Raw genomic sequence first — 94,129 nt, forward strand, 5'->3', positions numbered from 1 at the left:
TGCGCGCAGAGTATATCACATTCTGTCAATACTGATACCCTTGCGTGCGGATGGAAGAAAAAAAATTTTAACGTGAAATTTCCGTCCCCAAAGCATAGTCAAACACAGCAATTTATGTACTTTATTCGCATTTTATTGAGGACGGATAGAACAGTTTGTGATTGCACAAATACCATTCTTATGAGCATTACAGCTCGTCAAAAGCCTCTATCGCTTCCGACAATTTCTTAACGCCGTGAATTTGCATGCCAGGGATGCCACCTTTCGGCATGTTGGCTGCTGGCACGATGGCTTTCTTGAAACCATGTTTGAACGCTTCATTCAAACGCTCTTGCCCACTTGGCACTGGACGGATTTCGCCCGCAAGCCCTACCTCACCAAAAATCACCACATCTTTAGGGAGTGGACGGTCACGAAAACTCGATAAAAGCGCCATAACTAAAGCAAGATCAGCGCTTGTCTCCGTCACCTTAACACCGCCAACCACATTAACAAAGACATCTTGGTCTGCCATTTGTAAGCCACCATGCTTATGCAACACAGCGAGCAAAAGTGATAGGCGGTTCTGCTCCAAGCCGACCGCAACACGACGAGGGTTGGCTAACTGCGAGTAATCCACCAGCGCTTGAATCTCTACTAGTAGAGGGCGCGTGCCTTCCCAAACAACCATGACGGAAGAGCCTGATGTTTCTTCTTCACCACGAGAAAGGAAGATCGCTGATGGGTTACTCACTTCTTTCAATCCTTGGCCTGTCATTGCAAAGACACCAAGCTCATTCACAGCGCCAAAACGGTTTTTATGACTACGCAAAGTGCGGAATCGGCTATCCGTTCCACCATCGAGTAGTACCGAACAGTCGATAATGTGTTCAAGAACTTTGGGGCCCGCAAGGGTACCATCTTTTGTTACGTGACCAACAATAAATACCGCAACATTATTCTGTTTTGCGTATCGTGTCAGAGCCGTCGCAGATTCACGTACCTGAGCAACACTGCCAGGCGACGATTGAACATCAGAAACGTGCATCACCTGAATCGAGTCTATTACCATTATACGAGGCTGCTCTTTTTCGGCGATTTGGCAAATTTTGTCGACGTTCGTTTCCGATAGCATTTTTAAATGATCTTTCGGCAAGCCCAATCGGGAAGCACGCATTGCCACCTGCTGTAACGACTCTTCACCGGTTACGTAAAGCGTTGGCATTTGCGCAGATAAACTACACATGGTTTGCAACAGAAGTGTTGATTTACCTGCACCAGGGTTACCACCAATCAAAATTGCGGCACCTGGCACAACCCCACCACCCAACACACGGTCAAGCTCTTTAAACCCACTGGTGAAGCGAGGTACTTCTTGCAGATCAATTTCGGATAGCGTTTGAACCGTAGCTTCTGTTGCGGAACCAGCGTAGCCGCTTAAGCGTTCATTGCGAGCAACGGTTGGCGATGCAGCGATACGTACTTCTGTTATCGTATTCCATGCACCACATGCGTTACACTGCCCCTGCCAACGGGGAAAGTCCGCGCCACAATCATTACAAACATACGCTCGTTTTGCTTTCGCCATGATGCCTCAATTTTTTCTACAAATGTGACTAAGCACAGCCAAGTCAGACCTGAACTGAAATGAACTATTGATATACTTAAGTATTACTTCGCTTAGCCGATACAATTTAAAGTAACGACATACTCTAACAGAAATAATGCAGCAATCTGAAATTCTCTCGCTCGCAGAACGACTCATTCCCGTTTACGGTACGAATGACTTTGACTTTGTCCTTGGCCAACTGACCGAGGAAGAGCCGCCTTCGGCCAAAATTTTGGTTAAAATGGAACTTAACCGCTTAATGGCTCCATGCAAAAAAAGCATTGATTTGCGAGGTCGCGTTCAAGGCGAATGTCGCGAGTATATTTTGGATGGTATTCCACATTGGTTGGATGATGTTGCTTTCAACGCTTACCATAAAAACATCAAAAAGTTTGGCTGCTACACGGAAGGAATGTGGGAAGCATTGGTCAACACGCGAAATAACTTTCGCGTAATGAGCAAGCGCCTTACTCAGCAAAAAACGCAATCGTTAACGGATCCTAAAAGCCCGTTCTTAGCAGAACCCGTTCACCTAGGCTACGATTTAAAGCGCCAAGAAAAACGCTTGAAAGTCCAATCTCAAGTTGAAATTTGCCGTTCTAAAGGACAGCTTCTTCATGGATTAAGCATTGATTTATCTAGCTCTGGCGCAAAGTTCAAAGTCCCTAGCGCATTTAAATATAACCTTGGGGAAATTATTCAGGTCACGTTTACTGAATTTGCCAGCAAATCTAACGTTGCAGGTATAGAGAAACCGCTTGCATACCGCATACTCGCGGTTGATGACTGTTACGAAAATGACTCAGTTCGATACCTCAGAACCATACGCTTAACTGATACCAATGTCGTCACCAAAGTGATAGATGAAGCGCTCAACAGTGCTGCTAAAAGGGCTCGTCACGACAATCAAGACAAGATTATTCGAGCTCGAACTCGCGGTTATGAGCACATCGCACTAAAGCACACCAGCAGCTTGCCTCTATTCTTTGATGGTAGTGACCTAAAATTAGCAATGTTAACGCCAAACAATCAAAAGCTTTGGCAATACTGGCACGATGAGAGAAACCAGCAAATGTTTGGTTCCTTATTCAACGAGCAACGCATCGCGTCACTCATTAAGCCTGGTGTTAAAGGAACAACCAATGTCCTTTATTCATTTACTCACGAGCACGAGAATCGAACCTATTTCTATTCGATGTTTCGCCCAGAAGCAACTCGCGAACAGCGCCAGCTATTTTGGCATTTAGGTGGCAAACGAGAGAGTTGGCGCGCCTTTAGAATTTCAATCTTTGAACTATCAGAGCAAGAACAGGAAGACCTAGCAGCATTCTCTCCAGAGTTGGCAGAAACGTCTCAATCACTGACTCATATTGGTATTTTGCAAGAAATTGCTGACGAAAAATCAGGGCAGGATTACCTGCTAACTGAAAAGCCGCGCTTACCCGCTAATACGTTAAACGCGTTTCGTCATCCGAGAAGAGTTATCGGCAATCCAAAGGGCATTTATTTTGATGCAAAGTCTCGTCGTAAAGAGCCTCGTTATCGTTTTAAAACACCTTTAGAGTTGTACTCAGGACAAACTAAAACAGGCGGCTGTACTGTTGACCTTTCCAAACGAGGACTCGGAATTAGGCTAAGTGAGCCCACGATGTTACGTTCTGGGCAAGAGGTAAGAATCAACTTTCGAGAATTACAACTCTACGATAAAAAATTGCCGTTAATGTCGGTGCCATATCGAGTAATTCGTGTAAGCCCAGATGGTTGTAGCGTGCAGCTAGTTATTGATGAAAGCAGCCAAACCATGAAGGTAATCGCTTTTTTCAACAGTATTATCGAGCACAATCAAGACAAGCTAATCCCGCAAAAAGAGACGCTACCAAGTAATGCTCTACTTGAAAGGCTGCACTGCATGTTGCTCTCGCGTACGCTGAGCACGCCCATTTTTATCAGTAAGAGTACGTCATCTTCAATAAAAACCCCCGTTATCGGGGTGAACTTGCCGCTACCTAAACACATTGAGCTTTTTGCCCGTCTTGGGCATGACCAACTGTTGTCACTTGAACCTATCTTTAAAGGCCGGACAAGCACATTAATCGCAGAGCCAATAAAACGTGTAGAAGGTGCTCAAGCCAGACATCAGGATATCTACATAAGCGCCGCAAAAGTAGGCAATAAAATTACAGGTATTGAGTCAAAGCTTCATCAAGAGTTCAACAGCGTAAAAGAGCGGATTCAATTTATAAAGAAAGCGCGAATGATGGGTGACTTTTACGTGCTTCGCCTTTCTACTGCGCCAATTTTCGATCCGATGACATCATTACTGCAACAAGATTTAAGTGACTTAACCCAATTTGGTGTACATCAAGCAAGCAAGTTAGAAAAAGAGTTGACAGCGCTCGTTGGTTACAGTGAATTTGAAGACATTACTGAAGAGGTTGTAATTAGATTGGAGTTAACCGAGTAAATTCAAAGTCATACCAAATTGAAAAAAAACACCGCCTTTCTGGCGGTGTTTTTGAATGGGTGGTTAAGGTTTAGCTTTCCAGCTGACCTTTTGCTGCTTCACCAATGCGCCAGATAAAATACAGAGCACACCGCCCAACCCAGCAAAGCGAATCGCAGATTGCGCTTGAGCTTCCACTTTTGGTTTTGCGTGATACGCAATCCCTAATCCTGCCACCGACATCATCACAAGATCATTAGCGCCATCACCGACAGCAACCGTGTTGTGCTGCTCAATTTCATATTCATCCGCCAATTCCACTAGAATGTCTGACTTCATCTGCGCCGTTACCACATCACCAAGTACGTTACCCGTGAGTTTGCCGTCAATAATTTCTAATTGATTGGAGCGAGCAAAATCTAGGTCGACTTTATCTTTGATGTAATCAGAGAAGTAAGTAAAACCACCGGAAGCAATCGCTGTTTTCCAGCCCAAGGCTTTCAACGTCGCAATTAGCGCTTCAAAGTCCGGCATGAATGGTAACTGGGAACGAACTTGTTCAAGAATTGATTCATCGGCACCTTTGAGCTTACCAACTCGCTGACGTAAACTTTGCTCAAAATCCAGCTCACCTTGCATGGCACGTTCAGTGACTTCCGCTACCTCATCCCCTACTCCTGCCAGTTTCGCGATTTCATCAATACACTCTATCTGGATCGCCGTTGAATCCATATCAAATACAATCAACCCTTGGGTTGATAGATCGGGCACTTCATTAAGCGAGGCGTAATCTAGGTTGAGACTTTGTAAGATCGTTTCATGTTGAGGAGTCAACTCTCCGGCCATCAGGGCTACTTCATATTGGCCAACTTTCCACGTTTCTAGTATCGGGTTGTAAAAGCCGGTGAAGAAATCAATGTCTTCGAAGTGACTTGGCGAAAGGTACTCAGCAAATACGATCCAGTTTGCTTTTGCTTTATCTAATTGGGAGGCAAATCGAGTCTCGGGTAATCGTTTTAAAAGTGTCGTATGTTTTCTGATAGGCAAGCTTTTTGACGCGTCCATGTATATAATCCCTTATGACTTTGCTAAAACGTTACCTCAACAAACTAAAAAGGCAAGTCTTTGTTTTATTTTAAATGGATGAGTAAAGAGCATGAGTGAATCTTTGTTCTCAGTAAGGAATGCCCTAAGAATTCTGGCACTAATCCTGCTGTGTGTGATGTTGTTTATCACAATAAAAAACAGTGTTGTGATCAGTAAGGGTAATGAGAAAATTCAAGCACAACAGCTTGAAACACTCACCAAAGTTTTGATTTCACAGGCGTCTCTTTCTGCCAGTGAGATGATTTTAACTAAAGATCAAGAACGATTACTTCAGCTAACAAACCAGCTAGCACAAGACCGTTTAGTGTTTGATGCAACAATCTACGATGCACAGGGTGTACGTTTAGCGTCTAGTGAAGAGGCATTATCGGTACGCGAAGTTCTTGGCCTGGATACGCCTTTGGCAACAGCTTCCATTGGTCGCCAGCAGTTGGTTGAACCAGTTTTTGCAGATGGTGCGCTTATCGGTTTTGTTCGCGTGACCTTTGAGACGGGCCGGGTGACGGCAATTTCAGACCACCACTATCGCAAGAGCGATCGTTATATGTACATGATGGTCTTAATGAGCTTTGTCTGTGGTATGTTGTTCATCTTGATTTTACGTCGACAACCGATACGTCGTAAAAAAGCGCTAAACCTGCTGCTAACCAAGTAACTAGGTAGCGCTAACAACTCATATAAAAACAGCCCGCAATGTGCGGGCTGTTTTTTTAGCTCTTGAGAGCGAAAAATAGAATGACTCTTCGTCGCTTACTCTTCGTCACCAAGCAATACTGAATCTAGTGCGATTAGCATCATGTCGTTGAATGTCGTTTGACGCTCGTCAGATGTAGTCTGTTCGCCAGTCTTGATATGATCAGAAACCGTACAGATTGTCAGAGCTTTTGCACCGTATTCTGCCGCAACACCGTAAATACCAGCCGCTTCCATTTCAACACCAACAATGCCGTACTTGTCCATTACATCGAACATTTCTGGATCTGGCGTGTAGAAAAGCTCTGCTGAGAATAGGTTACCAACTTTAACGTCAATACCGCGAGCTTTTGCAGCGTCTTCTGCCGCACGAACCATGTTGTAGTCTGCGATTGCCGCGAAGTCATGACCTTTAAAGCGGATACGGTTCACTTTAGAGTCAGTACATGCACCCATGCCGATCACAACATCACGCACTTTGATGTCTTCATTCACTGCGCCACAGCTGCCAACACGGATGATTTTCTTCACGCCGAAGTCTTTGATTAGTTCAGTTGCGTAAATCGAGCATGATGGGATACCCATACCGTGGCCCATTACCGAGATCTTACGGCCTTTGTATGTGCCTGTGTAACCAAACATATTACGAACGTCACACACTTGAACGACATCTTCAAGGAAAGTCTCTGCGATGTATTTTGCACGTAGTGGATCGCCAGGCATCAGTACGACGTCTGCAAATGCACCCATTTCAGCATTGATATGTGGAGTTGCCATTTTCTTTTCCTTAACCTTTCTCTAGCGCTCCGCGCTTAAGGCGATATAAGCCAGAGTATTCTCATTTCCGACAAGCAGCATTTACATACTGCAAACATAAAACTAGGAGCAATCAAGCTCCTAGTTTTCAAAAACCTAACTAATTATAGGAAGTTCTTACCGTAATCCATTGGAGAAGTACCGAAGTAACTTGCCAATGTTTGACCGATATCTGCGAATGTTTCGCGGCGGCCAAGAGAACCAGCTGGTACTTTTTGACCATAAACCAATACTGGGATGTGCTCACGAGTATGGTCAGTGCCTGGCCATGTTGGGTCACAGCCGTGGTCTGCCGTTAGGATAAGCACATCGTCTTCTTCCATAATCTCTAGCACTTCGTTGATACGACCATCGAAGTACTCAAGTGCCGCTGCGTAACCCGCTACGTCACGACGGTGACCGTAAGCTGAGTCGAAGTCTACAAAGTTAGTGAATACGATCGTGTTGTCGCCCGCTTCTTTGATTTGCTCTAGCGTTGCTTCGAACAATGCAGGGATACCTGTCGCTTTCACTTTCTTAGTGATGCCGCAGTTTGCGTAGATATCAGCAATCTTACCAATAGAAACCACGTTGCCTTGCTTCTCTTCAACAAGTTTCTGTAGAACCGTTGCTGATGGTGGCTCAACAGAAAGGTCACGACGGTTACCGGTACGCTCAAATTGACCTTTACCAGCACCAACAAATGGACGCGCGATAACACGACCAATGTTGTAATCTTCTAGCTCTTCACGTGCGATTTGGCAAAGCTCTAGTAGACGGTCTAGACCGAAAGTCTCTTCGTGACATGCGATTTGGAATACAGAGTCAGCAGACGTGTAGAAGATTGGTTTGCCAGTCTTCATGTGCTCTTCACCAAGATCGTCAAGAACTTGAGTACCAGATGCGTGGCAGTTACCCAGGAAACCGTCAAGACCTGCACGCTCAAGAATGCGGTCAGTCAATTCTTTCGGGAAGCTGTTTGCTTTGTCAGTGAAGTAACCCCAGTCAAACAGAACAGGAACACCTGCGATTTCCCAGTGACCAGACGGCGTGTCTTTACCTGAAGAAAGCTCTGCTGCATGACCGTATGCACCAATGATTTCAGCGTCTGCGTCTAGTCCAGGTGCGAAGCGACCTGTCGATTCTTTATGCGCCATTGCCAAACCAAGTTTCGATAGATTTGGAAGGCGAAGTGCACCTTGGCGATTGTCGTTATCTGCTAAGCCTTTTTCACATTGGTCAGCGATGTGACCTAGTGTGTCTGAACCTACATCACCAAATTCTTTAGCGTCGGCAGTTGCACCGATACCGAATGAGTCTAGTACTAAAATAAATGCTCTTTTCATTGCTCGTTCCTTAGGCCCACTCGGCTTTTTATTATGGTTGAGTAGGCCTTGTGTAATTGCTTGTTCTATTAGATATCTTCTGCACGAATTTGGCGGTAAACCTCTGGAGTTGGTGTATATTCACCACCTACTTTGATTGCACTGCGCAGTGCTTTTGCCGCTTCTTCCCATTGCTCTTCAGTGCGAGCGTGGATGACCGCAAGAGGTTTATCACTGTCTGCGACCTCACCTAGGCGGATGAACTCGTCGAAACCAACTGCGTAGTCGATTTCATCAGTAGCAACTCGACGACCACCACCCATAGCAACCACTGCCATGCCGATAGCACGTGTATCCATTGCAGAGACAATGCCCGTTTCTGTTGCGTAAACTGGCTTGATGATTTCTGCTTTTTCTAAGTAGTTGTTGTAGTTTTCTACGAAGTCCGCAGGGCCGCCTAAGCCAGCAACCATCTTGCCGAAGCACTCAGCCGCTTTGCCGTTATCCAGCACTTCCATCAGTTTTGCGCGTGCGTCTTCTGTGTTCTCAGCAAGCTTGCCAAGTACTAACATTTCAGCACATGAAGCCATGGTCACTTCAAGTAGACGAGGGTTACGGTATTCACCTGTTAAGAAACGAACCGCTTCACGAACTTCTACTGCGTTACCCGCTGAAGACGCCAATACTTGGTTCATGTCCGTAAGAATTGCCGTAGTCTTAGTGCCAGCACCGTTTGCTACCGCAACGATTGATTTTGCTAGCTCTTCAGACGCTTCGTAAGTTGGCATAAATGCACCTGAACCCACTTTTACGTCCATCACTAGCGATTCCAGACCCGCCGCCAGTTTCTTAGAAAGGATCGACGCCGTAATCAGGGAGATATTGTCTACCGTTGCGGTAATATCACGAGTAGCGTAAACACGCTTATCCGCAGGAGCAAGGTCACCAGTTTGACCGATGATCGCCACACCAGCGTCTTTGGTTACTTGACCAAAAACATCGTTGCTCGGCGTAATGTTGTAACCAGGGATAGATTCAAGTTTATCCAGCGTACCGCCTGTATGACCAAGACCGCGGCCAGAGATCATAGGTACGAAACCGCCACACGCTGCCACCATTGGGCCAAGCATTAAAGAAGTTACGTCACCCACACCACCGGTTGAGTGTTTGTCGACAATTGGACCACCGAAGTTCATGTGGCTCCAGTCGATAACCATGCCCGAATCACGCATTGCACACGTTAAGGCGATGCGCTCATCCATGGTCATTTCATTAAAGAAAATCGTCATAGCAAACGCCGCAATCTGACCTTCAGATACCGTGTTGTTCGCTACGCCTTGAATAAAGAAGTTGATTTCGTCTGCGGTAAGTACTTCACCGTCACGTTTTTTACGAATGATTTCTTGTGGTAAATACATTAGTGCCTCCCAAGCTCTTTTGAGCCATGGTTGTAGTAGGATAGAAGAGGTTTGGTAGCACCCGTTTAGGTGCTACCGTTCAGACGTATTATTGGAATTAGTACGCTGTTGGATCAGCGACGTCGTCCGATACTTCTAATGTATTTAGTAGGTTGGTTAGCAGGCTAGACGCACCAAAACGGTAGTGACGAGCATCAACCCAGTTGTCACCTAGGATTTCGTCAGCCATTGCTAGGTATGCTGCTGCGTCTTCAGCAGTGCGCACACCACCTGCTGGTTTGAAACCAACAGTTTCTGCAACACCCATGTCGCGAATAACTTCAAGCATCATGCGAGCGTATTCTGGTGTTGCGTTTACTGGCACTTTACCAGTTGAAGTTTTAATGAAGTCAGCACCTGCTTCAATACAGATTTGAGATGCTTTCTTGATTAGTGCTTCTTCTTTTAGTTCACCTGTTTCGATGATCACTTTAAGAAGAATGTCACCACAAGCTTCTTTACATTGCTTAACTAGTTCGAAGCCTACTTTCTCATCACCCGCCATTAGCGCGCGGTAAGGAAAAACTACGTCAACTTCGTCTGCACCGTAAGCAACCGCCGCTTTTGTTTCAGCAACTGCGATTTCAATGTCGTCGTTACCATGTGGGAAGTTCGTTACTGTTGCAATACGAACCTCTGGCGTACCTTGCTCACGAAGTGTCTTCTTAGCAATAGGAATAAAGCGAGGGTAAATACAAATTGCAGCTGTGTTGCCTACTGCTGTTTTCGCGTCATGACATAGTGAGATCACTTTTGCATCAGTGTCATCGTCATTCAACGTAGTTAGGTCCATAAGTTTAAGTGCACGTAGCGCTGCTGCTTTTAAATCGCTCATTTCTATCTCCGATCAATATTCAAAAAATTCACTACTCAGCCTTACATCACGTCTTTAACTATAATCAACAAGTCGAGACAATGTGAGTAAATGGCTAAACAGTCTATTAATGAACGGACTTGGTTCCCTGAAGACTCGGCATATACAGCGAAAATTTATCATATGCCAATTGCTATCCTTGTCACCGCACAGTACCAGTTTGGCCTATGGCACAACAATCTATGATTGCGGTGTCTTTAATATCACATCACAAAGCAAAACGCCTATTAGATCTGATATTGCAGGGCAATTCATTTGCCCATCGATTATGTAATATTCATTACGTGATTAAGAATCAAGCTTAACCACTATCCTGTGATTAATACATTATAGAGTTTCACCGCAAAACTGTAGCACCAAATAGAGCGCAAACGGTTTGTATCTCAAAATTTCCTAGCCCCTATTCCATTGACTGCGTAATACCTCGACTAAGGCAAACACCCGATGAAATTTTGGAGCCCGAAAAACGAAAAATGCCCCGCAGCAATCTCTTGCTACAGGGCATGATGTAAAACGGCGTCTATATATTAAGAACCGATTCTAATTATAGTGCTGCAAGGCTTAAGCAGAAGCCTGCAATTGTCGCTGCCATAAGGTTAGACAACGTACCTGCAAGAACTGCTTTAACACCCATGCGAGCGATGTCACTACGACGGTTTGGTGCAAGGCTACCTAGACCACCAAGTAGAATCGCGATAGAAGAAAGGTTCGCGAAACCACATAGTGCGAATGAGATGATAGCTGTTGTCTTCTCAGACATTACTTCACCAGTTGCCGCGATTACTTGAGCGTTTTCACCTAGATATGGTGTGAAGTTCAAGTAAGCAACGAATTCGTTCACTACGATTTTCTGACCGATGAATGAACCAGCTGTTACAGCTTCTGCCCATGGAACACCGATTAGGAATGCTAGTGGAGAGAACGCGTAACCTAGGATTAGCTCTAGCGTTAGTTCTGGCATGCCGAACCAACCACCGATGCCACCTAGCATACCGTTGATTAGCGCGATTAGACCAACGAATGCGATTAGCATTGCACCTACGTTAAGCGCAAGTTGTAGACCAGAAGCCGCACCGCCCGCAGCTGCGTCGATTACGTTAACTGGTTTGTCGTCACCGCCGTCCATCGCTTCTTCGATACTTTCGTGAGGCTGGTCAGTCTCTGGGTGAAGGATTTTAGCGAACAGTAGACCACCTGGTGCTGCCATGAATGATGCCGCAACTAGGTACTCTAGTGGAACACCCATAGATGCGTAACCAGCTAGTACACCACCAGCAACAGAAGCTAGACCACCACACATTACCGCGAATAGCTCTGATTGAGTCATTTTTGGAACGAATGGGCGAACAACTAGAGGTGCCTCAGTTTGACCTACGAAAATGTTAGCTGCCGCTGACATTGATTCCGCACGAGAAGTGCCTAGCGCTTTTTGTAGTGCGCCACCAAGAATCTTGATAACCCATTGCATAACGCCAATGTAGTAAAGAACTGAAATCAGTGCAGAGAAGAAGATCAGTGTAGGAAGAACACGGAATGCGAAGATGAAACCGCCGCCGCCGAATACTTCGAACATCTTGTCAGAAACAAGACCACCGAACAGGAATGATGAACCATCGTTACCGTAGTTGATAACGTTAGAAACACCTGAAGAGAAACCGTTTAGTAGATCACGGCCCCAAGGTACATACAGAACAAATGCACCTAATGCGAATTGGATAGCGAATGCGCCACCCACAGTTCTAAAGTTGATAGCTTTTCGGTTGTTAGAAAATGCCACTGCAATCGCAAGAAGCACTACCATACCGATTAGGCTCATAAACAGGCTCATAGTTTATGACTTCCTTATAAGTTATTTATTGGCGTGTTACAAAATGGAGCTATAAAGCGGGGGCAATTATACTCATGCAGAATCAATTAAAGTAATGCCAGCCTCACACTTTCCTATAAGATTCATGATTGATTCAACCAGCTTTGTGAGTTAATTCACAATAAGCAGGAAAACGTTTTCGATTTCAAACCACATCTTTAGATTTTATTCACATATCGAGAAAGCAAAATTGCTATTTTTCCACAGTTGAGAGGCAATCGATTGCTTTCGGCCGTTATGCAACTCTACGAGCTCATTAAAGACGTGAATGAGTTTGGCTGGGTGATTTGACTCCCCTTGATATCCAAGTATAGGCATATCTGGTGCGTCTGTTTCGATTACTAGGTTTTCGAGTGGTAATTTTTGAATTGCGTCGCGTGTTTTCTTGGCTCTTGGGTAGGTAATCGTTCCTCCTACACCGATAAAAAAACCTAATTTGACCCACTCCATGGCTTGCTGATAACTCCCAGAAAAAGCGTGTAGCACACCACCTCTAGGGAGATTCGCCGCTTTCACCATTTGAATGAGGCGATTGTGCGCTTTTCGGCTATGTAAAATAACTGGGAGCTCGAAGCGTCTAGCCAGCTCAAATTGAACTTCAAGTATCTTTTCTTGCAACTGTGGATCAACATCAATGGCAAAATCTAAACCACACTCTCCTATTGCCACGCACTGCTGCCCTTTTTGATTTAGATAGCCTTCTAGCTCTGTAAGGTGCTGCTCAACGTTATCTTCAAGAAAATACGGATGAAAGCCGAGCGCATAATACAAATTGGCATGTTGCTCTGCCAAAGTTTGAATACGAGCCCAGTTTTGCGGACCGACGGAAGGAATCAAAATTCTTGCGACGCCTTGCGTTTGAGCAAGCTCAAGTTGATGTGCAAAGTCATCTTGAAACACATCAAAATCAAAGTGGCAGTGCGTATCAAAGAGCTTCATCTTGACGCTTTTTATCTGTATCTGCGGGCAGAAAATCAGAGGATGGTTGGGCTTCACTCTTCTCTTCAGTTTGATGGGCTGGGTCTTTTCGATATGGGACACAACTGCGTTTCTGATCGGGAGTTAGCCCCATCTCTTTACACCAGTTGTCGTAACGCTTTAGCCCACGTTTAAACCAATTCATATCTTATCCTTATATAAAAACGCCCTTGGCTAAGTTTATAGCCAAGGGCGTTTTAAAATCTAGTTTGCGTTAAGGCTTACCCTAACCGAGCAAATTAGTGCTCACGCGTCGCACGGAAATCAACGTCAGGGAAACGCTCTTTCGCCAAGTTTAAGTTAACCATTGTTGGAGCGATATACGTTAGGTTATCACCACCATCCAATGCTAAGTTCGCTTGATTCTTGCGTTGGAACTCATCCAGTTTCTTCGCATCACCACACTCAACCCAACGAGCAGTTGCAACGTTAATGCCTTCATAAATCGCTTCAACGTTATACTCAGATTTCAAACGAGCCACAACAACATCGAACTGAAGTACACCAACGGCACCAACGATCAGATCGTTGTTCTGTAGAGGACGGAATACCTGTACCGCACCTTCTTCTGATAGCTGAACCAAACCTTTGAGAAGCTGCTTCTGCTTTAATGGATCTTTCAGGCGAATACGACGGAATAGTTCCGGAGCGAAGTTCGGAATACCAGAGAACTTCAGTGATTCACCTTGCGTAAAGGTATCACCAATCTGAATAGTGCCGTGGTTGTGTAGACCAATAATGTCACCGGCGTAAGCGTGTTCTGCACGTGCACGGTCACCAGCCATAAAGGTTACTGCATCAGAGATACTCACTTGCTTGCCAAGACGAACGTGGTTCATCTTCATACCTTGCGTGTAAGTGCCCGATACAATACGCATGAATGCGATACGGTCGCGGTGTTTTGGGTCCATATTCGCTTGGATCTTAAATACGAAACCAGAGAACTTCTCTTCAGTCGCTTCAACTTCACGTTCAACCGCTTGACGAGTTTTCGGCGCTGGAGCCCATTCAGTTAGACCGTCTAGCATATGATCCACACCAAAGTTACCTAATGCAGTACCGAAGTAAACTGGCGTCAGGTCACCTGTTAGGAACATTTCCAAATCAAACTCAGGGCAAGCACCCATGACAAGCTCAAGCTCTTCTCGAACACTTTCCGCAAGGCCTGCACCAACTTTTTCATCAAGCTCTGGGTTATCGAGACCTTTGATGATTCGAACTTCTTGAATCTCATGACCGTGACCTGATTCGTATAAAATCGTTTCATCACGGTGAATGTGGTACACACCTTTAAACTCTTTACCACAGCCGATTGGCCATGTAATTGGCGCACACATCATGCCCAACTCGTTTTCTACCTCGTCCAATACTTCCATTGGATCACGAACGTCACGGTCAAGTTTGTTCATGAAGGTTACGATTGGCGTGTCACGCAGACGCGTTACTTCCATCAGCTTACGTGTACGATCCTCGACACCTTTCGCCGCATCAATAACCATCAAACACGAGTCTACTGCCGTTAACGTACGGTATGTATCTTCCGAGAAGTCTTCGTGTCCAGGCGTATCAAGTAGGTTTACCAGACAGTCATTGTAAGGGAACTGCATTACAGAAGTGGTTACCGAGATACCACGTTCTTTTTCCATTTCCATCCAGTCTGATTTTGCGTGCTGTGCGTTACCACGACCTTTAACCGTACCTGCTTTTTGGATCGCGTTTCCGAATAAAAGGACTTTTTCAGTAATGGTGGTTTTACCCGCATCTGGGTGAGAGATGATAGCAAAGGTCCTTCGCTTATTGATTTCATTAAGAAAATCTTGGTTTGCCATGTATAAATTCTTTTAGTTTGTACACGGATTTGTACACACTTTTGGAAGTACTCTCTTTTCAGTTCTTCGCTTGTCAAATCCGTCGTGTTAATCGTAATTGGCCGCTATTTTCGCTGATCTTGACTTTATAAACAATCAATGGTTATCTAATCGGTTACCATTTACTCTCAGCGTGCACCAATGCTCAGTTGTAGCTGTTTGCAATCGTTGCTTCTTCAGCTAATGAACAACTGTGGCTAAACCACAAATTCCTTCGCTACCAGAAATCGATGATAGCTTGTCGTACTACACCGATGATGGTGCAGTTGCCGTTGATCGGTATTGCAGGGTATTGCGGGTTCAAAGGTTTTAGATACTTCTGTTCACCATCAATAACCAACTGCTTAAAGGTTGCTTCTTTCGAATCATCCAAACGCGCAACAACCAATGAACCTGAAGAGTAAGGTAACTCAGGATCAACAACGATCACTGCCCCCTCAGGTATGGATTTTTTTCCGCTTGGATTTTCCATACTGTCGCCTTTTACGCGAAGTGCGAAACAACCCTCATGTGCTTTCCCAGTGACTTCACGCCACTCCTCAGCATCTTCATGGGCAAATCCCTCCGCTATTTCAGTCCAATCACCGGCCTGAACCCAGTTAATGAGAGGAATTCTTCCCTTAATATCAGGCCCGACTTCTACATTACCGACCCCCAAGCCAATCTCGCCATCACCTGTGGCGAGCCAATGAGCATTCACGCGAAGCGCCTCCGCGATCTGCATGGTGTAACGAGACCTAGCCGATTTACCAGAGCAAATCTGGCTGATCGACTGCTGTTTGATACCAATGCGACGAGCCAACTCAGACTGAGTTACCCCAGTAAGCTGCAAGGCATGGTTTAGTCGTTCGGATAAAGTTTTCATAAGCCCGCATTCTACAAATAAAACTGTAGTCTTTCAACAATTTTAACTGTTGACTTATCTACAGTTTAAACTGTAACATTCAATCTTGTAACAGTTATTATTGTAACAGGAGACGGTATGGAAGTGTTCAAAACGACACAAAAACATCTCCGCCGTGCCATTGACTTGGTCGGCGGGCAATCAGCATTAGCAAGAGCCATCAACTCAAAACAGCAAAACGTCTGGTTTTGGTTGAATAAATCAGGGCGTGTTCCCGCTGAATTCGTTTTACCCATCGAACAAGCTACGCAAGGACAGGTAACCCGATCTCAGTTAAGACCGGACATCTATCCCGAATGCCCAAGCGAGCTGAAAGCCAGTAACCAGTAGGATTAAGGGCAAATAATGGTCAGCATTTTACGTAAACACAAAAGCGAGTTCCTCCATGCGTGATTATGGCAAGGTCTATACCCGCTTTTGGCTAAAGCAAAATGTTTTGTCCTGGAGTGACTCAGCGAAGTTGCTAGGACTGTATTTGCTTACATGCCCACATTGTAATTTGCTTGGCTGCTTTCGACTGCCGATTGGTTACGTTGCTTCTGACTTGAACTGGGATGAGCAACAGGTTGCCAAGACGTTAAGTGAGTTAGAACAAGATCAGTTCCTGATTCGTTGCGAGGGATCTGGTTGGACTTTGATTCGAAGCTTTCTGAAGCACAACCCAATCGAAAACCCAAACCAAGGTAAGGCAGCCTTTCGGTTGCTTAAAGATGTACCTGCCGACTTCATTGGTATGGCATCGCTTTTGAAATCTCTTGCCGCTTTTCAAGCTCGGCTACCAGAAGAATTTTCATCATTGTTTATGCCTGATGGCAACCCGGTAAGGGACTCTCAACGGTCGGATGACTCTGAGAGAAGCAATAAACCAACAGTTAAAACTGTTGACCACATACAGTTTGAAGACTTCTGGGATGTACAAATACGCAAAGAAAAAAAAGCGAAAGCCAAAGAAGAATGGCTACGCATGGGCCTCAATGAAGACCATGAACTCGCCTTGGAAGTGCTAACACGCTGGAAAGAGCAACGAGACAACCGATTACAGTATCAAGATCGGACTAAGACCCCTATGCCACATAACTGGCTTTTAAACCGGCAATGGGAAGACGAGTACGTTCGCATTGATGAAGTACAGCAATCATCGACGAGCCTAAAGGGCAGCAATCACCAATTGAATATTGAAGAAAGCAATCGCCGCATTGCTGAAAGCTGGGCCGGACCAGGTATTCGGGAGGTTCGTTCAAGTGCAGGAGGTTGATAAACGCGAGTTTGCTGAAGTTTGGGGAGCAGCTTGGGCCATGTATGGCAAAAGCGTATCACCACAATTGCTATCCATCGCATTTGAAGCCCTTCGTGCTTATAGCATTGAAGAAGTGCGAATCGGTCTGACTCGGCATATTCAATCACCGGATACTGGGCAATTTTTTCCAAAGCCCGCTGACGTCATCAAGCATATCGACGGCAACTCAGGTTCAAGAGCCATGGTTGCTTGGAACAAAGTTGACAAGGCTGTTCGTCAGGTTGGCGCTTGGACATCCGTGATGTTTGACGATGCGCTTATCCACCGCGTGATTTCAGACATGGGTGGATGGGTTGAACTCTGCAAGGTTGATGACAGGGAATACCCCTTTAAGCAAAAAGAGTTTTTAACACGCTACCAGGCTTACTTGCTACGGGACGAAGTGGGTGAATACCCAAGGCTATTACAGGGTATTGCAGACCATCAGAACCAGCAAAAAGGATTTGATATGCAAGCGCCTGTTGCCGTAGGCGACTGGTCAAAAGCGGCACAAGTTTATACGAGAGGCATCGCCGACTTTAGCGCAGTGCCATTAAAAAGAATAAGCCCGAAAGCCATTCAGGCGCTTCTCGGAAATCAATTAGAGGACAAAAATGAAAACGATTAAAGCAAAAACCATTGCCCTAGTGATAGCCATGTCCGCAAGCACTTCAGTCTATGCGTTTCCGGGCTATCAGTGGGAAAAAGCAGCACAAAGCGTTGGTATTGATCCAGTCATGCTCTACGCCGTTGCCTTGGCTGAGTCGGCCTCACATCGTGGTCTCAACATGACCAGTCCATGGCCATACGCAATTCGCAATGGTTCAAACGCAACCTACGCCAAATCTAAGACAGAAGCAGAGCAACTGTTAAACCAGGCACTGCAAGAGACTGAAAAATATCAGCTCGATATTGGCCTTATGCAAATCAATTTGCATTGGCATGGGCATCGGGTGAGCTCAGCAGCGGAACTGCTAGACCCCATCACCAACCTTACGGTCGGCTCAAGTATTTTGGCCGAAGCAATCAAGTCTTCACCAAATGATTTAGAGCTTGGCATAGGCCGCTATCACAGTTGGAACGAAGATCGTGCACGCTGGTATGGGCAAAGAGTGCTTTCTATCTATCGCAATATTTTACATGAACTGGAGGTCCGTCAATGACAACCAATCAACAAGACTTCTATCAATTAAATTTGGCGTACCTACACGCAGCACGTGAATTGGCGCGCATTGATCCGCAAGAGGCGGTCTTGCGCTTTGGACTTACACGCGACGTGGTGGATGCACTGATTAATGCCGGTGTTGACGACCTGCAACGAGTGGCGACCTCATCATTCATGCTGTTTCAACCAAGGGGTAACCAAAGCCAACTGATTGAGATGGTGAAGAGCAAAGGTACAGGTATCCCAAGAATCGCTTATTTATTATCAACCCTAAACAACAAGGGGGATGCATGATTGATAACCTGTCCAAAAGTGAGCTGTTTACCCGAGCCTCGCTGCTTATTAAGTACGGATTTCGAACGACCATTATCGCGCTCGATACAGGTTTGCCAATCCACATTATCAGAAGGCTGCACAAAGAAGTGACTGGCAAGTCACCTTGTCCTGGTCAATTGCCAGAATCTGATGCCATCGTTAAAAGCAGAAGAGCCCTAGTTGAAGGCTCCCTGCTGATGGCGCTTTATGTCAATATTGGTGGTGATAATGTCTACAAGAAATTAAATATCGATGCTTTGATGAAGGCTTACGATGCGTACTTGGTTGCAAGAGAAGAGGCAGATCTTCCAGCTGAGATCCCCTGGAAAAAACTGACCATCAATGAAGGTTGGGTTCTAGCTCGTGATTTAAGATCACAGCTTGCATCCTTACACCGGTGTCGATGCGGCAGTCTGTATTTGACGGTATCTCAACAGCGCATTCAGCTTAAATGTCCTGTGTGTGAGATTATGGCCGAGCAAACCACTAGAGCACTTTTTGAGAACTAACATGCTGATGCATGATTTGATTGTGCACCGCCCGTGCACTTTGAGAGTACTAAGATGATAAAATTACTTAAATCTTTACCAGCACGCTGCTGGTTTATATCACTGGGGCTTTTTCTGGCGACTTTGGCTGCGGCTCATTTTTTTCCCTCAGAAATATTAACGGCATCTGCCAAGTTAGCGGCTTTGCCATTTCTGATTTGCACCGTCGTTTTTTTCAGCTACTTGGGATTCAAAGCGACCTGTAATCCCATCGGACTTATAGCCATCATCACTATGCTTGTAGCAATCGCATATTGGCAAGCGAGTTGGACAATTTTATGTGTCGGTTTAGCCTTCTTAGGCTTAAGCGGACTAATCCATTTATTTCAAAGACAACTGAAAGATACCGGTCGAGAACTAAGCCTGAGCGAAAAAAAATATTGGTACTGGGTAAACGAATTTGCAGATGGTCGCTCATCTATCCTCCCTAAAAAAACAAGGTCATAGTAAATTGACTGCTTTTTTACTTATACTCAAAAAATTGATTGGCACTTTCGTACTACGAATGAAAAATGCCATTTCCATCAATGAATACGGATCAACTCAAGTTCGTTACCCAGCACAACAGGACAGTTCTTTGACATCCTTGTTAAAGGTTTGGGCGCAGAGCTTCAAACCCTCCACCATAGTCAGGTAAGGGAAAAGCTGGTCGGCTAATTCCGTCACCGTCATACGGTTGCGGATCGCCAGCGCCGCACTCTGGATCAGTTCTCCACCTTCATGCGCCAGAATCTGCGCCCCGATCAGGCGGCCAGTGGCTTTTTCCGTCACCAATTTGATAAAACCATCGGTCTCGAAATTCGCCAGTGCGCGCGGCACGTTCTCCATCTCCAATACACGACTGTCGGTTTCAATGTCTTGTGCGTTGGCTTGCTCTTCCGTGAGCCCAACAGTTGCCACCTGGGGATCGGTAAAAATCACTGCTGGCATGGTGGATAGATCCAGTTTGGCGTATCCGCCCGTCATGTTGATGCCGGAACGGCTACCGGCGGCCGCGGCGACATAGACGAATTGCGGCATGTTGCAGCAGTCTCCGGCGGCGTAAATACCGGGAACATTCGTTTCCATGCGTTCGTTAACAACGATTTCGCCCTTTTTGTTGGTCGTAACACCCACCGCGCCCAGATTGAGTTGGCAAGTATTGGCGTGTCGCCCGGTGCTTACCAGCAAACGATCGCAGCGTAGATCGCCCGCGTTAGTTTCCAATGTAAATTGGCTTCCATCGTGGGTCACCTTGGTAGCTTGCGTACTGTTTAATACTCGAATGCCTTCTTTTTCAAAACATCCGGTGAGTTTTTCACCGAGCAAGGGATCTTCCCGATAAAGCAATGTATGTCTTGCTAATATGGTGACTTCACTGCCTAAACGGCGATAAGCCTGGGCAATTTCCAGCGCTACAACCGACGAACCAATCACGACCAGGTGCTGCGGCAATTCCTGAGCAAACAGCGCTTCGGTAGAGGTCCAATAAGGTGTTTCAGTTAAACCATCAATAGGAGGAATGGTTGGCGTGGAGCCGGTAGCGATCAGGATTTTATCGGCGTGAACTGCCTGCTCGGTTCCATCATTTTTTCTGACTATCAGGGTGTTGGCATTTTTAAATTGCGCCCAACCTTTAAGTAAACTAAGCGCAGGATTTGTCTCCAGAATATTCTGGTACTTTGCCGCGCGCAGCTCTTCGACCCGAGCGGTCTGCTGCTGAGTCAACAAGGCTCGACTCAATTGGGGCGCATGATTTTCCAGTCCGGTAAAGGGATTATTGCGTTGCTGCTGAGCCAATTGAGCGGCGCGGATTAGAATTTTTGAGGGTACGCAGCCGACATTCACGCAACAGCCGCCAATCACATCGGCTCCCTCAATAAGAGTGACCTTGGCACCACCTTCAGCGGCTTTAATAGCGCAGGCAAAAGCGCCGGAACCCGTACCGATAATCGCCACATGTTGAGTTTGGTTGCTTTCAGTGTTGCTTGCATTTTCGTTGTCACAGCAGTCGTTCGGTGAAGTAATTTCTTTTGCAGTGCCAGTGGATTCTTTTGCGATATAACCGAGAGCTTCTATTGCTCCAATGAGAACGGTTACGCTGACCCCACCGTTCGTGGTGATCGTTGCTCTGGCGTTTTCATAAGATATTTCAACCTTATTAACGCCTTCGATCGCATCGAGTGCTTCTTTAACGTGGGCGACGCAACTTGGACAGGTCATCCCTTCTATCGATAGTAAGATCATTCGTTTTCCTCAAATAGTAGTCAGGCATTGCGTCGTGTTAAACAGCACAGCTGTCATCATCACAGCGTTTATTCGCCGGTGAAAAAATATCCCAAAGCGATACGGCAACCATCAGGCCTAATGCTGAATAGGTGACATAGCTGCTCCAGCCGTACTGGAAAAACGGATAGAGCGATAACAGCAATAAAATGGGGCCGGCCACACCCAGCGCACTACGGTGCCATTGCCGGTGGCTGAACCAGCCAAGTCCGTTGAGTACCAAGGCAATCCAGGCAAACAGGGGTAATAGCGTGCTAACAAACAGACCTTCCCATTGGCTGAGAAAACCCAGTCCTACCGCAGCGCCCAGACTGGCAATGGCCGGGAAACACATGGCGCATCCCATAGCAGAAACCAGCGCGCCCAATGAGCTAATCTTATCGCCGAACCGGGTCAGTAACCGTATTAGCATTTCTATGCTTTACTCCTTGAGCGTTGACGGATAACCCGCGTTAGTGGTGGCTTCGGTCAGTGCTTTTACCGTGGTTTTTTCGTCGTCGAAGGTGACCACCGCCAGTTTGGTCTTAAAGGTCACTTCGGCTTTACTGACGCCATCGACTTTTTGTAAGGCTTTTTCCACGGTAAAGGGACAGGTCACACAGTTCATGGTTGGGACTTCCAAAGTAACTGTTTTCGGGGCAGCTAAAGCGTTCAGGCTGGTCAGTACGAACAGGGACATTAGGGCGAGTGTTTTCATAATTTTCTCCAAGAGCAAGCCATAAAGATTTAATCAAAATAAAAGGTTAGAAATCGTCATCAGGCAAACCAGACAATCCAATAATTACTGGTGACTAAAACCAACGCAGTCAGTGCCGTTAACCAAAAGATCACCTGCCGACGTTTTCGCACTTGAGGAACTGCACAGGCGGTGCCTGGCTCACAGTCCTCGACGGGGCGATAGACCTTCCAGCCTGCGAAGCCAAATAAGGCTAAAACCAGCAGGATAAAAATGGGACGATAAGGTTCTAACAAGGTTAAATTACCAATCCAGGAGCCACTCACGCCTAGCAGCAACAAGACGAAAGGACCAGCGCAGCAAAGACCAGCGCCAATAGCGGCAATAACACCGCCGATGATTGGAAAGTTGGGATTACTTTTTGACATAACTCACTCTACTTATCGTACTTTAGTAAAACAAGCTTAAACCCCGTACCCAACTACGGAGTCAAGATAAAATTTGACTCATTATTAATCTTCAGGAAGTAGGGAATCAATAATGGGACAGTGGGATTGGTTAGTATTAGAATTACACTCATTCAATAATTCTGTGAGAACGGTTTCTAAGCGGCGAAGACCTGCTATTTTGGCTTTCACACTTGCAAGCTTGTGTAAAGTCATTTCTTGCACTTCTATACAGGGAGTGTCATTAAGGCTGAGTAAATTGGAGATTTCTTCCAAAGTGAACCCAAGATCTTGGGAACGTTTAATGAATTTTATTCGGTTTAATGTTGCCAAAGGATAAAGTCGGTAGCCTAGATGCGGTTTTTCAGGTTTTTCTATAAGACCACGTCGTTCGTAATAACGAACAGTCTCAACATTGATACTAGCTTGTTCGGCTAATTTTCCAATTGTGTACATGTGATATATTTCTCCGTATCTAAGTACGGAGAAATATATCCCTATCTACGTAATTAAGCCATAAAACTTCGTTAGCCTTGAGCTTCTACTCCTTGTTTTATTTATTTCCTGATGCCTGGTTATATGCCCTAATATCGATCAAGTTGTTCTGAGCATAATCTCCCGCAAGGGATGCATTTGAGATCACTGCAATCTGCTTATCCACAAATGCTTTATCTTCATCAGACACACTGTCAGAGATGTAAGCGCCACTCTCATCCTTTTGACGATACTCATTTAGCATTTGCTCCCTTAGACCAAGCATTTCAGGCGACCAACTCGATGAGTCTTCAGAATTGAAAACGCGCCCCGCCAAACCTTCATTGAAAGCTTGAGCGAAAACTTGACTTTGAATCGGGGTCAATCCCATTCTCTGCCCTTCGCTGTATGCTTCCTGTTTAAAATCATCAGCATACTGCTCTAGAAACTCACCATATCGATTGTTAACTGCCGCACCGAATGCCCCCGCCAACATGGCTTCAGACTTAGTGCCCCAGTTTACTTCGGAGGCATACTGCGAACTCGATCCACTGTATGCATCATTAAACGCCGTCAATGGGTTTTCCAAAGAGGTTCCTGCATCAACGGCGGCTTTTAAGCCATCCCAGGTTGATTTGCTGGCCACAGTAGCGTTGTGCAAGAAACCTCGTGAGCCAGGATCTTCAAGCGCTTGTTCTTTGTAACTCTCATAGTCTTCGCCAAAGTGATTCAGGGTATGCAGAGCTGCATCAGTATGCTTGCCACTGAAATCACCGATAGCACTGGCGCTGTTGAAGAACATTTCAGCACCTGAGACTCCGCTATCATCAGCCATAATGCGAGATCGCCACTGAGAGCCAGCTTCACTGTTGAGTCCAGATTGATAGGTACTTGTGTCAGAAGCTACGGCCTGCTGGGCTTGTTGCTGATGCGCATTCAGCTGTCCATCTACACCAGAAAGATTGGTTTGGTAAGCGGATTGAGCCGAATTGAACTGCGTTTGAACTGTTGCAGCATCCTCATAGCCTCCCAGAACACCGGATTCAACTTGGCTTTGAGTGCCACCAAAAGTAGGTGCAGTTGATGACAAGCCTTCATTAGAGCGTGGCTGAATAGATCGTAAATCGGCTCCGGTAGCCATGGCCATAACAGTCATTGCTGCTTGATAGTCATTGTCTCGTTCAGCGGGCGTCGAGGAGTTGCTATAGGTTAAAGACTCCATAGCTGCGGCCACATACGCCTGATTATCATCAGGTAGCAAGCGCTGATACATTGGAAGGTTTTCACGTAATCGGTTACCTGCTTCAACATGCTGGTTCATATAGCGACCTAAATAATCCATGACTTCAGGATTATCCGCTGCTAATCGAGTTAACGTCGCACCATCCGTGTTCCTTTGTCCTGATAGACTGTAGCTGGCCTGATCAAGCTCACTAAAGCGGTTTGATGCCGTGATAACGTCTTGTGCTGAACTCTGAAGTGACTGATAGTCTTGGTTAGACAACGACATTTCAACGCCAGAACGTCTTGAATCTGAAAGGTCCTTAACCATTGCATCGCGATACTCAGCACGTCGTGAATCACTCGATGCCAAGCTTTGCATCTCCCCAGTGAGCGTATTTGCGGTCGTAGATCGAGAACTGCCTTCTGACGACTCAACTTGGCCACTAAAGTTTCCACCTAAATCCAAGCCTGCTCGTAGCCGTGATATTTTTGGCACTCTTGAGGATTCAGGCTTATCGACTCCAGGCAAGTTACCTTGTGGGGAGTCATTCCCCCCTGTACCAAGTAATCTTCCCAAGAACCCTTTATCTGCTACTTCTTTATCACCGGTATTTGTAATGGTTCCATCTCCACCGACCCTTAGGCCTCCCGATAACACGCCCGATACCAAGCCACGTACAGCGTCTTTTTTATCGTCTCCGAAACCATACCGTGTTTGCAGGTCATCAGTAACCTGATTAACAACGGCGCTAGATGCGGAATTAGAAGAACCGATCTGACGTCCAACTGAAGACAGGTTGTCGTAACTTAGCTTTTCACCAAAGGTTCGACTCATGGTATTGCCAACCTGACGGCTAAAGGCTTGAGTTGCCTGAGTCATGGATTCTTTTGCAGAGCCGACCATTGAACCCACTGCGTTTCCGACAGAGAAACTGCTTAGTAGGTTTGACGCGCCGGTCATAGCAGAACCAGTGAGGGCTGAATTTTGGAACATTGACTGTGATTGCATTACCGGGGCATTTTTCGCGACATCTGGACTTGCCAGCTTTTCATCAATGGCATCACCGTTTTGTAGACGCCCAGCCAAGTGGGTAGCGGTTATTGCTGAGCCATAAACGAGCATGAGCGAAATCGCCGGAACACTCGACGCCAACATGCCGCCAGTAGCTATCCAGGTTTGCAGCACTGAATCCATCTGCATCATCCCAGCAAAAGATGGCACTTCTGTACCTGCAAAGGCATCAAGAGCAGACATTTTCCCTGCAACGGTTAAATGAATATACAGGTTAATGATGGCCATGACAGGCATCCAAAGTTGAATCCAAAGCAGGATTAACAAGTACTTCCCAGCCATTCGCATCCCGATTTGGCCAAGGGCTATCACAAAGGCCATCAATGGGGTGATGGCGTAAATGAACCCCTCAAAAAACGTCATCATCGGACGAACGATACTCTGGAACAGGGTCTGCTCCGCCGCCCATTGCGTATTACGCTGCTCAATCGCTTGGTTAACCATAACGGCTGCGGTGAAAGCTTGATCATCCATATACTTGCCCGTCACGCTTTGCTCATAAATAGGCAAAAGCACTGACGCGGTCATATACTCTTGGGTGTTAACCGAAGCCAAACCAAGGTTATTCAGTGCATTTCGGATCACGTCATCAGTGTCCGTTGCTGACGAAGTCCCCAATGAGGCTGACAGAACCTGTTTAAGCCTTGGAATGAAGGTTGATTCTGTCATGAGTTTCAGTTGGCTATAGGCATCGGTGCAGTCCAGATCGCTACTGCTACCACTGAGCATGATTCGAGTGCCATAAATGCGCGAATCAAACCTAATCGCTGTCATCGGGTTAGGATCACTCAGCACCTGATCGAGGTTCTTTTGGCCGATGTCGATACCAATCAAGGTGCACTCTTTGATGTAGTTAAACCACGATTGCTCGATGTCCGAGCCGCCGACACGATTTGCATCACCCAACCCAGAGCGATCCATCACCTGTTTTCTCACTTTAATCAGTGACTGTAAACTGGATGCAAAGCCGTATTCCGTCATCGCGGGAGTTGAGAAGGCGGTTTCAAACAATCGCGTGATTTGAAAGCCAACAGTCGAAATCGTACTACCTGCGGCAGCAACACCGATGGGCACATTATCAACCACTCGAACTTGTCCGGTGTACGCATCCTCAATGCTCACTCGGGTACTGGGTCCAAACATGGTTGCAAAGACTAGCCATGAGACTAAAACGTGTTGAAAGTTAATCCCACGACCGCCTTGCATTAAGGCCTGGACAGAGACCATCAATACCCCAATGAGCAAGCCAATGCGAACCATTGAAGTAAAATCGCCTGTACCAGTGATCATCGCGACAGCGTTCAGGACCTGCTCTAAAAAAGCCGAATCCCCGATGGAATAGATTTCCCACATGACCTATTCCCCCAGCGCCGTAGATTTAACGGTGTAATAACGCTGTTTGCGAATGGTCTGTATCACCTGGTTAAAATGTGCCAGCAACTCTTGCTCTGAGCCGTATCTTCGCTGCAACGCGGCGTACTCCTCATTGATTTGGCGACGTGCACGTTCAAGGTCTTCCGTTAATAACTTCGCATAGGCATGATCTTCCACACCGGAGGTACTTCTAGCTGCATTGAGCATGTCTTCAACTAATGCTCGGGCCATCTCAACAGCAATAAATGGTGCCGCTCGTGAAGCAAACGACCTAGCGGCCCCTTCATTTAATGCAGAAAGAGTTCGAATCATGCCCCCAATGCTGGCAGGAGCCGAGGTCATAAAAGCCTTTTCGGTGGCGCTAGCAGCCCCTGTATTTCGAGCAAACTTAAAAATAATGCCGTTACTAGAACCTGTACCAAGAAGTAAATTTTCTACCTGAGTTGATAACCCGGTAAGAGTCACGTTAGTGATTATTGGGTTCAGACAACCGTCTTGCGTCACTGTGTCACATCGGTACATAGCGACGTTACCGCCATGAATTAGATGTTCAATAGTCACTTTATTGCCATTCAGTCTGGTCAGTTTTGGGGCTTTACCTTGACCATCAGCCGCATTCGCTAAATCACCAACGATGATCGAGCCCGTCACGGACATAACCGCTTCAAGAAAACGGTCATCCCCAGATGCAAACCAGCTTGATGCCGAGTGACGTTTCAATGCTCGCCAAACCAAATTACCTTTAATCGTTTTGTTCACATCAGATGCCGCGACACTCGAAGCGTTCTCATATGGGTTCTTACCATTGGATTCACTCCAACTGGTAAAAATGTCTCCAGCCCCTTTAAGTGAGCTCAACATGCTGGCCTCTGTTTGCCCCTTCTTACCAAAAGCAGCTAGGGTATCGTTCACGACTCCCTGAGCCATTTGACAGGAATTGCCAAAATATTCGTTCAACTGCTGGATTTTCTTTTGCAGTGTCTCCATGTGCTGGGAGCATTTCTCACACATAGCACTGAGCGCCAATTGGAATGCATATCCTTTGGCGTTTGCAGCAACAGAGCGAAGTAATTGAACAAACTGATCCGCGTTAACAAATGACAAACTTCCCGCGAACATATCAATGCCGCCACAACCGGCTTGGAATGACGGTGGCACCATAGAGACGAGGTTCTCGTTCATGATCCTGTTACGAACAACAACGCTTCCTCCAGATATAACGCCACGCCGCTGACTCTCGAATACACCAGGCGCAGTGGTGTTGGTCATTGAACCAAACAACTGGTTCATCTCCTGTTGCAAGCTTGCTTGGCTCATAGATGAAAAACCAATCGCACAGGCGATTAGCGATACTCGGATTACTTTTTTCATTGTTATAACCCTCCTTGTGCACGCAGATAGCGAACAAGGAACTCAGGGTCCTGTAATATCTTTTCGTTAAGCTCTTGGGCTGACATCGCGAGTGACACGCCGGGTTGAACAGGTCTGGTGGCATAGTAAGTTTGATCGTCAATCCAACCGGCTTGATGGGCTGCGAGAATGATTCGATTATTGAGCTCATCAAGGCTCATTGCGCCTTGTCCAATCGGAGTAATAACGTTAGGCGGGTCAACTAAGAACACGGCAGGGACAGTCGTAACGGACAAGGATTGTGCTTGTCCTGAATCGACTTTGTAATTGGGAAACTCTCCACCGGGTAAAGGCAAGCCATCGACAGCAATAGCAAACACCTCGAACCCATAGTTCAAGGCCATAGATTCGATGATAGGCGCTTGAGCATGGCAATAAGGGCAATCCGAACGATAGAAAAAGAACAAACCAGCCCGCTTCGCTACTTCACCTAAAGCTACATCACGTTGAGCGCCAGCTTCTCGATCCATCCGATTGGCAGCATAGGTCGCCAAGGGTCTGCGACTGATTTCATCCAAAACAGGATCGCCCATGACCACCTGCTGACTAACATCAGCAAACTGTGAGCCCTTATCCATCATGACGCGCTGGAGATACAGATAGGCTCTGACGTTCTCATTCGTCGGCTCATCAATTGCCTTGTCCATGAACGACTGCATGTGCTCACGAAACCAGGCAGCACTGAAAGGCTTTAGCCCGTCCTTAGTGGGCTCCACAACACCAGATTTCGGCTTCATTAGGTCTTCAGACTCGGCTGGCTCGGGAATGACCTGATACCAAAACCAACCTTCCTGACCACGCTGATAGAATTGCCCATCACTAGCATAGGCGGGCAAGATGAATAGAAAGAAAATAATGATTGGGATGGTCACCCATAGGATGAACCAAGGTAACAAAGGCGTTCTCATTGTCAGCTCCAGAAATTTCACAGAGCTAACATGCTAAAGATCCCCGTAAGAGCGATTGGCCAGATAGATGAAGGAATCGTGTGTGTTTCTGACTATCTATTAAACACTGTTACTAACGTAAGTGCTTTGGCTGATGGCACCATCACAAAGTGCATACCAGAGCTCCCATGACACCAAAACTCTGCCTGTACGAAATATTTTTTTGCTTTCTTTGAAGCTATACATTCTGGCAATAAAGATTTTGCCAATTCTGTGCTACACAATTTAGCGCACAAAGCCTTCCAAGGATGCTTAGGTACACCGCCTGAAAGCCGTTCCACAAACCTTTCCAGTGCATGACGAGTCACCACGACAGGCCCAATGTTCGGAACGTTGATGACCTCATCGATTTCTCTCACGGTAGCATTATCGACGCTGTATTCTTCGAAGGAATATGAGAGCCAATCTTCCCGTTTCTCTACCGATATCTGTGCTTCCTGGTATCGAGTGAGCAAAAACCTAGTCAGGCTGTAAAGTGAATGCTGAGTTGAGCGTTGTTTCTGTAACTTTTTGATAGCTCCTTTACTGACCCGGATTTGAAGCCCATTACCGCTTCGGTTACTCCCCATCACCTCTTTCACTGACAGTAGGTGATGAATCGCATAGAGCTCAGCTGCAATTGGCTTTTGCTGCTCAGTTAGCTTGTCGTATTGCTCACCTAAATCGACCTTTAGTTCACCACCTCTTCGAAGGCCGGTCTTCCAGTAAACCGTAAACTCACCATCAATCTGCTTTGTTAACAGGGTTAATACCATCATGTTTGTTTCTCCTATTGGTTATCTATTTTTCATTCTCCATGATTTTTCAAATATGCAAGGCGCAAAAAAAGGGGCCGAAGCCCCTTAGATCAGATATGAACTTTCGGAAAGCCCATGGCTCCGTAAACATTCAGCACATCATTCCAATCCCAACTTTTCACGCCAAGTGACGTTGGTATCGGAGGGATCAGAACTTGTGTCAGAATGCCTTTTTGCCAGGCTTTTTTCTTGAGTTCATTCGCTGCATTCAGGCCGGTCTCAGAGAGATCGTGATCTGCCCAGATGTACAGCATTTTCACATTACTTGGTGGTTCAAACCTAGCCAGTAGCGTTGCATTCACAACCGACCAACATGTCTGTCCCGTAGCTCTGGTAACCGCTAAAGCTGTTTCGATGCCTTCAGAAACACCTAATACCTCACCAGGCTCACCTATCGGAATGGCACCACCAGTGATTGTTCTGTCACTTGGTATCGGCATCATCTTTTTAGGCTTTTCAACCGGCGCTTTGAATCCATCTTCACTTAGGTAGATCCGATGAAACGTGGCCGAACGCCCTTGCTGAGTAACGATTTTACCTAGCAGCGCTGGGTAGCTATCGATAAACAAGCCATCTTCATCATGGTAAGGCAAGTTTGGATGATACCTCAGCACCGAATCCCATTCAGGACGAAGCCGGGTAACAATGCCACGACGATGCATGTAGTTCCAAACTGGTTGCGCACGAGTATCTGCAAGAGAAAACGTTTCTCCCCAGGTTTGATTCAAGCGATGGATAATCGCTTTGTCCTCGTCCTGCTTTCTAGCCTTCCAATCAACTGCGTTACTCGGTATTGGCCGAATAGGCGCTTGTATTTGTCCGGGTTGAATACCAAGAACCTGGCCGATTGCTTCAATAGACTGAGCAAAGTTCCATCCATTAATCCAAGACAACAGTTCAAAACCATCATGAAAGATACCGCAGGTGTTACAAACGCCACCTCCGGTATATTCAGCATCTTTGAATAGCCTAAAGCCATCACGACCGCCATGAACAGGACAAGCCACATGACGGCCCTTTCGAGCAATGGCGGCATCAAGTTCTGGCACCAATACCGCTAATACTTGAAGCCATTGGCCATTAAGATATGGCCTTACTGTTTCAATTTGTAAAGGTAACGCCATATAACCTCCTTAAGTAAAAAGCCGACTCCTACCACTGGTGGTAAAAGTCAGCTTGGGTCCTGCATTGAGCCGTTTGGTTAATGCAGGAACGTTAGTCAAGCTGGATACCATGTCGTCTTAATAGCCACATGATGGAATCACGAAGCACATCAGGATCGACAACCGCAGCCATCGCGCAAACACGAAAGCAAAATGGCGTTAATTCGTCATTTTGAATCCACGACAACACATCCCTTCGCAATCGAGTACTGACACGACCGTCCAGCAATACACGGATCGCATCCAATAGAATGCCTTCGCGTAACTGCCAGATTTCCGTGTCAGACCAAGTGACTGGGGCATCATCAAACTCAAATAGAAATTCGAGCTGTGATGACGTGTGTTGATAGGACTGCTTTTGTGATGAAGGAGAATGGGCAATGCGCCCATTCATTAAAGATAACCGCGTTCGGCAAGCGAAACGCAGCCCTCGGATGCGACCACGACATGGTCAAGCGTTCGAATATCAACAAGTGACAAGGCGTCACGGAGTCGATGAGTGATGCGTTTATCAGCTTCACTGGGTTCAGGATCACCCGATGGATGGTTATGAACCAGTATCACTGCTGCCGCATTAAGTTCTAGCGCTCGTTTTGTTACTTCCCTTGGATAAACGCTCGCTGCATCTAAAGTGCCTTTGAACAGCTCTTCAAATCGAATAACGCGATGCTTTGTATCAAGAAACAGTACGCCAAAGACTTCGTGCTCATACTCGTGCATCAGTGTTTGCAGGTATGAGAACGCCGACGATGGCTGTTCAATTTTTCGACCTTTACTCAATCGACCACGGGCAAGCTTGAGCGCCATATCTAAGATATCCGCTTCAGTCACTTGCTCAGGAACGATGTAAGTACCGGCTTCTTCGCCAGCTAAGAACTTTCTGTTTTTCATAGGAGTCTCCAAAAAAAACGGAGACGAACCCATGCCCAGGCGGGGACGGAATCGTCCCCGCAGGGTGGTAAAATGGATGTGGTTACTGAATTATCAGTTGTTGTGTTACTTCGAATAACTCACGCTTCAGATCTTTGACGTCGTTAATCACGATGCTTCGAGGAAAGAATTTCTCAACACTGCGTGTTTGAATCCCGATCCCCAGCAGCTCAAAGCCACTGCGTCTGCACCGGTCAACAATGTCATGCGTGGCAGCCCAATCATCTGGGTCACCATCCGTTAGCACTATCATTAGCTTTCGCTTCTGTTTTTGTGCCAACAAACTGTTTGCCGCAAACCACATAGCTTGTGCCATAGGCGTACAACCTCTTGGTTTTTGGTCAAAACAGGCGGCCCGATGTCGAACCGATTGCTTGGGCAATAACGCGATAGAAACTTCCTGATGAATACCAGGAAAATAACTGACCGCAGGTACAACACCCGGTATACCTTCCAATGCCATGGCTAAAGCCAAAGCGGCTTCATTGGCAACATGAAAATACTTGCGATTACCTTCGCCAATGGGCTTACCCATTGAGCCCGATATATCGACAAGCAAGTGCACAGCAGCATTAGGCGCAATGCGGGGCTGCCTTTGAATAAACAATCTCGACTCACCTGCTTGTGAAGCGGCAAGACGATGAGTTGCCACTCGAAGACCGTACCGTTTGGCATGATTCCGATTGTCCTGACTGGACTGAACCATGCCCCTAAGTCGGGCTCGAATTTGAGCCGACTCAGACGCCGATAAGGTCAAGATAGCCTCATCACCCAACATAGCTTGCTCTGCTTGGGGCAAACTGAGTGGAGTGACGCCCTGATGTCCTTCTGCTTGTTCCGACAACACTTCTGCCACTTGTGCAAAGGTATCGGGTTCAAAGTGAGCGGCACTGGCCTCTAAGGCTTGTCGCAAATTATCAGCTTGATCAGAGTTATCTGAATCACTCGTTTCAGCAGCATCCCCTGTTGCAGACGAACTTGTTTCCGGGGTTTGACTGTCACTACTGCTATTGCTGTCATTACTCGCATCTTGTCCAATGTCATCACCGCCATCAGCATCAGACTCATCCTGTGGTGGACGAGATTCTTCTTCCAACATGGCAACGATGGCATCGACAAGTTTCAGCACTTCACCTGTAGATGCCAGGCTAGGCACTGCTGTCAGCATGGCGCTTAACCGGCTCATCGCTGCGGCAGGAAAGAGTTGTCTCACTCTTTCATCAACAGCTTGATACAAAGGCGTCAGCGCTTTCTGGCCCAGAAAATGGCATCTCAAGCGAAACAACAACCAGGCTTGCAAGTTAGATGCAGGCTCAGGCTGTTCAGGTACACACATTTGCTGTGTGTCCACCATGTACTCAATCACTTGCGAAATACTGCGCCGGGTTCCGGGGTAATCCTTTGCCAATTCGTTTTCAATGCGCACATCCTCAATAATATTGAGAAGTGCCTTACGGATCGGCTTAGACGACGCCTTCTTCACCATGTCAAAATTGGTATGCCGAATATGCGCCGCTTCATGAGCCAGATAACCCCAAGCTATTTGTTGATAGTGTGGGTCGTCTGGGTTTGCTGTTGGGATCACAATCCGCTCACCATCGGTAAACGCATCTTGTCCTTGAATAAGCACCTTCACACCAAACTTTTCGCCATAAGCGGCGGCAACGATTGGCAGTGCATTTTTTAATGGATGATTCATGGGAGTCTCCTAATCATTAGGGGGAATACTCCCTCAGCGGGAGCGTTTCCCCGCTGGGAATGTAAGTGTTTAAACCTGTGCTTTTAGCTTAACCAGGTCGTATTTTTGACCTAACCAAGCCACCAATTGAGCGGTACTCTCGTGCTGCTCAAATGACGTTTTAAGCTGGTCTAAACTCAGGATGTCATCCAATGTCAGACCATACTGGTCTTGTAACTGAGTAGACACCTCGTGTTGATATTGCAGCCAGGCCCGCTCATGAGCGGTTTGCTGCAATGCCATGTTTGGAACAAACACCATGGCCGTTACCCAAACACCTTGCCCGTCCGCATCTGCGATCAATACAGGGTTCTTGGGGATCACGACACTATGTGTTGAGTACGATCGTTGTACTAACGTTCGACAACACGCCACTTCTGGTATCGATTCACTTTCAACCGCATCAGTCACACCACGAAAATGCGGTTCAAACTGGTTCAGTTGGCTGGGGTTATGGATGGTTGATTGCATAATTTCCTCTTACATAGTTCAGAGGACATGCGCCCTTAAGGGCAACATGCCCTCAAGGACGTTAGAAATAAAATGAGTTTGGTACAGTCGAACCAAGGTTTGGTCTGACGGTTGGTTGTGGTATTGCACGTAAGTTATCTGCCTGAGCAGATACTGGCTGTGCGGGTTTAGGTTCAGGTTTGGGCATCAGTTGTCTGATATCCAATTGACCTTCACCGTGCATTCTCATCTTGTCTGGATCAGACAAAATTAAAATGGTCGCCATCAGTTCGTGATAGAGATTGTCTGTCACAGGGCCGGTCTTCGGCAGACGAACAAATAAATTGTCCATCGCTTCAACCATCGGCTGAACTCGATGATCCAGGAATGACAAACCATCCAACTTGTCTCTTAATCGCTTGAGAGGATTAAGGGCACGCTGACTGATTTGATTCTTTCCTGCAACGGAACGCTCAAACAGTTCATTAGCATCACGAGCCACCTCCCTAAATAGGGTGTGTCCCATGCCATTGACCTTGTCATCTAAGCCACCAGCTTGTTCAGCCGGTTGCATTCGATAGATGGCATAATCGAACTGAAGCCGTTGTTCCACGTCTTCGATGGGTGACAGCGCACGCCGAATTGCATCTGCAAATTCCGGGTGTTTCGCAACCCAGTCAAACGTCACCTGATCATAGTTGTCCAAGAACAACTGCTTGCACTGCGCAAACTCCTGACCGATCCGGTCAAGCTCTGGAACAATCTGATCAATTCGGTCTTCAGGGACGGCATAGCCACCTAAAAACCGCACACCGACTTGCTCACACAAGCGCTGCGCTTCTTTCTTAAGCCTTTCAAAGTTCGCCAATGCCTCAGGGTCGCAAATTTTTTTACTCCCTAAGCTGGCAACATCCTTCGGTGGAAGTTGGCTGCCATTGGCTAATCTGAAATCTTCAGGCCTTAGTTTTTTTCTACCGCTCCAGATGGAACAGTCGATGTGACAAATCAAAAGTTTGTCGAGGGTTTGAATACTCATAGTGCATCCTCATGCGAGATAGGGACGCACCACTCCCAACAGGAGCAATGGCCCCCGCTTGGGTGGTAGTAGTTGACGCGCTAATGGCAATACCACTATCAGAAATAGTAATTTTGCGAATCAGGCGACGATTGGTTGAGATCGATTTTCGCAGGCATTAAATCCAGTGCTTCAGCTATCGGGCGAACCCGCTCTAAATCACTGCCTAACAGCCTCAATACATCTTTTTCCAACTTCAGTTGGTCAGATACTTCTATCCCTTCAGGACTCGCTACTGTGAGCGAACACAGTGGTGGTAATTGACGCTTAAAGGCCAGTAACAGCAACAATGGCCACGGGCCATCATCAGTGTTAACAATGCCAGCGCCTTCACCTGACACCATGCTGATTTGATTGGTACTAGGTAATGCGCCTTTGCAAAACCCTAATGACCATTCTCCAATCCTGACCTGGTTATCATCAATAACAGCCAAGCCATAGGCTTCAAGCAGCTTTGCCATATCGAACAACGCTTTTTGCGCCAGCGATATTTGGCCATTGACGTCCTTGCGAGTACGAAACTCCCAACTGACGTTATTGGCGCACGCGACGCTATCTAGCGCATTTGAGAGTTCAAATGGCCGCCCTTGATGATCAATGCCGACTTGTCCAACCAATCGATAACCCTTGTTGATTTTCTCATTGATTCGTCGGTCTGCTTCAGCGTTAGGATCAGTCGAATCAATCAATCGCTGCTGCGACAATTGACCTGCTTTTCCAAACCGAACTTCAATCTCCTGGTTATCTGATCCAACGAAAATGGCCCATTCTTTGGCTGTCCCATCAGAATGACTGTAACGGTAAAGAGCAAAGCACTTTTCCATCATCAATCCTCCCAGTGGTCACCGAAGACATCAGCGGCAATACGGTGAATGGCTTCACGTTGCTCCAACTCAGCACGAGCCGTCAAAGACCGAACCAGTGCATACTCCACTGCGTTAGGAGCGCCTTTAAAAGCAAGTGTTAACTTTGCCCAGCGCACCAAGGTCCTTGTGGACATGGTGATACTGAGTTCTGCACCGCCATCCGCGCCCCCAATAAAAAGACGGCGAATGTCACCGGCTACTTTCACCATTTTTTGGCGAAAGACTTCTGGTAAGCCCGGCGCAACGTTCTCCAGAATGGCTTCCTCTACAGATGGTTCTGCATAGGTCGCTTCAATGATTCTAAAGCGATCAAGGAAAGCCAAATTCTGTTGAAGCACGCCTTGATACAAGCCCGTTTGGTCACCGCTGCCCGCACTGTTGCCGGTAGCGATAAAACGAAACTTGTTGTGTGGCATGATGATCTCACCGCCATTTTGTGCGATGACCAACGGGGCACCTTCCAAAATGTCATTGAGTCCAGCCAGTTCAGCAGGCTCAGCAAGATCCATTTCATTAATGATCAGCAAATGGCCATGCTTGACAGCCAGTGCCAGCGGTCCATACACAAAAGTCATGTTGCCATTAACCAGCGTGTGGTGACCGATAAGATCGGACAACTCCAATCGACCATGCGCAGTAATTTGCTGAACAGGCCAATTCAATCGAGAAGCTACTTGGCAAATTAGCGAGGTCTTACCGCATCCCGTGGGGCCTGTAATATACAAACCGTCACCGTCCGGGTTAGACAAGAACGCCAATACGTCACGTAAGTCTTCTTTTCTAAAAACATACTCGTCCTTGCGAACGGGAATGTTTGGATGGGTAGTGTCGGCACTAAATCCTTCCAGAACGAAAGCATCAGGAGCCGGGACATTAAACGCTTGATTCACTTGAACCAAAAATGGGGATTGTTCAGTCATGGTAAACCTCATCTGTTTTGACGAGGCCCCATGCCCCAACAGGGAATGAAGTCCCCGTCGGGTGGTGTGTTGATTGTGGTATGGCTGTGTATGTAAGAGTTCAGCTCGCTCTATCATTCGTACCCAGCATTGGCTACGAGTGAAACTGCTTTCTGATGCACTCGATGTAAGTGCATGAGAAAGGAGCCGAAATCGGCTCCAAGTGAACGTTAAAAGTAAAATGAGCTCGGCGAGTCACCTGGCAGAACCAAGTTCTCTTGCTCAAGACTGATTTTGATTGGTGTTTCAACGGGCTGCTCTGGCTTATTGGTGCTGATGCGCAACCGCTCTTGTGGCGCTTTTCGGTAAGCGGCTAAAACCTGTTCATCCAGCTCGCCTAACTTATCGGTGGCCAATTGCTTATAGTCCACCGTGCCCGCCATCATGTAGCGGCTGAGTTTGACCCCAGCATAGTCGGCATGAGCGTAGTTACCCATCATGGCGACCAATTTTGACTGAGCGTCTCGCATTTCCTCTTTCAAAGATTTAATGTGATTTTCCAGTCGAACCACTTCGGCATGTGCTGAGCAATACTGGCGAGACAACGATGTCCAGCGGTATTGAGCTTCACCCTTGGGAACAAAACAATCTTGCTCAGGGCATTTTGACGGTTCTTTTTTAGTCTGTACTAACTCCCAAAACTGAAGCGCTGTTTCTTGCAATTCAGTTAAGAACGCCGCGTCTCGTTGTATTTCAAACTCAATCAGTTGATCCTCAAAATAGAATACCAACCAACCACGCGTGCTATTGGCGACCAGTATTTGATGCTGTACTTGCACCCAATACAACTGGTACGCCTCGCTTTGTTCTCGATGAGCTTGCACATCCTCAAAAACTGACTGGCAAGGACATTTCAGTTCAACGGGCTCGCCCGCATCGTTGATGCCATCAAAGCTGGCTCGAAAGATTGCGTTATGATCGGCTTCTGCACATAACGGCAGAAGAAAGTCATTATGCGCATTTTCAAATGCTCGCCTTGCTTGAGGCTCCAACCGTATACCGCGAAGCACATTTGGATTATTCGACAGGTCTTCCGGTAATACGAATCCAGTTTTTTCTGCCCATAATCGCCAAGGTGTTTTGTAGGGTGAACGCCCCATAATAATTGGGGCTTCAGATGCCGTAACCCCTGCAATGCGCCACTGGTGCCATGCAGGAGTACGTTGTGATAGGTCGATAACCTTCATATTGCCTCCTTTGAAGGGAGACTCCCCCGAAGGAGAGAACTCCCCTTCAGGGTTAAGTGGTTACTTTGCAGCTTGTGCTAACGCTGTTTGGTGCTGAACAACACTTGCTTGAAGCGAATCAATTGCCGTTTTACCGGCTTGAATCGAACCTACGACAAGGGCAACAACCAATACCAAGCGAAAAAGTGAGGCTGATTTAGTCATGGAAGATCTCCAAAAAAAGACGAGACCTTCCCCCTGACGGGAGAATAATCCCGCCAGGGTTAGTAAAATGAATGCGTGGCTCTAAGAAGCTAAAGGCTGTGTGAGCGCTTTGGCTGCTTGTTGCTGTGCATTAAATATTTCTTGTTTCGCAAACGTCAGTTCAACACCTTGAAAATGTTCATTGGCATATTCCAATGCACTATTCCAAGCGTTTGAAGCTTCCGCCCGCTCGATAAGCTTGTAAACAAGCCCTCGGGTTCGATCATCAACTTGCTCGGGTGGAATCACCGATGGCTCAACAACGTGTGTTGCTTGGCCTTCGATAATTCGCTCCGCTTCGTCTTGATCGAAAATTCCCACAAAGCCAAACGCAATGCGGGAACACTGGATCATGGATTTATGTCTTAGCATTCGCTTAGTGTGCGTCTGCCATGGACCATCTACCCGGTAAGGGCCATTTTTGCCGTTACCTTCAAAAGGCGGTCGATAGACTTCATCCAGGTACTCAGTGATTTTGACTGGGTGCGAACGGTCGCGCCGATAGATAATGCATTCCATCCATTCCGGGCATTCTTTCGCGCCATCCAGTGAGACTTTGTTTTCTGAAGTCTTAAACTCCATGCCATCAAACTGGTCGTGTTGATTAATGATGCGAGACCATCCATCGACACCTACCACTGGAATAATCCCAGCTTGTTTATCAGGGAACGCAAAAATCTCTTTGGTGAAAGGGTTCAAGCCGTACTGATCTGCAACCACCAAAAGCGCCATCATCTGCTCATTGGTCGGTGCACTACCGTCACGTTGCTTGAATGCTGTTGCTTTTAGGGTATCGAACAATTTGTTTGGATCGACGCTAAAGCGCTCAGCAAAGCGTTGGATTAGCTTTGGTTTTTCCATTATGGACTCCGACAATCAAAGTGGGAGTCTGCCCCTGACGGGAAAGTACTCCCGGCTGGGTTAAAGCGTTTTCGCTCGGTTAAAAATCTGGTTCAGGATATGTTTGTGCCCAATTACCTTGGGAGCCCGCATCATCTGCCGGTGATGGCTCGGATGCTTTGTTCACACTATCAAGAAGCAGAAACTCGTCCGCGTCCACTTCGGTCAATCGATGCTTAATCCCATCTTTCTCCCATGAGCGCGTGCGCTGAGGCCCTTGAACAAAAAGCTTCGCTCCTTTTTGGATCAAATCTTTTGCTCTTAGTCCTAACTTAAATCCACCACGATCTCGAAAAACAACCCGATGCCATTCCGTATGCTCTTTGAGCTCATTGGATTGACGGTCGCGCCATTTCTCAGAAGTGGCCAGTGAAATGCTGGTCACCAAATCACCTGATGGATAGGCTCGCGTCTCTGGCTCAGAGCCAACGTAGCCTATGAGTGTTACTTGGTTTTTCATGATGTTCTCCTCGTCTTAGTTGAACTCTGTGCACACAGTCGTTTCTACCCGGCTGGGCAAAGAAGACTGACGGCGCAGATAGGTTGGTATTTCGAGTAAAGTCATGTCGTACGGATGTGGCTCTTTGTAAAACGCAGATGTCAAACGGGGCATACCAGAAGCTTTAGGCACTGCCATTGGACGACGTTTTGGTGTTGGTGTGAGCAATCGCTTGATTTGAGTAAGTACAAATCGAAACGGGCGCACGCTTTGACGAGCAACCAATCGCAAAAGCGACCAGCTCAGTTTTGCAAGCAACATAATGCCTGCGATTTGGATAATAAATCCGAAGATATATTCCATTGGTGACTCCTTAATTTGGTTGTGAAGGAGTCACCCCCAACTGGGGAGAACTCCCCCAGTTGGGTGGTGAAAAGGCGAACCGTAAGGAACGCATGGTTGCGCATGTAAAAACATGCAGGCTATTTGTTTAAGGAGGCTAGCTACCTCTTAGTACCACTGAGAAAACTCAGCGGCGGGCTTCCTTTGAGCTCATGCTCTCAGGCGCAGATATCACTGAAACAGATCAGCAATATTTGATAGTCAGTGTAACCGTCTTATCCAGACAGGATAGTTAGAAAGATGCTCAATTCTTCCACCTAGCTGAAAGGCCATTACCGCACAGAGGATTAGGCTAGGGACTGATTATTGTCATATCAGGAGCAAACTTATGGCCCGAGCAAAACCCAATTACTCAAAACCCATCTTTGAACAATCATTCACAATTAACAGCTTACAGGCGCAACGTGTCGTTGACCGTGTTTTTAGGCGCACGGTCAGTGCGCTTTACGGAATCGATGTCATCCTGCGCATCATTGGCGATGAGAACGAAATTGATGAAGTGGAACAAATCATTAGCCAGTTGATCGAGGATTGCGCTAAGGCGGTAGACAACGAACAAGCTCGTTTGGACAAATTGATGGAGTCCAACGGTATCGATGAAGTACCTGACTACACCGACCCGATTACCTTCAACGCCAAAATAAGCTCGCCTCAGGTTGGCCAGTTTGTCGGCTTAATTCGCAAACTCGATGCGTTGATGATCTCAATGGACACACTCTGGTTATCTAGCGTGCTTAGCAACAAGCAACGTGTTGATGGCAACTACGCATGGCAACAGCGCATTATCAAACTGGCTAGGCGCATTATTGATATCGAAATTCGAGCTCGAAAATCAGCCCAAGCGAAGGGTAAAGAAGCAGAGGTTGAACAAGCGGCGCCTTCAACCGATGACGATATCACTGAAGAGTAAACAGATACCCCCGCCAACTAGCCAGCTAGTCTCCCATCACACAGCCCCTCTCGAAGGGGCTATTGAAATTTAGTGTTGTGGATTTTGAAACACAGTTTTGGACAGAAATGAGTTAGAGCCGACCAACGGCTCTGTGCCATTTGCGGACGTTGTTAACGCCTAGGTCACATGCTGCGCAAACTAAGGCACGAAGAGTTTGCTAAACTGCCGAAGGCAGAGCAAACCGAGTGACGTGTTAGCAGTCATGTGCACCGACTTGTTAGATTTCATTTAAAGAGTTAATGCCCTGTTCATGTAGTTTATTTAAACCATCTTTCATTGCTTTAACTTGCTCTATTGAATGACCCTGCCAGCTTGATACTTCACCTACAACTTTAAATGAATGGATTGAACGATATGACATAGTTGGATTCCCTGGGAACTTTCTATCCGTTAGGTCAGGATCATTTTCAATTGGACCTGTTGGCTCAACCAAATAAATTCTTTCGCGACCATTACCTAGGGCAAGCTCTGCTCCCCAAATGGCAGCATCTAGTGTAGCTGTCAAAAATATATACTTAGCCTTATTATTTTGTCCAAAATTTGAATTAAACCCTGTTTCTATAAGATCTCCCAATTTAAGATCTGCTTTGGTTCCATGAAAAAACGTTTGAGAAAAAGGTTTTGCATTTTTTTGGGCATTCTCAGTCATATCTTTTTTCCTAGTTATGGTTTTTATACTAAATATTGCGAAATTATAGCTAACATGAAATCTAACGTTTTAGTATTTATTTACACATGAGTGTAAATAAATCATTTGTTGAACGGACGGCGACTTGTGAATCACTGTATTGGAATCATTTATGCTAATGGAATTTGCTTTTTTAAGCCTGAGGATGATTGATGACGTTATCCGATTTATCTTCATCATTGCATTCCATTGTCACTGTCGTTCAGTCGATTAATGGTCTTAATTTACGTTACTTTTCTGGTTAATTGCAAGTGTATTTTTTACACACGCAAGCGCCAGTCTATCAGGCGGCATTCAGTCTAATATTTGCGTAAATGGTTTGACGTCATCATTGTTTAACTTGAATCCAATCCTCTTATCTGTTGCGTTAAGGGGAGCACGATAGCGACGAATATCAATTGCCCTTGATGGCAGTGCGAGCAAACCCAATGCAGTTTGGTTTCCACGTTATCCATGGCGATTTTATCGGTTAAATCACGGCACTGTGCTCGAATGAGGGGGATGCGCTTGTTACGACAAGCATTGGCTAAAAAGCCATAATGGCGAATACGCATAAAGCCTTTAGGCAGGACATGTTGTAAATAGCGCCGAATGAACTCATCCATACTTAAGGTCATGAATTTGGTTTTATTGTTGTCACGATAATCCTTGTAACGAAAGCGCACACGACTGGCGTTATAGTTCACTAATCGTGATTCAGATAAGGCACCTTTGCGGGTATAACGTGCAAGATAGTGCAAGAGTTGATGTGGGTAGACACAGGCTTTGCTGTACACGCACCAAGTGGCGGGTAATGACGGTAGCGCTATGGATTGTGCCTTGAGTGCCGCTATCATTTTACCTCGAAACACAGTGGATAAAGCCTTAACAGGATAGAGATAACCTTTAGTGATAGGTTGCCACTGCGATTGTCGATTGCGGCTACCTGCGGGGATTAAACAATGCACATGAATATGTTGGCTGAGGTTTTGCCCCCAAGTATGCAACACACAAGTCATGCCGAGTTGACCCTGATGACGATGGGCAGCGAATGTCATGAGTGTTTGCCAAAGGCTCTTAAATAAACAGTGATAAAGCACGTTAGGTGCATAGTGTGCGATTAGGTTAAGTTCATGCGGTAAGGTAAACACTAAGTGAAAGTAAGGGCAAGGTAGCAGTGACATCGCTTGTTTGGCAATCCAAGCTTGCGTGGCTTGTCCTTGGCAGCGAGGACAATGCCGGTCTCTGCAACTACAACTAAATTGCTCCTCATGACCACACTGGTCACAACGCCACTGTTGATAACCGAGTTGTCCTGTTCTACACGCCAAGATATGTGCACACACTTGATATTGTTGACGGGTTAATCGGTGCTGTTGTTGGTAATGCGGTAATCCTTGGCTGAGAATATCCGCCAGATGAAGCGGTGGCATGCGTTACTGCAAGTTGGCTAGTAAATCAACGCCCCCATGCCCAAGCTCTGGCAACCAATGCAGATAGCACTCGGTCGTTTTAATGCTGCGATGCCCAAGCTGGTGCTGTAATTGATGCAACGGCATCCCTGCCTCTAATTGATGCGTGGCATAGGCATGGCGTAACTGATGCGCGTTCACTTTATCCTTAAGCCCAAGCTGTGCGGCGATTTTTTTCAGTGCCTTCGTATAGGTGGAGCTACTGAGAGGTTGGGAGGCTAACCAGCGAGAATAGAACAGCCACTCTTTGGGGTGATAGGCTTGCCAGTACACGTGGAGTTGATGCAATACCGTCTCAGGAATCACCACATAACGAGACTGGTTGCCCTTGCCGTGTTCAATAAAGGCCGTTTTACGTTGCCCATCAATCTGTGCCACTTTGAGGTGGGTTAATTCATTTAAGCGTAATCCACAGCCATAACTGAGCATTATCATGGTTTTTAAACGTAAATCTTGGCAATGGTGAATCAGTAAGTGGATATCTTGTCGGCTTAAATATTGGGGTGGCTTATGCCGTTGCTTGGGTAAAGTGATGGCTAATTGCAACGGCCGGTGGAGTATGTGTTTGAATAAGAAGAGGACACTATTAATTTGCACCAATTGGCTCGCTCGGGTTAATCGGCGCACCTCAGGCTCATTAAAATAGTGATTCAATTCCGCATCCGTGACTTGCGCTAAGGATTTACTGAAATAGTTCTCAATGCGCTGTAAGCAACCACAGTAGGTCTCGCGAGTTCGTTGTGAATAGCCCATGAGTTCAATTTCAGTGGCGACTTGTTCAATGAGAGAGTTCATTGTTACCTCCAGATTAATGGGTTAAATCTCAAGGTAAGTGTGGTCGTTGATTGGGATGTTTGCGACTCCGCGCAGCGGCTTAGTTCAACAATTTAATAGTGTGCAAATCGCGCATATTTCTACCACGTAATAGCTCACTTTTCTGGTTCATACGTTTTTATCAAATTAGCTAACCTTTTGCTAGCTATGAAAATATTTGAAAGTTAATGACGTGGTCTAAGGACAAAAATGCGCAAATTGCTCATTTACCTGAATATGGGGGAAGTTTGTTGATTTTGGATATAAAAACGGTATCAGCTGAACATTTTTCACCGTCCGCTGATCGCTCATTTGCGACGCTCGACTAGACTTGTTTTGGGGCAAAAGCGCGTTAGCTGAAATATGTTCTATCTGTGATCACAAAGTGCAAAAATGGTTACTTTAAAGCGGAAAAACACATTAAAGTAACCAATATGGAACATTATTGGCGCAGCTATTTTAGAAGGACGTGCTCAATTATTCCCCGAAATTTCTTCCGTTGCCTCCTGGCGAAGTTTCTGGGCATCAATTCCGTTTAGCCGTTCAATGGCTCTATCTGAGGCACTTTGACGGTTCCCATCCACGTTTAGCGTATTTCCTGAGCCTGTGAGTCGTTCCAGATCCAGTGACGGTACTTCGGGTAGGTTGCCTGTTATCGACAAGATACCTATCCATTCATCGAGATTGACTTGGCTCCAATCTACCTGGTTTAACTGACTCGCGGTCAAACCTTCACAGTTTGGTGACTTGGCACTGCCCCAACCAAGGCCCAATTGAGGACGTACTTGTTCTTGAATGATCCGTGAAAGTGGCGAAGTAAAACAGCAATATGACTGCCGTTTTTCAACACAGGCACCTAAGAACTTAGACTTGCAGTAAGAGCCTACATAGTGGCAACTCTTCAATACCCGCTTGGCGTTCATTTCAAACTCGCTCTGCTCACATTTCCAGATAAGCTGAATGAGGATCATAGTGACTGAATAAATCATGTAGGCCGTCATAACCGTACTCAGAACCGCGCCCGCAGCGCCCCCCAGGGCAAAGTTACCACCCGAAACGACACCATCGGCTCCAACCGCACCACCAACGTTACTAAACAGTGCCGATTGCGCCCCCGAACCAAACGTAGAGCCTACCCACTCAGCCGTTTTGTTGGTCAACACCTGCATATAGCCAGTCGCAGCTTGCTCCGCTCCCGCGCCAGCAGCCGTTGATGGCCCAGCCCCCATGAGAGAGTCCCATGCAGACACAAAAGGCTCTTTAACCGCACTCCAGGTACTGGTGATTGGTTCCCTGAGCGTATTCCACGAACCATAGATTGCCGAAGACGGATTCATGGCCATGACTGCCGTATCAAGCTTGTTAACCGCCACTATCATCGTGATGTAATCCGATAACGACACGCCACTTGGCTTTTCACAGCAATCCACTATGCCACCAACGGCTTTTTTGCACTGGCCAGCATTACCTTTAAAGACCGTACACTCGACGTTATCTTGGCCATCAGCTCCCGTACATGACATATCATTGGTCATAAACTGCGCCGCATTAAGCATCGCTGCGGCTTCTGCAAAGTTAGCCTGCTTGATTGACTCTGGCTCTAAACAATCTGTGCCCATACAGCGAACTGGCCCCTCACAGTTGTATTGAGTTTCCATTCGTGCATTTTGCACTTCAACGCTTTGTCCGCAGTCATACACCAAACTTTGGATATAGCAGAAGCCTTCATGACCAGCCCCGCCTTCAGTGCATTCGGTTCTGACGTACTGGCAGGCCAGGTTTTGCTCCAGCGCGGCACACGTATTGGTGGTCGTGTTTTGTCCGTTATTGACGATGGTTTGTGTATTACCATTGGCATCTACCCAGCTATCTGAGCTGCCCATGTTGAACTCTGGATGAGCAGTCGAAGCATTGTAGGTCGCTCTTGCCCTCCAGCATGAGAGTCCCAGTCCATCAGAGCTGCCGCGACTGGTTAAATGAACAGGAGACGAAACAACCGCTGGATAAAGGCTCCCAAGATTGGCCAACTCGCCACTACCAACCGTTAACCCGTCGATTCGTTTTGTGCCCGTATCCAAACACTGCCACTGCACGGCAGTAAACTGATCCGTTTGCATCAAGCATTGGTCTATGCCCGGATCACTTGATTGATGAACAACGTCCTGTTCTAAGTACTTGCCAGAGAAGGTCAATGAAGCGCTCAGTTTCGCAGGAGCCAAACACTTCTGAACTTCTCGGCTGCAAGTATCGAAATCGACTTTGTTCCAGCCGGATTCACATCTGGAACGAGTAACTTCCTGAGGTTCATGCCACGAAATAATCGACCCATTGGCGACTTTACACAATGAACCAACCAAGGTTCCTTTTGGACACGTCATTTCAGGGTATTTAATGGACGGTTTCGTCTCAGTCACCGTTTCCTTATTGCCCGTCAGTGAGAGTGTCGTTTTCCAACCATTTGCCTTGGATGGCGACTCGGTAATTTTTATCTCAGTATTTTGATTATCAAAAATTCTCAGCGTCGCGTTTCCAGTTTGCATAGTACTGCTGTGCTGTGGAACAAAGCTGAGCGTTTCAGAGCTAAAGCAACCACGCTCAATAGACCAGCTTTGTTGATGAGTTTCAGCGGATACACGTCGTTCTAACTGACACTCAGTAAGCGTGCTGATCTTCTCGCACACCTGGTAATCCGGTACATGCTTGGTTTCAGTAAATGGCGTAATCGTCTGAGTAGGCTCACAGGCCTCAAAACTACTTGGCATAAGGTTAGATACCACACACTTTGGATCGCTGGTTTGCAATCCACAGTCATAGGTATCGGTAAAACGAATGCATTCACCTTTATCATTGGTCTCGGCACATTCTGACGACATGAATCCACAGGAAGGATTCGCTTCAAGCACTTGGCAGGCCTGATTTTCAATCCCCTTATAGCTTTCATCATCCACACTGACTTGTACACGCCGACACAAAGGCGATATGCCAGCCACAGGGCTAGGGGCAAAGTAGGATTCACAAACTGAAACACCATTGACCACCGTACATCCGTTGGTTGAAGAAGGCTGATCCGTGCATTGAATGCTGTAGTCTGAAAACTTCGTCGGGATATCCGCTGCTTGTTCGATACAGGATTGTGGCGACCAACTATCATTCATCACCACCTTGGTTGGATCAAAGCGCACCTTGATGCGTGCATACCCCTCACCACTACCCGTAACCGATACGCGAATTTTTACCGGCACTTCTAAACCGGGTTCTACCGCTTTTAGCCTGGCAGTGAGATCGGTATTTGGATTGCGCTCCCAACTGGTACTGAGCTCGCAGCGACCTGACGTTTCTGGTGGAAAGTTATTGTTCGGCCCAGACCAGACTTTCTGATCGCCAAGCCAAACTTGCATGTAGTCATCCCATTTGGCGTATTCAAGAACGGCTGAGGTAATCGCATCGGGGTTCACGACTTTGAGTGTGATGGCCTGTTCAAACACTTTACAACGGCCACTCCAGTAGTTGTCGCCAACTCGTCCAATCCAAACTTCAAGACACCCCTCACCACAAGAGCGAAGGTTCATCGGTCCAGAAACATGCTCAATAATGCCTGCCGTGTAATCGTGAGTAATAGTGCAGCTGTTAACCGCTGTATTGAGCCTGTCACATTGCTGGTAATTTGGGCTGCCTTCACCTTGAGACTCACAGCCGGGGAAGCTTTGGGTTAATAGATTGGGGTCAGTTTGAACCGCATCAGTTAATGCCCAAAGCGGATCATTGACCATATCTGGCCGAGACCTGTCTTTGATTTGCTGTAGCGAACGAAATGCTTCACCCGTAGCGCCACTTTCGGATGCCATGCTCTCTTGGCGCTGTGTCCCCAATTGATTCATGCTGGCATCAGAGCCATAAACGCCCGTTAAGACATCCAATGAGCCCTGATCCATACCAGGGAAAAGCTCTTGCAAGTTAATGGACTCATTACCACTGCCATTCGGCACCGACAATGTATTGCCATTGAGTGCGGGCATCGTCCAGTTTTGCAGCAATTGCTTACCTTCTTGTTGTCCGCTTAGGCCGGATTGGCGCTGCACATCAGCGGCCACACCATGTAAGGGCAGGCACGCCATAGTGATTGATAAAATACCCGCTAAAACTCGGGTAAAAAGTGTTGGTTTCATGGTTAACCTCCCGAGTTACAGCAGTCTTGCCAGCGCCACAAAATGTAGAGCGCATCTTCACCGGCACCGGGGATCGTTCGCCACTCTCCCCATTTCATGGTGCTTTCACCGATGACATGCGCACTTTCAGTTTCCGGTACAGGGAAGAACATACTCATCTTGTATTGGGATTTCGGCAGCATGGGTTCGATAACAGGTCGGCATAGCGCACTGTTCCCCATTGTTCGCCTAGCAAGACCACGCCTGTGTTGAGCCGCGATTGCACGCGCCGCTAAATGGCTGGTGTTTTCTGCTAATGAGCCAAAGGCTAAGGTGTGGCCAGATAACGGGTAGAGATGGCCCCAACTGCCAGCACACCAAAACAACTGATCGATGGGTTTACCAAGCGTTGATGAAGCAGCGTCAGCGGTACAAGCCGAAATAGCCAATGGATTAGCAACAGCAGCCGCTTCAGGCTGAGTAAAAAAGGCCAGTTCATCGTTAAGCCATGTTGGGTCCAATTCCGACAAATACATCAAGTCAAAGTCCATGTAACCATCAGCATTGCAATTGCCATCCATGAACAAATCGAGCATGACCAAAAGCGGAAAGGCGTAATAATGGTAATGGTAGAAAGCAAGATCACCGGTATCGTATTCACCCTCGCCATGACCACCTTGCAGTCGTCTATCACCTAACGGTAAACGAATCCCTCCCAGGGAAGGCGAACAACCTGGCGTTCTGACCAGTTCAATCAAACGCGCTGGCTCCCACATGCTGGTAACAATACCTGGCCTTGGCACACCTAAGTTGTCTTCACATAAGCAAAATGACTTGTTTGATGCGCCGCTTGGGACATTGCCAGAGCCAAGAGGAAGACCGGCAACCCGGATAGGAAAAATGCATGACCAGCAAACATCCGTCAGCAACTTGCCGGACAATAACCCCGCGTCTGGGCAAGTCAATTCGGCTTTTGCAGGAATAAATGCGCTTAGGGCAAACATGACAACGAGAGTCCGCATCAGACGATACGTATTATTGAGCTTTTTCATGAACAAGCTCCTTTGCTGGAATTTCTTCTATTTCAAACGCGAGCCCCTTTGCTTGAACAAACGATGGGGTGACTTGCAAATCAAAGCGCTGCTTTAGCGAGGCATTGAGAAGATAAACCGGACTGTCCAATGTCTTTTCGATCGCATTGAGGCGATTCCAACCTTGAGCACGGTCGAGCTGCGTGGTGATAAGCGTAATGCGGCGCAGCGTCCTATCTTGGCCCTCAAGCCAATGCGCTACTGCGTCCACTTCTTCAGCGTTCGACGCATTAAACACCACGAGCTGCTGAGTAAATGGCAAGGCTTTTAGCGGGTTAATACGCGTTCCTGCTGGGATCAATGTTCGGCCATTGGCATCCAATAGTGGCCGCTGCATGACGATGGTTGGATCAACCGTTCTTATCCGATACTGCGTGGCTTTGGGTAACTCAGTAAATGTTTGGCGAGACCAGAAACGCTCAATGGCTTTTTTCTTTAACGCGCCCAAGTCAATCGACTGTAAACGCTGCATCGCTACTTGCACCAAATCCGGTTCTAAAATCGAATGAATAGGACCGCGTTGACCCAATGAACCGGTATTGCCTGTTTCAATTTGACGCTGCAACCAGTCCTTGCTGTAAACCCCTAGTGCACTTGCAGTCACCTTGTCATCTTCTATGCGGAAAATAGCAGGCACGCTAGTCACCCGCCAGTGCACAAAGGCTTTCGGATCGATTCGAACCTGAGGAACAGGATCAAGCCCCGTCATCAGCGTATGCCAATCACGGATAGCCGCCCCCAAGGTCTTTCCTTCAGGAATTCCCCGAAACAACACAATAGCGCCGGTAGCACTGGCCTCTTTAAATAGCTGCTTCAGTGAGGAATCTCCCAGTGAAGACGACGCAAAAATCAACCATTCATCGTTATGTTTGAGCGACGCAGGTTGTTCAATCGGTGAAAAAGGCTCGATAAATTCAGATGAACCATCCACAGCACTTTGTAAAATGCTGCGGCTCATTTCAACGATCTTTTTGTCCTCATCAGACAACGGATAAGGCTCTTGTGCCCAGGAAACTTGAACCCAAGCCAATGGAGCAACCAACAAAAATAAGAGGCATAGTCTTCTCATCATCCACCTCCTACCAAAGCGGCCAAGCGCGACCGACAATCTGCTCGCGCTTAACGGCATTCCAATAGCGGGAGTCGAAACTTGTTGCAGCCTCACCGGAAAACCAATATTCGTTTTCTTGCAGCGTCAATGAGCGGCTAAATTGTGATTCCGCCACACCAAGACGCTGGGCTAATGCCATGCCGGTAGAGACTTCAGCACCGTTCACCAGCACATGCTCAGGCGTCACATTGACTTCATCCCCAGGCATCCCTGTTAGGCGTTTCAGCATACGAGTACCGTCGTTATATAACGGAGCAAGTCCTTTTGAGTGGAAGGCATACAAACCATCCTTAACGGGCTCTTTATTCCATAGGTCAATCAGATACACCGTGGTATCAGGCAGGCAGCGCTCTTGCTGGGTATCAATACCTATTCGGTAGCGCATCATGGCGTAGGTGCCTACCAAGGCCATGATTAACGCAAGAACGGTCAACCGAATGAGATATGGCCGCCAAGGCATTCTTTTACGGAGTATCTGCATGAGACACCTCCTTTGAGCCTGCTGGCACAAATACGGAATCATCAGCACCCACCACCGCTTGGGCATCCAGCACGATAAAACCGGCTGCTTTTAACTTTTCAATTTGCTGATTGGTCTGAAGCAACCTGGATTCGATGTCTTGTTCGCTGGCATTGGGGCCCAGTGACAACACCGCCTCCCCAAAATCGACGACTGCAATGGGCGTACTTAACGCCAACTGGCTGTGGATGGGTTCGAGTGTTTTCATTAAGAGCCAGCTGGTCATTAAACCGCTACCAGCAATAGACAAAGTAATAGAGGCCATAAATGGCCAAAGCGTGGTCTTATTCATAGCCTCGCTCCTTCAACAACTGAGAGATGGCATCAGCAACAGAAAGGCCTTTGCGCGTTAACTGTTTAATCGCGTTTACATCTTCTGCACGGGACGAGTACAACAGCTTGTGAAACGGATCGACAATGAGGCGGCCAATCCCGGTACCCATTTCGGTAATAAAGAAAATTTCGGAATAGACACCCGTGACGGTATGAACCGTTTTTAGGTACTCATAACCGCCTTCACCTAGTGGCAAGCGGCCTTCTTTTTTGAGCGCGTTGATGGTTTCAGCTTTTTGACCAAGCAGGTACATATTGGCCGAGTTTTCAGCGATGGCTTTACCTGTAGGGCTGTCATACAAATCGTTGACCGACTGCGTTACCGTTACAGCACTGCCGCCATATTTTCGAAATCGACGGTAACCCGTCTCGATGAACTTACCGACATCACCTTGAGTCAGCAGATCCCAGGCTTCGTCAATGAACACAATCTTGCGACGATCACGCTCACCTAAGTACATCTCTTGTTGGATTTGGTAGATAAGCTGAAGCAACACCACTTGTTGCAGGTGCTTGCGTCCCTTGAGCTCTTCTAACTCCAGAACGGTGAAACGGTTTTTGAAGCGAATATTGTTGTGGCCATTAAAGAAACGGCCATATTCGCCCTGTGTCGTAAACGGATAGAGCTGCTCACCCACGTCCTGCACACGTCGGTCTTCATGATTTTTTAAAGCCTCTGCCACATCATCAACCAACATGGCACGACCTTTTTTCTCCCACAGTTCACGGGTCTGACGCTTTAGGTTGGCCATCTGAAAATCAGTTAATGACTGCGTAGGCGCGGCCATTGCGGCCAATAATCCAACCAGTACATCCGCTTCTTCGTCATAGTCCTCAACGATTTCAAACGGGTTTAAGCAAATGCCACTATCCCGCCCGAACTGTAAGAACTCTCCGTCATAAACTTCACACAGCTTTTCATAAGAGCGGCCAACATCAATCACCCAGCATTGCCCGCCTTCAGATAAGTAGGAGGAGATGATTTCGTTCACCAGGAAAGACTTGCCCGACCCCGATTGCGCCGCGATGCAACAGTTGTAATTACTGCCCGAGTCATAAAGGGACACACTCATGATCTGACCATTACGGGAAACAAAGTTAATCACTGGCGTGCCCGTGCCTTTCCAATCCGCAAATAAAGGCAACAGAGGGATGACATGCCGTGTCGCCATGGTCTTGAATCGAAACAAGTCGTTCATCGCCTGGCGGTCAGCACCAAATGGCAAGGCATTCAGGAAAATGGGCAAACAGAAGTACTTGTCTTCCATCAGCTCAAATCCGAGCTCTTTGAAATAAGTTCGAGCATTTGAAACAGAGCTGATGGACGCCTCTTCCGTCGGGGAAAACAGCGTTAAGGTCATATTTGCCCGAATAGGACGATCACCTTCTTGCAAAGCTTCAAAAAGAACATCAAACCCCTTTTTCTTGGCTGCAAGCACCGGCACAAACTTGAGCATCGGGCCATAGGCCTGATTGACCGCCCATTGACGCTTCGTCTCTAACCGAGATCGCATCGCCTCAGCTGAGGGAAAGTGAATGGTGACATTTAGCAAAAAGCTGCCGCGTAAACCGCGACTGCCCGTCATCATATCGCCCGCAAAACTTGCGGCATGACCAAACCAGATCCGCTCAGGCAAGCGCTTAAACGATAAGGTTTTAACTCGGTAATCACCCAACATCAGACCTTGGCTATCCACCTTGATAGCTCGGTCATAATCCAACACTTGCTCTCGAAGTGGTTTATCAGCCTCACTGCGGATTGGTGATGGATTGCGCCAGGAAGCATCTTTTCCCCAGTTAAGCTGCGCACTTAATGCTGCGAGCCAATTTCGGTCAGTCATCTCAGTGACGCGAAAACCAACCGTTGCCAGCGCTTGCGAGAAAGAAGCTCGAAGCGCGGATGCTCGACTCAACTCACGCTCCGTCGGAATAGGACTTTCCAAAGGCAATTTGCAGGTGACGATCAGTTGAAAGTTGCGTACCTGAGTCTGGGTCGATTCTTCTATCGGTTGAACCGTGCCCCCTTCGAGGAAATCCGCACGTTTGCGTATCGACGCCCTAAGCAATGGATCGGATTGACGATGCCGTAAGCCCATCATGCGCTGAAGGTCGGTTTGAATATCAGGGGATGCGTACAGGCCAAATTGCAGCAAAGTGTCTTTTGGCCAGTCGTTATTGAGAAGAACATTAACCCTGTCTGCAACAGACTCATCACCACCCGGCAATGGGTCACATAGAAAACCAAAGCCAACACTCTGGTCTTCCATGAAAAAAAGTTGCTCATCGTCTGAATAGGCCAATACTGGCAATAGCTCAGAAGCGCGTTGCCCTGAATACAGAGAGGCTTTCATTAACGCCCCTCCAACCAAGCAGAAAGATCATAAGGACGGCCTCGGCTGATGCGACCATCATTGGCGACGATGAAAGGCACACCTTGAATTCCAAGAATTTGAGCCGTCACCAAGGTACGCTGCATTGGCTCTAAGTTGCAGGCATCATCCTGCTCTAGGTTACCAATCCGGCCATTGAGCAATGCATCGGCGGCCGCTTTCTTGTCACGCGCACAGCCAAGCTGGCGAACCTGACGCTCTGAATCAGGACCAAGCACTGGCACAGGGAGAATTTGGAAGGTGTATTCCTTGGTTAGCGGTAGGGCTTGTTTCAAAAGCTCATGGCAATGCGGACACCGGGGATCAACAAAGACCACCACTTTCTTTTTGCCTTCACCCAGCGTCAGTGGATTCAAATCATCCATTTTTAAGCCAAGACGACTTAAGTCCAGCGTGTTACCCGCTTCACGAATTTCTTCAAGGCTGGTAAGCGGCTTTTTCGACCAGGCATCATAGAGCGTGCCATCAATGACGAACCGGCCACTGTCTGACATGAAAACAATACGGCCATTGCTTTCGACCGCTTTCATACCGGTGACCGGCAAAGAAACCATGCCGTCAATTTTGCCAACGGGCGACACTTCAGACACAGGTTCAGCTTGAACCAAAGGAGACAGCGCAAGCGCCAGAATAATTGGAGATAGTTTTCGCATGAGGAGTCCTCGTTAATGTAAATCGAGGCTCCAGTCTATGCAGTTGTCCTATGTGGACTCGGTTAGATAGATTGAAGAAATCGCAATCTAACTAGGGGGCTTATAGCTCGTTTAGGTTTGTTATAAACGAATTACTCGGCGTTTGCGTTAACAAGCCAATCATCAAGCACTTGCTTCAATTTATCTAATTGCTCTTGATGTTTTGCTTGATTCTTTGCCAATTTGTTAATGTTCTGCAACTTCCAACGAATCGCTGGCAAGTCTGCTGCATTAGGATAGTCAAACAATGCCCAGTCAGGTTGCCCTCTTTTGAATGACATAAGGAAAGCATGATCCCTTTCTGTGAAATGTTTTTGAAGTTCAATTAACATCATGGGCCTAACAGAGGCTAAGTCTTCGCATTCAACTTTTTCAAAAGTCATTCCGTCAAATTCTGCCTGAAATTTCTCATTCAGAGGCTGCCAGTTTGGCGACATGACTTCATTAATAGGCCGAGGGTGACTTAATGTATAGGTTAAAAAACCCACCAAAATCTCTCTCGAAATCCCTTCACTACCAAGTAACATACGCACATCAAATAAGTCGCGAGGATGTTGGCGATCCATTGCAGCACACAATTTCCCACCATACAGATCGGGAAGACTGACTACCTGAATCTCAGCATAACCAAACTCGTCTTCAACAGACTCTTGAACTGGCATTATTTCTGCACTATGCAATGTACCTCTGGCGACGGGCGACACTTCAATTTTGATCGTCGCAACCTGACTTGATACAACTATTCTCAGTTCATCAGCTTTATTATCCTGAAATGCCGCTCGGATATCTGGTTGAGTATTGATTCTGTCTGTAATCCGTTGCAATGCAGCCCTGACATTAATCAAAGCCTCATCTCTTGGTTCAAGTGGAAGATAAGCAAGATCAATATCTACAGATAACCGAGGAAAATCTCTCACAAATAAATTAATGGCGGTGCCACCTTTAAGTGCAAAAACCGTCTCTGTTGCTACCACAGGCAGCATTCTTATGAGCAAAGAAACCTGTTTGTAATATGGGCTATCTTTATCCATTATGTTGTTCACCTTTTTTGACGCTTAATATCTCTGGCACTGTGATTTGATATCGCTCATCAAAACGTCCTTTTTCGACAACCTGCCGCTTTCCTGCCCCCAATTTAATTCTTGTTTCATCTATGCGATTGACCCACTGGTGATCGTAGTATCGACCCAGAAATAGAAATATTCGGTTTGCCTGAACAGAGCTGCTTCGTTCAAGAATATCTTGTACTTTTCTAGGGCTAAGATTGACTAAACCCTGAAATAATTCTGCGACATGCTCAAATGAAATCAGCTTTCCAATCGCATCTACCACTTCATAGGCAGCAAGTTCTGCACAGCTGACAGTGAGTTCTTTCTCTTTAACCGTGATCCTTTTCAAATCTTTCTCGGGATTCACTTCAAGCTTATGGTTTCCACAGTAAAACCAATTCTGATAAGGGAATTCACGAAACCATTTCGGTAAGGACGACTTGTTTTTAACGCAAATCCAAACTTGCTCTTTGTTCAGCTGTAAATAGTGACTCAGTCCCTGGTGAGTTAAGCTGCTCAATCCAGCCAAATGAACTGAAACGCCCAATTGCACATCCAATGCTTGAATGGCATCAACCCAAGTTGGCTTTATATCGCCCTGCGCATTTGGACGATAGTACACACCAGAACTAAGCTTCTTTAGCCAACCGTTCTGCGCGTACTTTTGAGCCAACGAGTAGCTCACACCGTTTTCAGTCAGCCATTGCTGAAGTACTAGCGCACCAGGAGAAGTATGAGCAACAAGCCAGTTTATCTTAGATGACATTTTAACACCCCAAGTGTGAATATCACGAACAGTATAAACCATTTAGTTTATTACGATAGGGATTTTAACACTTTAGGTGTTAATATACCTAATACTGTAAACCAAGATCGCTAATGTGGCGTTGTTGAAATGAAAAAGTCTACCCAACATCACCAATAACCCGATGTTGTGTAGACCTAAGTTTGATTGCCTTAAGTGAACTGACTACTATGGCTCACATTCAGGTGCCCAGTAAAACGGCGCTGATTGCTGGAACGGTTGTGCCAATGACTTCTTGAGTGCTGGCAACGACAGGTAAGGTTGCAGACATAACACTTTCAACGACTGTTGGTGTGTTGTAGAGACCCATACCGCCACCAATGCCCAGAGCGAAAGCCATCAAGCTTTGGCGAGCGATACCGCCCACAATACCCACCAGAACCATGGCTCCCGCTACGATCCGTCCCAAAGTACCTTGGGTCCAATCTTTTAGGGTATCCCACACATCAGTGAAAGCATCACCGCCGGTGCCCGCAAATGAGGGCTCCGAAATCATTAACGCCATCAAACCAAGCGCACCAATGGTCATTAGGCGCTGAGTTTGAATGGTGCGAACTGCATTTGTCATTCGTTAGTTTCTCCGTAGATACTCAAGTTATCGCGCTTACCATCAGCTCCCGCTGAGGCAGAATCGCTTTGAGTCTGAAGTGGACGTAGCACTGGCGAAACCGTTCGAGGTGCTGACACCCCAATATCCCACCGGCGCGGTTCAATTTCGGTAAACACGTAGCTGGATAAATTCAGATCTCCACGGTCATCCTCCCAAGGCGCAATCCAAATTCGCATCACTCTTGAAGGAATGCGAAGAGGTGCAGATTGCTGCGTCTCAGGTAATGCTGGATGGCTCAGCAGTCCTGTCTCTAAATCAGATTGTGAATACCCAGAGGGAGAACCAATTCGAGTCGCCACAGCATCAATCGTCTTGGGTGCAGCCCCATTACTTGTAAGCTCATAGACTTCACGAGCGGATAAACAGCGCACACCGTCAGGCATACCTGGACATCCATATTCACTACTCCCAAGACCCAATGAACTACAGCCAGACAATAAGGTTGAGCCGACTGCCAATAAAAGTAATCCAGCTTTAGACCACTGTTTTGAATGGTGCTTTGGGTTGTTCTGCATTGATGTCGTCATGGTTAACTCTCCTCTGGATACACATCTTATTGTCTGAAACGGACTTCGATCGGTTAGCAACATGCAGGATTTTTTCATCTTCTTGCACCTCCCCCTTGCGAAGTGGCCAACGACAACGAGGCACCACGAGTGACTATGACTTCAATTTTCCTGGCAGCGTCTACCTCTATGACTGGGAACATATTTTCAGCCATGTCCAAATAGAACTTGGCCACTCGATCCAATGCTTTACCGGTGCCTTTAATCGCAGCACCTTGTAATGCTTCTTGGCTCATGACTTGCTGGTAAAGCTGAGTATCACCGGCATTACCCGTCTGAATCGTCGGAACAGGATTCACATCAAATGCGCCTGCCAAGCCCTGAAGGAATCCGGCCATCATTGATTTGGCCACCAGTTGGCCTTGTTTCGACACTAATCGGCCACGAATACCGGCTTTGCCGTCTTCACCCACGGCATAAGAATCCAGTCGCGTTTCAATGACGCCACCATCTTCTCTCACACATGAAATGGTCTCGCCTCGCAAATAGGCACGCTCAGAGCTCAAATCACCGTAACCTGCGGCGATCAAGAAACACTCTTTGATATCCGCTCTAAATCGGTTAGGTAAAATGGCTTCCTTTTGAATCCTCAGCAATGCAGGAAAAGGTTCGCGTCTTGCGGACTCGTGAGTAGGAGCATCCAAACCCGTGATCAAAGTACCCGAGATGATGCTGCCTGCCGGTAGGTACAAAGGCGGCGCTTCTTGCACAACAACCTCTGGTTCAGCAACCACTTCAGGCTCAATCATACGAATCGTGATTGGCGGCAATGGAACATCTCGTGCTCGTGTGCCTTGGCCATTGGCTGGCTGCTGATAGAGCGGATCAGGCAGCGGCGCATTGGCAAAATAGTCGTCTGGGTTAGACGGCAGAGGCTTTTCTTCTTTAGGCAATTCCATGGCAGATAAAGGCACGTCGAAACGGCTATTTGTGCCTTCAACTGCTGCATCACCTCCAGCGCGAACATCATCAAGTTCCGCTCGAAGGCGAGCCAACTCCGCATTGACCTCACTTGGTATAGAAGGCGAACCTGGGCTTAGCCGTCCTGAATCGACGTCACGACGCAAGCGCTCAACTTCACGACGTAACTGTTCATTGCGCTCACTGAGTAGTTTTACGTTCGCAGCCAAACTATCGACCCCAACATCACGAGTATTGGTATCCGTAAGAATGTGCCGGATCGTTTCCTGTCGGTTCCGACTGCTTGAGCCATCGTCAGGAGTAGGTGAAAACACCATCACCATAAAGATGAGACCACCAGCAATACCGGCAACCGATAGGCCCCGCTTCATGTTCGGGCTCATTTGTTCCCATTGTGCTTTCATCGTTATTCACCTCCCACAAGAAGCGAAGGTCGCTGACTTTCCACCGCTTCTTCACGATGATTGCGAACAACCACATACAACTCAGTCTTTTCACCCGGCAACAAGATATTGCGAGGCCAGTAGGCGCTTGCCACTATATCTGGTGCATGACAGGCTATTTCACTGGCTTCTATCGGCTCATCGGCAAAGCTTTCAACCAGTCCTACATAGACGGTGAAGTAATGTCCCGTCACAATTTGCCCCTGCTTAAAACCAAAATTTAAGCCCGGCTGAAAACATTTCGGGCTTGTGTCAGTTTGGCCAGCTAAACGGATGTCATGGCCTTGTGGTAACTCATTTAGTGCAAGGCGTCTGAGTAAATCACGTAAGCTATCGACGTATGGCTGAGCCGTTTCCCAAGTGGCGGCTTTTCGGTTCACGACGCCCTTAATAGGCCACTGCTGACCATCAATAGCTAAGGTGATTTCACGCGGTGGAATACGACGAGGTACTAAGGTGACAGATAATGCGGGCGCTTCCTGACCAGGCGGAGTGATGTAAAGTGAAACCGGTGATTCTTTGTCCGTGGCCACATATACAACATTCCCCTTTATTTGCGTCTGAGCATCACTGGTTGTTCTCACCTGAGGCGATTCAAACGGCGTCACAATCCGGTTCAGATGACCAATACCTACAGGGATCAGCTCATTAACACCCGGTGTCATCAGCAGCGTTGTTGGCACATCCGTTGAAGCCGTATTGGTTTGAGTCGGTGGATTTGCAGTAGCAGACTGCTTCATTACACTGGCAGGCACAATCGGCAATTCCACGTCTGCATACGACGCTTGAGATAATAGGACGCCACTTAAGCTCATTGCGATTAAGCTTGGTGTTATCCATCGACTAATTTTGGTTCGCATCATTCACCCTCCGGTTTTGCTCTTGGGTCAACTTTTCACGAACTCGCTTCGTTCTAGCTTGCCCCTCATACGTATCCATCCAACTGAGCTTTGGACGGTATTGCTCAATATCGATGTCAAACTCATAGGTGCGAGTTTGGCGCTGTTCATCTCCAGATGGCCCAGAGACCAAGGAATAACCGGTCACAAAGACATGGCCGGTTTCATATTCATACTCCACTTGTCTGGGTTGGAATTTGAGCGTGACTCGGTCTTCGCGGATTTGCCTTGCCTGAATCTCCAGTGCATCGACCACTTGCTGGTACACCGCTGGAGAAAGCAGCGGCTCGATAGCAACTCGGATGAAAGACACATTACCCGGCGTCACGTTGCCCATAAGCTCAGCCAGGTAGAGTCCCCAGGATTCAAGGTAAGGCTGAGTGGCCTGGTTTCGTGACACTTCAGCCGTTTCAGACAAAGTTGGTGGTTGAATGGCTACCACGGTATTGCGAGAAAATGCCGCAACCGCAAGCAGCAAGTTAGATAGCACCAGCACTGCAATCAGAAACCGTTGCCATCGGTTCTCTAATTGCGTGCCTTGCCATGATTTTAAAAACACGTCGAACTTCACGGCAGATAGCTCCTGATAAATGGGTTAGGGATCGTCTTGGCTTTGGTTGGCAACAGCCCAGCCCAGTAGATGGCGTGAAGAATAAAACCATCAGGGCGACCATCACGAAAACGCCGATAGAGCTTGGTTGTCACCAACCCCAACAGGCATAAAACCAAGGCATTACCGGTAAAAATGCCGATCACTAGCCCCAACAGAATGGGAGCCATCTCATCGGCACTCCAAAGCAGGAAGTGCGGCGGGTCATCGATATAGGATGGAATACTCACAGGTTCCATAGTCACTCCTCGTTGTTTGAATTGAGAAGTGAAGAATGCCTTGGGATTGGCAGGTTCAGTGGTCAGCTAGATGCCGAATTCTTGAATGTTTTGAGGGTTCTATTCAGACAATACTAACAATTGATCTTTTTGATGCGGTTGATATGATGAGGATATTGGTCGTGTCGAGACCAGCTGCCCACTTTAGCAAACCCGGACGGGACGACATGCAAATCAAATTTATTTTTTGCTTAGGTTTTTTCTGCGACCTCGGCAGTGGGCACCGTATTCGCTAATAGGAGAAACTCAATGCAAATTACTAAAATCATTTCCTCTGCCACGGTTGAACGTTTAAAGCAAAAAGCACGAAAGCTTAAACGTGAAAAACCCATTACACACACTCAAGCACTTGATGAAGTTGCAGTATCTGCTGGTTTTAATCATTGGCATCAAGTTGTGCAAGCTAATGACTTACTTAAACCATCAGAAGTGGCGTTATCTTCTGGATGTATCATGGCTTTTGATGTCAAAGATGGTATGGATGTCGATACCAGTGATGGGGTCTTAATTGAAGACCACTTCTTGGAAATGCTCACTGAAAAGCAGCTATTTGAAATTTATGCCAATTCCCCTGATGAGGAAGATGAGCAAAACAGGCCACTAAAAGAAACGCTATCGGATTCAGAGCTTTATGAGTATTTTCGAGATGATTGCTCATTCATGTACTTTCGCCTAGCCGAGTCTCATGCAAACAAACCGTTAAAAGAAGTATTGACTCTTATACGACAGTACTCGTTTTGGATGCCGCAATATATTTGGCTTCAAGGTCACCTTATTGATACTTATCATTTGCCAGCGGAAGACGAGAATGGCAATACCGTAGGCGTCAGGTTTTAGCTCTACAAGATGAGGCCTAACTGGCCTCATATCTTCTTCTGCAAGTGACTTAACGCCAACCCCGCCATCAATGCCAAACCGATGATCAGCGACGGTAACACCACCGGTGGAATAGCCAGCGGGGCGAACAATCCCATAAACAGCAAAATGACACCTGAGCCCAGGATAATCATGCTGTAGCGGTGAATGATTGGGCTCGAAAAATCAAAGGTTGTCTTCTTAATCTTCCAGGTCATCAAGCCGTCCCACAGCGCCGGTAACATGAGAATAAGCGCAAAGGGCAACCAGACCATCAGCAAAGCAAATCGAGTGAACACTTGGTACAACACATCAAAAAATGCCTGAATACGGTCTTCTACCCACACAAACCAAAAGCCTCCCATGTTCTCCATCCCTTTAGAGCGCAGTCGTTGCTCTTCAGTGGGGATTAGAAAATCACGCACAGATTGCTCCATCTGTGTATCCACAATCCATGACTGATACCAGCCATGGCTAGTTTGACCAATCCAATAGCTTGTTTGTGCGCCCAATTGGTTTTGAATCATCTGCTTCTCTTTATTAATAACCCGGCCAGTCCAATCACCGGGCACTAACACGCCAATGGCAATAATCTCCAGCATCAGTGCCAGACACAGCAGCCAAACCGACTTATGCTTGCTCATGCCAAACATCCTCTTCTACTCGCGCCAGCATGGCTGCAACGGTTGGCGTCATAATCCGGGCTTTAATCACTTGTTGAAGCCGCTTTGTCGTCGTATGGCCACTGACATAACGCACATCGATGCGTCCTTCAGCCAGATACCCCATTCGATTTGGACGATTACGAATCCAGGAGTAGAAATACACACCATCCACGGCGGCCCACTCGAAATGGTCAGGATCACGCAGGCGAATCCCCGTTAAAGCACTGGCGGCAGTCCAGGTCAGTGCCTCAATGAAATGCCACAGGCGTACACTGTCATCATCACAACTGACTTCTTCATAACTGCCCAAGCCATTACACAGACACAAATCAAAGATGGAATGGCCATCTAACGTGAACGCATCCGTTAAGTAGTCCGCCAAGCAATACACCGAGGCCAAAGCATGAGGCCAGTCGGTTTCAAGCAGTCTTAAGGTTTCCTTGAACTGGGGGTTATGTTGCTGCCACTGAGCGAGCATTTCTTTACTGGTAAGTGTTGTCATTTTCAGACAGACAGAATGATGCATACAGACTCCTTATGCTGCCTGTGTAGAGCTGGTTAAAATAGGAATGCGGCCTTTGATCACGCGGCCACCTGAAAGCTTGGCGATGTACTCCAGGTTGGGAAGCTGGCCTAATAACTGCGGTGGAAACATATCGCCTTCTTCCTCCATCAAGCGTTCGCCATGATTGCCGGTAAACAACGCGGGGCTGTCCGAGTTGGACGACATACCTTGAGTTTGCATGATGTACTGCAACCGAGTCTTAGGCAGATTGTCGGTAATGTACTGCTGCGTTTCGGCATCCATCACCCGAAGAGCTATCAGGTTGTTGATGTTACCTAACACCTGACGGGCCTTAGCTTCGCTGCCTGTACGAGCTGAAAAATCAGCAAAGGTCTGAGTAGCAATCACACAACGCATTTTTGCGCCACGGCCTTTGTTGAGAAGTTGAATGAAGGGATCGTTGACGACTTCAGCCGCCTCATCGATGAAGATATTTACGGGACGATTTTCAACACCATAGTTATAGCGGTCACCGGCCACAGCAGTGAGATCCGATAAAAGCAACGAACCAATGGCGCTGCCAACCATGGCGTCGGTTAATGAATCCAAGCCGATATACGCCACTTGGGCATTGTTGATAATTCGACCAGAATCCGTAATTAACCGGCTGTCATCCACATCGTTTGCAATCGGTGATAACAGTGGGCCTAATTCACTTGAGGTGAGCATATTGAGCACCGGCATCAGTGAAGCCACCATCTTGGAATAGTGGGTTCTGTCATGCTCAAACATACTCAATAGCCCTTCCAAATCGGTATTGGCGGCAACGGGCTGAATGCGTTCGTAATAAAAAAGCAGCATCGCCATGGCTTGTTTTGCCAAGGTATTGGCCTTTTCGGTAAAGCGCTTAATCTCCACACTAAAGTTCGGATATACCTGCTCACCCCAAGCCGTGACGGCTTTTACTACCAAACCTTCTGGGCCACCTTCCAAGAATCGTCTCAGTGTTTTCAGATCAGGACGTTGTGAAGTAAGCAACAAACCTTGCACGATGTTATTCAGTGCCATTTGGCCAAAGGCTTTAAATGGATCAGCACCGGTTTCGGATGGGATTAAGGCCGCAATTCGGCTGGCAATTTCAGTGCCACGGTTAAAGTTTCTAAGAGGATTAAGACGTACAGAATGCTCAGGAAAACCCGGATGAAAATACACAAAGCGCTCAGGACTACCGGCGGCAATACAGGCTCGCTGTGCATTATCCTTAAGTTCCTTGTCTCCCTTAGGGTCAATAATAATCACGGCTTCATTACGCAAAATGGCCTGAGTGATCATCGCATCAAAGCATCGGGTTTTTCCGGCACCGGTCGTACCGACAATTAATGTATGCCCCTCAGTGTGACCAACTGGCTGGTACACATCTTCTTCTTTGGGCTCAACACCATGAATCCAGGTTGAACCCATTTGTCTGCCGTGACCTTGGTTAAGCAAGGTTTGCTTATCCCGCTTTAAGATTTCATAAGCACGTTGGGCATGACGTTGGTCCCACTCAAAGCCATACCCTAACCACAATTCATCAGGATGTTTTGCCATCACCTTTTGCAAATGCGACAGCGCCATAAATGCCAATGGTTTGCCTTTTAGCCCCATCTGCAACTTATAAAGGCGATAAGCCTCAGGAAGGCGATACAACGCCATGCCCGAGGAAATCCCTGTCATCCACCAAAATGGTTCGGGCGGTAACTCTGTCAGCATTTCTGCGGCAATCGCCCCAGTGGCTCCAACCAGCCAACCAGCTGCTGCCATGGCTTCATAGTTCGTGCGCCAGGGCATCTCATATGCGTTTTCTTTCATTCATGCTCCGCAAAATAACCGTTTGCAATCCGATTAATTTCAAATGGATTAACGCTTAGCGTGAGCGGTAAACAGAACCGTTTCCCCCTCATCAAACTGGCATTGGTCACTGGCCGAGATCCCCCGAAGCAGCTGTCCGGCTGGAATACCATGCTCATTGGCGACTTGGCGTAAGGTTTGAATCGTGACGCGAATACCATCGGCACTATGATCCACGTCTGGGTAATCACCATCGGTCAGTAAGATGGGCAAATCTTTCACAAAATTAACCATCTGTTGCCGCTGCGCGTGTTTGGGGTCGGTACTTGAGTTCGCATTGGCCGCAATCGGCTTTTGCTTTCGCTCCGTTCTTGTGGCGGGTTCTTTTGCTTGGGCATTGGTTGTCTCAGTTCGACTCGGTCGCGGTGAAGCCTCTTCGTTCTGAATTGCTGCCGCCGGTTCTGCGTCTTGTTTGGGAAGGTCAATCAGTGCAGTAAGCCCTTTAGAAATCGATATTTTCAGCAGCAACCCTTGCTCCTGAACGCCATCTTTCGTAGTAATAGTTCTAGCCTTACGTGTCGGGTTTGCGGGATCTAGTTCAAGCCAATCTAATCGACTGAGTTCAGCAAGCAGTTTTCGGGGAGCACACCAAGGTCTTACGGCATCGGGATAGCGGATCAGTATCTGTTCACCAACCACAACCAGCGCGCTACTGGCCTCTGGGAGCCATGCCAAAGATTCAGGCAGATTCAATGCTTCTGCATCGTGCTGGTTTACGTTATTTGAGATAGCGCCATCATATGAATTGTTAGGCTTTTCACATCCATCAGCTGGAGCATTTTCATTTGCCTGAAGGTGATTAACATCACTGGCATGACGAAGTTCATCATCTTGTTCGGACGGTTTTGTCGATGGCGACTTAGCCGAATTGCTATGTTCGATTGATGATGACGCTTCAGACAAGCCTGGCTGCTCTCTGGAACGACTCTGAGGCTCTGCTTGTGTTTGCTGTGTTGCTTCCCACTCAGATTTGCTAAACAGTCTCACGCTACTTGGTACATTCGAGCTGAACAATAAATCGGCCTCAGATATATGAAGCATGGGTAACCAGATTGGCTTGTCGTCTTTGATCAGCACTTCAGGGGCAAGACTTTCATATCGCTCATTTGAGACGGATTTAGTGGCCAATCCTCGCTCAATAAGGATGTCCGCAAGGGTATCGGGGTCTCTTGGGATGCCAGGTATCTTGTCTTTGGCCAATAGCTCAATGATGTCCTTAGCCGCGCTTTTCCAAACCAGGTAAAGATTGGTTGATTGATTCGATTTTCGTACCCAGACTCTGGCGTCTCGCTGATTGACTAACCACTGGGAACTGGCAAGCAATCGCCTCATGGCATCAAGTAGATAGCGTTCAACTGGAACACCAAGGGCATTGTCGTCAACGGAAATGCGTTGAGCCTTCAGGTCTCGCTGTACACTGGTTTGGTCGGCTTCAATGACCAGTTTAGACAGGACATGCTCTGGATCGGTATTGCCAATTGCCTCCAGCATGGCTTGCAAAATTTCAGGGCCCGGTTGGGTTAACCAGGCGAGCAACTCAGGTGTCATCACCCGGTTTAACACCAGAATTGAGAATTGCTCGTGCCGCTTGCACCGTCCGTCGCGCCAGCGAATGAAATAGCGTTCAATGCTGTTATTAGTGGTCCACTGAGATAAGGTTTCTAAAAACGGGTTCCACTGATAGCGTCCATCTTCGTCTGTGATGGACAGATCTGAAACGGGCTTACCAATATCATGGAACAAACCGCCAAGAGCCGCCGCGACACGCCACCTTGGTTCAAGCTCTTTTTTCTCAACCGGTATGCCACTGGCAACAAAGATGATCCCTTCAGCTGCTTGTGCCGCCCAGAAAGCAACTTCCAACGAATGACGTAATAAACCACCCGCACCACTGTGATGATGATGCTCAGAAGCCGGCAACAAATGAACATAAGCAGCCAGATGATCAATGCAGGGCTGGATCAGCTTTTGAAAGTCACGCTGGTTAAAGCCAAGTACTTGGCGCAGTTTGGCAATTAGCTCGTCTTGTGTGGACTGCAAATCCTCGGGTGACGCAGCTGGCAATCCCTTCAAGAATGGCGGATAGCGTGGAATGTCTGTATCCAGTTGAGATGACAGCTCTGGTAATGCTTTGGCTTGAAAAAATAGGTGTTTGAACATAGTGAACCTCCGACACTATAGTGTGAAGGTTCACTTTGAGCTGGTGAGTTAGGAAGATACAAAAAAAGCTCATCTAATCGATAAACATTGGCATCGCATCGAGTTAAGTCAACGCGCACTCAGAAGCAATTTCGAAATTGCGTCTACGATAAACGACCATTGCTTACACGGCAGTCAAAGTATCCCCACCATGCTTAGTAACTCTTGGGCGACACTGAATCTTCATTGCGTCGCTGACAAATGCGTTATCACTGGCTTTGCTAGACCAAATATATGCCTCACCTGGTTTTAACGCTCCAAGCTTCTCAGGCGTTAGTGATTTCAAACCGATACAGGCTTTTTGAATATGCTTTAACCAGTCCGGAGCGTTGAACTTATGCAGAATAATCTGTGATGAAAGCTGAATAAGTTCCACCGGTACAGACGGTGGATCTTGGCTGGCAATCATGACACTGGTGCCCTTGTGGCGCATTTCGCGTACCGTTTCCACAAGCCCTTTTACTAGGTCTGGACTATCGATGTATTTATGACATTCATCAAACACAATTAGCTTGTTAAAAGATTGCCCTTGGTACTTGGCTTCCGAGAATATTTGCAGAAGCACCACAAATAAGCCTAATGCCTCATCTTTTTCGATGAATTCGTCTCGAACATCTACAACGATCATTCTGCCTGGTCGAATCAGCGAACCAACGTTTAATTGGTCATCAATGTACTGTTCAGCAAAATCCAAACGCATGTCTGCTAGGTCTTTAAGTGAATCCGAAAGACTAGAGTTTTGTATTCCATCCCTTATCGCTTGGATCGAGAGGTTATTTCGATTTTTACGCATAATATTGCCTAGTTGGCGGATATATGCGGCTTGGTTGCCGATAGCCCCCATCAAAAATTTCCAGTGCCCAGCTTGCAATTCAGAAGAACAAAACTTCAACGGATGTACCTCAATTCCAGGGTACTCAGCACGACGTTCGTTTAACTTGTCTTCAGGAGCTAACAACACAACATCATCTAAGGAAGCTGGCTCCGCACCATATACTTCTTTAAGCTTAGCTAACTGCGTAACATCGTCATTTGGGGCTATCATCGACGTAAACTCAGGTTTATAGTCCTGAGTAGCACTGTAATGGAATATCACACTGGCCAACTCTTTATGCAGCGTATTGATCGATGGAATTGATTTAGTTGCCATCTCCACAACTGAGCCTAATGTATAGCTTTTGCCCCCACCTTGAACACCAAATAAACTTAGTGTGTGTGTATGGTTTAAATCTAAGGCTATTTTCCGTCCATGGACCTCTCCCAATAGGCCAAACTGAGCAGAGTCACCGTTGACACCAAGAACAATATCGTGGGGAACGACCTCAATTTTATTACCCGTTGTGATGTTAGGGATGTGCAAATTTTCGTCAGGCTCTGGCTCTGGCTCTAGCTCTACAGTATTAGTTATTGCAGGAGCTGGATTACCAACAGGTTTTACTTCTTCAACGCCCTGATTAATCGACGGCGAAACAGTAGCTGGCTCATCATCATTAAAAGGCAGTACTTTAATCGTTTCATCTTTCGAAGTATCTGGCCGCTCAGGTAAAGTGATCGCAGCTTGAGATACTAATTCAGCCCAAGATACGGTTCTATCTCGCTCTTTATGTAAAAATTCGGCCGAAGTTAACTTAGGCAGCGTTAGCTCAAGTGAATCCAACGTTCCTTCACTGTGTTCATTATCCTCAGGCACTTTAGCGGAGAGCAATTCGTCAATATGGTTTCGCCCAACACGATGAAACTCGATACCAACTTCTTTTTCAACGCCGGAACTATTCTGACCGAAATCAAAAATAACTGCACTTCGGGTAATTGAAAGCTTGTATCCCTGTTCCAAGGTCCGAAGCAAAAATCTCGCCTCCTCAACAACCTCAGAAGTCAATAAACCAAAACGTTCAGATCGTTTAAGGTAATGTTCAAGAAGGACACAGAGCTTTTGTGTTTTAACCAAGCGATCAGGTCTATCCGGTGTTGTACGAGTCAAATCAAAATGACGCTGAAGAACACGTTCAGATTCCGAGATTTGCTCAGCAATACTCTTTTTTAAACCTTCGTACTTCGTCATATCGCCGACTTCTGAATAACACTTAACTTCGACTAAATTACAACGAATTGTGCGTGATGAAGCATCTAAATCGAACAATGCTAAATCAGTTCTTTTAAAGCTAACGTCAGCACCAAGCTCCCCATCTCCTTTTTGAAGCTCGGAATATAGCTCTAGGTGGGCATCTAAAGGAACAATGATCTGATCTTTGAACACCCCCTGGTATTCAAGATAAAGTTTGGATAGCGCCAACCCTAAGGCTTCCGACTTTGAAGCGCTATTTGAAGCCAGTTTTAGTGCAAGCCTGCCTGACAACGCTCTAAGTGAGTCTAAAACCCTCGTCGCCTTATTAACATCAGGAACAATTTGATGCTGTTCTAAGGTCCCTCTCAATAATGCTTCTATTTCTGTAGTAGAACGCGAAGTAATAACAAAGTTGTGCGTGTTTGAAGAAGCCATTTCAGGGCTGTGATCAATCAGATAATCTGGACGACCATCTTTACCACCGTGATCAAAAAATTCAATGCCCAAGTTTCTATCCACAGTGAATACCCAATCACTGACTTCGTGTAATTGATTTAACAAAGCTCTTTCAGCGCTATCAAGAGCCAACCTGACTACAGGCACCTGTTCTAAAGAAAAGTCGCCCGTCGCTAATGATGCGGTTATTCCCGCCATCATTTTAGGCAGTTTTGCTATAGCCTCCGATATCTGGCCACCAAAAAGCATTTTCGCAGCACCATGTCTCGTGTGACGATCCCAAGCAACAACCCCATTCTCATCGAAGTAATCAATGCAATAGTCCTGATACAACCCATATATAGGAGCAACTTGTTCATCTGCCTGCGGTTTTACTACCGATAACTCTTGTGCAGGGAACACATCGAATAACATGCTTAGATGAGACTGAAACTCATCAGGCGACTGCTCAAACTCAGAGCTAGCTCTGAGCGAAATGCTTAACTTTGGCTGCAAGTGATTTTCTGCTGAATGAAATAGCTGATTTTCATTCTCACTGTCTTCGCCACTATTTATCAGCTTAAATAAATCAGCGCCTACTTCTGTCGCGTATGGGTCAGCTACGAATAGACGAATATCAAAACTAATATGCTTTAGCTCCGGTTTCTTTCTCAAAGCCAACAACATGCCCGCTACGGCTCCCGCAGACCCCGCGTTAAACACATTGATCGATAAACAATTCACATAGGGGTGTTGTATCAGATATCTTTCGACTTTTGTGGCGAGAAAGGTACTACTTTGCTTACCAACTTGCTGGTAATCATTTTTAATACCAAATGCAGTTTTAATTTTATCAATGAGTGCTTGTGGCTCTTTTTCTTGTGCAGACGACAGAATACTCCAAAATGGATGAATACTATCAAGTGCGACCATCAACTGGCCTTGAGAGTCTGGCAGAACGTAAGGAAAATTGGTTAATGCGAGTTCTTCTAATAAACTGTTTTTAGTTCCTACCGCGATTTCCTTACCAACCTTCTCACTCTGTCTTGCCCAAGCTTCCGCAAGAGAAGCCCATCCACCTAGCCATAAAGCCCTCAGTGGATGTGTAGGCCCCAGTAACATGGCTTTTTTATAGCTGCCGTCATAATTCCATATCACGATTGAAAGTGAATCCAAGCGAAGTAACGCGGCTAATTCAGTCGAATAGTCATGTCCATTTTCAGTTTCCTGAAATACCGCTGCTAGGTATTCTAAATAGCTGCTGGAATACAAGTAGGCTTCATGTAATGAAGACACATGATCATGAGCGACAGAAATTAGCTCTTTCTCATCTTGATGTATAATTTGAAAGTACGTTTCACGTGCCACTTTAAACTTTTCAAACTGGCTTTCTACACCCTTTATTGGCCAATCTACAGCATCGGCACCAGACTCACTTGCTTCTTGATTGCGAATTTCTACACGCCAAGTCAAAGCGGCCATTGGATTAGCTAGAATTTTTTGCTCAAAGTCTTTTAAGTAAGTGGTAACGGGGATTTGAATACCACTTCCTTTCTTGAATTTCACATTGACGATCGACTCAGCCTTACTCTTACTATCCTGCCAAGTCGTTTCCATTACTTCAGCATTGGCAAATTTCACAGTTTCGATGACGTTGGCAAATTCAGCTTTAATCTTCGCATGCGCTAATGACGCCTCTCTGACTTTTCGCCCCTCAATTGGCTCAACCTCTGCATCTGCTGCTGGCAATACATAAAACAGATCACTTTCATTAATTCGTGAGCCAGCTTCCTCCGCACTGGACGTACCCCACGGTATTGGACACTGTTTGTCATCAACCAAAGGTAGTAATTCATCGTTTTCATCAAACGCTTGAATTCGAATGTAATGCCAACCTTCTTCCCATTCGATTCCAGTCAACTTATTAAACGTGATTGTAACTGTGGATTTTGATGTAGCTTTACCTACCTTAATTAACCCAACAAAATCACCTTGTTGAGTAAACACCTGAGCTTTATATTTCGCTAAACCATTAACTTCACTAGGCTTTGGTGAAACAGAAAAAGTCACAGAAAACTTTTTCAAACCACCTTGGCCAGTAGTTAATACTTGTTGGCCAATCAGTTGTTGCAAGTTTGGGTCTGTTTCATCTTCAGGAATAAGCGGCAAACCAACCTCAGTCACCATTAAACAAACTGCATCAGTGGCATCTTCCTCATATTGAAAGCGCCATTTATCAAAAGTGAGTGCCCAGTTGCTGCTATCCACCACTAATTGCTTGCGCCAACTGCTATCGAGTAGATTTTCCTGATCATTTAAAAAGAGCGCTAATCTCTTGTTAAAATCTTCACCTTCTAGCTGTAGGTCATAAACGGTTGCAATCGCTGATTTCTCAGAGCGGTTTATAATTTGTACACACTCACGATTTTTAACTAATTTGCGTACCAACATAGAATGATCTTGATGCAACTCAAGATCAGGAATCAACCCCAACTCGTAAAGAGCAGCACCAGCAACACTTGGATCAAAGCCATTAACCTTAATCGTTAACGCGTATCGCAACCATTGATAAGCACTGAGTTTTAACGCCGCCTTTTCTTGAAGAATGAAGTAAACTTCGTCCAACAACCGCTTAATCGGATCAGGAGATTCAGCCTTTACTTGATTAAACGCAAGCCAATAAGCATCTGAAATATCAATTTGTTCAAAGGTCGCAGCACCAAAAGAGTCTTCAGAGGACGTTTTTAATTCATTGGGTACAAAAATCAGTAATGGCTGGCGAAGCTGGCCGTGTTCATCAGGGTTTCGCAGTTCAACAAGCTTGGTGCTGGTAACCGAAAAATTACGCGTCGCTTTCTCTGCCAATACGGCAACCTGGGCATACTCAACCGCACCTGATACGACTTCACTAAGCTGATACATCAGCTCTGTTTCTAAATCAGATACCTTCATGCAGTGGCCCGCACCGCGAGTTTCTAATAACAACTTAAACTTAGGTACAAGGACACTGATTAAGCTGCCGTCAATATCTGACTTAATAACGGTTTGAATTCCCTTAATCATGCGTTATGTCCTTTCATACTCTCATTTTGCTTACTATTTATCTGATACCTTGGAGTAACCGTTTGTGTTACATACGCATCAGAAAGATCGCGATAAAAACCAATTTCTCGTAACCGGCGTTTAAAACCAGATAAGTTATCTCTAAGCGCTTTATTCACATCAATTGATGACTCACAGAAAGCATCTGTATCGGGTAACGAATCAATAAAAATGCCATATCGTTCTTTTAAGAAAATTAACAGCTCATCAACTCTTAACTCCTTAGTGTGAAAACCCAAGTCACCACCTTTGGTGAGTACTGCCAGCTGTAACAACACTTCTAGCAGTCGTCCATCAACGCTAAATCGACGCCCACCAGTGCTACCACTTTGTTGTTCTAACAAAGCACCAGGTTTATTCTTGAGCATAAGACTATCTAGGTTTTTGACTAAACCAGAGCGAATTGCATTACCTTGAACAAACAACAAAATCTCTATGTAGGTTTCATACTCAGGTAAGCCGAGCTGGGTAATAGCATGAATCTCTGGCGGAATTTCCTCTGACTCATGTGCAGATGACACTGACGCATCTAAAATTCCAGCGTTACGTTGACCAAAAAACTGATCGCGCTCTTGCTCTAACGGCGACTCCAGCAGAGTGAACAAATCAGGCACTGACATTTGTTTTATCGATTTTGCCCCCGATAATTTACCTTTTTTCGATAGATACTCTGCAAATTCATCGAGTTTTTTAACGCCGAAATAGGCTTTAATAAAAGCTGGAATACGCTTGTAGTGTAACGTCGCACTTTGCTCAGCCATCGATTCACTCAAGCTATTAGCGCCATTTGTCATGTCCACATAGAGCGCCGTCTTTTGTTTATTGCTCTCTTGGAGATTACGGCCCTTACTCTTAGCCAAAGCCGGTAGCAACTTAAACAATTTCAATTGGTATAGCGCCAGGTGAAAGGCTAACAATATCTTTATGTACTCAACCATCACTGAACGAGGAATATACTGGCGATACGTCAGAAGCTTAATGATATCTTCAGCTAAAATATCCGCAGCTTGTTGATTAAGCGGCGCAAACCGTTCTTGTAAGTCAGTATGATCCGGCGCGTCAGACTTTACTTGATCAGACAGTCTTAATATTGCCTGCGTTTCAACATCTACTTGCGACGAACTATCATACTGACCTGTCGTAGAATCGACACCAGCAAAGAAAAACTGTTTGAGTCGGTTAATCGCGGTCTGACCATTATTGGCATGGTAAAGCAACTCATATACTTGCTTAGAGGCACCATAATCCCGGCAATTTTTAGGATTTCGAAACAAATAAGTATTGCCGTGAAGTGGTCTCGGCGCAGCAACCGCTTCGTTAGCCTTGCCACGATTAATTAAGTCCACCAAGTGGGTTTCAATCCACTTTTCAATAGTAATAGGGGCTTGAGAGAAGTTTTTAAAATGTGTTCCATTACGAGAGTCTAGAAACTCGTCTTTAAACAACTCAACCGTCATACCTTTAGCACTTAGTTTACTAGAAGCGCCATTGTGCTTTAGCCGAGCGAATAGATGAGTTAAGACCCTATCCATTTCAACAATTTTGTAATCAAGATAGCTCACTTTATTGGTGCGAAAAGCCTTATCTTTTTTACCTAACTTCATGGCTGAACCTCCGCTACCAATCGTTCTAATTGCAACACACCACCTTCGTCGCGGGTTATTTTTTCATACTGTTGGCCGTTGGTAGTTAACAAAACCTCTTGATAAGGCGCTGAAGCCAGTACGTTCTTAAATACGGTTAAACTTAAATAAAAACTCTGCTCCGCTTGCGCCGAAGGCACGTAGCCTTGATTAAGACGATGCAGCATTTCAAACAAGTCTAAATCTAATTCCAACTCTGCGGTAAGGCCGGTTGCATCTTGGTACTTGAGCAATAGTGACTGCGGACTATGCTCCACAAATGACGAGTTCATCGCTGAGTCTTTCACTTCAATGGAAAAAACATCCGATGGGAATAAGCGATAACTTCTAATAGTGCCTAAGTGTACCTTACGTACTTGCATCGCCAGTTGACCATTAAAATACATCGGGTTATGTAAACCTTCACCGCGGTTAATTGCATTAATGGCAAGCGATTTCGCTTCATTTAGTAACGTACTGTCTTCGAGGTAACGTACTAATAACTTCGCTGAACGATAAGGCAGTAATGTTTGCCAGTTTTCTCCACGGCGCTCAAAGTAGGCCTTTCTGCGTAACATCCCGACCACATTACGATGAGATAGATAGCGTTCCTTACTCTCACTTAGTGCCGTGTCATTGGGTAAGCTCTGATGAACATTGGCTAGCAGCTGAGTTTCGTGTTCACTACGCTGATCAAACTGCAACCAATCAACAGCATCTAAGCCTAAAAAGTCCAGCCCGCGATCTAAGCGAACGTCAGACCCTTGAGCAATGTCGGTTTCCCTCAGCAGCTTTAACAATCTATCTTGGGTATTGTCGTTACCGCACCAAGCGTTAAAGTAATAACCGTGAAGAATTTTGTCGGCTTCGCCATTGGCATAAATTTCTTTAATTTCGTTACAGGAGTATTCACCAACTAGCGTATAACTCAGTGCCGAGCGTAAATCTCGCATCGTGATATGTAGCTGATTGCGTAAACTGGTCAGTTTGTAAATATACTTCAAACGCTCGATGACTTTAGGGCCAGTTTGCTCGTCTTGAAAGGTAGCAATATTGTGCTTAACGTAGCATTTGTCTTTTAGCGCACAATAATCACAGCCTTGCCAAACCTTGGCCGAGGTCATTTTTCCGATGATTCGCTCAAAAATAGACTCAGGTTGACTTTGCGTCGAAGCCAGCACATCGCGCATATTTAGGTTAACTACCGCCACGTCATTTTGCACTGAGCCATCTTTTAAACTTTGTTCAACTACGGCTTTTAGAGCAGAAAAACTTTCTGAATGTTGGGTTAAAAAGTCGACTAGCCGACCTTCGTTAATGGCAATTAACCGGGTCTCGTGATGTGGCCATGCATTTGAATCGTTACCTTGATAGACGCTAAAGAACTCTTCGAGTACCGCGTCATTATCTTTGTTACCTTCGTCTTGACTACCATCGTAGTTAGTCAGGTATTTATGACCATTTATTTCAAACCAGCTACCATTCCCTTGTGGGTTTAAGTGAACACTTGTTCCTTGCGCTTCAACTTGAGCCTCCAATTGCTGCAAAAATGCGGTTTTGCCATCACCTGCATTACCGGTAATCAGTACCAAGCGCAGTTGCCCAGCCAGAATTGCAGGAGCAAGCTCGGTATCTAAGGCGGTTTCAACGTAAATTAACTTTGCGTAATCATCTAAGCCACGGGTGCCGGCATTTGAATGCCGACTTTGGCTATACAGCGTCAGCATAAAATCATGAAACGCAGATTTACTTGGGTTAGAGCCATCCGCAAGTGGCGGCAAATGAAACTGCGAAGTACTTTCTTCCGATAAAGTTTGCGCCTTTTTCAATTGCTGGACTTTATTCAGTGCTTTCAGCAATTGTTCGGCAGATTCAAAACGGTCAACTCGTTTTGGGGCGATCAGTTTTAGCAGGACCGCCGAAACATCATCGGTTAAGTTAAAGCTCTGGGTAAACTCACTAGGGTGACGAGCTAACTCGTCCATAGGTGGGCACTGCACATTGGCCCATGGGTATTCACCGGTCATAGCTCGATACAGGGTAATGCCCAAGGCATATAAATCCCTATCAACCAAATCAGAAGCTTGCGGTGTTTCGGTAATGCTTAAATCTGGTGGTAAATACTTTCGTGAGCCGCCCCCTAAGGTTAGGTCTTCAGCATCTACCGATACATTAAAATCGATGATACGAACTTTACCGTCTTTCCAAATCAGGTTTTGTGGCTTGATGTCACAATGGAAGATATTGTGCTCGTGTAAATGCTGTAAACCTTCCGCTACCTGCTTAGCCATGGTCCACACTTCGTGTGCCGTTAATGAGCGCTGCTGGATCAGTTCACTGACATCTAGGCCTTCAAGGTACTCAAAAACAATATAAGGAGGACCTTGATTAGGAAGTACGTCTGCATCGTACACCTTTACCACATAAGGGTGCTCTGGCAGTTTAACCAAGGTGCGGTATTCCTGCTTTAAGCGCTCTAATACCGATTCTCTATCATTCAAAATCAGTTTCACTGCGCGCGAAACATCACCAAAGGTATCCGTTACCTTATAAACGATACCAAAACCGCCAGGTTTACCCAGCGGTTGCTGTACGACGTATTTATTAGTTAGCTGGTAGCCGCTCGGTAAACGCTTGTAATTGACTGAAAGCTCATGGTTATTCTTCGTTTTAACACCCAGCTGTTCGGGTTTATTAGGCTCAATTGTTTCTACTGCTGCTTTGGGTTGCCAGAGTGCATTAAATTGCGCCAGCGCATCTTCAGGGCTTGGCCGTTGCAGTGCATCTTTGTGACATAAGGTTTGCAGCCAATCATCAAACTCTACTGGTAGCTGTTTATATCGCTCACTCAACTTTGTACTGAGCAGACACGATTTCTCAATAGCTTGGGTGACCGAATCAAAGGCCGCATCACCACTAAACAGCTCAAAAATAACCAGACCTAAACTGTACATATCCGAGGCGCAGCTCGCTGCATGGCTATCAGCCCAGAGTTCGGGGGCTTTATAACGGTTTGAGATCCGCTGCTGTACTTCGTCGGCAATCGTGGTGGTGTTTTCACTCCCTATCCGAGCGTAGTCAAAATCAATCAGCCTTGGCTGGCCGTCGGCTCCCATCAAAATATGCTCAGGGGAAATATTGCGATGCACAACGCCATAGCGGCATAAGTGCGCTAACGCCAGCAACAGGTCATTAACGATTCGCTTCTTTTGATCTAATGTGAGCAGTGAGCTTGCGTCTTTAAGCTTTTTGCTGAGGATTTCGCCCGGAATGTCATCCGTTAATAACAAGTATTTATCTTGCGCTTCGGTAACAAAGAAGTCTTTCACACCAATAATGGCGGAATGCGAGGGCATTTTTGCAATGGCACGATAAGCATTTTCAATCAGGCGCTTTTGTTTGCTGCGTTCTTCATCTGGTAAGTAAGGGTCGGCTTTATAGGCTTTAGCCAGCACAGTGCCGCCTTTGCGACCAGCGGTAATGTTAAATACACGGTATTCCGTAAAGTACTGATTATCGGTCAAGGTTTCAGCCACTTCCCAGTTACCAAAGCGTTCACCATGGCTACGCTTTTTGGCCGATTTACCCAAGGCCTCTGCGATAATCTGAATGTACTTAGTCACATTGCGCTCAAAGCGCTCTGGAATACGGGCACTGTCGGTAAAGAAACGGGTGCTGTTTTTTAGTGCCACTACATGGCCGCGCTCTCGATCTTCTGGGTCCTTGAACTCGCAATCATCTATGGTGAGCACCACCGCAGTATCCACATAGATGTTTTTTAAATCTCTATTTGCGCGATTCTGCTTACAAATGAGGCCCGATAACGACTTTGCATTGCCGCGTAATTTAGGTAGCGGTGAACGATAGCTGTTGTGGGCGGTGTGCCACATGGTGCCGTCCACCTCAACTTTTCCGTGTATGCCCTTGGCATCCACCAAGTAAATAGCATGGGGCGCTACAACACAGATATCCACTTCAAACAGCTGGTCATACTGTTCAACTTCAAAGCTATGAATAATAAAGTAATCGTCGGGTAACTTTTCTTTTAACCAAGCGATGGCTTTACGCTCTTCATCGTTAACCACATCACCAATTGCAAATACCTGTGCCATAACCTCTCCTTAATGCTTTGGTGCTGCTGCTTCTATTGCGTCTTCGACCATTTTTACTGCTTCATCTTCGAGCTTCTGTGCTTCTGCAGCCAGCTCACCTGCTTTTTGAACTAGCTCATGTACTGCTTTTTCTTCCATAGCCCCCATACGAGGAAGCTTTAGTTTCAAAACATCGTCGGAAGATAAGTGTGGAATTGAGCTTCCAGCAGCTGACCGAATAAGTTGTCTGTAACCAACATCCGTACACATAAGATAGGCATACAGATAACCAGGTAAAACCTCTGATTCTTGAGCTTTAATTCTTATCACGTCGACTGACACTGCTGCGTTTTCAAAGCGGGAATCAGCCCAAACACCTGTGCCAATAATGCCGCCTACTTGCCCACTTCGAGCCAATAGAATATCTTCTTGTCGTACCCCCCAATCTGCAACATCACCTAACTTTGATTTTGCTAAAAACCGTTGTGGTTCGTAACGGGCCCGAAAAATTTCACCACTCGTTGTAAAAGGAACCCCATGATCACTTTCGGTGAAAACCAGTTTCATTCGACCAGATTCGCCGGTGTTCACTCCTAACTCAGCCAAGGTTTTCTCTGCGCCAGCCTGTTCAACCAAGTCATCACTCATTTGGGCAACCCGATCGTGATAAGTTGCATCCATACGTTTTTGAACTAACGACGATGAAGCTGCTGAGTGAGTAAAAATGCGATGAGATAAGGCGAGTTTATTTGGAAAACTAAAATGTTTGTTGATAAGCTGCCCTGCTTTTTTCAATAATGCATTAGATTCAGTTCGATTATCACCACACTTATTTATTAGCTCATGCGCTTTTTCCTCAAGTTGCTTATCAACAATTGGGACAGGCAAATTAATTACGTGATGAGGCTCAATATGCTGAATAATTGCTCCGTACGTCGAACTGACTACAAGTGGGACACCGAATTTACTTCTCAGATAGCAGTACAGATATCCAGGGAATATTTTCTCTGGATCGGGAACAACCCTCATAACATGCTCTGAACAAGCGTGGCCATCCATTTCCTGTCTAGCTAAAGTCATTCTCCCGATGGTTCCAGACCTAGTGATCAGAACCCAATCTTTGAAAACTCTGAATAATGGTTTGCGACTTACCTGTTCTTTGGATATCAAAGGTAATCTATCTAAATTGGCCTGAATAATATCCACACTTCCCATGAAAGGAACGCCATAACGCTCTTCCTTTACCCAAACTCGACCTTCTCTCCCCGCATGAAAAGCACCTTTAGCTCCATTTACTAAAAAGTCTTTTAATTCCTTCTTAGGCAATAAGCAGTCGTCAATTATTTTTTCCGCCTCTTTAGCTCCAGTCATGTAAGGACCACAATCAAGGCGTCGCCCTTCATCACTCAGCCAATTACTTGGTATGGTTTTTATTCTCATGCGTAAATCCTCGGATACCAAGCCTGAATCTGATGCAATAAGCCATTAAACGACTCATCTTCACAACCACGGAAAGACACGTCTTTGGCAATGCGCTTAAACAGCTGAGAGTGGGTCTTTTTCCGCCCCCAGTTTTGGCCTCTTACCGCATCAATTGCTGCTTTAGGATCGGCAGGTTTAAGTTCACCCGCATCCCAAAGGTTTCTTTCTTGCAACCAAGCTCTCAGGCTGCCACTAGCACCTGGATAATCAAATACTGACTCAATTCGTCGTGTATCCGCTTGCCACATCAATACTTCCAGCTCTGGGTTTATCGCCATTACAAAAAAGCGGTCATCTGGCCAACCTGCGGCACGCATATTGGCTTTCATGGTTTCACAAAACGCTTGGTAATCCATTGTTCGCAAATTGTCATTAAACGCAAAGTCGACCATAACAACCGCGTAGTTATGGGTATCAACATAGCTTTTCAGTAGGTTATGACCATCCTGATAAACACCCGGATCTTTTCTTGGGTGTTTGATTAAATCTTGCTTGGTGTCGAATTCAAATCTGGCGCATTGCAGTCGTGTATCAAACGCCGGATTTTCAAAAAAGCCTTCTACGGTCGCTTGCATTTCACCGTCGGCTACTAAAAAAACAATATCTCTCATGATTATTCCAACACTCCGGCCGCAAATAGGGTTCCTAAATCCACTTCGCCCTTCCATGTTTTTAGGCGGGGGTGTTCATGGCCTTTTAATACTTCTGTTGCGCCGTCTTGGTTAAAGCGCATGGTGATGATTTGCTCTACTTCGGTATTGGCGAGCACCACAGGTGAGTGCGTTGATAACCACAATTGCGTATCAGAGGTGAGCTTTAACGCTTCTAACACCGCATCAATTGCCTTAGGGTGAATACCGTTTTCAGGCTCTTCTAAGGTGATGATCTTAGGTGCATTTTGCAAATACGGGATAATTGTCAACGCTAATATATGCAAAGTACCGTGCGACAAGCCACTCGAAGGCACCACCATACCGTTGCTATAGGTTACTTCTAGGTAACAAAAGCTATCATCGATACGTTGCTTGGCTTCAATTTTAGTAATAGAGGGCAGCGCCATTTGCACCAACTCTAACCATTCGTTTAAGCCTTCGGGATCGCGCTGCTGCAAGGCATGTACTTGCCAAGGTAAACTACTCCCGTCCGCTTTAAAGGCGTGTTTATCTCTTGGCGATGCAGCTAATCGCATTGCAGGCCATTGTGGCTCGTAGCAATGTGAGCCTTGTATAAGAAACTCTTGAAGCCATAGCGCTGCGGGGTATAAATCATGGTCAGCAGGTAGCGCAGCCAAAGCCAATTGGCTATCTCGTAGTCCAAATTCAAGGATGGATGATTTTCCAGCTTGATACTCTGCCTGGTATTTAACCTTGGTACCTAAACTGCGCGATAACACCTTAAACCAAGGCGCACTGCGCCTGAAATCATCTACGCCAATAAGACCCATGCCATGTTCGGGGCGCAACTCATTATTTGGAAAAAGCGTTAAGTGCTCTTCTGTAACTTGAAATTTATGCTGGTTGATTCTGAACGATATTTCGTATCGCGCAGTATCGGGTCTTAATTCACTTTTCTGGAACTTATTCTGCCAGGCGTCGCTCGCGCCTCTTAACAGTTCCTCAATAACTGAAGGAGGCAAGCTCACTTCTAGTGCCAAGATAAAGTACTCGCCTCGAAGCTGATGAACGACTTCTTTGGCTGCTTCTGCGCGAGCACGCTCTCTACCGTTGGTTGGTTTAAAGAACGCATCGTTTATATCCGACACATTCAGTAAATCACCAAACAAAGCTGGGATATCAAGTAACGTTGTTTTACCTGAACCATTAGAGCCTGCAAATACATGCTGCTGCTCTAATGCTAGGTCCAGCGTATTAAAGCAACGGTATTTGTAGGCCTCTATTCTTGAGATCATACTGATGGCTCCGGATTGCTAGCACGAAACTCTTTCCAGGCTTTAGCAATTTTTGGCAGGTCGTCATCTAAAATTTTGCTACGACGCTTCAGCTTACGCACCACATTGTGGCCGTTGATGCGAATACGCTCTTCAACTTCTTCTTCGATAACTTTCTCTTCGCCGTCTGGGTGACGCTCATACAGCGTATTACCACGACGATCAAAGCCTACTTTTTCTGCAACTGCCATAAATACCGGGTATTCGGGCTCTCCACCGATGGCAATAGCATCTTTTTCAGTATCAGTTTTCTTTTTCAAGAACAGCAGGCTAGTTAAGATGTTTACGTTAGCTTCAACGATAAATGACTCAACAGGTAAGTCGACACAACCAAGCACCCAGCACTCTTGCATTAACCACCAGCGAATATACTCGTCACCTGGGTTACCTAGAATGCCGTCGGGTAACACGATACCCATACGTCCGCCTTGCTTAAGCCATTGCACGCAACGCTCAATAAACAAAATTTCGGGCGAAACTGCATCTTTACGGCGCTCTGTTTTTCTAAAGCCGCCGTTTTCAGTGCGCTCCCACACATAGGCAAGGTCGTATTGCTCTAGAATCTGCTTGTCGGTAACTGGGATATCGGAACCAAACGGTGGGTTAGTTAAGATCACATCAACACTGCCGTCTTTACCGCTGGAATCGCCAACAGGAATCGTTTTCTTGGCGGGGTCTACGCCCTTTAAATGTCCGTGTGGGTATTCCAATGAGTTCATGTGGTAGATGTTAGCCATGGCATTACTTGCCATCACCACGTTCATTTGCGATGCACGGCACAGGAAGGGGTCAAAGTCACAACCAAACAGATTGTTTTCGGCAAACTCTTTAATTTGTTGCTGAATAGAAATAAATTCTTCGGTGGTTTCAGCTGCCAGGCTAATAGCTTCTTTTTCTCTTAGCTGCTTGTTGATGAAGCTCAGGGTCTGCTCTAGGAAACCACCTGTACCGCATGATGGGTCCAGCACTTTTTCATGTGGTTGCGGTGCCATCATTTCGACAATAAGCTTGATTGCACCGCGAGGTGTAAAGTACTGACCACGGTCACCACGTAGGTTATCACCCACCACTTCTTGATAGGCTGCACCTTTGGCGTCCATTTCAGTACGGGTAAAGTCGTACTTAGCAAGTTCAGAAACCATGAATGCCAAAGCCCGATCTGACAAAGTGATATCTTCGTTGCCAGCAAAAATTTCTGGATAGGCTTTTTTTACCTTTTCAAATAGGGGGTTAATGCGTGCTCTGATTCTCTTACGACCTTCGTCGTCAAACTGCTCAGTTGGTGATGCCCAAAACTCACGGTCTCGATTGCCGATGCGCTCATCATACATTTTAGAGAATATAAGGTATAAGAACTGCCAGAATGCCGCATCTTTAGGCATACCTTCGTTACCGTGAATAAAATTATGACAACGACGGAATGCAGTAAGTAGCATCTCACGGTCAGCGGTTCTTAGCTGTGCGTTTGATGCAACGTCTCGACTCCCCAAAGTCTCATCTGCTAATGGCCAATCGCCAACTGCGTTGAACTTGGTATCGAATCGCGACTCTTCTTTTTCAACAAAGAAAAATTCGATGCCGTTGGTCCATAAACCCCACTGGCACTTTTCTAGCAGGTACTTATCACCAACCTGTTCACGCATCATATCCTCCATCAACTGAAGGTCTTTATGCGCTTGATCGTGATCACGCATTTTTACTGCGGATTTTTTGCCTTTTTTCGGCTCTTTATCACAGATAACAATGCGGCGGATATTTTCAGGAATATGCTCAGAACCATGCTCGAAAATGGCGATATCAATTTTCTTCTGCTTACCATCAATCTTAACTTTTACATCAAGCTCCATATCTTCAGCGCTGATGCCGTATTCATGGAACAAGGCGCGTAAGGTTTTTTGACGAACCAATTCTTTAGGTGTTTCTTTGATAGGATTATTCGTTAGGTAATCCAGCATCATGCCATCTTCGATGGCGAGTACTTCTGATGGCTTTTTATCGTTGGTTGTTGTCATTACTTGTTCTCATTAAATTCGGTTTCTGCTGGCGATTTTTGTAATAGATCTTGGATTTCACAATCAAACAAATCACACAGCTTATCGAGCGCCTCTAAGTCCACCTTGAGCGCGGTTTCTTTGTAAAGTAGCGTGACTGTTGTGCGGCTTAGGCCGGTTTCTCGCATCACGTCGCTAATGCGCATTTTTCTCTCACCCATTAATCGGGCTAGGTGGCAGCGGATCATGCTCTCTCCACGGTGTTTTCTTAACCATAAAATTGGGGCTTTATCACTGTGCACAACCTACCACAAATATGATTTTTCTCAATTTATTTGAGTTAAAATCAAATAATTGAACTTTTCAAACAATAATCTTCATGATTTACTGGTTCGATTAACTTGTTCTTCCCGGTGCAATGCTTAAGTTTGTGACACCATAAAGTGCTTGGCTGTTACGCAACCAAAGCTGATACTCAAAGCCAATTAATGAGTGCTCCGTAGAACAATCCACATGCCATTGGCGAAGCAAATACCCAGCAGTTGCCGCTCTAATCTCAACCTTTAGAACGCCACCCGTCATGCCATAATCCAGTTCAATCGCTTCGCTGTGCTCTATGCGTGGGTGCGGCACTAACTCAAGCTCTACAAAGCGATTCCATTGCCGGTCCTGGGTTTCTAGTTCAGCTTCAGATAACCTTGAGTCTTCAAGTACAACCGCTGCTTTAATTCGGGTCAGCACAAAGTCACGGAACTCAGCATGCTTGCGGTCAAAACCACGAACATGCCAACGCAGGCCATTGTCCACCAGCGTATGCGGAACAATTTCACGCGTAGTTTCACCACTCGATAACGACACATAGGTGATGCTCAAGGCTTTGCCTTTGTGAATGGCCTCGGTGACTTTCGCTACTATAGATAAACTGGGCTTGTTAAGGTGATAAGGCGCTTCACAAGCCAGTGGTGGTTTTACCTTTCCAGTAAAGCCATCTCCGTATCCTTGGCTAATGGTTGCCAGTGTTCTCACAACGTCATAGTCGAACAATGGGGCAAAAGCTTCACCACGCTTATGCAATTTGAGCTTTTGGTCATACTCAATGTTGCCTGGCGCAAGCTCTCGGTAAAGGGTGAAGTCTTTCGTTGCTTGTGCAGCGGCTATGCTGAAGCGATCGACTAAATCCGCCCGTACCGCTTCTCCCTTAAACAATAAGGTGAAATCGATGTGGGCAATGCGATCCCTGGTTGCTTGTGGCAACTGCGCTATCTGTGAAAGCCTATCTGACTTCGCCACTACCGTTTGTTTCAGACCATCATTTGTCATGCGTCTTGTTTATCCAATTCAACCAGTTTCTTAAAACTCTGTTTATAAAGTACGGTCAGACATCGCGTAATCACATTGAATAGTGTCACTCAATGCTGCTCTTTATCCGCAATGACTTAGCAGTCTCTACCGGTTGAAGCTGAACAGATGGCCATAAAACACTGAATAGGCTTCAACCTAATAAATTTTATCAGGTATCATCCTATCACAAATTATTTTGTAGGGAAGACTAAGCGGCAACTTTTTGATCTAGATTGCAATTGCCGCTCAGGTATGGGCGTGAAGAAATTGTTTCATGCCATTGCTGATAGCCGCTATCAATGCGCTACCCGAACCAATGGCACCACGATGTTACCGCGATGAGATACCCCTTTGTCCGTCTCTGTAGACATCAGGGCTCGTTGCTCACTCTCCCGAATGCGCCTGGCAACTTCTGCCTGGGCTGGTAGCAATGGCAGCATCCCTTCAGCAATCGCGTCTGGGGCAGACTCTTGGCCACAGGAAATTAAGTGCTTCCATGGATCTTTAAGAAAGCGCTCGAACGTGATGCCAAATTCAATGATGCGGGCAGAGACGAAGATTTCGCCCCAGTATTCAATGTAGGTGTCTTGGTACATGGAAAGATTCCTCTTGTAGGTTATATACCCTGCCTACTTGCAGCCGCAGCGGTGTTACCTGCATTCGCTCACCCCAATCACATAGAAGATCTATGCTCATGGGGACTCGCTCACTTGCCGCCTAGCTGCAACACCAAGTAGTTTGGGTATAACGTAAGTTCACTTTCCATTTTCCAGAGGTTTTCAAATATGCAAGGCTTGCCTTATAAAAAGCTAAAGCGCTTTAAATCGATTGCGGGCATCTTTGTAGTCATAGTGGGCATGTTCTGAGCCACGATGGTACAAATCATCCAGGTAAGCTTGCTCCAGCGGCAGCTCGTCTTCGCTGATTTCGCGCCACCAATGTTTGTTGGCACCTTTAACACCGTCATGCCAACGGTAACCGCGCTCTTTTAAATAGTCCTTTACGTCAAACGGCGCACCAAACGCACGAACTAATACAGTTCGCCTGTCTGCTTCAGACAACAAGTTTGCAACGGACTCGGGCAACAAATAGAACAACCAGGCCATCGCCAAACAATCGGTTGCAGCTCGGTGTCCTTCATAGAACCAACCTAAGCGAAGCAGCAGGTACTCAAGCTTTCTACTTTCAAAGCCCAGTGCTTTCCAATCTATGCCACTGGCTGAACAGGCCCAAGATAGATGGCCTAATGCAGCAAACCGCTTTTCAAAGAAAGGACGATCAAACTGTGCATTGTGTGCAACCACCAGCGGATCATCGGATAACCAACTCGCTACAATTGCATCATCAATGCGCTGGCCTTGCACCATATCATCGGTGATACCGGTTAACTCGGTGATCAGCTCGGGGATTGGCTTGCCGGGATCTTCATACAGGCTGATCACATCAACAATCGACACAATCCGCATAGCTGATGGGCTGTAAAGCACCTTAACCATACCAAGCTCAATAATGGACTCGTCATCGGCAGACAGTCCGGTTGTCTCTGTATCGAGCAGCACCATTGGCTGTTCATCACCGACCACAGGAGAAAGTTCAAGTGGCCAGGACTGCGGTTCACGCGTTAATGGAATGCGCTCCAGCAATCTAAAATCTTCTGGTCTTTCTGGGATCTCCGCGAGGCGCTCTAGCGGAAATGGCGCAGGGGCTCTTGTCATTGATGGTTCCTCTTCAATTCTATTGTTCGCTTTGGGTTATTTCACTGTGCCACAGGTTTTTCAAAATGCACCTTGGATACCTCAGCGTTTTTTTAATCTTTCTACTGGGTGAACCCATGTATGAAGGCTTTGGCTAAGCCTTTCAGAAAGCCTTAGCTAAACCCTTTAGGTAACCCTTACCAATACCCTTTACGTATGGCTTAGCCAACCCCTTTTCAAACGGTTGAAAAAGGCTTTAACTGAGTTCGACTGAGCATTTTAATGATGCTCCTGACTTCCCTTTAAGCCAGTAAATTCAATACGAAACAGAATTTTACTAACTGTTTTGAAACCCTTTGCGAAGGGTCCAACAAGCCTTGTCTGACGGTTACTTGACCCATGCGTTAACCAGTAGCAGTAACAGGATCAGTAACAGAAACAAGAGCAGTAGGCAGAAGCAGTATTGTCCAAGCCTTGCAGGCTTTGACGAGGGCGAGCAATCCCCACATCAAGCTTTTCAACACAAGAAATAAATCACCCACGACACAACGTCTTACTCGAACAACTACAGTTTTACCTACAATTTTACTTGTAGAAATCAGCATAGCATTAGATACTGTATAAACAAACAGTATTAATTATGATTTTTCGAGGTTCGTCATGAGTGTCTCGCTGATAGGCCGTAGCGGCGCACTTGTCTTCATCAAAGCCAAGCGCCTTCGTATTCCATTGTTCATGGAACGTGTTTCTGCTGGTTTTCCTTCACCAGCGCAGGATTATGTTGAGCAAACGCTCGACCTCAACGAGCTGTGCATCAAGCGACCGGCTGCAACGTTCTTTGTGCGTGTTGAAGGTGATTCAATGATTGATGCCGGGATTCACCCAGATGATATTCTGGTGGTTGATCGCTCTGTCCAAGCCGAACACGGTGACATTGTCATCGCTGGCATCCATGGTGAACTCACGGTAAAGGAGCTTCAACTAAGGCCGTGCGTCATGCTGATCCCAAGAAACCAGGTGTATGAGCCCATTCATATTCCTGAAGGGACAGAGTTAGAGATATTTGGTGTGGTCACCAATGTGGTGCGAAACATACGCCGTAAGTCGTGACTATCCCATGCCAGTATTTGCCTTGGTGGACTGCAACAACTTTTACGCCAGTTGTGAGAAGCTGTTTCGTCCTGATTTAAAAGATACGCCGATTGTGGTGCTGTCCAACAATGACGGCTGCGTGGTTGCACGGTCGCGTGAAGCTAAGTTACTCGGTATTAAAATGGGCGTACCCGTCTTTCAAATCAAAGCTGAAATGCAGCGCCATGGCATTTTGGCATTCTCGTCCAACTATGCGCTTACAGTTGGGAAATACTTTAGACATCACATGTTGTAATGTTTCAGGTTGTATAAATTAGACGTCGAGATGAGGGGTGGTTACAATTTTTACTATTGGTTAAGAAATATCTTGAAAAAGTAGATGTATGAACGCGTAACCCCCTGGGGGAAGGCTTAGCAGTGTGAATAACGGATGATTTAGGTGTTAATGTGATTGAACAAAATAGGTCGTTTCCAGATGACTTCGGCTTTGACTATTGTCTTATGTGGATTAGTACGGAGAAATATCCCTCATTTATAAGTAGGCCACACCCTGACAGACAGTGGCGAGATCATCCATGACGTTAGGGACAACTCAAAACCATTTGCTCATAAACTTCCAATTTTAATAGACCCCGATGGTATCAATGTGGTGCCAGTGAATCTATATCTTCACTCTTTGTTGGCAGATCCAGATATATCCTCCGATAAGACGATTCAATCCCATGCAGTTGCGTTATTGAGCTTCTATCGGTGGTTGAGCACGGAAATCCCCGAACATACACACCCAAGGACTGGCCTTCTGGTTGATGAAAAACCTCCGTTAACAATATATGACTGCACCGAGAAGGTAGAGGAAAGTCCAATCGTGAGATATCGAGACTATTTATTGGAAAACCTTTATACCAAGGATGAAACTGGAAAAGTCGGTGGTTCTCCAAGTACAGCCTCTAACTATGTTTTGAAAGTTGTCAATTACTTCATCTTCCTTCATCGCCAGCGGATCATTTCAATCAGCAAAACCTTTCGACCATTTGAGTTTAAGGCAAAGACTGTTCGCATAAGCAACAAAGGAAACAGAGCACAACATGAAATGCTCTCACATCTCAATCGCAGTCACAGTAAGGAAATTATTGTATACACCACAGGTCTCACTAGACCATTTAAGAACATAAAAAAACCTCAAGATGCTGATATTCGAGAGCTTAACCCACTTCGTGAAGATGAAAAACAAGAGCTTTATAAACACCTTGATATTGAAAATTCATCTGACACTAAAGCCCTAATGGTGTACTTAAAAACTGAAACGGGATTGAGATTGGAGGAATTAATAACATTTCCTGCCTCTGTCGTGGACAAGCCAAAAGCTAAAGTAGTTAAGGTGCAAATTGGTGAGAATATTAACGGTTGCTTAACCAAGTTCAAAAAAAACAGAACAATTGAAATCCCAGCCAGTGTCATGGATCTGTTGTACGAGTACAAGTTAAGTAAGGCGAGGAAGAAGGCTATTGAAAAAGGATTACTTCGCCATAACCACTTATTCGTTAAATCGAATGGCAATATCTACGCTCCAAACACCATTCAAAAGTATGTGGAAACTATCCGCAATGATTTGACACACTGTGGGCTTGATATTTATTTTGCCCCTCATGACTTACGAGCCACTTTCGCAACCGACTGGCTGTACAGCAAACATATGGAAACAGGTAAGCCCTTCGAGGCTTTGTTACAGGAGCTGGCTGATTTGATGGGGCATGAAAGCACCTCTACCACTCAAAAATACGTTAACTACATGAATGACAATAAAACATGGTTGGAATTCGCTCAGCGTAAAAATCAATTCGCACAACAATCGCTGAGGTGATGATATGGCAAAAAGTCGATTAGCAGCATCGAGAAATCAAAATAAATCACCCGCTCCGCCGATTACTAAGAAAAATGTTACTTCATTAGATTTGATCGTTGATATACGGCCAGAAGGGGTGCTAAACAGCACAAGACACAATTTTATTTATTGGTGTCATGAACAGTGTGATCCCAAAAAACCATTAGCTAAACCCTCTCGACTGGAAAGAATGCAAAAGCTAAAAAGATGGGTTGATCAAGAGAAGAAAAATGAAACCAATGCATGGTCTCTAGTAGTTAAATTAAGCGCCTTAAAGACTTACATTGCATTTTGCGACATTAAGAAGTTCGACCCTTTTAGTCAGGCTGGATATCTTTATTACGCTGGTAACTCAGGTGAGTTACGGCGCTTAGTTGACATTGCTAGTGAGCCTAAAAAATACCAATTTCAGTATCATAATGGTGAAGAGTTTGGTTTGTTGGAATCCTCAGCTCTTCAAAAAAAGATGAATCTCGACTCGATGCTTCCAGTGCTTGATTTTGATGTGTCAGTCCGCGGCTGACTGCCAGGACAGGAACACTGCTTGTTGTGCAAAGGTGTTGGCAGCTTCTTGTTGCTTGCGGATATGGTAAATGAACCCATCAGTTAACCGTTCCAGTGCCAGTTGTATCCGCTCTGTCAGGTGACATAGCAACCATAGATGCTGCTGTGCGCGTTTGAATCGTTTGAGTTTACTACCGTAATAGTTGATGAGCTCACCGAAGTGTTGTCGATTTTTAAGAGACAGATTAAGCCCATCGATAACGCCATTGATTTGCGTGCGCCATGGCGCTAACTGATGATAAAGGGCAAGCTCTTTTTTAAGTTCAGGTACGGTCAGACTTTTTGCACCGCCTCTGAGCTGGTTCAGGCTTAGTCCGTCATCAATGGCTGTTATGCTGTCCAGAAAGACGTGAAGTTCAGGACTGGTGAGTTGATTAAGTTGGTGCGCCAGGTCTTTTCTGACCTGCTGCATCGCTCTGCTTATCAGTCTCTGGAGTACGGTGTACCTAGGGATAGCAATGCTGTGACTGGTTAGGAATTCAATAGCAGTATCAAAGAGGTAACGCGGCTCCAGCCAGGCATTGCCCACCTGAACAAGGTGGTCGAAAAGAGAATTGAAGTGCTGACTTTCGTCCCATTTGTGATAACCAGCAAGGTCTAATACTTTTGCGTAGAGTCGATCTTTTTGTTTTTGTGAGGGAGTGAATGGTCTGAGCCCCTTGCCGCCAAGCAGCTCTTTACTGATGAACATTAAATCCTTAGAAACCTGCGAGTAAGCGATATCTAGGATGACGGGCTTTGATTTGAAGTATCCCAAAATCGCGACAAAGTAACATCTATGAGCTCTGAGACGAATTGACCGAAAAACTGCCAATTCCGCATCGTTCAGAGAAAAGTACAGACGTTGTTCTTCGATTGAAAAAATGGGTGGGGAATAAAGATCTGCCTGTTCTGCTCTCGTGAGAATAGTAATTTCGTTTTTGATGGCCATATCAGGGCTGTTCCGTATTAAATGTACGATATTTACCTAATTTGCCACACTTATAAGTAGTAACCCACCTCCGCAGCCATTTATTGGTGTGGTCTACAGAGGATTAAGTCTTTTTAGAGGGGAAAATCCCTAGAACCCCATCTCCAAACATATCAAGCGTGTCTGTATCCCACTCTATTGTAAACAAGACATTTTTATCTTTTATATTCAATGGCTTATTTTCCTGCTAATTGGTAATACCATGAAAAATACCATGCTCAGAAAAGGCTTAACAATATTTTGAAAAATTGCCTACTGAGCGCTGCCGCACAGCTCCATAGGCCGCTTTCCTGGCTTTGCTTCCAGATGTATGCTATTCTGCTCCTGCAGCTAATGGATCACCGCAAACAGGTTACTCGCCTGGGGATTCCCTTTCGACCCGAGCATCCGTATGAGACTCATGCTCGATTATTATTATTATAGAAGCCCCCATGAATAAATCGCTCATCATTTTCGGCATCGTCAACATAACCTCGGACAGTTTCTCCGATGGAGGCCGGTATCTGGCGCCAGACGCAGCCATTGCGCAGGCGCGTAAGCTGATGGCCGAGGGGGCAGATGTGATCGACCTCGGTCCGGCATCCAGCAATCCCGACGCCGCGCCTGTTTCGTCCGACACAGAAATCGCGCGTATCGCGCCGGTGCTGGACGCGCTCAAGGCAGATGGCATTCCCGTCTCGCTCGACAGTTATCAACCCGCGACGCAAGCCTATGCCTTGTCGCGTGGTGTGGCCTATCTCAATGATATTCGCGGTTTTCCAGACGCTGCGTTCTATCCGCAATTGGCGAAATCATCTGCCAAACTCGTCGTTATGCATTCGGTGCAAGACGGGCAGGCAGATCGGCGCGAGGCACCCGCTGGCGACATCATGGATCACATTGCGGCGTTCTTTGACGCGCGCATCGCGGCGCTGACGGGTGCCGGTATCAAACGCAACCGCCTTGTCCTTGATCCCGGCATGGGGTTTTTTCTGGGGGCTGCTCCCGAAACCTCGCTCTCGGTGCTGGCGCGGTTCGATGAATTGCGGCTGCGCTTCGATTTGCCGGTGCTTCTGTCTGTTTCGCGCAAATCCTTTCTGCGCGCGCTCACAGGCCGTGGTCCGGGGGATGTCGGGGCCGCGACACTCGCTGCAGAGCTTGCCGCCGCCGCAGGTGGAGCTGACTTCATCCGCACACACGAGCCGCGCCCCTTGCGCGACGGGCTGGCGGTATTGGCGGCGCTGAAAGAAACCGCAAGAATTCGTTAACTGCACATTCGGGATATTTCTCTATATTCGCGCTTCATCAGAAAACTGAAGGAACCTCCATTGAATCGAACTAATATTTTTTTTGGTGAATCGCATTCTGACTGGTTGCCTGTCAGAGGCGGAGAATCTGGTGATTTTGTTTTTCGACGTGGTGACGGGCATGCCTTCGCGAAAATCGCACCTGCTTCCCGCCGCGGTGAGCTCGCTGGAGAGCGTGACCGCCTCATTTGGCTCAAAGGTCGAGGTGTGGCTTGCCCCGAGGTCATCAACTGGCAGGAGGAACAGGAGGGTGCATGCTTGGTGATAACGGCAATTCCGGGAGTACCGGCGGCTGATCTGTCTGGAGCGGATTTGCTCAAAGCGTGGCCGTCAATGGGGCAGCAACTTGGCGCTGTTCACAGCCTATCGGTTGATCAATGTCCGTTTGAGCGCAGGCTGTCGCGAATGTTCGGACGCGCCGTTGATGTGGTGTCCCGCAATGCCGTCAATCCCGACTTCTTACCGGACGAGGACAAGAGTACGCCGCAGCTCGATCTTTTGGCTCGTGTCGAACGAGAGCTACCGGTGCGGCTCGACCAAGAGCGCACCGATATGGTTGTTTGCCATGGTGATCCCTGCATGCCGAACTTCATGGTGGACCCTAAAACTCTTCAATGCACGGGTCTGATCGACCTTGGGCGGCTCGGAACAGCAGATCGCTATGCCGATTTGGCACTCATGATTGCTAACGCCGAAGAGAACTGGGCAGCGCCAGATGAAGCAGAGCGCGCCTTCGCTGTCCTATTCAATGTATTGGGGATCGAAGCCCCCGACCGCGAACGCCTTGCCTTCTATCTGCGATTGGACCCTCTGACTTGGGGTTGATGTTCATGCCGCCTGTTTTTCCTGCTCATTGGCACGTTTCGCAACCTGTTCTCATTGCGGACACCTTTTCCAGCCTCGTTTGGAAAGTTTCATTGCCAGACGGGACTCCTGCAATCGTCAAGGGATTGAAACCTATAGAAGACATTGCTGATGAACTGCGCGGGGCCGACTATCTGGTATGGCGCAATGGGAGGGGAGCAGTCCGGTTGCTCGGTCGTGAGAACAATCTGATGTTGCTCGAATATGCCGGGGAGCGAATGCTCTCTCACATCGTTGCCGAGCACGGCGACTACCAGGCGACCGAAATTGCAGCGGAACTAATGGCGAAGCTGTATGCCGCATCTGAGGAACCCCTGCCTTCTGCCCTTCTCCCGATCCGGGATCGCTTTGCAGCTTTGTTTCAGCGGGCGCGCGATGATCAAAACGCAGGTTGTCAAACTGACTACGTCCACGCGGCGATTATAGCCGATCAAATGATGAGCAATGCCTCGGAACTGCGTGGGCTACATGGCGATCTGCATCATGAAAACATCATGTTCTCCAGTCGCGGCTGGCTGGTGATAGATCCCGTCGGTCTGGTCGGTGAAGTGGGCTTTGGCGCCGCCAATATGTTCTACGATCCGGCTGACAGAGACGACCTTTGTCTCGATCCTAGACGCATTGCACAGATGGCGGACGCATTCTCTCGTGCGCTGGACGTCGATCCGCGTCGCCTGCTCGACCAGGCGTACGCTTATGGGTGCCTTTCCGCAGCTTGGAACGCGGATGGAGAAGAGGAGCAACGCGATCTAGCTATCGCGGCCGCGATCAAGCAGGTGCGACAGACGTCATACTAGATATCAAGCGACTTCTCCTATCCCCTGGGAACACATCAATCTCACCGGAGAATATCGCTGGCCAAAGCCTTAGCGTAGGATTCCGCCCCTTCCCGCAAACGACCCCAAACAGGAAACGCAGCTGAAACGGGAAGCTCAACACCCACTGACGCATGGGTTGTTCAGGCAGTACTTCATCAACC

General features: G+C 46.5%; 85 protein-coding genes and 2 pseudogenes. 19 read left to right on the forward strand and 68 right to left on the reverse strand.

Annotated features, from left to right (window positions below):
* Positions 1 to 187: 187 nt before the first annotated feature.
* Positions 188 to 1,567 carry a DNA repair protein RadA gene (radA, locus tag R8N28_RS16725; RefSeq protein ID WP_005386443.1) on the reverse strand — a complete coding sequence of 460 codons (1,380 nt, stop codon included), beginning with the start codon at positions 1,565 to 1,567 and terminating at the stop codon, positions 188 to 190.
* Positions 1,568 to 1,703: 136 nt separating this feature from the next.
* Here radA and R8N28_RS16730 point away from each other — a divergent pair, with 136 nt between their 5' ends.
* On the forward strand, positions 1,704 to 4,052 hold the full coding sequence (locus tag R8N28_RS16730) for a PilZ domain-containing protein (protein ID WP_065274783.1): 2,349 nt from the start codon (positions 1,704 to 1,706) through the stop codon (positions 4,050 to 4,052).
* Positions 4,053 to 4,115: 63 nt separating this feature from the next.
* On the opposite strand, the gene serB is transcribed toward R8N28_RS16730, so the two are convergent.
* Positions 4,116 to 5,096 carry a phosphoserine phosphatase gene (gene serB, locus R8N28_RS16735; RefSeq protein WP_005386439.1) on the reverse strand — a complete coding sequence of 327 codons (981 nt, stop codon included), beginning with the start codon at positions 5,094 to 5,096 and terminating at the stop codon, positions 4,116 to 4,118.
* A 91-nt stretch (positions 5,097 to 5,187) separates the two neighbouring features.
* Between serB and R8N28_RS16740 the strand changes: the two genes are divergently transcribed.
* A complete protein-coding gene (locus R8N28_RS16740; protein WP_065274784.1) occupies positions 5,188 to 5,793 on the forward strand; it encodes a YtjB family periplasmic protein in 606 nt (201 codons plus the stop codon).
* A gap of 95 nt (positions 5,794 to 5,888) precedes the next feature.
* On the opposite strand, the gene deoD is transcribed toward R8N28_RS16740, so the two are convergent.
* The 4 genes from deoD to deoC form a co-directional block, all read right to left on the reverse strand.
* Positions 5,889 to 6,608: a purine-nucleoside phosphorylase gene (gene deoD, locus R8N28_RS16745; protein WP_005380140.1), complete on the reverse strand. Its 720-nt coding sequence runs from the start codon at positions 6,606 to 6,608 to the stop codon at positions 5,889 to 5,891.
* Between the two features lie 143 nt (positions 6,609 to 6,751).
* Positions 6,752 to 7,972, reverse strand: a complete 1,221-nt coding sequence (locus R8N28_RS16750) for a phosphopentomutase (protein WP_005386434.1) — start codon at positions 7,970 to 7,972, stop codon at positions 6,752 to 6,754.
* Between the two features lie 68 nt (positions 7,973 to 8,040).
* Positions 8,041 to 9,369 carry a thymidine phosphorylase gene (deoA, locus tag R8N28_RS16755; RefSeq protein WP_064376470.1) on the reverse strand — a complete coding sequence of 443 codons (1,329 nt, stop codon included), beginning with the start codon at positions 9,367 to 9,369 and terminating at the stop codon, positions 8,041 to 8,043.
* A gap of 97 nt (positions 9,370 to 9,466) precedes the next feature.
* Positions 9,467 to 10,243, reverse strand: coding sequence for a deoxyribose-phosphate aldolase (gene deoC, locus R8N28_RS16760; RefSeq protein ID WP_005380133.1), 777 nt, complete (start codon positions 10,241 to 10,243; stop codon positions 9,467 to 9,469).
* Positions 10,244 to 10,333: 90 nt separating this feature from the next.
* On the opposite strand from deoC, the gene R8N28_RS16765 reads away from it, so the two are divergent.
* On the forward strand, positions 10,334 to 10,468 hold the full coding sequence (locus tag R8N28_RS16765) for a hypothetical protein (protein ID WP_005391675.1): 135 nt from the start codon (positions 10,334 to 10,336) through the stop codon (positions 10,466 to 10,468).
* A gap of 358 nt (positions 10,469 to 10,826) precedes the next feature.
* Here R8N28_RS16765 and R8N28_RS16770 read toward each other — a convergent pair whose 3' ends face one another.
* The 5 genes from R8N28_RS16770 to R8N28_RS16790 all read right to left on the reverse strand — a co-directional run bounded on the left by R8N28_RS16770 (position 10,827) and on the right by R8N28_RS16790 (position 15,860).
* Positions 10,827 to 12,110 carry a NupC/NupG family nucleoside CNT transporter gene (locus tag R8N28_RS16770; RefSeq protein ID WP_005380131.1) on the reverse strand — a complete coding sequence of 428 codons (1,284 nt, stop codon included), beginning with the start codon at positions 12,108 to 12,110 and terminating at the stop codon, positions 10,827 to 10,829.
* A 204-nt stretch (positions 12,111 to 12,314) separates the two neighbouring features.
* Positions 12,315 to 13,088, reverse strand: a complete 774-nt coding sequence (locus R8N28_RS16775) for a TatD family hydrolase (protein WP_005380129.1) — start codon at positions 13,086 to 13,088, stop codon at positions 12,315 to 12,317.
* Positions 13,075 to 13,272 carry a DUF5363 family protein gene (locus tag R8N28_RS16780; RefSeq protein WP_005380125.1) on the reverse strand — a complete coding sequence of 66 codons (198 nt, stop codon included), beginning with the start codon at positions 13,270 to 13,272 and terminating at the stop codon, positions 13,075 to 13,077. The genes R8N28_RS16775 and R8N28_RS16780 overlap by 14 nt, the downstream gene beginning before the upstream one ends.
* 94 nt (positions 13,273 to 13,366) lie before the next feature.
* Positions 13,367 to 14,956, reverse strand: a complete 1,590-nt coding sequence (gene prfC / locus R8N28_RS16785) for a peptide chain release factor 3 (RefSeq protein ID WP_005391671.1) — start codon at positions 14,954 to 14,956, stop codon at positions 13,367 to 13,369.
* Positions 14,957 to 15,212: 256 nt separating this feature from the next.
* Entirely contained in the window at positions 15,213 to 15,860 is a 648-nt protein-coding gene (locus tag R8N28_RS16790; RefSeq protein WP_000854920.1) for a LexA family protein, read from the reverse strand.
* A gap of 117 nt (positions 15,861 to 15,977) precedes the next feature.
* Between R8N28_RS16790 and R8N28_RS16795 the strand changes: the two genes are divergently transcribed.
* The 7 genes from R8N28_RS16795 to eexR are packed head-to-tail and all read left to right on the forward strand — an operon-like array spanning position 15,978 to position 19,650.
* Entirely contained in the window at positions 15,978 to 16,229 is a 252-nt protein-coding gene (locus R8N28_RS16795; protein ID WP_024015942.1) for a helix-turn-helix domain-containing protein, read from the forward strand.
* 55 nt (positions 16,230 to 16,284) lie between these two features.
* Positions 16,285 to 17,154, forward strand: coding sequence for a hypothetical protein (locus tag R8N28_RS16800; protein WP_040132807.1), 870 nt, complete (start codon positions 16,285 to 16,287; stop codon positions 17,152 to 17,154).
* Positions 17,141 to 17,803: a DUF6475 domain-containing protein gene (locus R8N28_RS16805; RefSeq protein WP_007105460.1), complete on the forward strand. Its 663-nt coding sequence runs from the start codon at positions 17,141 to 17,143 to the stop codon at positions 17,801 to 17,803. Before R8N28_RS16800 ends, R8N28_RS16805 begins: the two co-directional genes overlap by 14 nt.
* Positions 17,790 to 18,338, forward strand: a complete 549-nt coding sequence (locus R8N28_RS16810; RefSeq protein ID WP_040132806.1) for a lytic transglycosylase domain-containing protein — start codon at positions 17,790 to 17,792, stop codon at positions 18,336 to 18,338. The genes R8N28_RS16805 and R8N28_RS16810 overlap by 14 nt, the downstream gene beginning before the upstream one ends.
* Positions 18,335 to 18,634 (forward strand): flagellar transcriptional regulator FlhD, encoded by a 300-nt coding sequence (locus R8N28_RS16815; protein ID WP_000210563.1) that lies wholly within the window; start codon positions 18,335 to 18,337, stop codon positions 18,632 to 18,634. Before R8N28_RS16810 ends, R8N28_RS16815 begins: the two co-directional genes overlap by 4 nt.
* Positions 18,631 to 19,164: a FlhC family transcriptional regulator gene (locus R8N28_RS16820; RefSeq protein ID WP_000566752.1), complete on the forward strand. Its 534-nt coding sequence runs from the start codon at positions 18,631 to 18,633 to the stop codon at positions 19,162 to 19,164. The genes R8N28_RS16815 and R8N28_RS16820 overlap by 4 nt, the downstream gene beginning before the upstream one ends.
* A 54-nt stretch (positions 19,165 to 19,218) precedes the next feature.
* Positions 19,219 to 19,650: an entry exclusion protein EexR gene (gene eexR / locus R8N28_RS16825; RefSeq protein ID WP_040132805.1), complete on the forward strand. Its 432-nt coding sequence runs from the start codon at positions 19,219 to 19,221 to the stop codon at positions 19,648 to 19,650.
* Between the two features lie 105 nt (positions 19,651 to 19,755).
* On the opposite strand, the gene merA is transcribed toward eexR, so the two are convergent.
* From merA to R8N28_RS16935, 22 genes are all read right to left on the reverse strand, one after another.
* The gene (merA, locus tag R8N28_RS16830; protein WP_028867977.1) at positions 19,756 to 21,429 is read right to left on the reverse strand and encodes a mercury(II) reductase; all 1,674 of its coding nucleotides are present in this window, start codon (positions 21,427 to 21,429) and stop codon (positions 19,756 to 19,758) included.
* A gap of 37 nt (positions 21,430 to 21,466) precedes the next feature.
* Positions 21,467 to 21,874 carry an organomercurial transporter MerC gene (gene merC, locus R8N28_RS16835; RefSeq protein ID WP_196575170.1) on the reverse strand — a complete coding sequence of 136 codons (408 nt, stop codon included), beginning with the start codon at positions 21,872 to 21,874 and terminating at the stop codon, positions 21,467 to 21,469.
* Positions 21,875 to 21,889: 15 nt separating this feature from the next.
* Entirely contained in the window at positions 21,890 to 22,165 is a 276-nt protein-coding gene (gene merP, locus R8N28_RS16840) for a mercury resistance system periplasmic binding protein MerP (RefSeq protein ID WP_028867975.1), read from the reverse strand.
* Positions 22,166 to 22,224: 59 nt separating this feature from the next.
* Positions 22,225 to 22,572, reverse strand: a complete 348-nt coding sequence (locus R8N28_RS16845) for a mercuric transporter MerT family protein (protein ID WP_028867974.1) — start codon at positions 22,570 to 22,572, stop codon at positions 22,225 to 22,227.
* A gap of 84 nt (positions 22,573 to 22,656) precedes the next feature.
* Positions 22,657 to 23,046 (reverse strand): Hg(II)-responsive transcriptional regulator, encoded by a 390-nt coding sequence (gene merR / locus R8N28_RS16850; RefSeq protein WP_028867973.1) that lies wholly within the window; start codon positions 23,044 to 23,046, stop codon positions 22,657 to 22,659.
* Between the two features lie 97 nt (positions 23,047 to 23,143).
* Positions 23,144 to 26,713, reverse strand: a complete 3,570-nt coding sequence (locus tag R8N28_RS16855) for a conjugal transfer protein TraG N-terminal domain-containing protein (RefSeq protein ID WP_180824616.1) — start codon at positions 26,711 to 26,713, stop codon at positions 23,144 to 23,146.
* 3 nt (positions 26,714 to 26,716) lie between these two features.
* On the reverse strand, positions 26,717 to 28,105 hold the full coding sequence (locus tag R8N28_RS16860; protein ID WP_024015936.1) for a conjugal transfer protein TraH: 1,389 nt from the start codon (positions 28,103 to 28,105) through the stop codon (positions 26,717 to 26,719).
* Between the two features lie 2 nt (positions 28,106 to 28,107).
* Positions 28,108 to 29,052: a thioredoxin family protein gene (locus R8N28_RS16865; protein WP_024023021.1), complete on the reverse strand. Its 945-nt coding sequence runs from the start codon at positions 29,050 to 29,052 to the stop codon at positions 28,108 to 28,110.
* A 92-nt stretch (positions 29,053 to 29,144) separates the two neighbouring features.
* Positions 29,145 to 29,849 (reverse strand): hypothetical protein, encoded by a 705-nt coding sequence (locus R8N28_RS16870; protein ID WP_024023022.1) that lies wholly within the window; start codon positions 29,847 to 29,849, stop codon positions 29,145 to 29,147.
* 89 nt (positions 29,850 to 29,938) lie between these two features.
* Positions 29,939 to 31,012: a primase-helicase zinc-binding domain-containing protein gene (locus R8N28_RS16875; protein ID WP_024023024.1), complete on the reverse strand. Its 1,074-nt coding sequence runs from the start codon at positions 31,010 to 31,012 to the stop codon at positions 29,939 to 29,941.
* A 91-nt stretch (positions 31,013 to 31,103) separates the two neighbouring features.
* Entirely contained in the window at positions 31,104 to 31,445 is a 342-nt protein-coding gene (locus R8N28_RS16880) for a hypothetical protein (protein WP_024023025.1), read from the reverse strand.
* A complete protein-coding gene (gene radC, locus R8N28_RS16885) occupies positions 31,445 to 31,942 on the reverse strand; it encodes a RadC family protein (protein ID WP_000797298.1) in 498 nt (165 codons plus the stop codon). Before radC ends, R8N28_RS16880 begins: the two co-directional genes overlap by 1 nt.
* Before the next feature lie 82 nt (positions 31,943 to 32,024).
* Positions 32,025 to 33,680, reverse strand: coding sequence for a VWA domain-containing protein (locus tag R8N28_RS16890; RefSeq protein ID WP_053410252.1), 1,656 nt, complete (start codon positions 33,678 to 33,680; stop codon positions 32,025 to 32,027).
* A gap of 69 nt (positions 33,681 to 33,749) precedes the next feature.
* Complete coding sequence (locus R8N28_RS16895; RefSeq protein ID WP_024023027.1) at positions 33,750 to 34,190, reverse strand: hypothetical protein; 441 nt, start codon at positions 34,188 to 34,190, stop codon at positions 33,750 to 33,752.
* Between the two features lie 61 nt (positions 34,191 to 34,251).
* A complete protein-coding gene (locus R8N28_RS16900) occupies positions 34,252 to 35,205 on the reverse strand; it encodes a DUF3150 domain-containing protein (RefSeq protein WP_000027441.1) in 954 nt (317 codons plus the stop codon).
* A 98-nt stretch (positions 35,206 to 35,303) separates the two neighbouring features.
* Positions 35,304 to 36,071: a hypothetical protein gene (locus R8N28_RS16905; protein ID WP_226083511.1), complete on the reverse strand. Its 768-nt coding sequence runs from the start codon at positions 36,069 to 36,071 to the stop codon at positions 35,304 to 35,306.
* Positions 36,071 to 37,030, reverse strand: a complete 960-nt coding sequence (locus R8N28_RS16910) for an AAA family ATPase (RefSeq protein ID WP_007104990.1) — start codon at positions 37,028 to 37,030, stop codon at positions 36,071 to 36,073. Before R8N28_RS16910 ends, R8N28_RS16905 begins: the two co-directional genes overlap by 1 nt.
* Positions 37,031 to 37,239: 209 nt before the next feature.
* Entirely contained in the window at positions 37,240 to 38,256 is a 1,017-nt protein-coding gene (locus R8N28_RS16915; protein ID WP_000862954.1) for a YqaJ viral recombinase family protein, read from the reverse strand.
* 60 nt (positions 38,257 to 38,316) lie between these two features.
* Positions 38,317 to 38,460 carry a hypothetical protein gene (locus R8N28_RS16920; protein ID WP_000167276.1) on the reverse strand — a complete coding sequence of 48 codons (144 nt, stop codon included), beginning with the start codon at positions 38,458 to 38,460 and terminating at the stop codon, positions 38,317 to 38,319.
* 81 nt (positions 38,461 to 38,541) lie between these two features.
* Complete coding sequence (gene bet / locus R8N28_RS16925) at positions 38,542 to 39,360, reverse strand: phage recombination protein Bet (protein WP_000414662.1); 819 nt, start codon at positions 39,358 to 39,360, stop codon at positions 38,542 to 38,544.
* 79 nt (positions 39,361 to 39,439) lie between these two features.
* On the reverse strand, positions 39,440 to 39,859 hold the full coding sequence (locus R8N28_RS16930) for a single-stranded DNA-binding protein (protein ID WP_040132793.1): 420 nt from the start codon (positions 39,857 to 39,859) through the stop codon (positions 39,440 to 39,442).
* 15 nt (positions 39,860 to 39,874) lie between these two features.
* Entirely contained in the window at positions 39,875 to 40,201 is a 327-nt protein-coding gene (locus tag R8N28_RS16935; protein WP_226083513.1) for a plasmid-related protein, read from the reverse strand.
* 367 nt (positions 40,202 to 40,568) lie between these two features.
* On the opposite strand from R8N28_RS16935, the gene R8N28_RS16940 reads away from it, so the two are divergent.
* Positions 40,569 to 41,150: a hypothetical protein gene (locus R8N28_RS16940; protein WP_226083514.1), complete on the forward strand. Its 582-nt coding sequence runs from the start codon at positions 40,569 to 40,571 to the stop codon at positions 41,148 to 41,150.
* 259 nt (positions 41,151 to 41,409) lie between these two features.
* Here the strand turns inward: R8N28_RS16940 and arr are convergent, their stop codons facing one another.
* The 18 genes from arr to traL form a co-directional block, all read right to left on the reverse strand.
* On the reverse strand, positions 41,410 to 41,841 hold the full coding sequence (arr, locus tag R8N28_RS16945; protein WP_077202317.1) for an NAD(+)--rifampin ADP-ribosyltransferase: 432 nt from the start codon (positions 41,839 to 41,841) through the stop codon (positions 41,410 to 41,412).
* Between the two features lie 374 nt (positions 41,842 to 42,215).
* Positions 42,216 to 43,292: an IS91 family transposase gene (locus R8N28_RS16950; RefSeq protein ID WP_226083515.1), complete on the reverse strand. Its 1,077-nt coding sequence runs from the start codon at positions 43,290 to 43,292 to the stop codon at positions 42,216 to 42,218.
* 3 nt (positions 43,293 to 43,295) lie between these two features.
* On the reverse strand, positions 43,296 to 44,126 hold the full coding sequence (locus R8N28_RS16955) for a tyrosine-type recombinase/integrase (RefSeq protein WP_077202319.1): 831 nt from the start codon (positions 44,124 to 44,126) through the stop codon (positions 43,296 to 43,298).
* Between the two features lie 491 nt (positions 44,127 to 44,617).
* Positions 44,618 to 48,310 (reverse strand): conjugal transfer protein TraN, encoded by a 3,693-nt coding sequence (traN, locus tag R8N28_RS16960; RefSeq protein WP_226083516.1) that lies wholly within the window; start codon positions 48,308 to 48,310, stop codon positions 44,618 to 44,620.
* A 2-nt stretch (positions 48,311 to 48,312) separates the two neighbouring features.
* Positions 48,313 to 49,341, reverse strand: coding sequence for a TraU family protein (locus R8N28_RS16965; RefSeq protein ID WP_193285809.1), 1,029 nt, complete (start codon positions 49,339 to 49,341; stop codon positions 48,313 to 48,315).
* The gene (locus R8N28_RS16970; RefSeq protein ID WP_193285827.1) at positions 49,325 to 50,449 is read right to left on the reverse strand and encodes a TrbC family F-type conjugative pilus assembly protein; all 1,125 of its coding nucleotides are present in this window, start codon (positions 50,447 to 50,449) and stop codon (positions 49,325 to 49,327) included. Before R8N28_RS16970 ends, R8N28_RS16965 begins: the two co-directional genes overlap by 17 nt.
* A 10-nt stretch (positions 50,450 to 50,459) precedes the next feature.
* A complete protein-coding gene (locus R8N28_RS16975; protein WP_188708039.1) occupies positions 50,460 to 50,972 on the reverse strand; it encodes a S26 family signal peptidase in 513 nt (170 codons plus the stop codon).
* Positions 50,956 to 51,303, reverse strand: coding sequence for a plasmid-related protein (locus tag R8N28_RS16980; protein ID WP_193285811.1), 348 nt, complete (start codon positions 51,301 to 51,303; stop codon positions 50,956 to 50,958). Before R8N28_RS16980 ends, R8N28_RS16975 begins: the two co-directional genes overlap by 17 nt.
* Positions 51,296 to 53,695: a type IV secretion system protein TraC gene (gene traC / locus R8N28_RS16985; RefSeq protein ID WP_193285813.1), complete on the reverse strand. Its 2,400-nt coding sequence runs from the start codon at positions 53,693 to 53,695 to the stop codon at positions 51,296 to 51,298. Before traC ends, R8N28_RS16980 begins: the two co-directional genes overlap by 8 nt.
* The gene (locus R8N28_RS16990) at positions 53,695 to 54,387 is read right to left on the reverse strand and encodes a DsbC family protein (RefSeq protein ID WP_024008832.1); all 693 of its coding nucleotides are present in this window, start codon (positions 54,385 to 54,387) and stop codon (positions 53,695 to 53,697) included. Before R8N28_RS16990 ends, traC begins: the two co-directional genes overlap by 1 nt.
* A 131-nt stretch (positions 54,388 to 54,518) precedes the next feature.
* Complete coding sequence (locus R8N28_RS16995) at positions 54,519 to 55,457, reverse strand: nucleotidyl transferase AbiEii/AbiGii toxin family protein (RefSeq protein ID WP_193285815.1); 939 nt, start codon at positions 55,455 to 55,457, stop codon at positions 54,519 to 54,521.
* Entirely contained in the window at positions 55,450 to 56,241 is a 792-nt protein-coding gene (locus R8N28_RS17000; protein ID WP_001896349.1) for a type IV toxin-antitoxin system AbiEi family antitoxin, read from the reverse strand. Before R8N28_RS17000 ends, R8N28_RS16995 begins: the two co-directional genes overlap by 8 nt.
* A 220-nt stretch (positions 56,242 to 56,461) precedes the next feature.
* Positions 56,462 to 56,848, reverse strand: coding sequence for a TraA family conjugative transfer protein (gene traA, locus R8N28_RS17005; protein WP_000180225.1), 387 nt, complete (start codon positions 56,846 to 56,848; stop codon positions 56,462 to 56,464).
* Positions 56,845 to 57,417 carry a type IV conjugative transfer system lipoprotein TraV gene (gene traV / locus R8N28_RS17010; protein WP_148039504.1) on the reverse strand — a complete coding sequence of 191 codons (573 nt, stop codon included), beginning with the start codon at positions 57,415 to 57,417 and terminating at the stop codon, positions 56,845 to 56,847. The genes traA and traV overlap by 4 nt, the downstream gene beginning before the upstream one ends.
* A gap of 74 nt (positions 57,418 to 57,491) precedes the next feature.
* On the reverse strand, positions 57,492 to 58,781 hold the full coding sequence (locus tag R8N28_RS17015) for a TraB/VirB10 family protein (RefSeq protein WP_226083517.1): 1,290 nt from the start codon (positions 58,779 to 58,781) through the stop codon (positions 57,492 to 57,494).
* Positions 58,782 to 58,783: 2 nt separating this feature from the next.
* Positions 58,784 to 59,680 carry a type-F conjugative transfer system secretin TraK gene (locus R8N28_RS17020; protein ID WP_193285829.1) on the reverse strand — a complete coding sequence of 299 codons (897 nt, stop codon included), beginning with the start codon at positions 59,678 to 59,680 and terminating at the stop codon, positions 58,784 to 58,786.
* Entirely contained in the window at positions 59,664 to 60,290 is a 627-nt protein-coding gene (locus R8N28_RS17025; protein ID WP_000667170.1) for a TraE/TraK family type IV conjugative transfer system protein, read from the reverse strand. Before R8N28_RS17025 ends, R8N28_RS17020 begins: the two co-directional genes overlap by 17 nt.
* On the reverse strand, positions 60,287 to 60,568 hold the full coding sequence (gene traL / locus R8N28_RS17030; protein WP_000433891.1) for a type IV conjugative transfer system protein TraL: 282 nt from the start codon (positions 60,566 to 60,568) through the stop codon (positions 60,287 to 60,289). Before traL ends, R8N28_RS17025 begins: the two co-directional genes overlap by 4 nt.
* A 288-nt stretch (positions 60,569 to 60,856) precedes the next feature.
* On the opposite strand from traL, the gene R8N28_RS17035 reads away from it, so the two are divergent.
* On the forward strand, positions 60,857 to 61,444 hold the full coding sequence (locus R8N28_RS17035) for a plasmid-related protein (RefSeq protein ID WP_193285819.1): 588 nt from the start codon (positions 60,857 to 60,859) through the stop codon (positions 61,442 to 61,444).
* A 26-nt stretch (positions 61,445 to 61,470) separates the two neighbouring features.
* On the opposite strand, the gene R8N28_RS17040 is transcribed toward R8N28_RS17035, so the two are convergent.
* The 15 genes from R8N28_RS17040 to R8N28_RS17110 form a co-directional block, all read right to left on the reverse strand.
* Positions 61,471 to 62,106, reverse strand: a complete 636-nt coding sequence (locus R8N28_RS17040; protein ID WP_025611033.1) for a DUF4400 domain-containing protein — start codon at positions 62,104 to 62,106, stop codon at positions 61,471 to 61,473.
* Entirely contained in the window at positions 62,093 to 62,653 is a 561-nt protein-coding gene (locus R8N28_RS17045; protein WP_025611032.1) for a hypothetical protein, read from the reverse strand. The genes R8N28_RS17040 and R8N28_RS17045 overlap by 14 nt, the downstream gene beginning before the upstream one ends.
* A 9-nt stretch (positions 62,654 to 62,662) precedes the next feature.
* Positions 62,663 to 64,483 (reverse strand): conjugative transfer system coupling protein TraD, encoded by a 1,821-nt coding sequence (gene traD / locus R8N28_RS17050; protein WP_193285820.1) that lies wholly within the window; start codon positions 64,481 to 64,483, stop codon positions 62,663 to 62,665.
* A 48-nt stretch (positions 64,484 to 64,531) separates the two neighbouring features.
* Entirely contained in the window at positions 64,532 to 66,682 is a 2,151-nt protein-coding gene (mobH, locus tag R8N28_RS17055; RefSeq protein WP_226083520.1) for a MobH family relaxase, read from the reverse strand.
* A gap of 163 nt (positions 66,683 to 66,845) precedes the next feature.
* A complete protein-coding gene (gene mads8, locus R8N28_RS17060; RefSeq protein ID WP_226083527.1) occupies positions 66,846 to 72,284 on the reverse strand; it encodes a methylation-associated defense system ATP-binding protein MAD8 in 5,439 nt (1,812 codons plus the stop codon).
* Entirely contained in the window at positions 72,281 to 73,927 is a 1,647-nt protein-coding gene (gene mads7 / locus R8N28_RS17065; RefSeq protein WP_138944037.1) for a methylation-associated defense system protein MAD7, read from the reverse strand. The genes mads8 and mads7 overlap by 4 nt, the downstream gene beginning before the upstream one ends.
* A complete protein-coding gene (mads6, locus tag R8N28_RS17070) occupies positions 73,924 to 78,057 on the reverse strand; it encodes a methylation-associated defense system protein kinase MAD6 (RefSeq protein ID WP_153644078.1) in 4,134 nt (1,377 codons plus the stop codon). The genes mads7 and mads6 overlap by 4 nt, the downstream gene beginning before the upstream one ends.
* 9 nt (positions 78,058 to 78,066) lie before the next feature.
* Positions 78,067 to 79,476, reverse strand: a complete 1,410-nt coding sequence (gene mads5 / locus R8N28_RS17075; RefSeq protein ID WP_226083530.1) for a methylation-associated defense system restriction endonuclease subunit S MAD5 — start codon at positions 79,474 to 79,476, stop codon at positions 78,067 to 78,069.
* A complete protein-coding gene (gene mads4, locus R8N28_RS17080) occupies positions 79,473 to 80,129 on the reverse strand; it encodes a methylation-associated defense system protein MAD4 (RefSeq protein WP_153644076.1) in 657 nt (218 codons plus the stop codon). The genes mads5 and mads4 overlap by 4 nt, the downstream gene beginning before the upstream one ends.
* Before the next feature lie 2 nt (positions 80,130 to 80,131).
* Positions 80,132 to 81,427: a methylation-associated defense system AAA family ATPase MAD3 gene (gene mads3, locus R8N28_RS17085; RefSeq protein WP_153644075.1), complete on the reverse strand. Its 1,296-nt coding sequence runs from the start codon at positions 81,425 to 81,427 to the stop codon at positions 80,132 to 80,134.
* Entirely contained in the window at positions 81,424 to 83,478 is a 2,055-nt protein-coding gene (gene mads2, locus R8N28_RS17090; RefSeq protein WP_153644074.1) for a methylation-associated defense system DNA methyltransferase MAD2, read from the reverse strand. The genes mads3 and mads2 overlap by 4 nt, the downstream gene beginning before the upstream one ends.
* Positions 83,478 to 83,705, reverse strand: a complete 228-nt coding sequence (locus tag R8N28_RS17095) for a helix-turn-helix domain-containing protein (protein ID WP_041588353.1) — start codon at positions 83,703 to 83,705, stop codon at positions 83,478 to 83,480. Before R8N28_RS17095 ends, mads2 begins: the two co-directional genes overlap by 1 nt.
* A gap of 148 nt (positions 83,706 to 83,853) precedes the next feature.
* Complete coding sequence (locus R8N28_RS17100) at positions 83,854 to 84,777, reverse strand: WYL domain-containing protein (protein WP_153644073.1); 924 nt, start codon at positions 84,775 to 84,777, stop codon at positions 83,854 to 83,856.
* A 317-nt stretch (positions 84,778 to 85,094) separates the two neighbouring features.
* A complete protein-coding gene (locus tag R8N28_RS17105) occupies positions 85,095 to 85,394 on the reverse strand; it encodes a hypothetical protein (RefSeq protein ID WP_153644072.1) in 300 nt (99 codons plus the stop codon).
* A 213-nt stretch (positions 85,395 to 85,607) separates the two neighbouring features.
* Positions 85,608 to 86,513: a 3'-5' exonuclease gene (locus R8N28_RS17110; protein ID WP_226083532.1), complete on the reverse strand. Its 906-nt coding sequence runs from the start codon at positions 86,511 to 86,513 to the stop codon at positions 85,608 to 85,610.
* A gap of 639 nt (positions 86,514 to 87,152) precedes the next feature.
* Here R8N28_RS17110 and umuD point away from each other — a divergent pair.
* The 4 genes and pseudogenes from umuD (at position 87,153) to R8N28_RS17130 (ending at position 89,989) form a co-directional block, all read left to right on the forward strand.
* Positions 87,153 to 87,602 (forward strand): translesion error-prone DNA polymerase V autoproteolytic subunit, encoded by a 450-nt coding sequence (gene umuD / locus R8N28_RS17115; protein ID WP_226083534.1) that lies wholly within the window; start codon positions 87,153 to 87,155, stop codon positions 87,600 to 87,602.
* Positions 87,603 to 87,609: 7 nt separating this feature from the next.
* Positions 87,610 to 87,843: pseudogene (locus tag R8N28_RS17120) on the forward strand (DNA polymerase V subunit UmuC); the annotation flags it as partial.
* A gap of 606 nt (positions 87,844 to 88,449) precedes the next feature.
* Complete coding sequence (locus tag R8N28_RS17125; RefSeq protein ID WP_261393505.1) at positions 88,450 to 89,445, forward strand: tyrosine-type recombinase/integrase; 996 nt, start codon at positions 88,450 to 88,452, stop codon at positions 89,443 to 89,445.
* Positions 89,446 to 89,449: 4 nt separating this feature from the next.
* Entirely contained in the window at positions 89,450 to 89,989 is a 540-nt protein-coding gene (locus R8N28_RS17130; RefSeq protein ID WP_180824602.1) for a hypothetical protein, read from the forward strand.
* Here R8N28_RS17130 and R8N28_RS17135 read toward each other — a convergent pair.
* A pseudogene (locus tag R8N28_RS17135) lies at positions 89,978 to 90,961 on the reverse strand (DUF4158 domain-containing protein); the annotation flags it as partial. The gene R8N28_RS17130 and the pseudogene R8N28_RS17135 overlap by 12 nt on opposite strands.
* Positions 90,962 to 91,431: 470 nt before the next feature.
* On the opposite strand from R8N28_RS17135, the gene sul2 reads away from it, so the two are divergent.
* From sul2 to R8N28_RS17150, 3 genes are read left to right on the forward strand one after another with little or no spacing between them, the layout of a single operon-like run.
* Positions 91,432 to 92,247: a sulfonamide-resistant dihydropteroate synthase Sul2 gene (sul2, locus tag R8N28_RS17140; protein WP_001043260.1), complete on the forward strand. Its 816-nt coding sequence runs from the start codon at positions 91,432 to 91,434 to the stop codon at positions 92,245 to 92,247.
* 60 nt (positions 92,248 to 92,307) lie between these two features.
* The gene (aph(3'')-Ib, locus tag R8N28_RS17145; RefSeq protein WP_001082319.1) at positions 92,308 to 93,111 is read left to right on the forward strand and encodes an aminoglycoside O-phosphotransferase APH(3'')-Ib; all 804 of its coding nucleotides are present in this window, start codon (positions 92,308 to 92,310) and stop codon (positions 93,109 to 93,111) included.
* On the forward strand, positions 93,111 to 93,947 hold the full coding sequence (locus R8N28_RS17150) for an aminoglycoside O-phosphotransferase APH(6)-Id (protein ID WP_000480968.1): 837 nt from the start codon (positions 93,111 to 93,113) through the stop codon (positions 93,945 to 93,947). The genes aph(3'')-Ib and R8N28_RS17150 overlap by 1 nt, the downstream gene beginning before the upstream one ends.
* On the opposite strand, the gene R8N28_RS17155 is transcribed toward R8N28_RS17150, so the two are convergent.
* On the reverse strand, positions 93,919 to 94,129 hold a 211-nt coding region (locus R8N28_RS17155), incomplete at its 5' end, for a hypothetical protein (RefSeq protein ID WP_206926156.1). The two genes, R8N28_RS17150 and R8N28_RS17155, sit on opposite strands and share 29 nt — an antisense overlap.

The sequence above is a fragment of the Vibrio sp. Vb1554 genome, from assembly GCF_033344235.1.

What these genes read in the sequence shown, in the direction of transcription:
- R8N28_RS16950 (WP_226083515.1), bottom strand. Translation starts at nt 43,292, where the DNA reads ATGCCACCGCTTCATCTGGCGGATATTCTCAGCCAAGGATTACCGCAT.
- R8N28_RS16820 (WP_000566752.1), top strand. Translation starts at nt 18,631, where the DNA reads ATGATTGATAACCTGTCCAAAAGTGAGCTGTTTACCCGAGCCTCGCTG.
- R8N28_RS16980 (WP_193285811.1), bottom strand. Translation starts at nt 51,303, where the DNA reads ATGAATAAGACCACGCTTTGGCCATTTATGGCCTCTATTACTTTGTCT.
- R8N28_RS16800 (WP_040132807.1), top strand. Translation starts at nt 16,285, where the DNA reads ATGCGTGATTATGGCAAGGTCTATACCCGCTTTTGGCTAAAGCAAAAT.
- deoA (WP_064376470.1), bottom strand. Translation starts at nt 9,369, where the DNA reads ATGTATTTACCACAAGAAATCATTCGTAAAAAACGTGACGGTGAAGTA.
- R8N28_RS16870 (WP_024023022.1), bottom strand. Translation starts at nt 29,849, where the DNA reads ATGATGGTATTAACCCTGTTAACAAAGCAGATTGATGGTGAGTTTACG.
- radA (WP_005386443.1), bottom strand. Translation starts at nt 1,567, where the DNA reads ATGGCGAAAGCAAAACGAGCGTATGTTTGTAATGATTGTGGCGCGGAC.
- R8N28_RS17035 (WP_193285819.1), top strand. Translation starts at nt 60,857, where the DNA reads ATGCAAATTACTAAAATCATTTCCTCTGCCACGGTTGAACGTTTAAAG.
- mads2 (WP_153644074.1), bottom strand. Translation starts at nt 83,478, where the DNA reads ATGACAACAACCAACGATAAAAAGCCATCAGAAGTACTCGCCATCGAA.
- R8N28_RS17045 (WP_025611032.1), bottom strand. Translation starts at nt 62,653, where the DNA reads ATGCATCATTCTGTCTGTCTGAAAATGACAACACTTACCAGTAAAGAA.
- R8N28_RS16740 (WP_065274784.1), top strand. Translation starts at nt 5,188, where the DNA reads ATGAGTGAATCTTTGTTCTCAGTAAGGAATGCCCTAAGAATTCTGGCA.
- R8N28_RS16775 (WP_005380129.1), bottom strand. Translation starts at nt 13,088, where the DNA reads ATGAAGCTCTTTGATACGCACTGCCACTTTGATTTTGATGTGTTTCAA.
- R8N28_RS16875 (WP_024023024.1), bottom strand. Translation starts at nt 31,012, where the DNA reads ATGGCGTTACCTTTACAAATTGAAACAGTAAGGCCATATCTTAATGGC.
- R8N28_RS16955 (WP_077202319.1), bottom strand. Translation starts at nt 44,126, where the DNA reads ATGAACTCTCTCATTGAACAAGTCGCCACTGAAATTGAACTCATGGGC.
- R8N28_RS16895 (WP_024023027.1), bottom strand. Translation starts at nt 34,190, where the DNA reads ATGCAATCAACCATCCATAACCCCAGCCAACTGAACCAGTTTGAACCG.
- traV (WP_148039504.1), bottom strand. Translation starts at nt 57,417, where the DNA reads ATGACGACATCAATGCAGAACAACCCAAAGCACCATTCAAAACAGTGG.
- mads3 (WP_153644075.1), bottom strand. Translation starts at nt 81,427, where the DNA reads ATGATCTCAAGAATAGAGGCCTACAAATACCGTTGCTTTAATACGCTG.
- bet (WP_000414662.1), bottom strand. Translation starts at nt 39,360, where the DNA reads ATGGAAAAACCAAAGCTAATCCAACGCTTTGCTGAGCGCTTTAGCGTC.
- R8N28_RS16970 (WP_193285827.1), bottom strand. Translation starts at nt 50,449, where the DNA reads ATGAGAAGACTATGCCTCTTATTTTTGTTGGTTGCTCCATTGGCTTGG.
- traN (WP_226083516.1), bottom strand. Translation starts at nt 48,310, where the DNA reads ATGAAACCAACACTTTTTACCCGAGTTTTAGCGGGTATTTTATCAATC.
- R8N28_RS16780 (WP_005380125.1), bottom strand. Translation starts at nt 13,272, where the DNA reads ATGAATTGGTTTAAACGTGGGCTAAAGCGTTACGACAACTGGTGTAAA.
- R8N28_RS16845 (WP_028867974.1), bottom strand. Translation starts at nt 22,572, where the DNA reads ATGTCAAAAAGTAATCCCAACTTTCCAATCATCGGCGGTGTTATTGCC.
- R8N28_RS17040 (WP_025611033.1), bottom strand. Translation starts at nt 62,106, where the DNA reads ATGAGCAAGCATAAGTCGGTTTGGCTGCTGTGTCTGGCACTGATGCTG.
- traD (WP_193285820.1), bottom strand. Translation starts at nt 64,483, where the DNA reads ATGAAAGAAAACGCATATGAGATGCCCTGGCGCACGAACTATGAAGCC.
- R8N28_RS16860 (WP_024015936.1), bottom strand. Translation starts at nt 28,105, where the DNA reads ATGAAAAAAGTAATCCGAGTATCGCTAATCGCCTGTGCGATTGGTTTT.
- R8N28_RS16910 (WP_007104990.1), bottom strand. Translation starts at nt 37,030, where the DNA reads ATGACTGAACAATCCCCATTTTTGGTTCAAGTGAATCAAGCGTTTAAT.
- mads7 (WP_138944037.1), bottom strand. Translation starts at nt 73,927, where the DNA reads ATGAAGTTAGGTAAAAAAGATAAGGCTTTTCGCACCAATAAAGTGAGC.
- R8N28_RS16795 (WP_024015942.1), top strand. Translation starts at nt 15,978, where the DNA reads ATGGAAGTGTTCAAAACGACACAAAAACATCTCCGCCGTGCCATTGAC.
- R8N28_RS17000 (WP_001896349.1), bottom strand. Translation starts at nt 56,241, where the DNA reads ATGTCATCTAAGATAAACTGGCTTGTTGCTCATACTTCTCCTGGTGCG.
- R8N28_RS16975 (WP_188708039.1), bottom strand. Translation starts at nt 50,972, where the DNA reads ATGCAGATACTCCGTAAAAGAATGCCTTGGCGGCCATATCTCATTCGG.
- R8N28_RS16915 (WP_000862954.1), bottom strand. Translation starts at nt 38,256, where the DNA reads ATGAAGGTTATCGACCTATCACAACGTACTCCTGCATGGCACCAGTGG.
- R8N28_RS16940 (WP_226083514.1), top strand. Translation starts at nt 40,569, where the DNA reads ATGGCCCGAGCAAAACCCAATTACTCAAAACCCATCTTTGAACAATCA.
- R8N28_RS16730 (WP_065274783.1), top strand. Translation starts at nt 1,704, where the DNA reads ATGCAGCAATCTGAAATTCTCTCGCTCGCAGAACGACTCATTCCCGTT.
- R8N28_RS17015 (WP_226083517.1), bottom strand. Translation starts at nt 58,781, where the DNA reads ATGAAAGCACAATGGGAACAAATGAGCCCGAACATGAAGCGGGGCCTA.
- R8N28_RS17095 (WP_041588353.1), bottom strand. Translation starts at nt 83,705, where the DNA reads ATGATCCGCTGCCACCTAGCCCGATTAATGGGTGAGAGAAAAATGCGC.
- mads8 (WP_226083527.1), bottom strand. Translation starts at nt 72,284, where the DNA reads ATGATTAAGGGAATTCAAACCGTTATTAAGTCAGATATTGACGGCAGC.
- merP (WP_028867975.1), bottom strand. Translation starts at nt 22,165, where the DNA reads ATGAAAACACTCGCCCTAATGTCCCTGTTCGTACTGACCAGCCTGAAC.
- R8N28_RS16930 (WP_040132793.1), bottom strand. Translation starts at nt 39,859, where the DNA reads ATGAAAAACCAAGTAACACTCATAGGCTACGTTGGCTCTGAGCCAGAG.
- mads4 (WP_153644076.1), bottom strand. Translation starts at nt 80,129, where the DNA reads ATGAGAGATATTGTTTTTTTAGTAGCCGACGGTGAAATGCAAGCGACC.
- eexR (WP_040132805.1), top strand. Translation starts at nt 19,219, where the DNA reads ATGATAAAATTACTTAAATCTTTACCAGCACGCTGCTGGTTTATATCA.
- R8N28_RS16765 (WP_005391675.1), top strand. Translation starts at nt 10,334, where the DNA reads ATGGCTAAACAGTCTATTAATGAACGGACTTGGTTCCCTGAAGACTCG.
- R8N28_RS16890 (WP_053410252.1), bottom strand. Translation starts at nt 33,680, where the DNA reads ATGAATCATCCATTAAAAAATGCACTGCCAATCGTTGCCGCCGCTTAT.
- umuD (WP_226083534.1), top strand. Translation starts at nt 87,153, where the DNA reads ATGAGTGTCTCGCTGATAGGCCGTAGCGGCGCACTTGTCTTCATCAAA.
- R8N28_RS17110 (WP_226083532.1), bottom strand. Translation starts at nt 86,513, where the DNA reads ATGACAAGAGCCCCTGCGCCATTTCCGCTAGAGCGCCTCGCGGAGATC.
- R8N28_RS16920 (WP_000167276.1), bottom strand. Translation starts at nt 38,460, where the DNA reads ATGACTAAATCAGCCTCACTTTTTCGCTTGGTATTGGTTGTTGCCCTT.
- arr (WP_077202317.1), bottom strand. Translation starts at nt 41,841, where the DNA reads ATGACTGAGAATGCCCAAAAAAATGCAAAACCTTTTTCTCAAACGTTT.
- mobH (WP_226083520.1), bottom strand. Translation starts at nt 66,682, where the DNA reads ATGTTCAAACACCTATTTTTTCAAGCCAAAGCATTACCAGAGCTGTCA.
- mads5 (WP_226083530.1), bottom strand. Translation starts at nt 79,476, where the DNA reads ATGAGAATAAAAACCATACCAAGTAATTGGCTGAGTGATGAAGGGCGA.
- R8N28_RS16995 (WP_193285815.1), bottom strand. Translation starts at nt 55,457, where the DNA reads ATGGATAAAGATAGCCCATATTACAAACAGGTTTCTTTGCTCATAAGA.
- R8N28_RS17100 (WP_153644073.1), bottom strand. Translation starts at nt 84,777, where the DNA reads ATGACAAATGATGGTCTGAAACAAACGGTAGTGGCGAAGTCAGATAGG.
- R8N28_RS16810 (WP_040132806.1), top strand. Translation starts at nt 17,790, where the DNA reads ATGAAAACGATTAAAGCAAAAACCATTGCCCTAGTGATAGCCATGTCC.
- R8N28_RS16880 (WP_024023025.1), bottom strand. Translation starts at nt 31,445, where the DNA reads ATGAATGGGCGCATTGCCCATTCTCCTTCATCACAAAAGCAGTCCTAT.
- R8N28_RS16990 (WP_024008832.1), bottom strand. Translation starts at nt 54,387, where the DNA reads ATGCGAAAACTATCTCCAATTATTCTGGCGCTTGCGCTGTCTCCTTTG.
- R8N28_RS16900 (WP_000027441.1), bottom strand. Translation starts at nt 35,205, where the DNA reads ATGAGTATTCAAACCCTCGACAAACTTTTGATTTGTCACATCGACTGT.
- R8N28_RS16905 (WP_226083511.1), bottom strand. Translation starts at nt 36,071, where the DNA reads ATGATGGAAAAGTGCTTTGCTCTTTACCGTTACAGTCATTCTGATGGG.
- merA (WP_028867977.1), bottom strand. Translation starts at nt 21,429, where the DNA reads ATGATCTTACTATCGATAGAAGGGATGACCTGTCCAAGTTGCGTCGCC.
- serB (WP_005386439.1), bottom strand. Translation starts at nt 5,096, where the DNA reads ATGGACGCGTCAAAAAGCTTGCCTATCAGAAAACATACGACACTTTTA.
- R8N28_RS16815 (WP_000210563.1), top strand. Translation starts at nt 18,335, where the DNA reads ATGACAACCAATCAACAAGACTTCTATCAATTAAATTTGGCGTACCTA.
- R8N28_RS17105 (WP_153644072.1), bottom strand. Translation starts at nt 85,394, where the DNA reads ATGTACCAAGACACCTACATTGAATACTGGGGCGAAATCTTCGTCTCT.
- mads6 (WP_153644078.1), bottom strand. Translation starts at nt 78,057, where the DNA reads ATGGCACAGGTATTTGCAATTGGTGATGTGGTTAACGATGAAGAGCGT.
- R8N28_RS16790 (WP_000854920.1), bottom strand. Translation starts at nt 15,860, where the DNA reads ATGAAAACTTTATCCGAACGACTAAACCATGCCTTGCAGCTTACTGGG.
- deoD (WP_005380140.1), bottom strand. Translation starts at nt 6,608, where the DNA reads ATGGCAACTCCACATATCAATGCTGAAATGGGTGCATTTGCAGACGTC.
- R8N28_RS17150 (WP_000480968.1), top strand. Translation starts at nt 93,111, where the DNA reads ATGTTCATGCCGCCTGTTTTTCCTGCTCATTGGCACGTTTCGCAACCT.
- R8N28_RS16750 (WP_005386434.1), bottom strand. Translation starts at nt 7,972, where the DNA reads ATGAAAAGAGCATTTATTTTAGTACTAGACTCATTCGGTATCGGTGCA.
- R8N28_RS16770 (WP_005380131.1), bottom strand. Translation starts at nt 12,110, where the DNA reads ATGAGCCTGTTTATGAGCCTAATCGGTATGGTAGTGCTTCTTGCGATT.
- R8N28_RS16965 (WP_193285809.1), bottom strand. Translation starts at nt 49,341, where the DNA reads ATGAAAAAGCTCAATAATACGTATCGTCTGATGCGGACTCTCGTTGTC.
- deoC (WP_005380133.1), bottom strand. Translation starts at nt 10,243, where the DNA reads ATGAGCGATTTAAAAGCAGCAGCGCTACGTGCACTTAAACTTATGGAC.
- traL (WP_000433891.1), bottom strand. Translation starts at nt 60,568, where the DNA reads ATGGAACCTGTGAGTATTCCATCCTATATCGATGACCCGCCGCACTTC.
- sul2 (WP_001043260.1), top strand. Translation starts at nt 91,432, where the DNA reads ATGAATAAATCGCTCATCATTTTCGGCATCGTCAACATAACCTCGGAC.
- R8N28_RS16855 (WP_180824616.1), bottom strand. Translation starts at nt 26,713, where the DNA reads ATGTGGGAAATCTATTCCATCGGGGATTCGGCTTTTTTAGAGCAGGTC.
- R8N28_RS17130 (WP_180824602.1), top strand. Translation starts at nt 89,450, where the DNA reads ATGGCAAAAAGTCGATTAGCAGCATCGAGAAATCAAAATAAATCACCC.
- traA (WP_000180225.1), bottom strand. Translation starts at nt 56,848, where the DNA reads ATGACAAATGCAGTTCGCACCATTCAAACTCAGCGCCTAATGACCATT.
- merR (WP_028867973.1), bottom strand. Translation starts at nt 23,046, where the DNA reads ATGTACACAATTGGAAAATTAGCCGAACAAGCTAGTATCAATGTTGAG.
- R8N28_RS17020 (WP_193285829.1), bottom strand. Translation starts at nt 59,680, where the DNA reads ATGCGAACCAAAATTAGTCGATGGATAACACCAAGCTTAATCGCAATG.
- radC (WP_000797298.1), bottom strand. Translation starts at nt 31,942, where the DNA reads ATGAAAAACAGAAAGTTCTTAGCTGGCGAAGAAGCCGGTACTTACATC.
- R8N28_RS16935 (WP_226083513.1), bottom strand. Translation starts at nt 40,201, where the DNA reads ATGGAATATATCTTCGGATTTATTATCCAAATCGCAGGCATTATGTTG.
- traC (WP_193285813.1), bottom strand. Translation starts at nt 53,695, where the DNA reads ATGAAAGCCTCTCTGTATTCAGGGCAACGCGCTTCTGAGCTATTGCCA.
- R8N28_RS16865 (WP_024023021.1), bottom strand. Translation starts at nt 29,052, where the DNA reads ATGAGAACGCCTTTGTTACCTTGGTTCATCCTATGGGTGACCATCCCA.
- prfC (WP_005391671.1), bottom strand. Translation starts at nt 14,956, where the DNA reads ATGGCAAACCAAGATTTTCTTAATGAAATCAATAAGCGAAGGACCTTT.